This is a genomic window from Mesorhizobium liriopis (assembly GCF_024053505.1).
GTDB classification, from domain to species: domain Bacteria; phylum Pseudomonadota; class Alphaproteobacteria; order Rhizobiales; family Rhizobiaceae; genus Mesorhizobium_B; species Mesorhizobium_B liriopis.
Map to the genome: position 1 here is coordinate 1 of NZ_JAMXQS010000002.1, position 110,685 is coordinate 110,685.

Annotated in this window: 113 protein-coding genes and 1 tRNA gene (1 of these 114 only partly in view); 56 read left to right on the forward strand and 58 right to left on the reverse strand. The window is 64.2% G+C overall.

Annotated features, from left to right (window positions below):
- Positions 1–33 precede the first annotated feature (33 nt).
- Together NGM99_RS03005 and NGM99_RS03010 are read left to right on the forward strand one after the other, a co-directional pair.
- Positions 34–489, forward strand: coding sequence for a hypothetical protein (locus tag NGM99_RS03005; protein WP_252815872.1), 456 nt, complete (start codon positions 34–36; stop codon positions 487–489).
- 192 nt (positions 490–681) lie between these two features.
- On the forward strand, positions 682–1,986 hold the full coding sequence (locus NGM99_RS03010; protein WP_252815874.1) for a PAN domain-containing protein: 1,305 nt from the start codon (positions 682–684) through the stop codon (positions 1,984–1,986).
- Between the two features lie 252 nt (positions 1,987–2,238).
- Here the strand turns inward: NGM99_RS03010 and NGM99_RS03015 are convergent, their stop codons facing one another.
- Positions 2,239–3,057, reverse strand: coding sequence for an alpha/beta fold hydrolase (locus tag NGM99_RS03015; RefSeq protein WP_252815875.1), 819 nt, complete (start codon positions 3,055–3,057; stop codon positions 2,239–2,241).
- Between the two features lie 176 nt (positions 3,058–3,233).
- Here NGM99_RS03015 and NGM99_RS03020 point away from each other — a divergent pair, with 176 nt between their 5' ends.
- From NGM99_RS03020 to NGM99_RS03040, 5 genes are read left to right on the forward strand one after another with little or no spacing between them, the layout of a single operon-like run.
- Positions 3,234–4,484, forward strand: coding sequence for an ABC transporter substrate-binding protein (locus tag NGM99_RS03020; RefSeq protein WP_252815877.1), 1,251 nt, complete (start codon positions 3,234–3,236; stop codon positions 4,482–4,484).
- A 7-nt stretch (positions 4,485–4,491) separates the two neighbouring features.
- On the forward strand, positions 4,492–5,226 hold the full coding sequence (locus NGM99_RS03025) for an ABC transporter ATP-binding protein (protein WP_252815878.1): 735 nt from the start codon (positions 4,492–4,494) through the stop codon (positions 5,224–5,226).
- On the forward strand, positions 5,223–5,939 hold the full coding sequence (locus tag NGM99_RS03030) for an ABC transporter ATP-binding protein (protein ID WP_252815880.1): 717 nt from the start codon (positions 5,223–5,225) through the stop codon (positions 5,937–5,939). The genes NGM99_RS03025 and NGM99_RS03030 overlap by 4 nt, the downstream gene beginning before the upstream one ends.
- A gap of 1 nt (position 5,940) precedes the next feature.
- Positions 5,941–6,819, forward strand: coding sequence for a branched-chain amino acid ABC transporter permease (locus NGM99_RS03035; RefSeq protein WP_252815881.1), 879 nt, complete (start codon positions 5,941–5,943; stop codon positions 6,817–6,819).
- Positions 6,816–7,844 (forward strand): branched-chain amino acid ABC transporter permease, encoded by a 1,029-nt coding sequence (locus tag NGM99_RS03040; protein ID WP_252815882.1) that lies wholly within the window; start codon positions 6,816–6,818, stop codon positions 7,842–7,844. Before NGM99_RS03035 ends, NGM99_RS03040 begins: the two co-directional genes overlap by 4 nt.
- An 18-nt stretch (positions 7,845–7,862) precedes the next feature.
- On the opposite strand, the gene NGM99_RS03045 is transcribed toward NGM99_RS03040, so the two are convergent.
- The 6 genes from NGM99_RS03045 to NGM99_RS03070 form a co-directional block, all read right to left on the reverse strand.
- Complete coding sequence (locus NGM99_RS03045; RefSeq protein WP_252815884.1) at positions 7,863–9,182, reverse strand: M20 family metallopeptidase; 1,320 nt, start codon at positions 9,180–9,182, stop codon at positions 7,863–7,865.
- The gene (locus tag NGM99_RS03050) at positions 9,169–9,984 is read right to left on the reverse strand and encodes an N-formylglutamate amidohydrolase (RefSeq protein ID WP_252815885.1); all 816 of its coding nucleotides are present in this window, start codon (positions 9,982–9,984) and stop codon (positions 9,169–9,171) included. The genes NGM99_RS03045 and NGM99_RS03050 overlap by 14 nt, the downstream gene beginning before the upstream one ends.
- Positions 9,981–11,318, reverse strand: coding sequence for a type I glutamate--ammonia ligase (locus tag NGM99_RS03055; RefSeq protein WP_252815886.1), 1,338 nt, complete (start codon positions 11,316–11,318; stop codon positions 9,981–9,983). Before NGM99_RS03055 ends, NGM99_RS03050 begins: the two co-directional genes overlap by 4 nt.
- Positions 11,315–11,974 (reverse strand): cysteine hydrolase family protein, encoded by a 660-nt coding sequence (locus NGM99_RS03060; protein ID WP_252815887.1) that lies wholly within the window; start codon positions 11,972–11,974, stop codon positions 11,315–11,317. Before NGM99_RS03060 ends, NGM99_RS03055 begins: the two co-directional genes overlap by 4 nt.
- 12 nt (positions 11,975–11,986) lie before the next feature.
- Positions 11,987–12,898, reverse strand: coding sequence for a MurR/RpiR family transcriptional regulator (locus NGM99_RS03065; RefSeq protein WP_252815889.1), 912 nt, complete (start codon positions 12,896–12,898; stop codon positions 11,987–11,989).
- Positions 12,899–13,492: 594 nt separating this feature from the next.
- A tRNA-Met gene (locus tag NGM99_RS03070) sits at positions 13,493–13,569 on the reverse strand.
- A gap of 535 nt (positions 13,570–14,104) precedes the next feature.
- Here NGM99_RS03070 and NGM99_RS03075 point away from each other — a divergent pair.
- Positions 14,105–15,064, forward strand: a complete 960-nt coding sequence (locus tag NGM99_RS03075; RefSeq protein WP_252815891.1) for a Gfo/Idh/MocA family protein — start codon at positions 14,105–14,107, stop codon at positions 15,062–15,064.
- 3 nt (positions 15,065–15,067) lie between these two features.
- Here the strand turns inward: NGM99_RS03075 and mnmA are convergent, their stop codons facing one another.
- Positions 15,068–16,276, reverse strand: a complete 1,209-nt coding sequence (gene mnmA, locus NGM99_RS03080; protein ID WP_252815893.1) for a tRNA 2-thiouridine(34) synthase MnmA — start codon at positions 16,274–16,276, stop codon at positions 15,068–15,070.
- 141 nt (positions 16,277–16,417) lie between these two features.
- Between mnmA and sciP the strand changes: the two genes are divergently transcribed.
- On the forward strand, positions 16,418–16,693 hold the full coding sequence (gene sciP, locus NGM99_RS03085) for a CtrA inhibitor SciP (RefSeq protein WP_252815895.1): 276 nt from the start codon (positions 16,418–16,420) through the stop codon (positions 16,691–16,693).
- Between the two features lie 322 nt (positions 16,694–17,015).
- On the forward strand, positions 17,016–17,282 hold the full coding sequence (locus NGM99_RS03090) for a hypothetical protein (RefSeq protein WP_252815897.1): 267 nt from the start codon (positions 17,016–17,018) through the stop codon (positions 17,280–17,282).
- A gap of 276 nt (positions 17,283–17,558) precedes the next feature.
- On the opposite strand, the gene NGM99_RS03095 is transcribed toward NGM99_RS03090, so the two are convergent.
- Entirely contained in the window at positions 17,559–17,927 is a 369-nt protein-coding gene (locus NGM99_RS03095) for a flagellar export protein FliJ (protein ID WP_252816878.1), read from the reverse strand.
- A 435-nt stretch (positions 17,928–18,362) separates the two neighbouring features.
- On the opposite strand from NGM99_RS03095, the gene ctrA reads away from it, so the two are divergent.
- Positions 18,363–19,058: a response regulator transcription factor CtrA gene (ctrA, locus tag NGM99_RS03100; protein WP_252815899.1), complete on the forward strand. Its 696-nt coding sequence runs from the start codon at positions 18,363–18,365 to the stop codon at positions 19,056–19,058.
- A gap of 76 nt (positions 19,059–19,134) precedes the next feature.
- Here the strand turns inward: ctrA and NGM99_RS03105 are convergent, their stop codons facing one another.
- Both NGM99_RS03105 and chpT read right to left on the reverse strand, forming a co-directional pair.
- Entirely contained in the window at positions 19,135–19,518 is a 384-nt protein-coding gene (locus NGM99_RS03105) for a response regulator transcription factor (RefSeq protein ID WP_252815903.1), read from the reverse strand.
- A 110-nt stretch (positions 19,519–19,628) separates the two neighbouring features.
- The gene (chpT, locus tag NGM99_RS03110) at positions 19,629–20,291 is read right to left on the reverse strand and encodes a histidine phosphotransferase ChpT (RefSeq protein WP_252815905.1); all 663 of its coding nucleotides are present in this window, start codon (positions 20,289–20,291) and stop codon (positions 19,629–19,631) included.
- A gap of 255 nt (positions 20,292–20,546) precedes the next feature.
- Between chpT and NGM99_RS03115 the strand changes: the two genes are divergently transcribed.
- Together NGM99_RS03115 and NGM99_RS03120 are read left to right on the forward strand one after the other, a co-directional pair.
- Positions 20,547–21,113 carry a DUF1134 domain-containing protein gene (locus tag NGM99_RS03115; RefSeq protein WP_252815910.1) on the forward strand — a complete coding sequence of 189 codons (567 nt, stop codon included), beginning with the start codon at positions 20,547–20,549 and terminating at the stop codon, positions 21,111–21,113.
- 135 nt (positions 21,114–21,248) lie between these two features.
- On the forward strand, positions 21,249–22,343 hold the full coding sequence (locus NGM99_RS03120; protein ID WP_252815912.1) for a coiled-coil domain-containing protein: 1,095 nt from the start codon (positions 21,249–21,251) through the stop codon (positions 22,341–22,343).
- On the opposite strand, the gene NGM99_RS03125 is transcribed toward NGM99_RS03120, so the two are convergent.
- The 3 genes from NGM99_RS03125 to NGM99_RS03135 are packed head-to-tail and all read right to left on the reverse strand — an operon-like array spanning position 22,313 to position 24,446.
- The gene (locus NGM99_RS03125) at positions 22,313–23,125 is read right to left on the reverse strand and encodes a TrmH family RNA methyltransferase (RefSeq protein ID WP_252815913.1); all 813 of its coding nucleotides are present in this window, start codon (positions 23,123–23,125) and stop codon (positions 22,313–22,315) included. The genes NGM99_RS03120 and NGM99_RS03125 overlap by 31 nt on opposite strands.
- Complete coding sequence (locus NGM99_RS03130; RefSeq protein ID WP_252815914.1) at positions 23,122–23,886, reverse strand: HugZ family pyridoxamine 5'-phosphate oxidase; 765 nt, start codon at positions 23,884–23,886, stop codon at positions 23,122–23,124. Before NGM99_RS03130 ends, NGM99_RS03125 begins: the two co-directional genes overlap by 4 nt.
- A gap of 35 nt (positions 23,887–23,921) precedes the next feature.
- Complete coding sequence (locus NGM99_RS03135) at positions 23,922–24,446, reverse strand: GNAT family N-acetyltransferase (RefSeq protein ID WP_252815916.1); 525 nt, start codon at positions 24,444–24,446, stop codon at positions 23,922–23,924.
- 258 nt (positions 24,447–24,704) lie between these two features.
- On the opposite strand from NGM99_RS03135, the gene NGM99_RS03140 reads away from it, so the two are divergent.
- Positions 24,705–25,685 (forward strand): glutathione S-transferase family protein, encoded by a 981-nt coding sequence (locus NGM99_RS03140; RefSeq protein WP_252815918.1) that lies wholly within the window; start codon positions 24,705–24,707, stop codon positions 25,683–25,685.
- A gap of 183 nt (positions 25,686–25,868) precedes the next feature.
- Positions 25,869–26,189: a hypothetical protein gene (locus NGM99_RS03145; protein ID WP_252815920.1), complete on the forward strand. Its 321-nt coding sequence runs from the start codon at positions 25,869–25,871 to the stop codon at positions 26,187–26,189.
- Between the two features lie 69 nt (positions 26,190–26,258).
- Here the strand turns inward: NGM99_RS03145 and NGM99_RS03150 are convergent, their stop codons facing one another.
- Complete coding sequence (locus NGM99_RS03150; RefSeq protein WP_252815922.1) at positions 26,259–26,756, reverse strand: NUDIX domain-containing protein; 498 nt, start codon at positions 26,754–26,756, stop codon at positions 26,259–26,261.
- A 50-nt stretch (positions 26,757–26,806) separates the two neighbouring features.
- Between NGM99_RS03150 and NGM99_RS03155 the strand changes: the two genes are divergently transcribed.
- Positions 26,807–27,730, forward strand: a complete 924-nt coding sequence (locus NGM99_RS03155; protein WP_252815924.1) for a metallophosphoesterase family protein — start codon at positions 26,807–26,809, stop codon at positions 27,728–27,730.
- 44 nt (positions 27,731–27,774) lie between these two features.
- Here the strand turns inward: NGM99_RS03155 and NGM99_RS03160 are convergent, their stop codons facing one another.
- The 6 genes from NGM99_RS03160 to trhO form a co-directional block, all read right to left on the reverse strand.
- Positions 27,775–27,981, reverse strand: coding sequence for a hypothetical protein (locus tag NGM99_RS03160; RefSeq protein ID WP_252815926.1), 207 nt, complete (start codon positions 27,979–27,981; stop codon positions 27,775–27,777).
- Positions 27,978–28,880 (reverse strand): cation diffusion facilitator family transporter, encoded by a 903-nt coding sequence (locus tag NGM99_RS03165; RefSeq protein WP_353937367.1) that lies wholly within the window; start codon positions 28,878–28,880, stop codon positions 27,978–27,980. The genes NGM99_RS03160 and NGM99_RS03165 overlap by 4 nt, the downstream gene beginning before the upstream one ends.
- Positions 28,847–29,026 carry a hypothetical protein gene (locus NGM99_RS03170; RefSeq protein ID WP_252816951.1) on the reverse strand — a complete coding sequence of 60 codons (180 nt, stop codon included), beginning with the start codon at positions 29,024–29,026 and terminating at the stop codon, positions 28,847–28,849. The genes NGM99_RS03165 and NGM99_RS03170 overlap by 34 nt, the downstream gene beginning before the upstream one ends.
- A 79-nt stretch (positions 29,027–29,105) precedes the next feature.
- Complete coding sequence (locus tag NGM99_RS03175) at positions 29,106–29,780, reverse strand: GNAT family N-acetyltransferase (RefSeq protein ID WP_252815928.1); 675 nt, start codon at positions 29,778–29,780, stop codon at positions 29,106–29,108.
- 199 nt (positions 29,781–29,979) lie between these two features.
- Positions 29,980–30,825: a tellurite resistance TerB family protein gene (locus NGM99_RS03180; protein WP_252815930.1), complete on the reverse strand. Its 846-nt coding sequence runs from the start codon at positions 30,823–30,825 to the stop codon at positions 29,980–29,982.
- Between the two features lie 95 nt (positions 30,826–30,920).
- Positions 30,921–31,835 carry an oxygen-dependent tRNA uridine(34) hydroxylase TrhO gene (gene trhO, locus NGM99_RS03185; protein WP_435371392.1) on the reverse strand — a complete coding sequence of 305 codons (915 nt, stop codon included), beginning with the start codon at positions 31,833–31,835 and terminating at the stop codon, positions 30,921–30,923.
- Positions 31,836–31,934: 99 nt separating this feature from the next.
- On the opposite strand from trhO, the gene NGM99_RS03190 reads away from it, so the two are divergent.
- Positions 31,935–32,723 (forward strand): N-acetylmuramidase domain-containing protein, encoded by a 789-nt coding sequence (locus tag NGM99_RS03190; protein WP_252815934.1) that lies wholly within the window; start codon positions 31,935–31,937, stop codon positions 32,721–32,723.
- A gap of 31 nt (positions 32,724–32,754) precedes the next feature.
- On the forward strand, positions 32,755–33,390 hold the full coding sequence (locus NGM99_RS03195; protein WP_252815936.1) for a 2-dehydro-3-deoxy-phosphogluconate aldolase: 636 nt from the start codon (positions 32,755–32,757) through the stop codon (positions 33,388–33,390).
- 37 nt (positions 33,391–33,427) lie between these two features.
- Here NGM99_RS03195 and NGM99_RS03200 read toward each other — a convergent pair whose 3' ends face one another.
- From NGM99_RS03200 to NGM99_RS03220, 5 genes are all read right to left on the reverse strand, one after another.
- Positions 33,428–34,270 (reverse strand): class I SAM-dependent methyltransferase, encoded by an 843-nt coding sequence (locus NGM99_RS03200; protein WP_252815938.1) that lies wholly within the window; start codon positions 34,268–34,270, stop codon positions 33,428–33,430.
- Between the two features lie 229 nt (positions 34,271–34,499).
- Positions 34,500–35,183 (reverse strand): winged helix-turn-helix transcriptional regulator, encoded by a 684-nt coding sequence (locus NGM99_RS03205; RefSeq protein ID WP_252815940.1) that lies wholly within the window; start codon positions 35,181–35,183, stop codon positions 34,500–34,502.
- A 124-nt stretch (positions 35,184–35,307) separates the two neighbouring features.
- Entirely contained in the window at positions 35,308–35,925 is a 618-nt protein-coding gene (locus NGM99_RS03210; RefSeq protein WP_252815942.1) for a dihydrofolate reductase family protein, read from the reverse strand.
- 70 nt (positions 35,926–35,995) lie between these two features.
- Entirely contained in the window at positions 35,996–37,909 is a 1,914-nt protein-coding gene (locus NGM99_RS03215) for a peptidoglycan L,D-endopeptidase MepK (RefSeq protein ID WP_252815945.1), read from the reverse strand.
- Positions 37,910–38,132: 223 nt separating this feature from the next.
- Positions 38,133–39,626: a sigma-54-dependent transcriptional regulator gene (locus NGM99_RS03220; RefSeq protein WP_252815947.1), complete on the reverse strand. Its 1,494-nt coding sequence runs from the start codon at positions 39,624–39,626 to the stop codon at positions 38,133–38,135.
- A 167-nt stretch (positions 39,627–39,793) separates the two neighbouring features.
- Between NGM99_RS03220 and NGM99_RS03225 the strand changes: the two genes are divergently transcribed.
- The 9 genes from NGM99_RS03225 (at position 39,794) to NGM99_RS03265 (ending at position 50,968) form a co-directional block, all read left to right on the forward strand.
- The gene (locus NGM99_RS03225) at positions 39,794–41,620 is read left to right on the forward strand and encodes a M3 family oligoendopeptidase (protein ID WP_252815949.1); all 1,827 of its coding nucleotides are present in this window, start codon (positions 39,794–39,796) and stop codon (positions 41,618–41,620) included.
- A 20-nt stretch (positions 41,621–41,640) separates the two neighbouring features.
- Positions 41,641–42,777: an aminodeoxychorismate synthase component I gene (locus NGM99_RS03230; protein WP_252815951.1), complete on the forward strand. Its 1,137-nt coding sequence runs from the start codon at positions 41,641–41,643 to the stop codon at positions 42,775–42,777.
- A gap of 77 nt (positions 42,778–42,854) precedes the next feature.
- The gene (locus NGM99_RS03235; protein WP_252815953.1) at positions 42,855–43,283 is read left to right on the forward strand and encodes a type II toxin-antitoxin system PemK/MazF family toxin; all 429 of its coding nucleotides are present in this window, start codon (positions 42,855–42,857) and stop codon (positions 43,281–43,283) included.
- Between the two features lie 352 nt (positions 43,284–43,635).
- Positions 43,636–45,027 (forward strand): homospermidine synthase, encoded by a 1,392-nt coding sequence (locus tag NGM99_RS03240; protein ID WP_435371393.1) that lies wholly within the window; start codon positions 43,636–43,638, stop codon positions 45,025–45,027.
- 91 nt (positions 45,028–45,118) lie between these two features.
- Positions 45,119–45,523 carry an outer membrane lipoprotein Omp10 gene (omp10, locus tag NGM99_RS03245; RefSeq protein ID WP_252815957.1) on the forward strand — a complete coding sequence of 135 codons (405 nt, stop codon included), beginning with the start codon at positions 45,119–45,121 and terminating at the stop codon, positions 45,521–45,523.
- Positions 45,524–45,698: 175 nt separating this feature from the next.
- The gene (locus NGM99_RS03250; protein ID WP_252815958.1) at positions 45,699–47,849 is read left to right on the forward strand and encodes a 5'-nucleotidase C-terminal domain-containing protein; all 2,151 of its coding nucleotides are present in this window, start codon (positions 45,699–45,701) and stop codon (positions 47,847–47,849) included.
- 133 nt (positions 47,850–47,982) lie between these two features.
- Positions 47,983–49,071 (forward strand): ferrochelatase, encoded by a 1,089-nt coding sequence (gene hemH / locus NGM99_RS03255; protein WP_252815960.1) that lies wholly within the window; start codon positions 47,983–47,985, stop codon positions 49,069–49,071.
- 318 nt (positions 49,072–49,389) lie between these two features.
- A complete protein-coding gene (locus NGM99_RS03260; protein WP_252815962.1) occupies positions 49,390–50,433 on the forward strand; it encodes an SPFH domain-containing protein in 1,044 nt (347 codons plus the stop codon).
- A 70-nt stretch (positions 50,434–50,503) separates the two neighbouring features.
- Positions 50,504–50,968, forward strand: a complete 465-nt coding sequence (locus NGM99_RS03265) for an NfeD family protein (protein ID WP_252815964.1) — start codon at positions 50,504–50,506, stop codon at positions 50,966–50,968.
- Between the two features lie 130 nt (positions 50,969–51,098).
- On the opposite strand, the gene NGM99_RS03270 is transcribed toward NGM99_RS03265, so the two are convergent.
- The 3 genes from NGM99_RS03270 to NGM99_RS03280 all read right to left on the reverse strand — a co-directional run bounded on the left by NGM99_RS03270 (position 51,099) and on the right by NGM99_RS03280 (position 53,433).
- On the reverse strand, positions 51,099–51,665 hold the full coding sequence (locus NGM99_RS03270) for a manganese efflux pump MntP (RefSeq protein WP_252815966.1): 567 nt from the start codon (positions 51,663–51,665) through the stop codon (positions 51,099–51,101).
- Between the two features lie 193 nt (positions 51,666–51,858).
- Positions 51,859–52,179 carry a YnfA family protein gene (locus NGM99_RS03275; RefSeq protein ID WP_252815968.1) on the reverse strand — a complete coding sequence of 107 codons (321 nt, stop codon included), beginning with the start codon at positions 52,177–52,179 and terminating at the stop codon, positions 51,859–51,861.
- A gap of 252 nt (positions 52,180–52,431) precedes the next feature.
- Positions 52,432–53,433, reverse strand: a complete 1,002-nt coding sequence (locus NGM99_RS03280; RefSeq protein WP_252815970.1) for a KpsF/GutQ family sugar-phosphate isomerase — start codon at positions 53,431–53,433, stop codon at positions 52,432–52,434.
- Between the two features lie 122 nt (positions 53,434–53,555).
- On the opposite strand from NGM99_RS03280, the gene NGM99_RS03285 reads away from it, so the two are divergent.
- Positions 53,556–55,481 (forward strand): outer membrane beta-barrel protein, encoded by a 1,926-nt coding sequence (locus NGM99_RS03285; protein ID WP_252815972.1) that lies wholly within the window; start codon positions 53,556–53,558, stop codon positions 55,479–55,481.
- Here the strand turns inward: NGM99_RS03285 and NGM99_RS03290 are convergent.
- On the reverse strand, positions 55,471–56,151 hold the full coding sequence (locus NGM99_RS03290; protein ID WP_252815974.1) for an ArsR/SmtB family transcription factor: 681 nt from the start codon (positions 56,149–56,151) through the stop codon (positions 55,471–55,473). The genes NGM99_RS03285 and NGM99_RS03290 overlap by 11 nt on opposite strands.
- Before the next feature lie 130 nt (positions 56,152–56,281).
- Here NGM99_RS03290 and NGM99_RS03295 point away from each other — a divergent pair, with 130 nt between their 5' ends.
- The gene (locus NGM99_RS03295) at positions 56,282–56,599 is read left to right on the forward strand and encodes an NIPSNAP family protein (RefSeq protein WP_252815976.1); all 318 of its coding nucleotides are present in this window, start codon (positions 56,282–56,284) and stop codon (positions 56,597–56,599) included.
- On the forward strand, positions 56,596–56,943 hold the full coding sequence (locus tag NGM99_RS03300; RefSeq protein ID WP_252815978.1) for an antibiotic biosynthesis monooxygenase family protein: 348 nt from the start codon (positions 56,596–56,598) through the stop codon (positions 56,941–56,943). The genes NGM99_RS03295 and NGM99_RS03300 overlap by 4 nt, the downstream gene beginning before the upstream one ends.
- Before the next feature lie 62 nt (positions 56,944–57,005).
- Here the strand turns inward: NGM99_RS03300 and galU are convergent, their stop codons facing one another.
- A complete protein-coding gene (gene galU, locus NGM99_RS03305; protein ID WP_252815980.1) occupies positions 57,006–57,875 on the reverse strand; it encodes a UTP--glucose-1-phosphate uridylyltransferase GalU in 870 nt (289 codons plus the stop codon).
- Positions 57,876–58,164: 289 nt separating this feature from the next.
- On the opposite strand from galU, the gene NGM99_RS03310 reads away from it, so the two are divergent.
- Together NGM99_RS03310 and NGM99_RS03315 are read left to right on the forward strand one after the other, a co-directional pair.
- The gene (locus tag NGM99_RS03310; protein WP_252815981.1) at positions 58,165–59,406 is read left to right on the forward strand and encodes a lytic murein transglycosylase; all 1,242 of its coding nucleotides are present in this window, start codon (positions 58,165–58,167) and stop codon (positions 59,404–59,406) included.
- An 11-nt stretch (positions 59,407–59,417) separates the two neighbouring features.
- The gene (locus tag NGM99_RS03315) at positions 59,418–60,596 is read left to right on the forward strand and encodes an SGNH/GDSL hydrolase family protein (RefSeq protein WP_252815983.1); all 1,179 of its coding nucleotides are present in this window, start codon (positions 59,418–59,420) and stop codon (positions 60,594–60,596) included.
- A 14-nt stretch (positions 60,597–60,610) separates the two neighbouring features.
- Here NGM99_RS03315 and NGM99_RS03320 read toward each other — a convergent pair whose 3' ends face one another.
- The 4 genes from NGM99_RS03320 to gltB form a co-directional block, all read right to left on the reverse strand.
- Complete coding sequence (locus NGM99_RS03320; protein ID WP_252815985.1) at positions 60,611–62,068, reverse strand: glutamate synthase subunit beta; 1,458 nt, start codon at positions 62,066–62,068, stop codon at positions 60,611–60,613.
- A 12-nt stretch (positions 62,069–62,080) separates the two neighbouring features.
- Complete coding sequence (locus NGM99_RS03325) at positions 62,081–62,491, reverse strand: PIN domain-containing protein (RefSeq protein WP_252815987.1); 411 nt, start codon at positions 62,489–62,491, stop codon at positions 62,081–62,083.
- 2 nt (positions 62,492–62,493) lie between these two features.
- On the reverse strand, positions 62,494–62,763 hold the full coding sequence (locus NGM99_RS03330) for an antitoxin (protein WP_252815990.1): 270 nt from the start codon (positions 62,761–62,763) through the stop codon (positions 62,494–62,496).
- Positions 62,764–62,839: 76 nt separating this feature from the next.
- Positions 62,840–67,519 (reverse strand): glutamate synthase large subunit, encoded by a 4,680-nt coding sequence (gltB, locus tag NGM99_RS03335; RefSeq protein WP_252816881.1) that lies wholly within the window; start codon positions 67,517–67,519, stop codon positions 62,840–62,842.
- Positions 67,520–67,875: 356 nt separating this feature from the next.
- Between gltB and NGM99_RS03340 the strand changes: the two genes are divergently transcribed.
- Positions 67,876–68,931: a threonine aldolase family protein gene (locus NGM99_RS03340; protein ID WP_252815992.1), complete on the forward strand. Its 1,056-nt coding sequence runs from the start codon at positions 67,876–67,878 to the stop codon at positions 68,929–68,931.
- A 462-nt stretch (positions 68,932–69,393) separates the two neighbouring features.
- On the opposite strand, the gene NGM99_RS03345 is transcribed toward NGM99_RS03340, so the two are convergent.
- Together NGM99_RS03345 and NGM99_RS03350 are read right to left on the reverse strand one after the other, a co-directional pair.
- Entirely contained in the window at positions 69,394–70,179 is a 786-nt protein-coding gene (locus NGM99_RS03345) for a DUF1223 domain-containing protein (protein ID WP_252815994.1), read from the reverse strand.
- 207 nt (positions 70,180–70,386) lie between these two features.
- The gene (locus NGM99_RS03350) at positions 70,387–71,280 is read right to left on the reverse strand and encodes a LysR family transcriptional regulator (protein WP_252815996.1); all 894 of its coding nucleotides are present in this window, start codon (positions 71,278–71,280) and stop codon (positions 70,387–70,389) included.
- A gap of 100 nt (positions 71,281–71,380) precedes the next feature.
- On the opposite strand from NGM99_RS03350, the gene NGM99_RS03355 reads away from it, so the two are divergent.
- Together NGM99_RS03355 and NGM99_RS03360 are read left to right on the forward strand one after the other, a co-directional pair.
- Positions 71,381–72,121, forward strand: a complete 741-nt coding sequence (locus NGM99_RS03355; RefSeq protein ID WP_252815998.1) for an SDR family oxidoreductase — start codon at positions 71,381–71,383, stop codon at positions 72,119–72,121.
- 14 nt (positions 72,122–72,135) lie between these two features.
- Positions 72,136–72,348, forward strand: a complete 213-nt coding sequence (locus tag NGM99_RS03360; protein WP_252816000.1) for a tautomerase family protein — start codon at positions 72,136–72,138, stop codon at positions 72,346–72,348.
- A 52-nt stretch (positions 72,349–72,400) separates the two neighbouring features.
- On the opposite strand, the gene acnA is transcribed toward NGM99_RS03360, so the two are convergent.
- Positions 72,401–75,079: an aconitate hydratase AcnA gene (gene acnA, locus NGM99_RS03365; protein ID WP_353937377.1), complete on the reverse strand. Its 2,679-nt coding sequence runs from the start codon at positions 75,077–75,079 to the stop codon at positions 72,401–72,403.
- Between the two features lie 572 nt (positions 75,080–75,651).
- On the opposite strand from acnA, the gene ccmA reads away from it, so the two are divergent.
- Positions 75,652–76,269 carry a heme ABC exporter ATP-binding protein CcmA gene (ccmA, locus tag NGM99_RS03370; protein WP_353937368.1) on the forward strand — a complete coding sequence of 206 codons (618 nt, stop codon included), beginning with the start codon at positions 75,652–75,654 and terminating at the stop codon, positions 76,267–76,269.
- The gene (gene ccmB / locus NGM99_RS03375; protein WP_252816004.1) at positions 76,266–76,922 is read left to right on the forward strand and encodes a heme exporter protein CcmB; all 657 of its coding nucleotides are present in this window, start codon (positions 76,266–76,268) and stop codon (positions 76,920–76,922) included. The genes ccmA and ccmB overlap by 4 nt, the downstream gene beginning before the upstream one ends.
- A gap of 33 nt (positions 76,923–76,955) precedes the next feature.
- On the opposite strand, the gene NGM99_RS03380 is transcribed toward ccmB, so the two are convergent.
- From NGM99_RS03380 to NGM99_RS03405, 6 genes are all read right to left on the reverse strand, one after another.
- Positions 76,956–77,705, reverse strand: a complete 750-nt coding sequence (locus tag NGM99_RS03380) for a sulfite exporter TauE/SafE family protein (protein ID WP_289852347.1) — start codon at positions 77,703–77,705, stop codon at positions 76,956–76,958.
- Between the two features lie 48 nt (positions 77,706–77,753).
- Positions 77,754–78,257, reverse strand: coding sequence for an invasion associated locus B family protein (locus tag NGM99_RS03385; protein ID WP_252816006.1), 504 nt, complete (start codon positions 78,255–78,257; stop codon positions 77,754–77,756).
- 286 nt (positions 78,258–78,543) lie between these two features.
- Positions 78,544–78,897, reverse strand: a complete 354-nt coding sequence (locus NGM99_RS03390; RefSeq protein ID WP_252816008.1) for a YkvA family protein — start codon at positions 78,895–78,897, stop codon at positions 78,544–78,546.
- A gap of 56 nt (positions 78,898–78,953) precedes the next feature.
- The gene (locus NGM99_RS03395) at positions 78,954–79,265 is read right to left on the reverse strand and encodes a 4a-hydroxytetrahydrobiopterin dehydratase (RefSeq protein WP_252816010.1); all 312 of its coding nucleotides are present in this window, start codon (positions 79,263–79,265) and stop codon (positions 78,954–78,956) included.
- 148 nt (positions 79,266–79,413) lie between these two features.
- Complete coding sequence (gene thpR, locus NGM99_RS03400) at positions 79,414–80,007, reverse strand: RNA 2',3'-cyclic phosphodiesterase (RefSeq protein ID WP_252816011.1); 594 nt, start codon at positions 80,005–80,007, stop codon at positions 79,414–79,416.
- Positions 80,008–80,134: 127 nt separating this feature from the next.
- A complete protein-coding gene (locus tag NGM99_RS03405; protein WP_252816013.1) occupies positions 80,135–80,800 on the reverse strand; it encodes an arylesterase in 666 nt (221 codons plus the stop codon).
- Between the two features lie 55 nt (positions 80,801–80,855).
- On the opposite strand from NGM99_RS03405, the gene NGM99_RS03410 reads away from it, so the two are divergent.
- From NGM99_RS03410 to NGM99_RS03425, 4 genes are all read left to right on the forward strand, one after another.
- On the forward strand, positions 80,856–81,551 hold the full coding sequence (locus tag NGM99_RS03410) for an ABC transporter ATP-binding protein (RefSeq protein ID WP_252816015.1): 696 nt from the start codon (positions 80,856–80,858) through the stop codon (positions 81,549–81,551).
- Between the two features lie 101 nt (positions 81,552–81,652).
- Positions 81,653–84,154 (forward strand): ABC transporter permease, encoded by a 2,502-nt coding sequence (locus tag NGM99_RS03415; protein ID WP_252816887.1) that lies wholly within the window; start codon positions 81,653–81,655, stop codon positions 84,152–84,154.
- Between the two features lie 196 nt (positions 84,155–84,350).
- Entirely contained in the window at positions 84,351–85,103 is a 753-nt protein-coding gene (locus NGM99_RS03420) for a Bax inhibitor-1/YccA family protein (protein WP_252816017.1), read from the forward strand.
- A 125-nt stretch (positions 85,104–85,228) separates the two neighbouring features.
- Complete coding sequence (locus NGM99_RS03425; protein WP_252816019.1) at positions 85,229–85,753, forward strand: GNAT family N-acetyltransferase; 525 nt, start codon at positions 85,229–85,231, stop codon at positions 85,751–85,753.
- Here the strand turns inward: NGM99_RS03425 and NGM99_RS03430 are convergent.
- The 3 genes from NGM99_RS03430 to NGM99_RS03440 form a co-directional block, all read right to left on the reverse strand.
- On the reverse strand, positions 85,750–86,136 hold the full coding sequence (locus NGM99_RS03430; RefSeq protein ID WP_252816021.1) for a DUF2794 domain-containing protein: 387 nt from the start codon (positions 86,134–86,136) through the stop codon (positions 85,750–85,752). The two genes, NGM99_RS03425 and NGM99_RS03430, sit on opposite strands and share 4 nt — an antisense overlap.
- 193 nt (positions 86,137–86,329) lie before the next feature.
- Positions 86,330–86,881 carry a tetratricopeptide repeat protein gene (locus NGM99_RS03435; RefSeq protein WP_252816022.1) on the reverse strand — a complete coding sequence of 184 codons (552 nt, stop codon included), beginning with the start codon at positions 86,879–86,881 and terminating at the stop codon, positions 86,330–86,332.
- Positions 86,882–86,997: 116 nt separating this feature from the next.
- The gene (locus tag NGM99_RS03440) at positions 86,998–87,552 is read right to left on the reverse strand and encodes a pyridoxamine 5'-phosphate oxidase family protein (protein WP_252816024.1); all 555 of its coding nucleotides are present in this window, start codon (positions 87,550–87,552) and stop codon (positions 86,998–87,000) included.
- A gap of 143 nt (positions 87,553–87,695) precedes the next feature.
- Here NGM99_RS03440 and rlmN point away from each other — a divergent pair, with 143 nt between their 5' ends.
- The 3 genes from rlmN to NGM99_RS03455 all read left to right on the forward strand — a co-directional run bounded on the left by rlmN (position 87,696) and on the right by NGM99_RS03455 (position 91,601).
- Positions 87,696–88,925 carry a dual-specificity RNA methyltransferase RlmN gene (gene rlmN / locus NGM99_RS03445; RefSeq protein WP_435371383.1) on the forward strand — a complete coding sequence of 410 codons (1,230 nt, stop codon included), beginning with the start codon at positions 87,696–87,698 and terminating at the stop codon, positions 88,923–88,925.
- 82 nt (positions 88,926–89,007) lie between these two features.
- Positions 89,008–91,314: an FdhF/YdeP family oxidoreductase gene (locus tag NGM99_RS03450; RefSeq protein WP_252816026.1), complete on the forward strand. Its 2,307-nt coding sequence runs from the start codon at positions 89,008–89,010 to the stop codon at positions 91,312–91,314.
- Positions 91,311–91,601, forward strand: coding sequence for a hypothetical protein (locus tag NGM99_RS03455; RefSeq protein WP_252816029.1), 291 nt, complete (start codon positions 91,311–91,313; stop codon positions 91,599–91,601). The genes NGM99_RS03450 and NGM99_RS03455 overlap by 4 nt, the downstream gene beginning before the upstream one ends.
- Here the strand turns inward: NGM99_RS03455 and NGM99_RS03460 are convergent.
- Entirely contained in the window at positions 91,573–92,217 is a 645-nt protein-coding gene (locus tag NGM99_RS03460; RefSeq protein ID WP_252816031.1) for a LysE family translocator, read from the reverse strand. The two genes, NGM99_RS03455 and NGM99_RS03460, sit on opposite strands and share 29 nt — an antisense overlap.
- Before the next feature lie 137 nt (positions 92,218–92,354).
- Between NGM99_RS03460 and NGM99_RS03465 the strand changes: the two genes are divergently transcribed.
- From NGM99_RS03465 to NGM99_RS03480, 4 genes are all read left to right on the forward strand, one after another.
- Positions 92,355–93,575 (forward strand): argininosuccinate synthase, encoded by a 1,221-nt coding sequence (locus NGM99_RS03465; RefSeq protein ID WP_252816033.1) that lies wholly within the window; start codon positions 92,355–92,357, stop codon positions 93,573–93,575.
- A 146-nt stretch (positions 93,576–93,721) separates the two neighbouring features.
- Positions 93,722–94,903 carry a Fic family protein gene (locus NGM99_RS03470; RefSeq protein WP_252816034.1) on the forward strand — a complete coding sequence of 394 codons (1,182 nt, stop codon included), beginning with the start codon at positions 93,722–93,724 and terminating at the stop codon, positions 94,901–94,903.
- A gap of 132 nt (positions 94,904–95,035) precedes the next feature.
- A complete protein-coding gene (leuD, locus tag NGM99_RS03475; protein WP_252816036.1) occupies positions 95,036–95,641 on the forward strand; it encodes a 3-isopropylmalate dehydratase small subunit in 606 nt (201 codons plus the stop codon).
- Positions 95,642–95,646: 5 nt separating this feature from the next.
- A complete protein-coding gene (locus NGM99_RS03480) occupies positions 95,647–96,036 on the forward strand; it encodes a RidA family protein (protein WP_252816038.1) in 390 nt (129 codons plus the stop codon).
- A gap of 8 nt (positions 96,037–96,044) precedes the next feature.
- Here the strand turns inward: NGM99_RS03480 and vapC are convergent, their stop codons facing one another.
- Together vapC and NGM99_RS03490 are read right to left on the reverse strand one after the other, a co-directional pair.
- A complete protein-coding gene (vapC, locus tag NGM99_RS03485) occupies positions 96,045–96,434 on the reverse strand; it encodes a type II toxin-antitoxin system VapC family toxin (protein ID WP_252816041.1) in 390 nt (129 codons plus the stop codon).
- Positions 96,431–96,646, reverse strand: a complete 216-nt coding sequence (locus tag NGM99_RS03490; protein WP_252816042.1) for a type II toxin-antitoxin system VapB family antitoxin — start codon at positions 96,644–96,646, stop codon at positions 96,431–96,433. The genes vapC and NGM99_RS03490 overlap by 4 nt, the downstream gene beginning before the upstream one ends.
- Positions 96,647–96,772: 126 nt before the next feature.
- Here NGM99_RS03490 and leuB point away from each other — a divergent pair, with 126 nt between their 5' ends.
- The 3 genes from leuB (at position 96,773) to NGM99_RS03505 (ending at position 100,129) form a co-directional block, all read left to right on the forward strand.
- Complete coding sequence (leuB, locus tag NGM99_RS03495; RefSeq protein WP_252816045.1) at positions 96,773–97,885, forward strand: 3-isopropylmalate dehydrogenase; 1,113 nt, start codon at positions 96,773–96,775, stop codon at positions 97,883–97,885.
- A 5-nt stretch (positions 97,886–97,890) separates the two neighbouring features.
- Complete coding sequence (zupT, locus tag NGM99_RS03500) at positions 97,891–98,724, forward strand: zinc transporter ZupT (protein WP_252816047.1); 834 nt, start codon at positions 97,891–97,893, stop codon at positions 98,722–98,724.
- 367 nt (positions 98,725–99,091) lie between these two features.
- On the forward strand, positions 99,092–100,129 hold the full coding sequence (locus tag NGM99_RS03505) for an aspartate-semialdehyde dehydrogenase (protein WP_252816049.1): 1,038 nt from the start codon (positions 99,092–99,094) through the stop codon (positions 100,127–100,129).
- Between the two features lie 50 nt (positions 100,130–100,179).
- Here NGM99_RS03505 and NGM99_RS03510 read toward each other — a convergent pair whose 3' ends face one another.
- The 5 genes from NGM99_RS03510 to NGM99_RS03530 all read right to left on the reverse strand — a co-directional run bounded on the left by NGM99_RS03510 (position 100,180) and on the right by NGM99_RS03530 (position 105,332).
- Positions 100,180–101,700 carry an MATE family efflux transporter gene (locus NGM99_RS03510; protein ID WP_252816051.1) on the reverse strand — a complete coding sequence of 507 codons (1,521 nt, stop codon included), beginning with the start codon at positions 101,698–101,700 and terminating at the stop codon, positions 100,180–100,182.
- Positions 101,701–101,780: 80 nt separating this feature from the next.
- Positions 101,781–102,152 (reverse strand): 30S ribosomal protein S16, encoded by a 372-nt coding sequence (rpsP, locus tag NGM99_RS03515; RefSeq protein ID WP_252816053.1) that lies wholly within the window; start codon positions 102,150–102,152, stop codon positions 101,781–101,783.
- A 53-nt stretch (positions 102,153–102,205) separates the two neighbouring features.
- A complete protein-coding gene (locus NGM99_RS03520; protein ID WP_252816891.1) occupies positions 102,206–102,616 on the reverse strand; it encodes a chorismate mutase in 411 nt (136 codons plus the stop codon).
- An 8-nt stretch (positions 102,617–102,624) separates the two neighbouring features.
- Entirely contained in the window at positions 102,625–104,217 is a 1,593-nt protein-coding gene (gene ffh / locus NGM99_RS03525) for a signal recognition particle protein (protein WP_252816062.1), read from the reverse strand.
- A gap of 434 nt (positions 104,218–104,651) precedes the next feature.
- The gene (locus NGM99_RS03530; RefSeq protein WP_252816064.1) at positions 104,652–105,332 is read right to left on the reverse strand and encodes a DUF1236 domain-containing protein; all 681 of its coding nucleotides are present in this window, start codon (positions 105,330–105,332) and stop codon (positions 104,652–104,654) included.
- 193 nt (positions 105,333–105,525) lie between these two features.
- Between NGM99_RS03530 and NGM99_RS03535 the strand changes: the two genes are divergently transcribed.
- On the forward strand, positions 105,526–106,518 hold the full coding sequence (locus NGM99_RS03535) for a class I SAM-dependent methyltransferase (protein ID WP_252816067.1): 993 nt from the start codon (positions 105,526–105,528) through the stop codon (positions 106,516–106,518).
- Here the strand turns inward: NGM99_RS03535 and NGM99_RS03540 are convergent.
- Positions 106,515–107,597 carry a zinc-binding metallopeptidase family protein gene (locus NGM99_RS03540; RefSeq protein ID WP_252816069.1) on the reverse strand — a complete coding sequence of 361 codons (1,083 nt, stop codon included), beginning with the start codon at positions 107,595–107,597 and terminating at the stop codon, positions 106,515–106,517. The two genes, NGM99_RS03535 and NGM99_RS03540, sit on opposite strands and share 4 nt — an antisense overlap.
- Positions 107,598–107,905: 308 nt before the next feature.
- Here NGM99_RS03540 and NGM99_RS03545 point away from each other — a divergent pair, with 308 nt between their 5' ends.
- Complete coding sequence (locus NGM99_RS03545) at positions 107,906–108,730, forward strand: lytic murein transglycosylase (RefSeq protein ID WP_252816071.1); 825 nt, start codon at positions 107,906–107,908, stop codon at positions 108,728–108,730.
- A gap of 77 nt (positions 108,731–108,807) precedes the next feature.
- Entirely contained in the window at positions 108,808–109,014 is a 207-nt protein-coding gene (locus NGM99_RS03550) for a DUF1737 domain-containing protein (protein WP_252816073.1), read from the forward strand.
- Positions 109,015–109,048: 34 nt separating this feature from the next.
- On the opposite strand, the gene NGM99_RS03555 is transcribed toward NGM99_RS03550, so the two are convergent.
- Positions 109,049–109,489: a metallopeptidase family protein gene (locus NGM99_RS03555; protein WP_252816075.1), complete on the reverse strand. Its 441-nt coding sequence runs from the start codon at positions 109,487–109,489 to the stop codon at positions 109,049–109,051.
- A gap of 271 nt (positions 109,490–109,760) precedes the next feature.
- Entirely contained in the window at positions 109,761–109,937 is a 177-nt protein-coding gene (hemP, locus tag NGM99_RS03560; RefSeq protein WP_252816893.1) for a hemin uptake protein HemP, read from the reverse strand.
- 170 nt (positions 109,938–110,107) lie between these two features.
- Here hemP and NGM99_RS03565 point away from each other — a divergent pair, with 170 nt between their 5' ends.
- Both NGM99_RS03565 and holA read left to right on the forward strand, forming a co-directional pair.
- Positions 110,108–110,545: a hypothetical protein gene (locus NGM99_RS03565; RefSeq protein WP_252816076.1), complete on the forward strand. Its 438-nt coding sequence runs from the start codon at positions 110,108–110,110 to the stop codon at positions 110,543–110,545.
- Between the two features lie 36 nt (positions 110,546–110,581).
- A protein-coding gene (gene holA / locus NGM99_RS03570) for a DNA polymerase III subunit delta (protein ID WP_252816079.1) crosses the window boundary here: on the forward strand, positions 110,582–110,685 show its 5' end (the start). It continues 928 nt past the right edge of the window; only the first 104 of its 1,032 coding nucleotides appear in the window; its start codon is at positions 110,582–110,584; its stop codon lies off the right edge, out of view.

The window sequence follows — 110,685 nt, forward strand, 5'->3', positions numbered from 1 at the left end:
AGAGCCCGAACAGACCAGACTGGAGCGCGCTGCATGACTGGGATCAGCCTGACCACTCCCGTCGCACAGCAAACTGCCACGCTCAGCGCAGACGGCAAGCTGCTCGCCGTGCATGTGCCCATGGCCTTCAGAAAGCGCGGCGGCAGGAAGATGGTCGTGGCACCGAACGGCAGCGCAGCAGCACCTCACCCTCACGCTTGGCCGGCTCGTCGCTCAAACGTCGACCAGAGCCTCCTCACCACGCTGGCCCAGGCCTTTCGCTGGCAGCGCATGCTCGACGAGGGCCAGTTTGCCACGATCAGTGATCTGGCCAAGGCTGAGAAGCTCGACCACTCGATCGTCTCGCGTACGCTGCGGCTGACACTGCTCGCACCCGATCTCATCGAAGCCATTCTGGATGGCACCCAGCCCGAAGGCATCGAGCGGCAAAGGCTGCTGCACGGGTTTCCAATCGAGTGGGAGAAGCAGAGGAGGATGGCTGCAGGTTGAGGAGCAAGACCCAATGCGATTAACGCCGGCGCTAAGCCTTATCATCAGTACCCACGCTGAGCTCGGTGAGGTTTGTCAGCATGCCATATCTCCCTGTTATCTGTATCTTCGCAATTTGCCTGCTCGTTGCGGCCTGCGGTGATAGACTTTGCTGTCGATGGGTGCTGTAGCTCTCCACTTGGGGAGACCAAGATGCTGAGCATTGTGAAGCTTGTGGTTCAAGCGTTACTGACATCGTTTCTACTTGCGATGTCTTGCAGCTTTGCTGCAGCAGGGATCAATCGCTTCGGTCCGTTCAGTGTGGACTCCATGCGCCCGGATGCGATCGAACTCAACGGAGAGATCGATGCAGGTTCTGCCCTTGCCTTTCGTCGCGCTCTGACGGCGGCGCCGAATGCGAAGCTGATCGTGCTCAACAGCAATGGTGGCCTCGTTCAGATGGGCCTGCTCATCGCGGACGACGTGTTTCAGCGGAAGATGGCAACCCTGATCCCGGCAGGCTCGAAGTGTTTCTCTGCCTGTTCGTTCATCTTCCTTGCAGGCTCAGAGCGGCGGGCAGACGGGCAACTTGGAGTTCACCAGATCTCGTCAGACGTTCCCGACCTTCAGAGCGCACAGATGTCGATCTCCGACATCATCGATGTGCTGCATAGGTTCGGCACGCCGACAGATGTTCTGACCATCATGTTCAGAACGCCTGCGAATGACATGTACGTCTTCAGCTCAGACGAGGTGGCGAAGTATCACATCAACCGAAGTGCCAGCGATCCGATCCCGGCGGCGCCAGAAGCGGCCGCAGCGAACCCAGTGACGACTGCGCCTGGTCCCTCAAACGCGCCCACAGCCACGACACAGGCACCGGGACCGGCGGCTTCTCCTTCTCCTTCCGATGCGCTTGCGAGTCTGAACCCGAATGCCGCTTCACAGCTCTCGGTTCTGGAAGATTATGCCCGCAGGCCGACAAGGCTTGCCATGTTCACTGGCCTCGACTTTGCTGGGGAAGATGTCGGGATCGAAGCTGTGGCTGACGCTGGAGCTTGTGCCCAAAGCTGCCTTGCCAAAGGCTCGCAGTGCAAGGCGTTCACCTTCAACATCCAGACTGCACCGGGACAAGGCCCCAACTGCTTCCTCAAAGCCAGCCGTGGGCAAGCCGATGGCAACTCTGTGGCGGTATCCGGTGAATTCCTGACGCGCAGTGATCCCAACCCTTCGGCATTCAGCATCGGCACGATCGATCCCACTACAGCACTGCACAAGAACGTTGATCTGGTGGGGGCTGATCTGTCGCGCCGGCCGCATCCGAAAGCAAAAGGCGCTCGGGAATGTCGGTTGGCTTGCGTGGCCAACACATCATGCCTGGCCTTCACGTTTGTCGCCGCGAAGAAAGAATGCTGGCTGAAGTCCGGGATCGGTCAGCCTCGTGCGGCGGCCGGCATGGTCAGCGGCACGAAGACATATCAGACCGTCAGCCCAGCGACGATCATCGACCTGCAATGAACCAATCAGCGCGAATTTGAGGAAGAAGTGTCGGCAATTAGACTGTCGGCGGACCGGCAGCATCTGATTTACTGTCGCCACAGGCAGATAAAATGCCGACAGACGTATAATCCGAAACCAGTATCACATTTCATCCAGCATAGTTGTCTCCAATTAGCAGCGAAGAGACGCGGCTCGCAACTCATACATAATAAGGGCAGAGACCACCCATATAGACGGTAAACCTCTTATCGAGCTCAAGATCACAAGCGATCACTTCAACCGCAGTGATCGCAGGAATCGATCGAAGATCGGGTCGAAGCGTTCGGGTGAATCCCAGAAAGGCGCATGGCCCGACTTATCAATTACAAGCTTGTGGCCTTCCCAAAGGTTGCCGACAGGGATCGTGTCGACAAACGCCACGTTGACGAAGGGCTCGTCCGCGCCGTTGAGGATGGCGATGGGAGGGGTCGAGGGGTCGGCAACGATTGCCGCTTGGTCGCGCCCGACGCCAGCCGCGAATTTGGCGATCATCATCTCGCGCGCGCGGCCGTCGGTGCGTGCCACTGCATCATGCAGCATCGCGTCATAAGGCTCGCCGCAGGTGGAATGCGCATAGGCGTCCACATCCTCCGGCGTGAAATCGCGTTTGCCCGCAAGGCCCATATGCGGACTGGGCCGGAAGCCATTCTCTAGGTCGTGGGCGGCGATCGGCGGGGTGCCGGTGATCATGATGCCAAGCACGCCGGGATAGCGGCCGATCATCTCGAGCCCGATATGGCCGCCGAGCGACCAGCCGAAGACCGCTGCCTGCGTGACTTCGAGCAGGTTCAGCACCTCGGTCATCGCATCGGCATAGCCCGGCATATTGTAGGAGCGGTCGGGGTCGATCGCATCAGCGGACTCGCCGTGCCCCGGCAGGTCGGCCGCGATAAGCCGGTACTTCGCGCCGATCGCGCCTTCAAACTGATTGCGGAAGACCTCGCTCATCGAGGAGTTGCCGTGGATCATCATGACTGGCATGTCGGTTCCGCTGCTTTCACGCACCGCTAGATCCCCGTGGCTCGTCGCCAGCTTGTATTTCTTCGTCATTGACAAGCGCCCCATCCGCCTCGGTTGCACGTTTCATCATCAACTAGCGCGATCGATTACGAAAAAGGCAAATCGCACGACAGCCGCTGAAATTATCTTTTCAAAAGAGAGCCATTGTGCATAGTTTGTCAATCAAACAACCTTCCTTCAGCAGGCGGAAATCGGGGACCGAAGTCATGAGCGACACATCACTCAACCGGCGTCTGCGCAGGGCGCTGCTCGGTGCATCGGTGGCGACGCTAGCGATGGCAGCGAGCGCGCAGGCTTTTGCTGACACCATCAAGATCGGGCTGCTCGCACCGCTTACCGGCCCAGCCGCCGCCGACGGCCAAGAGTACCAGCGTGGGGCGCAAATGGCGATCGACGAGATCAACGCGGCCGGCGGCTTCAACGGCAACACGTTCGAGTTGGTGGTAGGCGACGTGAAGGACCAGTCGGCCGGCAACGTCACGAGCGCGGTGGAGCGACTGCTCGGCGATCCCGATGTGCACTTTATTACCACCGGCTATGCCAGCCTGACGAACTTCGAGATCGACAACATGGCCGAAGCCGAGATGCCCTACATCCTCTCCGCAACCTCCCAGCAGACGCGCGACATCATCGCGCCTGAACCCGAGAAGTATGGCTGCTGCTGGTCGATGACGCCTTCGTTCGACGCCTACAACACCGATGTCACCTTCTTTGTCGAAAAGCTGGCGAAGGAAGGCAAAATTCCGCAGGGCTCGAAGAAGGTCGCGATCGTCTCGTCGGACAACGCCTATTCCAAGACCATCTCGGAGGGCATGAAGAAGACCTTCGCAGAGCATGGCTGGACGATCACGGTGGACGAGATCGTGCCCTTCGGCGAAGTCACCGACTGGCGCTCGATACTTGCTAAAGTGCGCGCCGACGTGCCGGACGTGGTCATCAATACCGATTACCTGCCGGGCAACTCGGCCTCGTTCCTAAACCAGTTTATGGAGCAGCCGACCAAGAGCCTTGTGTTCTTGCAGTATGCGCCAAGCGTGCCGGAATTCGTGGAACTCACCAAAGCGAACTCGAACGGTATCGTCTACAATTTGCTCGGCGGTCCGCTCACGACGCCCAAGAACCCGCGTGCGGCCGAGGTCTCCGACAAGTTCAAGGCGAAGTACGGCACCGAATCCGGCACCTACGGCTTAGCCCTCTATGAAACGGTCCACGTCTATTTCGACGCGCTCAAGAAGGCCGGCGACGCGTCTGATCACGCAGCCGTTATGAAGGCCATCGGCGAGACCGACAAGCAGATCGCCGCCGGCCGCCTGAAGTTCGATCCCGCGACCCATCTCGCGATGCAGGGCGACGACTTCATCCCGATCACCTTCTTCCAGATCTGGGACGGCCAGCGCATCCTGATCTCGCCGGCCCAATATGCGACAGGGGAGTTCAAGGCGCAGCCCTGGATGTAGTAGGGGCATGGCGCTTCTCGAACTCGTCGACGTCGCCAAGTCCTTTGGTTCGCTGAAGGCGGTCGACGGCGTCAGCTTCTCGGTCGAGGCCGGCGAGATCTTCGGGATCGCCGGCCCGAACGGCAGCGGCAAGAGCACGCTCTTCAACGTGATTACAGGCATCCCATTCGGCCCCGACCGTGGCATGATCCGGTTCGACGGTGAGGAGATCGGGGGACTGAGCGGCAACCGCATCGCCCGCCGAGGTTTAGCCCGCACCTTCCAGCGCGAAACGAGCTTCGACGGGCTGACCGTGTTTGAAAATGCACTGATGGGCTTAAGCTTCGGCGCGACTAAGATGCCCGCCGCCCAGGCGCACGAGGCGACAGCCGAGGCGCTCACCTTCGTCGGCATCGATTTCGCCTCCTTCGGACGGCTCGCCGGCGAGCTCTCGGTCTACCAGCGCAAGTGTCTGATGCTTGCGACCGCGATCGCCATGAAGCCGAGAATGCTGCTGCTCGATGAGCCCGCCTCGAGCCTGACCAAGCCCGAGATCGAGGCATCTGTCGAGCTCATCCGGCGGATTGCTGGGCGTGGCATCACCATCCTCCTGATCGAGCATGTGCTGACCTTCCTGATGAGCCTGTCGCAGCATCTGCTCGTGCTCAACCAGGGCAGCGTGCTAGCGATGGGCGCGCCGCGCAGCGTCATCGAAGACCCAAGAGTGATCGAAGCCTATCTTGGCACGCGGAGAGCTGCTTGACGGGACCAATGCTCAGCGTTTCCGAGCTCACGGCCGGCTATGGCCGCATCACCGTGCTCGATAAGATTTCGATCGAGGCCGGCCGGTTCGGCAATGTCGGCCTGTTCGGCCCCAACGGCCACGGCAAGACGACGCTTCTGCGCGCGGTCTCCGGGCTTCTCAAGCCGCGCCAAGGCAGGATCGTCTTCGATGGCGAGGACATCACTGAGGCCACGAGCCGCGCCATCGTCAAAAAGGGCCTGATCCATGTGCCTCAGGGCAACACGCTCTTCCCCGACCTTTCGATCGCAGATTGCATGGCACTCGGTGCCTATTCGCCCCGCGCCCGGCCGCTCGAAGACGAAAACCGCGAGAAGGTGCTCGCACTCTTCCCCAAGCTCCGCGAGCGCTGGCGCCAGCGGGTTGCGACACTTTCGGGCGGCGAGCGGCAGATGGTGTCGATCGGCACGGCCCTGATGAGCCATCCCAAGCTCCTGATCCTCGACGAGCCGACGCTCGGCCTCGCACCCAAGATCAAAGACGAGCTCTGCCGGTCGGTGCTCGAAATCTCGAAGAGCGGCGTGCCCTTGATCGTGGTCGAGCAGGACGTCGAGTTTCTGCTCGAACTCAGCCAGCATCTTTACTTCCTCAATCACGGCCAGGTCGAAACGGAGATCAAGCCGGGCGAAAGCCTGGGCCACTCCGAGATCATGGCGATGTATTTCGGGCACTGAGATGGGCGGGACGGCGGACATCCTCTTCGGCGGCCTGTTCCAGGGCTCGCTCTACGCCATGATGGCTGTGGGCCTGGCGCTCGTCTGGACTACAATCGGCGTCTTCAACTTCTCGCACGGCGTCTTTATGATGCTCGGCGCCTACTTCGCCTGGCAGCTGGTGACCTGGGGCCTTCCTCCCTTTCTCGCCTTCCCCCTGTCCGTCCTAGCCATGGCGGGCATGGGCTGGGTGCTGCAGGCGAGCGTCGTGCGCCCGCTGATTGGCCGATCGAACCTCGTGCTGGTGGTGGTGATCACCACGCTCGCCGCCGGCTCGCTGATAGAGAACGGTGCGCTCGAAGTATGGGGACCGCGTTCCAAGCAGATCCCGCCGCTCGTGTCGGGCAATGTCATGCTGGGCTCAATCGGCGTCTCGCTGCACCAGATTGCGATCATCCTGGTCACGCCGCTTGCTCTGGGGGCACTGTGGCTCTTCCTCAACCGGACGCGACTTGGCTTGGCACTCCGCGCAGTCGCCCAGAACGAGGATGCGAGCCGGCTCGTGGGACTGAACGTCACCATGCTTTACGGGCTTTCCTTCGGCATTGCCGCAGCGCTCGCGGCACTCGCGGGCATTTTTCTGGGCGGCTACCGCTTCATGTCGCCAGTGATGGGCGTCGACCCACTGCTCAAGGCGCTGATCGTTGTCGTCTTCGGCGGCATATCGAGCATCTCGGGCCCGATCTACGCGGCCTATCTGATCGGCTTCTTCGAGGCGATCGCATCCTACTATTTTGGCCTATATTGGACCCCTGCGCTCTTGTTCGCAGCACTCATCCTCACGCTGATGGTGAAACCCGAAGGCCTGTTCACGCCAAATCGCAGCCGGGGGCTCGCATGAGCGCGGTGGATACGAGCACGCCAAGCGCCGTGCTGCCCAAGGCCGTTCCGCTCACGCCGGGCCGCGTCAGTTGGCAGCGCGAGGCGCTTGCCCTCGTCGTGGGCTTCGCGCTTCTAGCGCTCCTGCCTCTTGTCATCACCGACAGCTACAGCCGCCACGTACTGATCATGATCTTCATCTATGGCGTGGTGGCGTCGAACTGGGACCTGAGCCTGGGCTATGGCGGAGTCTTCAATTTCGGGCACTTGGCGCTCTTCGGCATCGGCGTCTATGCCTACAGCTTGCTCACCAAGCTCGCAGAAATGAATCCTTGGATCGCCTTGGTCGTGTCTGGCCTGATTGCGGTGGTGGCTGCGGTCGCCGTGACGGTGCCCATCCTGCGCCTTAAGGGCATCTACATCATCCTTGTGACGTTCGGCTTCGCGCAGCTCGTGATGCAGGTGATCCTCAGCCAGTCTGACTATACCGGGGGCACGCAGGGCATTGTGCGCATTCCGACCGTCACCTGGTTCGACCACAACATGGTCCGCGATGCGAAGTTCGCCTATTTCTACATAGCCCTCGCCATGCTGGGCGCGAGCACGGTTTTCCTGCGCGCACTCGTGCGCTCGCGCACCGGAATCAGCATCGTGGCACTCCGCGACAACGAGGAATATGCGGTGAGCCGTGGCATCTCGCTTGCAAGGCAGCGGCTGATCACGCTAGCGGCAAGCGCCTTCTTCACGGGGATCGCCGGCGCCTTCTATGCCGCCTACCAGCGCAACGCCTCGATCGAGGTATTCGGCATGAGCTTGGCTACCATCATCTTGTCAATGGTGCTGCTCGGCGGCACGAGCACCATTTATGGCGCGATCATCGCGAGCTTCGTCTTGACGGTGTTTTCCGAGAGCATGGCCGACTTCGGCGCGTGGCGGCCGATCATCACAGCACTTCTCATCATCGTAGTGATGCTGGTCTATCCGAGCGGCATCATGGGCATGCTGAAGAGCGCGTCGAGATGGATGACGCGCTCCCGCAACGGCTGAAGAGCGGGAAGTCTGCCTTCAGACTTTCATGCCGCACCAGTCGATCACGGTCGCCGCGATCACCTTGGCGCTCTCCACTAGGCTTTCGATATCGACATACTCATCGGTCGAGTGGAAGCCGTCGCCCGCAGGTCCGAAGATCGCACCGTTGACGCCCGCCCCCGCATAGTGGGCAATGTCGGCAACCGCGATGAAGCCCTTCACCTCGGCCTTCTTGCCGATCTCGCCCTTGCGCTTGGCCAGCGAGGCAACGATCGGGTGGTCAACCGGCGTGTTGACGGGGGGGAAATGCAGGCCGCCGAGCTCCCAGTCGATCCGAATCGGGTTCGCCTTCAGCCAATCGTCCATCCGGCAGAAGTGATCGACGAACGCTTCGAAGTCCGCTCGATACTGCGCCGAGGTCTCATCGGGCAGAAACTTCATGTCGAGGTCGAGCACTGCCACATCCGGTATGATCGCGGGGTTGGTCATCACGGTGGGCAGACCGTTCTCACCGAGTGCGGTGCCGCCCCACATCGCGCCGATATTGATCGTGTTCATGCCGGCCGGAAGCAGAGGATGGCTCTTGGCCCGCACGCGGTTATTCTCGAACTGATGGATGGCCGCTATAAAGCGGGCTGCGATGTCGATGGCGTTGACGGCGGGAACGAGGCGTTCCTTCGTGTATTGCTGCGGGTAGATCTCGTTGAAGCGGAACGCTGAGTGACCGTTGCGACCGCGGATGGTGACACGCGCCCATTCGAGCCCGCCCTCGGCAGGGAAGACGTCGCCCCAGCTCGGCTCGGCGACGATGATGCCCTTGGCGAGCTTACCACGCTTGACATTGGCGATGGCGCCGCCGCCGCCTGCTTCCTCGTCCACCACCGAATGGAGCGCCAGGCGACCTTCGAGCGCGATGCCCGTCCGGTTAATCGCCCGCATCGCCGCCACGCAGGCAGCCACGCCGCCCTTCATGTCGACCGAGCCGCGCCCGTAGAGCCGCCCTCCCCGGATCTCGCCGCCGAACGGATCGACAGTCCAGTCCGTGAGTGCGCCGACAGGCACGACATCGATATGGCCGCACAGGATGAGACTTCTCTCCTCTGAGCCCGGCTTCTCACCGACGAGGTTCGGCCGGCCCGGCAGCGCATCGAACTGCTCGGTGATGAAGCCTTCTTCCTTGAGGAACGGCTCGAGGAGAGCTTGCACATCGCTTTCGCGGTTCAGTCCCTCTCCGGTCTCGAACTTCGGGTTGACGGAAGGAATGCGTACGAGATCGCGCGTGAGGCCGATGACGAAGTCCCGGTCCTTCTCGATGAAATCCTGCAGCGCGTGAATCGTGTTCTCATTGTCGGACATCGGGGTTCCCCTTCTTGGTTGTCCAGCCTGACGCCGGGAGGAGGACGGCTGTGACTTCGGGCACGATCGCGGCCAGCCGGTCGGCCCAGGCGGCGGCTCCCGCATCGTCGGCGATCAGGTCGTTGCGGATCTCGATTAGGGCGGCTGGGTTGCCGCGGTCCGTGCCGTGGACGGGCACGGCAAAGTCGCTGTCGCGCTCGATCCTGTAGGGCACGTTCTCGCCCACCACGAGGCCGGGCTCGTGGGTAAGCGCGCTTATAAAGGCATGCGCCACATCCGGCATTCCCTCATGGAGAATGCCCACGTGCCAGGGCCGTAAGACACCGAGAAAGACGGGGGTGAAACTGTGGATCGCGAGGATCAGGCTGGGGGTCGTGCGACTGTCGAGAAAGTCGCTGACCGCTGCGTGAAAGGGCTCGAAGACCGCTTTGCGGCGCAGCGTCGTTTCACGCTCGCCCAGCGCGCGGTTGCCAGGGATCTCTGTCGACTCGGACAGGGTCGGCATGCTCGTCGAACTGCCAAACGGGCGGTTGAGATCGACAAGAAGGCGCGAATAGGTGCCGAGAAAGGCAGGCGCATTGAGCAGTCCGGCAAGGCTCCGTGTGACTGCAGCCGCACCGATGTCATAGGCGATGTGGCGTTCAAAATGGGATGCCGGCAGGCCAAGTAGCTCGTAGCTTGCCGGGATGTGGTTGGAGGCATGGTCGCAGATGAGCACAACCGGGCTCAGAGAGCCTGCGTTGAGAACCTCGACCGGAGCCGGCCATTCGAGCGGATCGACGCAAGAGGCAAGCGCGCTCAATAGCGCTCTCCGTAGGCTGCGCAGATCGACTCTTCGTCCCTGCCCTCCATCATCTTAATTTCGGCCCGTTTCACCGACAGGAAGCTTGCAACGAGCTCGGGCGGAAACCAGGAACAAACGACCGGATCGGCTTCAAGTGCTGCAAGTGCCGCTTCTAGTGTCTCCGGCAGACGCCACAGCCCCTTTTCCGCCAGTTCCTCATCGCTCATCAGCGACGGGTCGCCGGAAACGATGGGGGCCGACGACAGCCGGCCTTCGATGCCGGCCAACCCCGCGCGCACGATCGCAGCCAGCGCAAGATAGGGGTTGGCGGTCGCGTCGGCTGCGCGATACTCGATGTTGAACTGCCGCGACGGATCGCGGCCGCCGATTGTCACCGTCGGGCAGATGCGCAGTGTCGCCTCGCGGTCGCGCTCGCCGAGCCAGGTGTATGACGAGCTCCAGTTGTGCGGTGCGAGCCTGTAGAAGGAAGGCGTGGTTGATGCCGTTAGCGCGATGATCGCCGGCAGGTGCTTCAGCACGCCGGCGCAGAACGCACCCGCCGCATCCGACAGGCCGCCGGGCTTTGCCGGATCGTAGGTCGCTGGGCGCCCTTCCGCATCAGCGAAGCTGAAATGGATGTGGACGCCGTTGCCCACCTCGTTGCGCTTGGGCTTGGGCACGAACGAGGCGCGGTGACCGAGATTGCGGGCCACTTCGCGGGCGAGCTCGCGGATTGCCACCGCCCGGTCGGCCGCCGCGAGTGCCTCGGTCGGCGCGCAGGTCACCTCGAACTGGTGCGCGCCGTATTCGGCGAGGACCATCTCGGGCTCGACCCCAGCCTCCTCCAGGCATGCAGTAAGGCGTGGCGCGAACGGATCCATGCCGCGGATCGCACCGATCGAGAATGCATGCTCGGTGACAGCGGCGGGGTCTGGGCTCGCCGGACACACCACGAACTCCTGCTCGAATGCGGCGATCATCGAGAGGCCAGTCGCAGCCTTGAGCGCGGCAAGCGCCTCCTTGAGCTGCGTGCGCGAGCAGCCGGGCCATGGGGAGCCGTCGAGTTCCGTGATGTTGCCGATCACGATGTCGAGTGGGGTCTCGGAGCCCGTGCTGGCCGTCGCATAGCGGGCATTGGGGTCTGGCATGATGCGCAGATCGCCCGACGAGCCCCAGGGGTTATCCTCGGAGATCGCGTTGAAGGCGGTGATGCACAGGTTGGCCGGAACCCAGCCGATGCCAGTCTCGAACGCCTTGGCGAGCCGCGCCTCGCTGACCGGGCGGCCCCGCGTGATGGCGGCGAGATCCGTTGTCACGATGTTGACGAGGGGCACGAGTTGCGGATTGGTCATGCTGCGGCATCCCGGCCAAGCGCCTCGAAGCGGGCCACTACCTCGGCGGCCTCAGCCACCCAGCAATAGCCGCCGAAGGCCTTGAGCGCGCCGCTATGGCGCTCGGGCGTCGGTGCGGCGCAGGCATCCGCCACGCAGGTGACGAGATAGCCACGGTCCGCCCCGTCCCGCACAGTCATGTCCACGCACTGGTCGGTCAGGATCCCCGCGACGACGAGGTGTTCGATGCTGAGGTTCTTCAGGAGATAGTCAAGATTGGTGGAGTTGAAGACGCCTGAAGAGGTCTTGGGCAGGAGGATTTCGTCGCCCACAGGCGCCAGTCGCTTCGGGGGGAGTCCGGCTTCCAGGCTGGGTGGAATGTGGATCGGCGTCAGCTTGTGGTCGAGCGAGCGGTCACGCCCGTCCTCGGTGAGGCTCTGAATGATGGTATGCAGCACTTCCACGCCGCTGGCGCGCGCGGCACGCAGAAGCGCCTGCTGATTGGGAATCGCGACCTCGCGGGTCTGCCGGTAGAAATAATGGTCGGGGCCCCAGTCAGCGTGGTCGGGGTCAAGCCCCGGCTCGAGCCAGATTCGCTGCATGTCGACAAGAAGAAGCGCAGTCGCGCCAAGCTTGAAGGGTGCGTCGCGCCGGGGGAGGGAGGCGTTGAGAGGCATTGGCGGTTCCGGTCAGGGTTTGATGCGTGGCGAACGGCGGCGGCCGCCTTTGGGCGGGGGGCTCGGCTCGGAGGCGTCGAGGGTAACGGCGTTGGCCGTGCGGATCGCTTCGATGTCCTCGATGCGCTGGCGCACGCGCGAGCCATGGTTCTCAAGGGCGTGGGCGAAGACGGCTTCCATCTGGGCGACAGCTGTGGCGAGCGTGTCGAAGGGCGAGTCCGCGTCGATCACCGCTACCAGCGACTGGTCCGCGAACTGCGCGATCGGCGAAAGCCAGGGATCGGTGAAAAGCAGCGTCGCGACGCCGCGCTCATGCGCCTGACGGGCGAAGTTCACCACATCGGCCTGATAGCGGCGGTAGTCGAAGATGACCAGCAGGTCGCGCTTGCCCAGATCGACCAGCTGGTCGAAGTCGGACGGCGAAAGCTTGCCCAAATCCCGCACGCCAGAGCGGAACTGGACGAGATAGCCGGCGAGCATCGAGGCGATGTGACGGCTAAAGCGCCCCCCAAGCAGCGCCACCTGCCCCTTGGTCTCGAGCAGGAGGGATGCTGCGCGCTCATAGCTTTGCTGCGGCATCTGCGTGCGTGTGCGCTCGATGCTGGCGGAAACGGAGCCGAAATAGCCGAGGGCTGTTCCCTCGCCGCTGTCGCCTGGCCGCTTCGCCTCCATCATTAGGAGCGGCGAATGGAGACGGGCCTCAACTTCGGCCAGCAGCTTGGTCTGGAACGCAGCAAACCCCGAATAGCCGAGCTTCAGCATCAACCGCATCACGGTGGGGTCGCTGACGCCTGCTGACCTGGCGAGACGTGTGGCAGTGGTCAGCCCCGACATGGGATAATCCGCAAGCAGCGCCTGCACGATCTTGGCTTCCGACGCAGTCAGGCTGACGCGCGTATGTGCAAGTTCCTCACGGATCGACACTCCCCACCCCTTATCGTCAATCGAACCTACACATGTCGATTAGTCTACAATCAGGCATGCTCTAGTCAATTTCGAAAATTAACCGACACAATGTCCTGCAACGGGCCTTGCGGGAAAAGTGTTACCTTTCCGCTCGGGCCGCTCCCTCATTGTACGATGTTCTCACCAAGCCTCCCGCCGGATTGAAACTCAAACTCTAAGTTGGCAGCAATAGATGCTGTGACGTACATCCTAATCCTCTGGGCGAACGATAGGGTAAAGGCTACCAAGAGCGCCAAGTTGCGCTTCTGAAATATAGATTATTGAAAAGCCCAAATAGAACAACGTAAGGGTTTGCTCTCAGTCCTCCCCGCCTAGCGAAGGGGTCAGCCAACTGACACGAGCTGGCAAGCCAAATTCTTCAATGAAAACAATGAGCCAAACCTTGTGTCGGAAATGCCAAGGTCACAAGCTTTGGAGAATGAAGGCGCAGAGAGAAGAGAAAGTGCCTATTAACCGGTAACCGCCAACACAAGCTTGTGGCGATGAACCCCGCAGTTCTGCGGTATCTGCAGTAAGACGATCAGCGCGGGAGAATGATTCGAGGAGGAGCGGTGGTAGCGGAGGAGGGATTCGAACCCCCGACACAAGGATTATGATTCCTCTGCTCTAACCAACTGAGCTACTCCGCCGGGTTCCGCTAAGCGGGCGCGGGGCCTGCTTGGGAAGGCCGGGGTATAGGGGTGGGGGTGGAATTCTGTCAAGCTGGGTTTGTGGGCCGGACTCAGGAAAATTCAGGGCAAACGGCGAGGAAACAGCGCTTGCGAAGATGCCGGGCCATGGCGGCTTAAGTCAACGGAGGGTGCATGGGGGCTCCGCGCGAGTAAGGTGAACATGCGGGGTCGAAAGAGGCTGCCTCGCAAGGATGGCTGTTCTCAGCAGCATTGAGCGACCGAAATGTCTGTCCTCAAGAGTCTGCCCGGCCTCAAGCGGAAGGCGCGGCGGCGCGAAGGACTGGACAATTTTGCAGGCCGGCCGGGGCTCCACCTTGGCCCAAAATCCGTTAGAGCGGGCGCGGCGCTCCGGGCCGAATCGGTCCGGCGCCCTCTTTTGCCGGGCTGGGTGGCTTGCGTGGCGTTCGCGCCATGGGAGATCCGCCGGCCCGCTCGCGAGCGGAGCCTGTGTCATGACTCTCATCCTGTTCCCGGTTTCTCGGAAAATGCCGGCATGAGCCCGCGGATCGGCGTGCTCGGCTGCGGCTATTGGGGCGCGAACCATGTTCGGACGCTGAAAGGGCTCGGCGCGCTCGCGGCAGTGGCCGATATCCATCCCGAGCGCGCCCAGGCGCTCGCCAGCGAGCATGGCTGCCTCGCACTTTCCCCCGATGAGATCCTCGCCCATCGCGAAATCGACGCGCTGGTGATCGCGCTGCCCGCCCAATTTCATGCCGACATGGCGATCCACGCCATCGAGAACGGCAAGGATGTGCTGGTGGAAAAGCCGATCGCGCTGACCGTGCCCGATGCGGAACGCGCGGTGAAGGCAGCACGCGATGCCGGCCGCGTGTTCATGACCGGCCATATCCTGCGCTTCAACCCGGCCTTCGAGCGGCTCTTGGCGCTGGTGGACGAGGGTACGCTCGGGGCCCTGCGCTATGTGCATGCGCATCGCCTGGGGCTTGGCAAGTTCCACGCCGAGTTCGACGCGCTGTGGGATCTCGGGCCGCACGACCTGTCGATGATCGTGGCGCTGACCAGGAGCGAGCCGACCGCTGTGCACGGTGAAGGTTCGGCCTTCGTGGACCAGCTCAACGATTTTGCGCATCTGCATATGCGCTTTCCTGAGCATGTTGCCGCCCATCTCTTCGTGTCGCGCTTGAGCCCCTATCGCGAACGGCGGCTGTCGGTGGTCGGATCGGAGGCCATGGCCGTGTTCGACGATCTCGAACCCTGGGAGCGCAAGGTCGCGCTTTACCGGCACAAGGTGTGGGATGAGAACGGCCGCTGGAAATTCGAGCAGAGCGAGCCGGAATATCTCCCCGTCGAGCCGGGCATGCCGCTGACGCGCGAGCTGGAACACTTCCTCCACTGCATCGAAACGCGTGGGACCCCGCGTACGGATGGCGAGGAAGCGATCCGCGTCTTGCGAATTCTTACCGCGGGCAGTGCCTCAGGCGAAGCGGTTTAAGGTTCACGCCGAAAGGCGCGGCCTTACGTTCAGCGCATCCAGGCTCTCTTCGGCGCGTGCATTGCGGCGCGAACGGGCGATGAAGCCGCCGCCGAGCACCCGTGCGCCTTCATCCTCGCCGTCATAAAGGACGCAGGCCTGGCCAGGCGCGATGGCACCTTCGCCTTCGGCGAGCAACACGCGCGTGTCCGTGCCGTCGGAGAACAATGTCGCGGGCCGCGCGGGCCGCGTCGAGCGCACCTTGGCCCAGACGGAGAGGCCGGTTGCGGGCAGGTCAGGCAAGGCGCCCTCGCCCAGCCAGTTCACGTCGCGCAGCGATACTTCCTCCGTGTCGAGCGCCTCGCGGGGGCCGACCACCACACGGGCCGCGTTTGCATCGAGATGGACCACATAAAGCGGCTCGCCGGCGGCCACCTTCAAGCCCCGCCGCTGGCCCACCGTGAAGCCGCCCACGCCGTCATGAGTGCCCAGCACGCGACCATCGAGGTGCACGATCTCGCCACCGCGCAAGGCTTCGGGCTTGAGCTTGCGCAACACATCGGCATAGCGCCCCTCGGGCACGAAGCAGATGTCCTGGCTGTCGGGCTTCTGCGCGATCTCCAGGCCCATCTCGGCCGCCAGTTCGCGCACGCGGGCCTTGGGCAGGTCGCCGAGCGGAAAGCGCAGGAAATCGACCTGGGCCTGCGTGGTCGCGAACAGGAAATAGCTCTGGTCGCGCGCTTCGTCATGCGGACGCACCAGAACGCGGCGGCCGTTCTCGGCGCGCGAGCGGATGTAATGGCCGGTGGCGAGCGCCGCTGCATCGAGATCCTTCGCGGTCGCGAGCAGGTCGGCGAACTTCACCGTACGGTTGCAAGACACGCAGGGGATCGGCGTTTCGCCGCGCGCGTAGGCTTCGGCGAAGGGCTCGATCACCTGCTTGCGGAAGCGCTCCTCATAGTCGAGCACGTAATGGGGAATGCCGAGCATTTCGGCCGCGCGCGCGGCATCCGCAATGTCGGCGCCCGCGCAGCACGAGCCCGCGCGCTTCACCGCCGCGCCATGATCGTAGAGCTGCAGCGTGATGCCCACCACCTCGAAGCCTTCGCGCTTGAGGAGGCCTGCGACCACGGACGAATCGACGCCGCCCGACATGGCGACCACGACGCGGTTGTCTTCCGGCCGGCCGGGCAGGCCGAGGCTGTTGGTTTCAGGGGCGAAGGGAGCGCTCATGGCGCGCCTCATAGCGGAAACAAAAGCTTGCCGCCACTCTCTCCACCGCTCACTCAAAAGCACGTGAACGGTTTCAGCATTTTTTAAAGCTGACGGGATAGCTTGCCCTTCGATTAGGTCGATTGCGTGTTGAGAGTCCTTATGACCGATCTTGTAAGACCGCGTGTGAAGTATGTGATTGGTCCCGATGGCAGCCCGCTGACCATTGCCGACCTGCCACCTGCCGATACGCGTCGCTGGGTCATTCGCCGGAAGGCGGAAGTTGTGGCAGCCGTGCGCGGCGGCCTTTTGAGCCTTGAAGAGGCATGCCAGCGCTATACGCTGACGACCGAGGAGTTCCTGTCCTGGCAGGCCTCGATCGACGAGCATGGGCTGGCCGGCTTGCGCACCACGCGCATCCAGCAATACCGGCACTGACGGCCAGTCGCCGCCGGAAGCGCGGCGCGTTCCAATCATGGCATCTTGATCGCAGTGCGGGATGACGGCATCCCGCAGCGATGGATCTCCGACGCATCCTGATCATCGGCAACAGCGGCTCGGGCAAGAGCTGGCTGGCTGAACGCCTTGGCGATGCGTGCTCCGTTGCGCCCACCGATCTCGACACAATTCGCTTGATCGGGCCGGGCTATAGGCTGAGGCGCGAGGCGCGAGGCGCGAGGCCATCGCGATCGTCAGACAAATCACGCAAGCCGAGCAGTGGATCATCGAAGGCGTTTATGGCTGGCTGGCGCAAGCGGCCTTGCCGCGCGCCACCTGCCTGATCTGGCTCGATCTTCCCGTCGAGGATTGCATCGCGAACCTGACAGAGCGCGGCGTGCGCGGCAGTGGCGATCGGGCATCGTTCAGTGTGCTGCTGGAATGGGCGCGCGATTATGAGGGACGCGGGAGCAGTTCGTCACGCGCGGCGCACAGTGATCTTTCGAAAAGCTTCGGCGGGGATGCGGTAGTACTTCCCAATCGCAAGGCAGCCGAAGAATTTCTGCGAATCACTTCGAGTGGAAGCTGAGTCGACTGACTGGACCTGTTCGGGGCTTGTCGGAAAATTCTGAAGCGGCAGGGCGGGTGGAGACTTCCCCCGCCCTTTATCCCTTCCCACAAGGGAGAGAGATCACCAGCGTCGCGCCTTTTTCTTCAAGCCAGACACCGAGCATCAAGACCAAATGCGGCGATGACGCCCGCCCTCCCCCTTGTGGGGAGGGATAAAGGGTGAGGGTGACGCAGCCACCCCTACCACCGTTCATCGCCTGTCTTGCATCTCAATCGACAAGCAAATGGGGTGACGTCACCCCGCCATCAGCCGCGGCGCTTCCGCCACATCCCGCACGCCGCGCGATTCGATCGCTTCCGCCTTGGAAAGCTCCGCTTCAGCTTCATCCAGTAGGGCTTGAGCATCTTCACGCCGGCTCATCAGGTCGGCTTGGCTGTTCTTGAGGTTGTCGCGGCGCTGGCGCGCGGCTTTGGCGAAGGTGGGATAGGCGAAGTGGTTGATGTCGGTGATGCCGGCCTTGCGTTCCTCGGCCCCGATCTGGACTTCCAGTTCGCCGGCCATGCGGTCGAACTCGGCGATCATCGTGTCGAGCTGCGCCAGCTGGCGCTTTTTGTCGTTGACCTGAAACTGCTTCAACCGGACGAGGTTGTCTCGTGATTTCATGTCCGACCACTCCCATGCAGGCGCGTGTGTGCCGCGCGCGTTCTTTGCCCAGAAGCCCCCGCCGCCCGGCGCAAGCCCCGTGCCCGGCGCAAGGTTACCGAAAGGCAAACGAATTCCTAAGAATTCACCGTCTTGGTAACCCTTCGTTTACGGGCCTGGTTAATCATAGGAACGAAGGATTTAAGGCCCGGTAAAAAAGAACGGGAGAAGGCGGAGGATCCGCTCTCCCCAACGCTTTGCAGGGCTATCCGAAACGGAAAATGGCGACGGGAATGAGCGTAGAACGGACATCGGCGGGTATTTTCCAGCGCGTCAGGCGCGGGACGAGACACCCTCTGTTAACCATTCGATGCCAATTTTCGGCACTGGAAATGACCGTCCCGGCTTGCGCCTCGTCAGCGCTGAAGCGGGCCGGCGGCGGGAAAGGGGATTAAGATGCGCGTACTCCTGATTGAAGACGACAGTGCGATCGCACAAAGCATCGAGTTGATGCTGAAATCCGAAAGCTTCAACGTTTATTCGACCGATCTGGGCGAAGAAGGCGTCGATCTCGGCAAGCTCTACGACTACGACATCATCCTGCTCGACCTGAACCTGCCCGACATGTCGGGCTACGAGGTTCTGCGCACGCTGCGCCTTTCCAAGGTCAAGACGCCGATCCTGATCCTGTCCGGCATGGCCGGCATCGAGGACAAGGTGCGGGGCCTGGGCTTCGGCGCCGACGACTACATGACCAAGCCCTTCCACAAGGACGAGCTGGTTGCCCGCATCCACGCCATCGTGCGCCGTTCCAAGGGCCACGCCCAGTCGGTGATCCAGACCGGCGATCTGATCGTCAATCTCGATGCCAAGACCGTGGAGGTCGGCGGCCAGCGCGTTCACCTGACCGGCAAGGAATACCAGATGCTGGAGCTGCTTTCGCTCCGCAAGGGCACGACGCTCACCAAGGAAATGTTCCTCAACCACCTTTATGGCGGCATGGACGAGCCCGAGTTGAAGATCATCGACGTCTTCATCTGCAAGCTGCGCAAGAAGCTGGACCTGTCGTCAGGCGGCCAGAACTATATCGAAACCGTCTGGGGCCGCGGCTATGTACTGCGCGAGCCCGAGGAAGTGCGCGCCAGCGCCTGATATCCCGACAAACCTTCACACAAACGCCGCGCCGGGCCGGAAGCCTCGCGCGGCGTTTTCGTGTTCTGAAACGGCGTCAGGCCGCGACCGCCTCGTCCCGAAGCAGCGGCATGACCCGCGTCACGAGCTGCATCCGGTTGAAGGGCTTGAGCAGAAAGCCGTTGGCACCCGCGCGGCGCGCCCGCATGATGGCGCCGAGATCCATCTCGACCAGCGAAACCAGGAGTGCGGGCTTATGCTCGGACGCTGCAAAACGTCGGAAGAGATCGAGCGCCTCGCCATTCGGCAGATTGCCGTCCGCGATCACCAGATCGGGGATCCGGAAGCTCGCGCGCATCAGCGCGTCGCTGGCATCGCGCGCCTCGTCCACCTCGATGCCTTCGCTTTGAAGGATGCGGCGCGCCACTTTCCGCACCACATCCGAGCCTTCCACCAGAAGACAACGCTTGTCCCTATGCACTGAACCCGATCCTCGCGAGAAACGCCTGCCTTTCGTTCCGTCTCGGAGAAAGGCAGGCGTGACGCTAAACGAGGCCCCGTGAAAAAGCGGAAAAGGAATGCGGTAAAGTTTTAGGAAGCAGCCGCCGAGGCCACGTCCGACTTGGCGACCGCCGAAAGCACGATCTGCTCGGGCGTCGCGTTGATGTTGATCACCATCCCGGCTTCCTGCGCCAGAAGCAGCGTATAGTAAGGCTGCACCGAATGCGCGTCGATCGGCTCTTCGGGGCGCTGGCCCGAATGCAGTTCGAGGAATTTCGGCGGCACGCGCACCATCGGCCCGCTCGACGTCATCGTGAAGCGCGCTTCGCCGTCGAGATCGGCGAGTTCCACCGCGATGCGACCGCCGCGCGGGATCGTGGCATTCGCGATCAGCAGGAGGTTGAGGATCAGCTTGACCTTGTTCTTGGGCAGAAGCGCGCGTCCGCCCTGCCAAGTCAGTTCCGGCTTCTCGTTCTTGAAATAGGCGGCGGCCACCGTTTCCGCGTCGCCTGTGTCGATCTGCATGCCAGCCGAGCCTGCGGCACCGAAGGCGATGCGCATATATTGCAGCCGTGCCGAGGCGTTGCGCGCGCTCTGGCGGATCAGCCGCATCGCATCCTCGTCCGCGCCACCCTCGTCGAGCAGTTCCAGCCCGTTATTGATGGCGCCCACCGGCGAGATGATGTCGTGGCACACGCGCGAGCACAGAAGTGCAGCAAGCTCGGGCGCACCGAGAGCGAAAAGATCGGCCAATTCCGTGAACTCCTTCGAATAGCGGGCGGGCGAATGGCGGGCGGGTTGCTTCGGGTCTCAAGACCCTGTCGCGCGCTTACCGGCAACCACCGTCACCGCGAGCCCACACCCGAACTTTTGTGTTCTTAATGGTTGAAGAACGATTACCGCCTAGTCTCGCGAGTGCAAGGCGGAATTGAACCGAAAAGAGTTCAGCCCGCCGGCAGGGTCGAAGGCGCTCAAGCGAACTGCTCCGGTTTTCAAGGAGAAGCACTCATGTCCTCCATTCTACGCGCGCTCGTGGCCTGCGTCGCCTTCGTGCTGTCGGGCCTGCTCGCCGTTCCCTCGCATGCCCAGGACGGCGGCTATTCGGCTCAGGAGATCGTCGATTCGGGTCACAAATTCTTCGGCTCGACATCCGGCGGCCTCGCTTCCGTGGTCGAGAAGATCTTTTCGGAATACGGCCTGCCCAACGGCTATGTGCTCGGCGAAGAAGGGGCCGGCGCGCTGATCGGCGGCCTCACTTATGGCGAAGGCACGCTCTTCACCAAAAATGCGGGCGACCACAAGGTGTTCTGGCAGGGCCCGTCCATCGGCTGGGATTTCGGCGGCGACGGCTCGCGCGCGATGATCCTGGTCTATAATCTCGACCAGGTGGATTCCGTTTACCGGCGCTTCGGCGGTGTGGCGGGCTCGGCCTATGTGGTGGCGGGCCTGGGCTTCACCGTCTTGCGCAACCAGAACGTCCTGCTCGTGCCGGTGCGCACCGGCGTCGGCGCGCGGCTCGGCCTCAATGTCGGCTACCTCAAGGTCACCGACAAGCCGACATGGAATCCTTTTTGAACGGGAACGTCCGTTTCTGGTAAAGACCCCGTTCACCTTGCCGAACCCTGAATTCAAGCTTCAGCTGGATTCACAGCGCTCCCGCATGAGAGAATGCGGGAGCGTTTCTGCTTTTTCTGCTCGCGGAACCTTGCCTTGGTAATCCAGTCGGCCGTCTTCTTCGTTCTCGGCGCGCTTTGCGCGGGCCTCTTGGCGCTTCTTATCGCACCCATGCTGTTGCGCCGCGCGCGGCGGCTGGCGAAAGCCGAGATCGAATCCTCCCTGCCGCTTTCGCTGAACGAGCTGCAATCGGAGAAGGACCGTCTGCGCGCCGATCTCGCGATGCAGATGCGCAAGCTCGAAGTGGATGCCAAGGCCGCCCGCGCGCAGGCCACCGAACAGACCATCCTGCTCGACCGTGGCAAGGAAGAGATCCGCCAGCTCAACGAGGTGGTGAAGGGCCATGGCGTACGCATCGCAGCTCTCGAAGTGGAACTCGCGGACACCCGCGCGCGGCTGGGCGAGCGCGAGGAACAGGCCGGCAAGCTGTCCGAGCAGCTCAGCATCCAGACCGAAACCCTGCGCCAGCGCGATGCCGAAATCGTCGAATTGGGCCGCCGGCAGGATGCCGCGACCAACCCGGCAGTCGAGGCAGTTCCCGTTGTGGCGACGGGTGAAGCAACCGAGGCAACAGGTGAAACACCTCCAGCCGCGGTCCTTTCCGACGACCAGTCGAACGCCTTGCGTCGCGCGCTTGCCGAAAAGGACGAGGCGCTCGAACGCCGCGCCCGCGAGGCCGAGCGCCTGCGCGAGGAAACCAACCGCCAGCGCGCCGAGCGCGACCAGCTTAACGAGGAACTGGTCACCGCCCGCACCGAGCGGGTGGCGCTGGAAGTGGAACTGGCCGAACTCCAGACCCGGCTCAGCCGCCTTTTCCCGCGCAGCGGTGCGAATGCCGACCCTGCCGTGCTCCTCGCCGCCATGGCCGCCGATCGCGAAAAGCTCGAAAAGCGCCTCGAAGCCGCCACCGCCGAAACCGAGCGCCTGCGCGAACAGGCAGGCTCGAGCGATCTGCGCGACGACATCCTGCGCATCGGCGCGGAAGTGACAGCCCTCGTCGCAAATCTCGAAGGCCCGGACGGCCCCATCGACCGGCTGGTCGGCAAGGGAAGCGAAACCGGCGGCACAGGCCTCGCCGACCGCATCAGAGCCTTACGCGCTCAAACCGCCTCGCCCGCGCCCGAAAAGTGATAAAGCGCGACGGCACTCGCCGCCGCCACATTGAGACTGTCCCATTGCGGCGCCTGCGGAATGCGAACACTGGGAATCCGGCTCAATAAGTCTTCCGGCAAGCCCGTCCCCTCAGCGCCCAGCCAGAGCGCCCGCCGCTGCCCACGCGGCACGGCGGACAAAGCAAGTTTTCCGCCGGGCGAAAGGGCCGCCTGCGCGAAACCCGCATCGTCCAGCGCCTCGACCAGCATTCCCGCATCCGGCGCGGTCGCAAACGGCACCTTCAGCACGGCGCCGACCGAAACCCGGATCGCCTTGCGATAAAGCGGATCGCAGGAAATGGGGTCGAGCAGAACGGCACAGGCGCCGAACGCCGCCGCGTTGCGGAAGATCGCGCCCATATTGTCATGGTTGGCGATGCCCGCGGCCACCACCACCAGCGCCTCCTCCGGCAAGCCTGCCAGCACATCGCCCACTTTCTCGGCCGGTCTCTTGCGCCCGATCGCCAGAATGCCGCGATGAAGGTGAAAGCCTGCGATGGCATCCATCACGGCAGGTTCGGCACAGTAAACCGGCACGTGTCCCGGCAGCTTGGCCAGCACGGCTTCCATGCCGCTCAGGCGGCTCGGCAGAAGCAGCACTGATTCCGCTTCGAAGCGCCTGGCGCTCAAAAGCACGTCGATCACCACCTTGCCCTCGGCGATGAAGCGGTTCTCGCGCCCCACCAGATCGCGCTCGCGAATATCGCGATAGGCGGCGATGCGCGGGTCGGACGGATCGGAGATGGTGAGAGTGGGCGTCAAGCCGCCCCGCGTGCGGTGCGCGCCATCTCGACCAGGATCATCCGTATGTCCTCGGCACCCCGCAGCGGACGCGGGAACGTCACGCGCCGCACATCGTCGCCGAGCGACAGGTCGAGCCCATCCACGTCGATGCCCGTCAACAGCCACTCGCCTTCCGGCGCCTTGGCGAAGTGCGACGCGTAAAGCGCTATCGCATCGCGATGGTCGGCATTCATGTGCTGCACGGCTCCCCGCTCCGATGCGGCCACCGCATCGACGGTCAAACCTTCCACGACCAGATCCTCGCGCGACAGCTCATAGGCGCGCCCGAAGCCGCCATTCAGGCTCGCGCGCACCGGCTCGAGTCGCACGAGGGTGAAGTCCCCCAGCCCCGCATAAAGCTGCGCCTTGGGGTGGCGCGCGAGATAGCGCCGCTCGGCCCATTCATAGTTTCGCGTGCCGCGCTCCAGGAATTGTGCCTCTGCGCAGAGCGTGATGCGCGGATGCGCGAGTGGATCACCCTTGCCCGGCTCGCCCAACAGCAGCGAGACCTTCGGGTTCGCGCGCATGGCGGGCGTATGCGCGGCGAGTCCCGAGACAAGGATCAGCGGTGCTCCGGACGGATCGGTCGCAACCCCCACGCGGCTCGCCAGCGGCCAGTTCGATCGCGGCTCAACCGTCGCCAGGGCGCCGAACCGTGCAGAGCGCACGAGCGTCCTGGCCAGCAAAAGCGCCTGGTCATCGACCGCGCGTAGCACATCCTTTTTCCGGGCCTGAGCCATTTCCAGATTTTCCGAATCGTCCAAGGATTTTCGTCCTATTCTGACGGGTATGATCCGGCAAGACTGGCATGAGACACCGTGCCGTGAAAGCGCGCGAGCGCGCCGGGGCGGATTTCATGGGCGAGAAGCCGCGCGGGATCGACCGGGCGCGGCATGGTCAGCTGCTTGGACGGGATGCGCGAGAAACCGAGCGGCCCGTAATAGGGCTCGTCCCCCACCAGCACCACGAGGCCCCACCCGGTTTGAGCGGCCGCGTCCAAAGCCATGGCCATCAGCTTCTTGCCGATGCCGATATTCTTGAAGCGCGGCGGCACCGCGAGCGGGCCGAGCAGCAGCGCGCGGCCTTCACCTGCCGCAATCGGCGTCATCCGCACCGAGCCTGCCAGTTCACCGCCCATCGTCGCCACGAAGGACAGCGCACGGTCGTGCGGTCCCTGTTCGCGGATACGGGTCGCGGCACGCGCGAAGCGGCCGGGGCCGAAGCTTTGTTCGTGAAGCACTTCGATGGCGGCGTCATGTTCCGGCAGTTCGGCCGAGAACACCGTGGCGGCGGCAAGCATGTCGCGAGGGTCCGTGATGGATGGGGAGGAGGAAGAGCGGCGCAAGAAATCGAAAGTCCGCGTGGAAAACGCGGGTGTTCAGCGTGCTCGTCGTCGCGATGTGCCCAATCCGATCATGGTTCGCCCGCTATCACCTCGCGGGCCGCCCGTCCATCCGTTTTACGCACCGTTCAACGCGAAGCCGGTTTGCTTGGGCGCGGTGTGACCCTAACTCCGCATTCAAGGACAGCCCCGAAAGGCAGGGCAAGGAGCGCGAAAATGGGTCTTCTGATCGACGGCCAGTGGCAAGACCAGTGGTACGATACCAAGAGCACGGGCGGGAAGTTCGAGCGGCAGGACGCCAAATGGCGTGACTGGATCACCGCCGATGGCACGCCCGCGCCGGGCCGCACGCGCGGCTTCAAGGCGGAGCCCGATCGCTACCACCTCTATGTCAGCCTGGCCTGCCCCTGGGCGCACCGCACGCTGATCGTCCGCAAGCTCAAGAAGCTGGATGACGTGATCTCGGTTTCCGTCGTCCATCACTTCATGGGCGAAAACGGCTGGACCTTTCTGAAAGAAGACGGCGCCACCGGCGACACGCTTTACGGCTTCGATTTCCTGCACCAGATCTACACCAAGGCCGACCCGCATTTCTCGGGCCGCGTCACCGTGCCGGTGCTCTGGGACAAAGAGACGGAAACCATCGTTTCCAACGAGTCCGCCGAGATCATCCGCATGCTCAACAGCGCGTTCGACGCTTACGGCGACGCCTCGCTCGACCTCTACCCCGAAGAGCTTCGCCCCGAGATCGACGCCATCAACGCCAAGATCTACGACACGGTCAACAACGGCGTCTACAAAGCCGGCTTCGCGACCACGCAGGAGGCCTACGCGAACGCCTATCGCGCGCTCTTCGCGACACTCGACGAACTCGAAACGCGCTTGGCGTCGAACCGCTATCTGGTCGGCGACCGCATCACCGAAGCCGACTGGCGGCTTTTCACCACGCTCGCGCGCTTCGATCCCGTTTATGTCGGCCACTTCAAGTGCAACCGCCAGCCTATCGCGGATTATCCCAACCTGTCCGCCTATTTCCGCGAGCTTTATGCCGTGCCGGGCGTGAAGGAGACGGTCGATCTCCTCCACGTCAGGCACCACTATTACCGCTCGCACCCCACCATCAACCCGACCCGCATCGTCCCCGAAGGCCCGGCGCTCGATTGGGACAAGCCGCACGATCGTGAACGCATCGGCTGAGATTTGCCGAAGACCGAAGCTTCGCTGCAACCGTGCCGGCAACCATTTGCCGGCGCGACTCGAATGGAATCCGGCGAATAGTTGCCCCTCTCATCTTACCAAAGCTTAATGTGCCGGTTCACTTCCCATTCACCCGGCGACGCCCAGTTTCGTGCTCGTTGAATCCACGAAAGGACGTGCTCCATGAACCGCACTCTCTCCACCCTTTGCGCCGCCGTGATCGCCCTGACCTCGCTCGGCGCGTCCGCCGGCATGTCGAGCGCCGCACCGCTTCCGAGCGCCCAGTCGCATGCGGGGCAGAGCCATGTGATCGACGTGCAGATGCGTCGTGATCGACAGGCTTGCTCGCCGCGTGAAGCGCTGCGTAAGGCGGAGCGCCTCGGCCTGCGTCGCGCCCGTGTGGTGCGCGAAACCCGCCGCTTCGTCGCGGTCAGCGGCCTGCGCCGCGGCGCGCGCGTGACGGTGGAGTTCGCTCAGTCGCGCGGCTGCCCGACCCTGCGCTGAGTGCTCTCATCTCAAGGAAAAAGCCCGCCCGGCCTCAAACCGGGCGGGCTTTTTCTTTGAACTGTTCGATCACCAGTCTTCCGTGGGCGGCAGGCCTTCGACCACTTCCCTAATCCGCCGACGCGTGCCCTCGGTAATACCTTCGGGCAACCTGTCGAGGGAAAAGAACCCGGCCTCCGCGATTTCCCGGTCTGCCGCTTTCGGCGCGCTTTGCGTGAAATTCTCCACCACATAAAGCGCCACATGATCGCGCGGGCTGGCATGGCGGTTGAAATAGACGGCAAACAGCCTTGGCCGTCCCTCCACCACGATATTGCCTTCCTCGCGCAGCTCGTGCCCCAGCGCCTGTTCCAGCGTCTCGCCCGTTTCGACGCCCCCGCCCGGCAACTGCCAGCCGGGCACGTAAGTGTGGCGGATCAGAAAGACGCTGTTCTGCGCCCGGTCGAGCACGAGCCCGCGCACGCCGAGCGTCATCGGCCGGCGCAGGCGGAAATAGAGATGAAAGGCGCGCCGCCTCAGGCGTGCTTCGAGGGTTTCACGTGGAACCTCTGCGTCGGATCGGCTCATGAGACATGCTTTCATTGGCAGGCGCGGGTGCCGTGCCCTAGAACATCACCATGTTCAGGCTTGCGCATCTTTCCGACGTCCATCTTGGGCCCCTGCCGGATGTAAACTATCGGCAGCTCGCCTCCAAGCGGATGGTCGGCTATGTGAATTGGCACCGTAATCGCTCGGCCTTTCTGCATGACGACGTGCTGGACGCGATCGTCGCCGACATGCACGCACAGGCGCCCGATCATGTCGCCGTGACCGGCGATCTCGTGAACCTCGCGCTCGACCGCGAGGTGGAACTTGCCCGTCTCTGGCTCGACATTCTGGGCCAGCCGCATGATGTTTCGGTGGTTCCCGGCAACCACGACGCCTATGTGCCCGGCGCCTTCGACAAGGCCTGTCTCGCCTGGGCGCCCTTCATGCAGGGCGACGGGCAAACCGAGACGCCTAAGCGCGAGACATTCCCTTACCTGCGCGTTCGCGGCAACATCGCGCTGATCGGCGCCACATCGGCGCGTGCCTCCGCGCCCTTCATGGCGACCGGTTACTTCAAGGAGCGCCAGGCAGCACAACTCCGCACGCTACTCGCCGAGACAGGGCGGCAGAAGCTGTTCCGCGTCGTGATGATCCACCACCCGCCCGTTCGCGGTGCGGTACCCGCCCACAAGCGCCTGTTCGGCATCGGCCTGTTCCAGGATGCGGTGCGCGAAGAGGGCGCGGAACTGGTGCTGCATGGCCATTCGCACCTGCCGACGCTTCTCTCGATTGCGGGCCCACGCGGCCCCGTGCCGGTGGTTGGCGTCGCGGCCGGGGGCCAGTCGGTGGGAGCCTCCAAGCCGCCCGCCCAGTTCAACCTGATCGAGGTGGATGGCGCGGCCCCCGACTGGAGCATCCGTTTGATCCGCCGCGGCCTGACGGAAAAAGGCAAGCCGGTCAGCGAGATTTCGAGCGAAGACCTGTCGCGCCCGCGTGTGATCCAGGCGAGCTAGACCGGTCGAGGGTCAGCACCGGCGATCCGCCGGCGAACCCTTTTTCAGTCGAGACGCTTCTTCGCCTGAGAGCGTCCGCGCAGCCACAGCACGAGGAAGGGTGCGACGATGAAGAGCGCGGCGACCACGACCGCCGCCGTCATCGAGCGGCTTCCCAAGCCCACCATGATCGTCGGCAGGAAATAGGCGAACAGCGCGAAGCCGAGCAGAAACAGCCCGGCGCCCAGCAGCGTCCTGCGGTTCTCGCTCATGCCGCCTCGCGCGGGGCAACAGCCACCGCACAGGCGCAGCCGCCATCGGCGCAGAGCCCATATTCGGGCTCGACCGTGGCATGCTCGATGCCGTGCCGGGTGCGCAGGCGCTGCTTGACGCCTGCGATCACCGTGCCGGGCTCCGCACCCTCACGCAAATGAACATGAAGCGTCGCCATGTGGCGTGCGCCATCGAGCGACCAGAGATGCATGTGGTGGATGTCGCCCACGCCCGGCACATGCGCCTTGAGATCGGCCGCCACCTTGTCGCCATCGAGCGAAGCCGGCGCACCTTCCAGAAGCAGATGCCCGGATTCGCGCGTCAGCGCCCAGGCCGAACGGAACAGCAGAACGGCCACGAGCGCAGACAGGATCGGATCGATCGGCGTCCAGCCCGTCAGCATGATGATGCCTGCCGCCGCGAGTGCGGCGACCGATCCGAGCAGATCGCCCAGCACATGCAGCACGGCCCCCCGCATGTTGAGGTTCTGCGCCCCGCCCGAAAGCACGAAGAACGAGGCCACGTTCACCAAGAGACCCAGGCCTGCCACCACCAGCATCGGCCCGCCCAGAACGGGCTGCGGATCGACCACACGTTTGGCTGCCTCGAACAGGATGAAGAAGCCGATCAGGAAGACCGACAGGCCGTTCACGAAGGCGACCAGAGTCTTCACCCGGTCGAAGCCATAGGACAGCCGCGTGCTCGGGGCCCGTCCCGACAGCGAGAACGCATACCAGGCGAGCCCCAGCGCGACGGTATCGGTCAGCATGTGCCCGGCATCGGCTAGAAGTGCGAGCGAGCCCGTCCACCAGCCGCCCAGCGCTTCCGCCACCATGAAGCCGCCGGTAAGCGAAGCTGCGACCATCACCCGCGTGCGGTTGCTGGTGTCGCCATGCACATGGCCGATCCCGCCATGGTCGTGCCCATGGTGATCGTGCCCATGGTGGCTGTGAGCGTGCGCGCCGTGGCCATGCGCATCATGCCCATGTGAATGGTCATGATGCGCATGACCCGCGTGGGAATTTCCAGGGCTGGAATGCCCATGGTCGGAATGCCCACGGGCGGAATGATCGTGATGCGAATGATCCTGCGCCATGATCGCTTTCATCTGTGGCAGCTGTTGTCAGCCGGCCCGGCAATCCTCCAGTCGCCGCTTCTGTTGCCCTTCGTCACCGAAATTCTCGGGTGAAAGCCAAGCCTCGAAGCCGGCGCGGATCGCGGGCCAGTCCTTTTCGATCATGGCATACCATGCCGTGTCGCGGTTTTCACCCTTGACCACCATATGCTGGCGGAACACGCCTTCGTGTGTGAAGCCGAACCGCTCCGCCGCGCGCTTGGACGGCTCGTTGCGGTTGTTGCATTTCCACTCGAAGCGGCGATAGCCGAGCCGGTCGAAGATATAGGAGGCGAAGAGGAACAGCGCCTCGGTCGCCGCGGGCTTTCGCGAAACGAGCGGCCCCCAATAGATGTTGCCGATCTCGGCCACCCCATTCGCCGCATCGATCCGCATCAAGGTCTGTCGCCCGGCCACCTTGCCCGATGCCTTGTCGATCACCGCGAAGAAGAGCGGATCGGCGCTTGCTTCCGCTTTCTGAAGCCATGCCTCGAACGCCTCGCGCGATTCCGGCGGGTTTTCGAACAGCCAGCGGAAGCGCTCGCCGATATCGGCAATGCTCGACGCTTCGAAGAGGTCGTCCCCGTGGGCAGCGGCGCTCAACGGCTCGAGCCGCACATATCGCCCCTCCAGCACCACGCGTTCCGGCACCGGCGCGCCGCGCCAATTCGAAAGGTTGTCCATCGCAGTTTCCCCGGCTCGATATGCGGTCCGTGCCTGCTCGGGCCACAAGCCGCAAGGGCCATCACCGGAGCGCGGGCTGCGCCACGACAAAAAAGGGCGGCCCGAGAGCCACCCCTTTTCGCGAACCGTGCTTGGGAGGAGGAAAGCCGATCCGATTGCTGAGAGGCTGCACCTTTATGGTTAACAGCCCGTTAAGATCTCAGACGGTCGGCGCGGCCGGCACCGTGGCGCTCTTCACTGTCGCCTCGATATGGTCGATCAGCGCATCTTCGAGGCCCAGACGGCCGGCGAGCTGGTCGAGAAAGCCGCGTTCGGCGCGGCTGTCGGCATCGACGGCCAGACGCGCGGCGGTGTAAAGCTCGACCTTCTGCGCCTCGGTCTGCGCGCCCGACACGATGCTGTCGAGATCGATCGGCTTCTTCAGCTCGTCCTGCAGGAACTGACCCGCCTCATCCTCGAGACCGGCGGTCTGCGAACGGTCGCCGATGCGGGCCAGTTCCTCTTCATCGACCTGACCGTCGGCCTTGGCGGCTGCGATCATCACGCGGATCAGGGTCAGGGCGAAGTCGTTCTCGCCCTGCGGCGCCGATGCCGGGTGGAAATCCGTGTTGGCGGGTGGCGGCAGAAGCTCGGGCTCGGCCGTGCCGGTGTTCGGCACTTCCTGCGGGCTCTTGCCGGCCTGATGATCCTGATAGGCCTTGTAGGCCATGGAGGCGATGGCAGCCAGACCGCCGAGCTTGATGGCCGAGCCCGCGATGCCACGACCTGCCCCCGTGCCCAGCACGCCCGCCAGAATGGCGCCCGCCGCGATCGGGTTGTTGCGCGCCGTTTCGAATACCTGACCGGCCGCCCCCTTGATGCCGTCCGAGGAGCCGAGCCTGTCGGTCAAGCCACCCAGGCCACCGCCTTGGCCGCCGAAGCCACCGCTCCGGCCGCCTGTGAGCCCGCCCAGCAAGTCACCGAGACCACCGCCTGCGCCCTGACTGGAGCGTCCCTGCGCGCCTGCGCCGAGAAAACTATCGAGCAGCTTCTTGGGGTCGAACATGCCGTATTCCTCCGTTTCGGGTTCTGCCGGCTTGCCCGGCTTCCTCGTGGAGGTAGGAAGTGCTCGATCGAATGCAATGAACCGAAAGGGAAAACCTAGCGGCTTGCGGCCAGAAGCGCCTGTTTCTGCCGCTCCGCGAAACGCAGGCGGTCCGCATCGGAATATTCGTCGATGCAGGCCGCGCACGAGATCCCCTCGCGATAATGCGCCGAGCGCCGGTCCTCCGCCGTCAGCGGCCGGCCGCAGGCGTGGCACAGGCTCGCTTCGCCTTCCACCAGCCCATGGCCGATGCCGACACGCTCGTCGAACACGAAGCACTCGCCCTGCCACAGGCTTTGTTCCGCCGGCACTTCCTCCAGATAGCGCAGAATGCCGCCCTTGAGGTGATAAACGTCCTCCACCCCGATCTGGCGCAGGTAAGCGCTCGCCTTCTCGCAGCGGATGCCGCCCGTGCAGAACATGGCGACGGGGCGCCCTTCCATGGCCGCGCGATGCTCTCCCGCCCAGGCTGGAAAATCGCGGAAGCTCTCGGTTTCAGGATCGACCGCGTTCTGGAACGTGCCGAGCGCGACCTCGTATCCGTTGCGCGTGTCGATCACGAGCGTTTGGGGGTTCGCGATCAGCGCGTTCCAGTCCTGCGGTTCGACATAGGTGCCCACCAGTCTGTTGGGGTCGATGCCCTCCACGCCCATCGACACGATCTCGCGCTTGAGCCGCACCTTCATGCGCTTGAACGGTTCCTCGCGTGCTGTGGAGCGCTTGACGTCCATGGCAGCGAGCGCGGGGATCAGGTCGCGCAGGTGAACGAGCAGCGCGTCGATCGCACTTTCTTCGCCTGCCACCGTGCCGTTGATGCCCTCATGGGCGAGAAGGAGCGTGCCCTTGATCTTTCGCGCGCAGCAAAAGGCCGCAAGCTTCGTTTTCAAGCCTTCCAGCCCCTCGAGCGGGGTGAAGTGATAGAGCGCTGCGACTGAAAAGGGACCGGGGGTGGAAACCATGATGGGCGTCAGCTAGGCCGGCACGGCACCCAGTGCAAGCCTGTCTTCGTCCACCTCCCCGCCGCCACCCGCCATCCTGCGCCTCCAACGGATGCGAGGCGGAAAAACAGCATGTTCGACAAGGTGGCGCGCAACTCCATCATCCAGGCGGCCTGGGAACGGGGGTTGGACCCTGCCGCCGTTCTGGCGGTGGCCGAGGTGGAAAGCGGTGGCCGGGCCCTGGCGCTGGTGGAAGGCAGGCTCGAACCGCTGATCCGCTGGGAGGGCCATTATTTCCACCGCCGCCTGCCGAGCTACCTGCGCGAAATCGCACGTGCGAACGGCCTTTCCCACCCCCAGGCCGGAGCAATTCCCAATCCGCCCGACCAGCCCGCGCGCTGGCGGCTGCTCAAGCGCGCCAAGGCGATGAATCGCGACGCCGCATGGGAATCCACCTCATGGGGCATCGGCCAGGTCATGGGCGCGAGCTGGCGGCGCATGGGCTACCGCGACGTCGCGCCGCTCGTGGCCGAGGCGCGTGAAGGCATTCTCGGTCAGGCTCGCCTGATGACCCGCTTCATCGCCGTCACACGGTTGAACGACCCGCTCGAGCGCGAGGACTGGGCAGCTTTCGCGCGCGGCTATAACGGGCCGAACTATCGACAGAACGCTTACGACACCAAGCTCGAAGACAGCTTCAAGCGCCATGCGCCGGCCACGCCGCTTTTTCCCGGTGCCATCGGCGCACGTGTTCGCCGGCTTCAAACGGCCCTTGCGGGCCACGATCCGCAGATCAAGCCGGATGGCAGGTTCGGCCCGCTGACGGAAGCGGCCCTTTTTCGCTTTCAGGCGGAGAAGGGCCTGAAAGTGGATGGCATCGCCGGCCCGCAAACCTTTCGCGCGCTGGGCGTTGCCGGTTGATCGAAGCGAAAATCGGGTATACCGCGAACAGATGGCCCATCGCTCGCAAGACCTCGTTTCGCTTCTCGGCAACCAGACCGTGATCCCCGTGATCCGCATCGCGGATGCGGCCCATGCCGTGCCGCTCGCGCGCGCACTGGCACGCGGCGGCTTGCGGCTGATCGAGATCACGCTGCGCACCGATGCGGCTCTCGAATCGATCCGCCTCGCCTCACAGGAAGTGCCCGAAGCCGTGGTGGGTGCGGGCACGATCCTGTCGCCGCGCCAGTATGAAGAGGCGGCAGAAGCCGGGGCGCGCTTCATCGTCAGCCCCGGCATCACGCAGGCGCTTCTGAAAACCGCCGAGGACAGCGAGGTCCCCTTCCTTCCCGGCGCCACCACGGCATCCGAAGTGATGGAAGCGCGCGACGCGGGCCTCTCCTTCCTGAAATTCTTTCCCGCCGAACAGGCCGGCGGCGCCTCCTTTCTCAAGGCGCTTTCGGCCCCCATTCCCGACATCCGCTTCTGCCCCACCGGCGGCGTGAGTGCGGCGAACGCGGTGAGCTACCTCTCGCTTCCCAACGTCGCCTGCGTCGGCGGTTCCTGGGTCGCGCCCGACTCGGCAGTGGAAGCCGGCGACTGGGACCGCGTCGAGCAGCTCGCGCGCGAGGCGTCGGGTCTGCGCTGAGCGCCCGACGCGTTCGCTGCGAGTCGCGGCGTTTCCTCTACTTCTGCACCACGATTTCGAGATAGTCGCTCGGGGCCACCACCGTGCCGTCATCGGCGCGGTTGAAGCGGCCGATCAACGCGAAGATATCCCGTTCGAGTTCGCTCTGCCTGTCTTCCGGCAGCGAGGCGAACGCCTTGTGGACCGGCCCGTACCAACTGCGGAAGACGTCCAGCCAATGCTCCGGCGAGCGATAGCGGAACGCAAACGAACGAGGCGTCGCCGTGATGCCGCGCGCAGCACCGAACAGTTCGTCGAGCCGCGCCTTCGTGCCCCACAAGGCCGGCGACTTCACGCCCGGCAAAGGCGGAACATAGGTGCCGAGCAGCTTGAAAAGCTGCCCGACAAAGCCGTCCGGCGTCCAGTTCGCCATGCCGATCTTGCCGCCGCGCCTACAAACCCGCAGCATTTCGCGGGCAGCCTGATCCTGATCGGGCGTGAACATCACGCCGAAGGTCGAGACCACGGCATCGAAGCTTTCATCGTCGAAGGGCAATGCTTCCGCATCGGCCGGCTGGAACGTGACATCGAGACCTTCGGCCTCGGCCCGCGCGCGACCCCGCTCCAGCAAAGCCGGCACATAGTCGGTCGATGTCACGCGGCACCAGCGCCGTGCAGCCGCAAGCGTGGCATTGCCGTTGCCGGCAGCGACATCCAGCACGGTCTGGCCGGCACGCAGATCGAGCGTCTCGCACAGACTTTCGCCCACGATCTGCAGGGTCGTGCCGACCACCGCATAATTGCCTGATGCCCAGGCCCCCTGCTGGCGCTGCTTGAGGGCAACGAAATCCGTCCGGCCGGCTGCGGGCGCGGTTTTTTCGAGAACAGTGGCGGTTTCCATGATCTTTCTCCTTTCTGGCAAAGAGCAGATGTGAGGGTCGGGCGTTCTCCCACCGAAAACTTCCTGCTCACGGCTGCTCGCGACAGGCATGGGTACGGGCAGTCCTTGCCGCCCGCGCGCTCTGCCTGTTGAGAAAAGGATGCCTCCGATCCGAGACAGCCGGCCAGTGTAGGAAGTGTAGCGCCACCGGTACAAATTATGGATCGGCCCGCACCGGTCGCCCAGCTGTTCAGGCCGTCGCGTAGGAGCTGCGCACCATCCAGTGGTTGATCGAAGCCGCCAGATCGGCATTGCCGATCAGCATGATCTTGTCTCGGGCGATCTGCGCCTGCAGGCTGGAATAGCCCATCCATGCCGATGTCAGGGCCTTGAGGTCGGCCGTGACGAAGAGGTCGACATCGAAGCCCGGATCGATGAGGCAGAGATCGATCGGCACGCCCGGCTTGGCGATCAGCCAATAGCTTTGCTCGGCCTTCGGCAGTTCGGGATAGGTGAATTTGATGACGCTGCGCCGCGCTTGCGGCATCGCCTTGGCGTCGATCTTGCGCCGCATGTTCCACATCAGAAGCCGCGCATCGAGACGTTCGAGGGTCACATCCGCGTCGATGTTGCGATGGGCCCATTCGCCCAGCGCATGAACGATCGGCGCCAGCTCGTCGGCGATCGCCGTGCTGCGATAGCTGATCTCACCGCTCGCGCTGTTTTCGAAGCGGGTAATCAGCCCATGCTCCTCCATCTCGCGCAGCCGCTTCGTCATCAGCGTGGGCGAGATCCCCGGCACGCCGCGACGGATTTCGTTGAAGCGGGAGGAGCCCGACCAGATTTCGCTGAGGATCAGAAGCGTCCAGCGCGGCTCCAGAACCTCGCACGCCTTGGCGACGGGGCAGAAGTGATTATAGCAATCGTTCGACATGGAAGCGCTCCGAACGCATCCCTATTGCATCAGCGAACCGTCATCCGATCTGTGAACCATAGCACTTTGCGACGCTTTGAAGAAGCCGGGGCGTTCCCGGCTCTTCTCCCGGCCTCTCGCGAGTTCAGGCGAACGAGCCCGTTTTCACGCCCTCGGCCTGTCGCCGGTAGCGGCTGACGACCACCCCGCTCGGCGTGCGCGTGCTGTCGAGCAACGCGAAGGTGGAGGGCGCTATCGCATCGGTGAACAGCCGTTTGCCTGCGCCCAGCACCACCGGGAACACCAGCAGCGTGAGTTCATCCACGAGATCGCCGTTCAAAAGCGTTTGAAGAAGGTCGGCGGAGCCCTGGGTGAGAAGGTTCGGCCCATCCTCCTCTTTCAACCGCCTCACCGCTTCCATCGGGTCCGGGCCCAGATGCACGCTGTTGTGCCAGGAAAGCGAGATATCCGGATTGCGGCTCGCGACATATTTCGTGATGGCGTTGAAGCGCTGCCCGATCGGCCTGTCGGCGTTCGGGTCTTTGGGCCAGTAGCCCGCGAAGATGTCGTAGGTCTTGCGACCGAGCAGAAGATCGAACGGCTCACGCATCAGCCGATCGACGGCTTGACCTCCCGCCTCGTCGAAGAACGGAACCGTCCAGCCGCCCAGCGAAAAGCCGTCCGACATATCCTCTTCCGGTCCGCCTGGGCCTTGCATCACGCCGTCCAGACTGACGAACGCACCGACGAGGATCTTGCGCATGCTGGGCTCCCTTCAAACGAAAACGCCGGCCCAAAGGCCGGCGCTCGCACTTGTTTCCCAAGTGGACAACTCAGTTCGTGGTGAACTTTGCGACCGACATGAAGGTCACGGCCTTGCCGGAGAAGCGCTTGGCATCCGCCACCTGCACATTCTGCTGGAAACCGGCGGTGTAGACTTCCGCGGGCGCGGTGCGCAGGGAGGCGGCGAAGACCGAAGGCTTGGCGGCAGCGACGGGCATGGCCTTGTCGCCTTCGAGCGCCCAGCGCGCGGTTGCGGGTTGGGCTGCGACCGGCATCACACGCGCGGCCGGCTTGCGGTCGTGGCGCGAGGGGCGGGCCGATTTGCCCGTGGTCTTCACGTCGTCGAAGGAGAACGAAGCGGGCTTCTCGTTGGAAACACGCGCGGCGGTGAAAGCCGTGCGTGCGCTGACGGAACGGAGTGCCAGCGCGCGCTCCACCTCGGCCGCATTGTCGGGACGCGGCGGCAGGGCGGAGATCGCCTCATGCTTGGAGAAGCTCGCCAGCTCGACCGGCTCCTTTTCCTCGGCGAACGCGTTTTTCGGCGCGAAGCCGGGCAGGCTGGCGTCGGACGGCAGCATGGCGGCGGCAATCGCCTCGGTCGGCGTTTGCGGGCGCAAGGTGGGCTTCGCCGAAATGAGATCGGCCGCCTTTTCGCGCGTGTTCTGCGACGAGGCGAGGGCCGCGAGCACCGTGGGTGCCGGCTCGCCCGATGCCGTTTCGCCCGGCCGCCACGAAGGCAGCGGCGCGTGCGCCGCGAGTTCCACCGGCGGCTTGGTGGAAAGCTCGGTCGGCACGCTGTCGGCCGCATCCGCGATCAGCGCGGTCACCGCGTCGTCGGCGCGAAGCGTATCGACCTCACGCGGTGCAGCGAGCGGCAGCGGGATCTTGCGGGTTTCGAGGGCCGCGATCACGGTTGCCGGCGTTTGCAGGCCCGGCACATCGGCCGGCGGACGCGGCATCTCGGCCGGCGTCGCATCTTCCGGCGACACGATCTGGATCGACGGCTTCTGAAGACCCGGCAGCGTGGTCTTCTCGTCCTTGGCGACCTGTGGGGCCACGTCCGGCTCGGGCGTCTTGGCGGGCGTCTGCGGCTTCACCGAAACCTTGCCCTTGGGTGCGGCCGTCGGCGCGCCATCGCCCGCCGCATCGTCCAGTTCCGCCTCGTCATCCTCGCCGCTGCCGAAGAGCGCGGCCAGGAGGCCCTTCTTTTTCGGCCCGCTGCTGGTGGCGCTGGCAATCGCCAGTTCACCCGCGCTCTGACGGCTCTTGTAGGAAGCCAGGGCCTGCTCGAAGCCGGGCAGCGGCTTGCCGTCTGACGGCACGTGCAGGGTCTTGCCGTTCGGGAACAGCGCGACGAGCTCGGAGCGGCTCATCTTGGGCCAGTGGCGCACATTGCCCACGTCGAAATGGACGAAGGGAGAGCCGGAGGTCGGATAGTAGCCGACGCCGCCTCCCTGCATCTTGAGGCCGATCTCGCGCAGGGTCTTCAGCTTGACGCCGGGAATGTAGAAATCCATCGCCTTGCCGAGCATGTGCTGGCTTTTCTCGGCGACGCCCGAGCGGCGCGAGCGGCCGCGCAGCATGGAATTGGTTTCAGGGGCGCGGAAACCGCACACGACCTGGATATAGTCCCTGGCGCCCGCTTCCTTGTAGGCCGCCCAAACGAGGTCGAGCAGGCGCGGATCCACCTTCACTTCCTTGTTCTGGCGCCAGTCGCGCAGGATGTGGTTGATCTTCTTGAGGCCCGCCGCGTCGTAGCGCCCGTTGCGCTTGAAGACGATCTCTTCCTTCTCATGCGTGTGGAGATGGTAGAGTTTCAGCGAGCGTGTCTCGGCCTGTGCGGCCTCGACTGAAATGGAAAAAAGACTCAATCCGGCGATCGCGCCGGCAACCCAGATTCGCTTGAGCCGTTGTGCCTGGTGAGAAAGGCTGAACTGGCTCGTCGCACGGTCGAGTTTGGTCAAATCGAATCGCCCCGTCGGCTGCAGGAACAGGCAGCGTTACCCTCAGATCACACTAACCGGGAAATCCGTCCAACTTCCCGATTTTTCGATCTTACTGGTTAATTCCTGCCACATGAAGCCGAAATGCGGTCGAAGCATGGCACGATGCCTTGATGCCTGCGTCCGGACCGTCACGTCGCCTCCCGTGGTAAACGCAAACTATAGGCCGCGAGCCTTGCGTCAATCAGGAGGCCGCGCGGTTTTCGCCGACGCTGTCTTCGAGCCCGTATTCCTTGAGCTTGCGATAAAGCGTGGAGCGCCCGATGCCCAAGCGCCGCGCCACTTCGCTCATCTGGCCGCCATAATGGTCGATGGCGAGCCGGATCATGTCGAGTTCGACCGCCGCCAGTCCCCGCACATGGCCTTCGCCGTCGAGCGCATGGAGCGTGCCGCGCAAGGCCGCGACCGGGTCGGGCGTCGAACTTGGGGCACCGGCAGACGCCACGACCGGCTCGAGCGCCGCCATCTCGTGCTCCAGCGCGCCCGAGACCTGCGCGCGGATCTGCGGAAACTCGGCTTCCGTCAGCCGGTCGCCCTCGGCCAGCACCACCGCGCGGCTGATGGCGTTTTCGAGCTGGCGGATATTGCCCGGCCAGTCATAGGCCTGAAGCAGCGCCGCGGCTTCCGGCGAAAGCGCCAGCGCCCGGCTGCTGCCCACCGCTTGCGCGGCGCGTGCGATGAAGCGCGCAGCGAGCGCGGGCACGTCGCCCCGCCGCTCGCGCAGGGCGGGTAGTGCGATCGGAAACACATGGAGGCGGTAATAAAGATCTTCGCGGAACCGCCCTTCGCGCACGCGCTGGGCGAGGTCGCGATGGGTCGCCGAGATCAGGCGGATATCGACCTTCACCGTCGCCTTGCCGCCGACCGGATCCACCTCGCCTTCCTGCACCGCGCGCAAAAGCTTCACCTGCACATCCGCCGGCAGGTCGCCGATCTCGTCGAGAAAGAGCGTGCCGCCATGGGCTTCCACGAACTTGCCGGTGTGCCGCTCGGTGGCACCGGTGAACGCCCCCTTCTCGTGACCGAACAGGATCGATTCCACGAGATTGTCGGGGATGGCGCCGCAATTGACCGTGACGAAGGGCTTGTTCGCGCGCCGCGAGGCGGCCTGGATGGCACGCGCCATCACTTCCTTGCCCGTGCCCGATTCGCCCTCGAGCAGGATCGGAATGTCCGATGCCGCGGCTTTCCGCCCGAGCTTGAGCGCGCGGTCCATCGCCGAACTCGTGGTCGAAAGCTCGTCGAATGTCAGAACCGGAGCGTCGCTGCCCTTGGCTTCGCGCTTGCGGGCCTCGCCCTCGAAGGCTTCCACCTTGAGCGCACGGCCGAGCGCCGCGTTGAGCTTGTCGGGCGAAGTGGGCTTGACCACGAAATCGAACGCGCCCTCGCGCATCGCGCCCACGGCCGTGTCGATGCCCCCTTGCGCGGTCTGCACGATCACGGGGAGCTTGAGCCCCCGCTCGCGCATGGTGCGCATGACGGAAATACCGTCCGGCCCGCCCGGCATCACCAAGTCGAGCAGGACGGCGCCGAATCGGTCAGGGGATTTCGCCAGTGCTTCAAGTGCTGCAGCCCCGCCTTCGGCGGTTTCCACCTTGTGGCCGCCGCGAGAAAGGGCCGCTTCGGTCAGCCGCCGCTGAACCGGATCGTCGTCCACCACAAGGATCGTGCCTGCCATCCTGCCTCCAAACGCCCGGGCGATGCCCGAAAGGGCTGGATAAGGGGTTGTGTGACACAATATTGCCGATGAGGATAAAGACCGGCTCAACAGAACCGGTCAACGGTTTCTTGCCGCCTTGTGGTGGAAGTGACCGTTTCAGAATACCAGAAAGAAAGTTCTTGGCGATGTTCGACACTTTTTCCGCCCCTCAGAGCGGAACCGGCACGCTCTTTTCCGGTGCAGCCTTGCCGGAATGGAATCTCGCCGACCTTTACCCGTCGATCGACGCACCGGAACTGAAAGACGACATGGCCCGTGCCGAGCGCGAAGCCACGGCCTTCGAGAAACGCTGGAAAGGCGCGCTGGTGGTTGAAGCGGGCAAGGGCGAAGCCGGGCGCCTGGGGCAAGCCGTCAAGGAATTCGAAGCGATCGAGGAACTGATCGGCCGCATCGCCTCCTTCGCCGGCCTCGCTTATGCCGGCGACACGTCCGACCCGTTGCGCGCCAAGCTGCATGGCGACGTGTCGGAAAAGATGACGGACGCCAACGCGCATCTTCTCTTCTTCGGCCTCGAGCTGAACGCCATCGATGACGAGCTGATCGAAGCGGCCCTCGCCGCCGACCCGCTTCTCGCGCATTACCGCCCTTGGGTGCTCGATCTGCGCATGGACAAGCCGTTCCAGCTCGAAGAGCGGATCGAGCAGCTTTTCCATGAAAAAAGCATCACCGGGCGCGGCGCATGGAACCGTCTCTTCGACGAGACCATGACCGACCTGCGCTTCAATGTGGATGGCGAAAAGCTCTCGCTCGAACCGACCCTCAACCTGCTTCAGGACAGCGACGGAAGCTTGCGCCGCAAGGCCTCGGAAGCGCTGGCCGAAATCTTCAAGGCCAACCTGCGCACCTTCACCTTGATCACCAACACGCTCGCCAAGGACAAGGAAATTTCCGACCGCTGGCGCGGCTTCACGGACATGGCGCAGTCGCGGCATCTGGCGAACCGCGTCGAGCCGGAAGTGGTCGATGCGCTCGCATCCGCCGTGCGCGACGCCTATCCGCGCCTGTCCCACCGCTATTACGCGATGAAGGCGAAGTGGCTGGGCATGGACCAGATGAACCACTGGGACCGCAACGCGCCGCTGCCCGATTCACCGCGCGCGCTGATCGGCTGGGACGAGGCCAAGAACACGGTACTCGGTGCTTATCATCGCTTCGCGCCCGAAATGGCAGAGATCGCCCGCCGCTTCTTCGACAAGCGCTGGATCGACGCGCCCTCGCGCCCCGGCAAGGCGCCCGGTGCCTTCTCGCATCCGGCCGTTCCTTCCGTGCACCCTTACGTGCTGCTGAACTATATGGGCCGCCCGCGCGACGTGATGATCCTCGCCCACGAACTCGGCCATGGCGTGCATCAGGTTCTGGCAGGCCACCAGGGCGCGCTGATGGCGCAGACGCCGCTGACGCTCGCCGAAACCGCATCCGTCTTCGGCGAGATGCTGACTTTCCGCATGCTGCTCGAGAAAACCACCGAGCGCCGCGAGCGCAAGGCGATGCTCGCCCAGAAGGTCGAGGACATGATCAACACGGTGGTCCGCCAGATCGCCTTCTACGAGTTCGAGCGGAAAGTGCATGGCGAGCGCGCCAAGGGCGAGCTGACGAGCGACCGCATCGGCGAGCTCTGGCTCGAAGTGCAGCGCGAAAGCCTGGGGCCCGCGATTGCCTTGCGCGAAGGCTATGAGAGCTTCTGGTGCTATATCCCGCACTTCATCCACTCGCCCTTCTATGTCTATGCCTATGCCTTCGGCGACTGCCTCGTGAATTCGCTTTATGCGGTCTATGAGAATGCCGAGGCGGGCTTCCAGGAGAAGTATTTCGCGATGCTTTCCGCAGGCGGCACCAAGCATCACTCCGAGCTTCTCGCTCCCTTCGGCCTCGACGCCTCCGATCCCGGCTTCTGGCAGAAGGGCCTGGGCGTGATTGAGCGCCTGATCGACGAGCTCGAAGCCCTCGACTGAGCCGCCGTGACTGACTGGCCATGGGTTTCGCGCTCTTCCGTGACGATCTGAGCGGGCGGGAACTCTTCTTCGCCGAACCGCAGGAGGTGCTGGCGCCCGACACGCCGGACGCCTTCGCGCGCGATCTCGAACGCGCGGAGGAAGCCCGCCGCAGCGGCAAATGGATAGCCGGCTACTTTTCTTATGAATCCGGCTTTCTTCTCGACCCGGCCTTGCACACGCATCTGCCGGAAAACCGCCGCGTTCCCTTTTTCGTGCTCGGCATCTTTTCCGGCCCGGTCGAGCCGCCCGCGATGCCGGCCCCGCTTACCGATCCGATCACCGACACAGAGGCGCTCTGGTCCTTCGACGATTATCGCCTGCGCTTCGAGCGCCTGCACCGGCATCTGGCGGAAGGCGACTGTTATCAGGCCAATCTCACATTCCCCGTCTCGGCCCGCTGGCACGGCGACCCGCTGGCAGGTTTCGCCGGCCTGCAAGCCCGCCAGCCCGTCCGCCACGCTGCCCTCATCGATCTCGGCCAAGGCCCCACGGTGCTTTCCCGCTCGCCCGAGCTTTTCTTTCGCATCGACCGCGAAGGCTGGATCGAAGCGCGCCCCATGAAGGGAACGACGCCGCGCGGGAAAACGCCGGCGCAAGACGAGGCCTTCCGCCGCTTTCTTCAGGAGGACGAGAAGAGCCAGGCCGAAAACCGCATGATCGTCGATCTCCTCCGCAACGACATCGCGCTTCTGAGCGAGACCGGCACGCTGCATGTGCCAGAGCTCTTCACGGTCGAAACCTACCCCACCGTCCACCAGATGGTCAGCCGCGTCCGTGCCAAGCTCCTGCCCGACCGTTCTTTAGGCGAAATCTTCGCCGCCCTCTTCCCCTGCGGTTCCGTGACCGGCGCGCCCAAGATCAGCGCCATGCAGATCCTGCGCAAACTCGAGAACCGCCCCCGCGACGTTTATTGCGGCGCCATCGGCTGGGCCGCGCCCGACGGCACCATGAGCTTCAACGTCGCCATCCGCACGCTGACGCTGTTCAAAGGCGGCGAAGCCGTCTTCAATGTCGGCGGCGGCATCGTCTTCGACTCCACCGCCCCTGCCGAATACGCCGAAGCCTTGCTGAAGGCCCGCTTTGCGACGGGGAGCGAACCAAGGCCGCCCAACTGAGGGCTCTCGCGAAATACAGATAAGCATAGGATGCTGCGCCGAGTGGCGCTCTACATGCGTTCTGCTATGCAGAATGGATGGGAATCAGAGAACATCCACTTCAGGGCAGTCTCGTAACCGTCGATTACTCGGCTGGAGGCTTCGTCGAACCTGAAATGGTCAAGCGGCGACTTGCAGTCGTCCTATCTCCCAAAATCACGGCACGGCCGAAGCTCTGCACCATCGTGCCCCTCAGTCTCACCGCCCCACTGAAGGAAATGCCTTATCATAAGCAGATCAGGTTACCCTTCGAACTACCACGCGAGTGGGGCGACATGGAGCGATGGATCAAGGGCGACATGGTGAATGCTGTTGGGTTCCACCGCATCGATCTGTTACGGCTCGGCAAGGATGACCGTGGCAAGCGCGTCTACCAGACCGCCGCTCTCCCGGCCGATTTGATGAAGCTTGTCAGACAATGCGTGCTCCACGGGCTGGGCCTGTCATCATTGACAAAACACCTCTGAAAACCCATATCTCGGCTGTTAGCGGCTCTGCTCATGCCATCCGCGTCTAAGACCCTACCAAGGGCCGCTGGCCCGCCCGGGCGAAAGCAAGCTCTGGGTCAGCGTCGAGATTTGAAAAGCCCTGCATCGAGCGGGGCTTTTTCTTTTCGGTGCTCGCGAAATGCTTGATGGTAGCGGAGCATGCATGGCTGGCCCAAGCGCTTGATTTGATGACACCTGGCCTTTGAGCCACGCTGCACTTCACTCTGTCATGCATTCCCGTTAAGTCTGAGGTTTGAGAACCCAAACGGAGCGGGAAAAATTGGCGGAACGGAACTGGGAAAATCACGGCACGATCACCGGCCCTATCGTGATGATCGGCTTCGGCTCGATCGGACGGGGCACGCTTCCCCTGATCGAGCGGCACTTCCAGTTCGACAAATCCCGCCTAGTGGTCATCGATCCGAAAACCACCAACAAGCACCTGCTCGATGAGCGCGGCATCCGTTTCGTGCAGGAAGCCGTCACGCCAGAGAACTATCGCGAGCTGCTGACCCCTTATCTCACGCAAGGCGAAGGCCAGGGCTTCTGCGTCAATCTTTCGGTCGATACCGGCTCGCTCGATCTCATCAAGCTCTGCCGCGAACTGGGCGTCCTTTACATCGACACGGTGGTCGAACCCTGGCTCGGCTTCTACTTCGACAGAAACGCGGACAACGCCTCGCGCACCAATTACGCGCTGCGCGAAACCGTGCGCACCGAGAAGAAGAACAATCCCGGCGGCACCACCGCGGTCTCCTGCTGCGGGGCGAACCCCGGCATGGTCTCGTGGTTCGCCAAGCAGGCGCTGGTCGATCTCGCGAGCGAGTTCAAGCTGAACACGCCCGAGCCCGCCACCAACGACCGCGAAGGCTGGGCACGGCTGATGAGCCAGGCGGGCGTCAAGGGTATCCACATCGCCGAGCGCGACACCCAGCGCGCCGCCAAACCCAAGCCCTTCAACACCTTCTGGAACACCTGGTCGGTGGAAGGCTTCATCTCGGAAGGGCTGCAGCCGGCCGAACTCGGCTGGGGCACGCATGAGAAATGGAAGCCGGAGAATGCGCGCGGCTTCGAAACCGGTCCCAGGGCCGCGATCTTCCTCGAACAGCCTGGTGGCAACACCCGCGTGCGCACATGGTGCCCGACCCCCGGCCCCCAATACGGCTTTCTGGTTACCCACAACGAGTCGATCTCGATCGCCGACTTCTTCACCGTCGGCGAGGGCGCGACGCCTGAATACCGCCCCACGGTCCACTACGCCTATCACCCCGCCAACGACGCAGTGATCTCGCTGCACGAGATGTTCGGCAATGGCGGCGTCCAGCAGCCCGTGCTCCACGTGCTCGACGAGGACGAACTGGTGGATGGCGTGGATGAGCTCGGCGTGCTGCTCTACGGTCATGCCAAGAACGCCTACTGGTACGGCTCGCAGTTGAGCCTGGAGGAAACCCGCAAGCTCGCGCCTTACCAGAGCGCCACCGGCCTTCAGGTGACGTCCGCCGTGCTCGCCGGCATGGTCTGGGCGCTGGAAAATCCGGAAGCCGGCATCGTCGAAACCGACGAGATGGATTTCCGCCGCTGCCTCGAAGTCCAGCGTCCGTATCTCGGGCCGGTGAAGGGCTATTTCACCGACTGGACCCCGCTCGACAACCGCCCCGGCCTGTTTCCGGAGGACATCGACACCACCGACCCCTGGCAGTTCCGCAACATCCTTGTGCGTTAGCCACAAGAGAGGGAACGCAAGTCCTTCTCGAGTCTTGTTTATTTGACTGAATGCGGCAAATGAACAGCGAAAGGCTCCCTCGGAGGACATGATGGCTCTGCGTTCCCCTCTCTCGACCAAATTCCCGGTTCTGGGCACGCTCGCGGCCGCAGCCCTGCTCTCGGCCTGTGTCGCCGATGGTCCGTCCGGCCCGGCCCCCATCGCCTCCGCCCCTGTCGGCTTCGACGGCGAATGGCTGAGCACGGATGGCGTCGCGATCTCCCGCTTCAATGGCGGCCGCTTCGACACGGTGGCGACCGACACCGGCAACACGCTGGCCGACGGCAACTACCGCCTCGTCAACGACCGCACCGCCGAGATCACCGTCTTCTCGCGCCTGCGCCAGACCACCAGCAATGTGAACTGCGCGCTCGCCACCACCAACCAGCTCAATTGCACCACGTCCACGGGCCAGAACTTCGTATTGACCCGCCGCTCGGCAGCACCCATCGGCTGAGCCGAAACTTTCTCCCTACCGAAAGGCCCGCGCCGGGATCGCCCGCGCGGGCTTTTCTTTTTCTGATTTCCCTTGCGCCTCCGCGTTCTGCGGTCAAAACTTTCCCGTAGCTGAAACATATCGGTTACGAAGCGGTCCTAGACCGTCCCGGCCAAGAGCCACTGGAGTCTGACCCATGACACTCGCCCGCCTTGCCGCGCTTTCTGTTTCGGCCCTTGCCCTGACCGGGCAGCCGGCCTTCGCCGACTACACGCTGAACATCCTCCACATCAACGACTGGCACTCGCGCATCGAATCGAACAACAAATACGAATCCACCTGTTCGGCCGAGGAAGAAGGCAAGAACGAGTGCTTCGGCGGCGCCGCCCGCCTCGTGACCGCCTTCAACCAGGAGCGCCAGAAGCTTGAGGGCCAGAATGTGCTGGCGCTGAACGCCGGCGACAATTTCCAGGGCTCGCTCTTCTACACGACCTTCAAGGGCGCGGCCGAACTCGAATTCCTGAACCAGATCCGTTTCGACGCGATGACGGTCGGCAACCATGAATTCGATGACGGCGAAAACGCGTTGGCCCCCTTTCTCGACAAGGTCGGCTTTCCCGTTCTCGGCGCCAATGTGAAGGCCAACGCCCAGTCCAAGCTCGGTGACCGCGTGAAGCCTTCCGCAGTCGTCGAGATCGGCGGCCAGAGGATCGGCATCATCGGCGTCGTCACCACCGACACGCCCGACATCGCCTCGCCCGGCCCCAATCTGAGCTTTTCCGACGATGTGGAAGCCATCAAGGCGGAAGTCGCCAAGCTGGAAGGCGAGGGCGTCAACAAAATCATCGCGCTGACCCATGTCGGCTATGAGCGCGACAAGGATGCCATCGCCAGGATACCGGGCGTGGACGTGGTGGTCGGCGGCCATTCCCATACGCTTTTGTCGAACGCCGACCCGAAGGCTGAAGGACCGTACCCGACATTTGCGGATGGCGCGAACGGCGTGAAGGTGCCGGTCGTCACCGCCGCGTCCTATTCCAAGCTCCTGGGCGAGTTGAAGGTCGTGTTCGACGACAATGGCGTGGTGAAAGAAGCCACCGGCAACCCGATCGTGCTCGACAGCACGATCAAGCCCGACGAGGCGGTTCTGGCCCGCGTCAAGGAGATGGGCGCCCCCATCGAGGCGCTGAAGGCACGCGTCGTCGGCGAAGCGCGTGCGCCCATCGACGGCTCGCGCGAAACCTGCCGCGCGCAGGAATGCGCCATGGGCGACCTGATCGCCGACGCCATGCTCGACCGCACCAAGGGCCAGGGCGTGACGATCGCCCTTCAGAACGGCGGCGGCGTGCGCGCGTCGATTGACGAGGGCCCGATCACCATGGGCGAAGTGCTGACCGTTCTGCCCTTCCAGAACACGCTCGCCACCTTCCAGCTTTCGGGCGCGGACCTGGTATCTTCGCTCGAAGCCGGCGTATCGGCCATCGATGAAGGCAAGGGCAAGTTCCCGCAGGTTGCCGGCCTGCGCTTCAAGCTCGACACGTCGAAACCCGCGAACAGCGGGCGCGTCTCGGGCGTCGAGGTACAGGAAAACGGCAACTGGGGGCCAATCGACCCTGCCAAGACCTATACGATCGCCACCAACAATTTCACCCGCAATGGTGGCGACGATTACGAACTGTTCAAGAACAATGCCAGGAACGCCTATGATTTCGGCGCGAGTCTCGAACAGGTGGTGGCCGACTATCTCGGCGCGAACCGGCCTTACGAGCCCAGGACCGATGGCCGCATCCAGCTCGTGAGCCAGACCGCGCAGGCCGAACCGGCTCCCGCGACGCTGCCGCCTTCGAGCGAGGTGGCACCATCGCAGAACACGCCGCCGGCTACGGCTGAGCCGACCCCTGCGCCATCCACGCCTGCCCCTTCCGCGAACGAGCCCGCCGCGCAGGACTCGCAGCCGTCGGAGCCGGCAACGGCAAACCCGCCCGCCACGCCCGCACCTGCCGACCCGGCGAACCCGGCCGTGTCCGAACCGGCCGAGCAGGATTCGCAGCCATCGGAACCCGCGACCGGTGTCGAGCCCTCGCCGACCCCGGCCAACCCGGCAGCCAACGCGCCGGCCGGTGCGGCCCCGGCAAACGAAGCCCCGTTGAATGAAGCCCCGGCAGGCACCGCTTCGCAAACCGGCGCGCGCAGCCATGTGATCGCGCGCGGCGACACCTATTGGGACCTCGCGAAGTCCCTCTATGGCGACGCCACCCTCTGGCGCCGCATCGCGGATGCAAACCCCGAATACCGCGCCCGCGCTTTGCCCGTCGGTGCCACGCTCAACGTGCCCGCCGCGAACTGATCCGTTCGCAGTCCGATCCGCAGGAAAGGCCGGGAGCGTTTCCCGGTCTTTTTGTTTGGCCCCTGCGGCTCTTGGTGTCATTGCCTTTCGCTGGCACGCTGCACAGATAGCCGGCCATGCGGAACCAACTCCTATGAACCCGCCCGTCGCATCAGCAGACGAGGCCAAGCGCCAGACGGGCTTGAGCGCGAACAAGGCGGTCGGCCCGCTGCCCGCCGGTCACCCCATGGTGAAAACCGGCCGCGTGGGCGTGCTTCTCGTCAATCTCGGCACGCCTGACGCGCTCGACACCGGCTCGGTGCGCCGCTACCTGCGCGAATTCCTGTCCGACCCGCGCGTGATCGAGCTGCCCCGCGTCGCCTGGTATCCGATCCTTTACGGCATCATCCTCAACACCCGACCGAAGAAATCCGGCGCGAACTATGCCAAGATCTGGAACCGCGAGCTGAACGAAAGCCCGCTTCGCACCATCACCCGCGCGCAGACCGAAAAGCTCGCGGCGAGCCTGTCCGACCTGCCGCAAGTCGTCGTCGAATGGGGCATGCGCTATGGCAACCCCTCGATCGCGAGCGCGGTGAAGACGCTCAAGGACCAGGGCTGCGAGCGCATCCTGTCCGTGCCGCTCTACCCGCAATATTCGGCGACGACGACGGCGACCGCCAACGACCAGCTTTTCCGCGCGCTGATGAAGCTGCGCCACGCGCCTTCGGTGCGCACGCTGCCGCCTTACTACGACGAGCCCGTCTATATCGACGCGCTCGCCCGCTCGCTGGAAGGCCACCTCGCCCGGCTTCCCTTCGAGCCCGAGCTGGTGCTCGCCTCCTATCACGGCATCCCGAAACCCTATTTCCTGAAGGGCGACCCGTATCACTGCCATTGCGTGAAGACCTCGCGGCTCCTGCGCGAGCGCCTGGGCTGGAGCGACAAGCGCCTCCTCACCACCTTCCAATCCCGTTTCGGCGCTCAGGAATGGCTCCAGCCCTACACGGACAAGACCGTCGAGCGACTGGCCAAGGAAGGCGTGAAACGCATCGCCATCATCAATCCCGGCTTCTCCGCCGACTGCATCGAGACGCTTGAGGAGATCGACGGCGAGAACCGCGAAATCTTCATGCATGCCGGCGGCGAGCAGTTCGCGCACATTCCGTGCTTGAACGACTCGGAAGAAGGGATGGATGTGATCGAGACTCTGGTTCGGCGGGAACTAGCCGGCTGGGCTTGAGCTGAATTCTCGAAGCCCGATGGTGCGCGCCTCACGGCATGGATTCTCGGGTCAAGCCCGAGAATGACGAAGCGAGGGGGGGGGTTAAGATGTCGAGGCAAACATCAAACTGGCAATTGCTACGGTCGAAGGTTGGCGCACTCACTCTTCCGGTCGTCATTCTCGGGCTTGACCCGAGAAGCCACGCCGTTTCCTCTCCACCCACGCCCAACGCCTCAAACATTCCCGAGTAACCAGCGCGCCAAGACTTGTCGCGATCACATTGTGATCCCCCCATATCTCCCCTAAACCAGCACAACCACACCGGGGGAGAACATCATGGCGCTCACGCCGTTCGACATCGTCATCATCGTCCTGGCGCTTCTGGTCGTCCTTGTCCTTTTCGCCGGCATCAAGACCGTTCCCCAGGGCTACAATTTCACCGTCGAGCGCTTCGGCCGTTACACCAAGACACTGTCTCCCGGCCTCAACATCATCATTCCCTTCATCGACCGCATCGGCGCGCGGATGAACATGATGGAGCAGGTGCTGGATGTGCCGACGCAGGAGGTCATCACGCGCGACAATGCCATCGTCGCAGTCGATGGCGTCGCCTTCTATCAGGTGCTCAACGCGCCGCAGGCCGCTTACCAGGTCGCCGGCCTGCAGAACGCCATCCTCAACCTGACCATGACCAATATCCGCACCGTCATGGGCTCGATGGACCTCGACGAGCTCCTGTCCAACCGCGACGTCATCAACGAGCGCCTCTTGCGCGTGGTCGATGAAGCCGCGCATCCCTGGGGCATCAAGGTCACGCGCGTCGAGATCAAGGATATCAACCCGCCCGCCAATCTGGTGGATTCCATGGCCCGCCAGATGATGGCCGAGCGCAACAAGCGCGCGCAGATCCTCGAAGCCGAAGGGCTGAAGCAGGCGCAGGTGCTGGAAGCGGAAGGGCGCAAGGAGGCGGCCTTCCGCGACGCCGAGGCACGCGAGCGCGCAGCCGAAGCCGAAGCCCGCGCCACGCAGGTCGTGTCGGACGCCATCGCGCAAGGCGACATGCAGGCGCTGAATTACTTCATCGCCCAGAAATATACGGATGCCTTGGCCCGCATCGGCTCGGCGCCGTCGAACAAGATCGTGCTGATGCCCTTCGAGGCCTCTTCGCTGATCGGCACCATCGGCGGCATCGGCGCCATCGCCCGCGAAGTCTTCGGCGACCAGAGCTCGGACGGCACCCCAGCGTCCCAAGGCCAGCGCCGCAACGCTCGCCCGCGCACCACCGTGCCGCCCACCGGCAATCCGGTGCCCTCCAACCCCGCCGGCTCCACGATGATCGCGGGCATTCCGCCACTGCCCGGCACGAACGAGCGCGGCTGAGAGCCTTCCGAATGGCCCCGGTTCGACCCATGCCATCCTACCGCGAGACCACGCGTCGGAAGAGTCGTCCATGCTGACCACGACCTTGTTCGACCTCGGCGCCTGGAACTGGATCGTGCTCGGCCTGATCCTGCTCGTCTTCGAAGTGTTCCTGCCCGGCGTCTTCCTGCTCTGGATCGGCATCGCCGCCCTTCTCACCGGCGCGCTCTCGCTTCAGCTCGCCGATTGGCCCTTCTGGACCTGGCACTGGCAGGTTCTGGTCTTCCTGGGACTTTCGCTGCTGACCGTCTTTGCCGGCCGCCGCCTGATGGGCGCGCCCGATCAGCCGTCCGACCAGCCTCTTCTCAACCGGCGCTCCGAACAGCTCGTCGGCCGCACGGCCACTCTCGCTGAGCCCATCCAGAACGGCCACGGCCGCATCGCACTCGGCGACACGCTCTGGCGCGTCTCAGGCCCGGACCTGCCGGCAGGCACGCGGGTCAAGGTGACGGCGGTGGAAGGGATGGAACTGGTCGTGGCTGCGGCCGAAAGCTGATCGGCTTCAGCGGCTGGGTTGAAGGGGTGGGAGTGACGCCTCAACCTACCGCAGCGACATTCCGGATCTCACATCCCGAAAATCGAACTAGCTTTTCTCAACCGCGATGACCGAGAAAGGCGACGCCCCTTCACACCGCAGTCAGATGCTCCACGAGGATCGAAGCGCCCAGCGCCACCAGCGCCACGCCGCCGAACATTTCCGCGAACCGTCCGAACCGGCTGCCCAGCATGCGTCCGGCCAGCATGCCGCCCGTCGACATCAGCGTCGTCGCACAACCGATGGCGATCGCGATCACCACGATGTTCACCTCGAGGAATGCCAGCGAAACGCCCACCGCCATCGCATCGATGCTGGTACCCACGGCGGTCGCAAGCAGCGTCATCAGCGAACGATTGACGGGTGCATGCTCGTCCTCAGGCCCGCGATGAAACGCATGATAGAACATGCGCCCGCCCACGCCGCCGAGCAGCAGGAAGGCGATCCAGTGGTCGACGCTCTGCACATACTGGCTCGCAGCGACGCCCAGGAGCCAGCCGATCAGCGGCGTCAGCGTCTCGACGACCCCGAACACGAGCCCCGTGCGCAGCGCCTCGCTCCATGAAGGCCGGCGCGCGGACGCGCCCCGGCCGAGCGAAGCGATGAGGGCGTCGATGGACATGCCGATGGCGAGAACGCCGATCGCGATTGGCGACATCGGGGCTTCTCCTGAAAGATTCGAATTTCGGATTTCGGCAGGCACGGAAAGGTGCAGACCAGACAGGCTGTCGCTCACGCGATGGCTCAGGGCGACATAAAGATTCGTGAGAGAATGATCAACGAAAACATGGCCTTGCGCAGATGCGTATCATTTGCAACTGGAGCGTTGAAGCCGCTGCGTCAGCCAAGGGTCAAGGGCGAGGCCCCATGAGGATGATGCCTGCGCCCACCAAGCAGATCGCGGCACCCGACAGATCCCAGCGATCCGGCCGCGTGTTCTCCACGAGCCAGAGCCAGAGAACCGACGCCACGATATAGACCCCGCCATAAGCCGCAAAGGTCCGCCCCGCGGCATCGCTATCCACGAGCGTCAGCAACCAGGCGAAAAGCGCGAGCGAAACGAGACCGGGGATCAGCCACAGCGGCGATTGCCCGAGCCGCGCCCAGGCCCAGAAGGCGAAACATCCGGCAATCTCGGCAAGCGCGGCACCGGCATAGGCGAGAAGGGTCATGGGTCCAAGACTGCTTTGAGAAGGCGGCGCGGGCGGTCACCCCACCCCTTACCCCTCTCCCCACAGGTGGGAGGAGAAGACTTCGTCGTGGAGGTCACTTTTGAAGCTTGGCACCTAGCTTGGAAGACCGGGGCTTGGAAGATCGGGCGCGGCGCCGGTGTCTCCCCTCCCGCCTGTGGGGAGGGGTAAGGGGTGGGGGTAGGCTTGCCGCCTCACTACCGTTGGTGTTGATCGCCCCTTACCTCGGGCGCCTCAAGCCGCGCCCAGCCGCAAGAGATCGTGCAGGTGCACGATGCCGGCGACGCGGCCCTCTTCCGCCACGATCAAGGTCGTCACCGCGCGCTCGTTGAGTTCCTGCAAGGCGGTGGCTGCCAGAAGATCCGGCGAGATCGTCAGCGGCGAGGGCGTCATCACCTCGTCCACCGTCAGCGACAGCAGATCCGTGTCGATGTGGCGGCGCAGGTCGCCATCGGTGATGATGCCCAAGAGCCGCGTGTCCTCGTCGACGATCGCTACGCAGCCAAGACCCTTTTCCGACATTTCGAGGATCGCCTGGCGCATGCCGGTACCCGGCGAAACGAGCGGCAGGCGCGGGCCCTTCTGCATCACGTCGCGCACCTGGCGCAAGGCCGCGCCCAGCGAGCCGCCGGGGTGGAAGGTGCGGAAATGCTCGGGCATGAAGCCGCGCGCCTCGAGAAGGGCAACGGCCAGCGCATCGCCGAGCGCCAGCTGCAGCAAGGTCGAGGTGGTGGGGGCGAGACCATGCGGGCAGGCCTCCGTCACGCGCGGCAGGATCAGCGCGACGCTCGCCTCGCGCGCGAGCGTGGAGCTTTCGCCTGCGGTGATGGCGATCAGCGGAACGGAGAAGCGGCGGGCATAGGCGACCATGCCCTTGAGTTCGGCGCTTTCGCCCGACCATGACAGCGCCATCACCGCATCGCCGCGCGCGATCATGCCGAGATCGCCGTGATTGGCATCCGCCGGATGCACGAAGAAGGCCGGCGTGCCGGTGGAGGCCAGTGTCGCCGCGATCTTCGAGCCGATATGCCCGCTCTTGCCCACGCCCGTCACGACCAGCCGTCCGCGCAACCGCGCGACCAGCGCCACGGCGCGCGCGAAAGCAGGCCCCAACTCGCCTGCCATGGCATCCGAGAGCGCGGCCAATCCGTCACGGTCGGTGGAAAGTGTGCGAAGGGCTGACTGGACGGTCTCTGACTCGTCCACGAGATCGGGAACAACGACGGGCGTGATCATGCAAAGCCCTTAGCTTTTCTCGGCCGCTCTGTCCATTTCAGGCGCCGAAAGCCGATATTAACCATCCTCGTTTACCCCTCACTCACCATGCGCAGGTTTCGCGCGGGAGTTTTTGGGGTCCGATGGCATTCACGCGACCAAAGCTGATGCAGCCGAGCCGATCACGCTTCGCCGTTCTGGCGGGCGCGGTGGGGCTTGTCGCGCTCGGCGTCGGCTTGGGCGCGGTGGTGGCCGAAGACGGGTTGGCGTTGCGCGGCACGGCCGAACAAGTGGAGCCGGCAGCGACGCAACCGGCAGCCGAGCCCGCCAAGCCCGCAGAGGCCGAACCGGAAAACCCCGCCCCGCTCGCCGAAATCGAGAAGGCACCGCTTCGACCCGCCCAACCCACCGAACCGCTCGACCAGAACCCCACCGGCCAGATCCTGCCGCAGGGCCGGCGCGCCGAGCCGGATCCTGTTCCGGCCCCCGCACCGACGCCGCCCTACCAGCCGATCAGCCCAGGCGCCGTGCCCGACCAGCCGGATGCCGGGGCGGACGACAGCAATGCGCCGTCCCGGAATCCCGGGCAGAACAATGACAGCCTGTTCTCCGAGCCCGAAGTGCTCGGCCAGCCGGCCAACCCTGCCACCGCGCGCACGCCCTCCACGCGGCAGAGCCGCACGCAGACCGCCAACAACCGTCTGGTGCCCGCCACCGCCGAGGAGGCGCCCGCCGAACCGGAAGAGGCGGAGGCGATCGGCCCGGCAATCGTCAGCGAGCGCGCCCAGGCCGCGCGGGCTTCAGGCGAGAACGAGGCGGCCGACGAAGCCAACCCGCTGAATGCCAACCGGCTCAATGCCGAACTGGTGCGCCGCCGGGCACTTCGCATTCCAGCCCTCGAAAGTGCCGCCCCCTTGCCGCTGGTGGACGACGACCCGTTCGCGCCCACGGGCCTGCGCGCGGGCTCCTTCATCCTGCGTCCCTCGATCGAGCAGGGCATCGGCGCCAGCACCAACGCTTCGGCTTCCGCCGATGGCTCGTCGGGCTCCTATTCGGAAACGGTTCTACGCCTCAACGCGCTGTCGGACTGGTCGCGCCATTCCCTGGCTGTCGATGCCTATGGCACGATCCGCCGCACGCTGTCAGGGGACGAGGTGGACGAGGGCAATGGCGGGCTCGACGCGCTGCTGCTGCTCGACATCAACCATGACTGGCAGGCGCGCTTCGCGCTCAACTATCTCGCCCAGCCGGAAGCCGCGTCCTCTCCCGTGCCCTTGCCGGCCGATGCCGAGGACCGCCCGGTCAACCACACGATCAATGGCGAAGCCGGGATCGAGCGCCGCCTCGGCCCCTTGCGCCTCGCCCTCACCGGCGTGCTCGAGCGCGACATCTATGGCGACGTGACGCTCGCCAACGGCGACACGCTTTCGCAAGAGGCGCGCAACTCGACGCTCGCCGCACTTCGCTTCCGCACCGGCTACGAGGTCTCGCCAGCACTCCAGCCTTTCGTGGAGGCCGAGATCGGCCGCCGCTTCTATGACGAGGAGGAAGACGAAAGCGGCACCGAGCGCTCCGCCAACCGCCTGGGGTTACGCACCGGCGTGGCCCTCGACCTGCGCGAAAAGCTTCAGGGCGAGATTGCCGTCGGCTACCTGCGCGAAAGCTTCGACGATAGCGGGTTGGACCCGATCCAGGGCGTCAGCCTCGACGGCACGCTGGCATGGTCACCCTTGCGCGGCACCAATGTCGCGCTGCGCGCCGCGACAACGATCGAAAGCACCACGGCCGTCAACGAAAGCGGCTCGCTGGTCCACGATCTGCGCCTCGACGTCGAACGCACCCTGCGCGCCAATCTCACCGCCCGCGCCAGCCTCGGCCTCTCATGGCGCGATTATGTGGGCTCGGACGGCCACGACCTCACATGGTCGGCAGAGCTCGAGACCACCTACTGGTTCAACCGCGATTTCGGCCTCACCGGCCGCCTGCGCCACGAACAGCTTTCGAGCAGCTTCGAGGGCCGGGATTATGATGCGACGAGCGTGTTCGGGGGTGTGACGGTCAGGCGTTGAGCCCGAACACCCGGGAAAAATCCCGTATTCCGGCGGGCGTGAAAGAAATAACACGCCCCGATCCGCGCCTTGCCCACCGGCGGGCGATGATGTGATCGAGCAGGGCAGCCCCCAGCGCGCCGGCCAGATGGCTGCGCCGCTCACTCCAGTCGAGACAAACGCGGCAAAGAGGGCGGCGCCGGGTTTGGAGACCGTCCACATCGATGCCCAGCGCCGTCAGTTCCCTGTGGCCGGTCGGCGTCAGGACCGGCGCCGCCTCGCCTGCGATCCACCCACGGCATTCGAGCCCATGCAGAAGTGCGACGCCGCGCGCGCCGGCAAGGTGGTCGTAGCACTGCCGCGCCTCACGCAGGGCCGCCTCGCGCGGGCCGGTTCGAACGCGAACCGCTCCCGTGCGCTGGGCAAGCCCCATCAGCGCTTCAAGCACTTCCGCGACATCATGGCCCGATAGGCGGAAATAGCGGTGCCGCCCCTGCTTTTCGGCAAAGAGCAGCCCGGCCGATTCGAGCTTGGCGAGATGCCCGCTCGCGGTCGGCAGCGCCACGCCGGCCGCTTCCGCCAGCTCGCTCACGGTCAGCGCGCGGCCATCCATGAGCAGGGAAAGCATGTTCGCCCGCGCGGGATCACCCAGAAGTGCCGCGATATTCGCAATGACCGGACCATCCTTCATCGCCCGTCTCCTCGCATGGATCACTGAGAGCGGTTTAACACGGCAGCGGCAACCATGCTTCGGCTGAGACCGAAGCATTCCCGTTCTTCTCCGGCATAAGGTGACGTCATCCCAACCGGAGAGGCAATTCATGATCACCTGTTTCATCCCCTACGAACTCGACCCTTTCCGCGTCGACGCGTTCGAGGATTATGCGCGCGACTGGAACCATGCGATCCCGCGCTGCGGTGCCGATCTCGTGTGTTACTTCGCGCCGCATGAGGGTTCGGCCACCACCGGCTATGGCGTCTACAACATCGAAAGCCTCGCGGCCTACGAGGCCTACCGCGCGCGGCTGCGCGACGATCCGCTGGGTCGGCAGAATTATGAGTTCGCCAAGCGCGAGCGCTTCATCCTGAAAGAAGATCGCATCTTCCTGCGCCGCGTCATGGCGGAGGCTCGGCCATGATCGCCGTGATCTTCGAGGTCTGGCCGGCCGAAGGTGAGAGGCACCACTATCTCGATCTGGCAACCGCCTTGCGCCCCGAACTCGTGGACGTGGACGGCTTTCTTTCCATCGAGCGTTTCCAAAGCCTTGCCGAGCCCGAAAAGCTCCTCTCGCTCTCCTTCTGGCGCGACGAGAATGCGGTCCGCACCTGGCGCAACACGCTGGCCCACCGCGCGGCGCAAGCCAGAGGCCGCGAAGGCGTGTTCAAGGACTACCGCCTGCGCATTGCCGGTGTGTTGCGCGATTACGGCATGACCGAACGCGCCGAAGCGCCCGCCGACAGCCGGCAAGCTCACCAAGCATGAAAAAAACCGCCCCAGTCTTTCAACCGGGGCGGCTTCCGATCCTCCAGACCTGCGCGCGGGTCTTACTTCACCAGCGCCTTGATCTGCTCGCGCACCGTGTCACCGATATCCTTGCGTGCCAGGGCGAAGGCCAGGTTCGCGTTGACGAAACCTTCCGGCGAGCCGCAGTCGAAGGTTTGGCCGCGATAGTGGTAGCCGTAGAAGGGCTGCTTGCTCTTCAGCTTCAGCATCGAGTCGGTGAGCTGGATCTCGTTGCCCGCGCCGCGTTCCTGCGTTTCGAGGATTTCGAAGATCTCGGGCTGCAGGATGTAGCGGCCGTTGATGAAGAGGTTGGAGGGGGCCGTGCCCTTGGCCGGCTTTTCGACCATTTCGGTCAGCTCGAAGCCGGTGCCGGTCTCCTTCCCCTTGCCGACGATGCCGTATTTGTGCGCCTCTTCCGGGTCGCACTCTTCCACGGCCACGATGTTCGAGCCGGTCTCGTTGTAGAGCTCGACCATGGCTTTGGTGCAGCCGGTGCCGGGCAGCATGATCATGTCGGGGAGGAGCAGCGCGAAGGGCTCGTCGCCCACGATGTCGCGCGCGCACCACACGGCGTGGCCCAGGCCCAGCGGCTCCTGCTGGCGGGTGAACGAGGTCGAGCCGGCCTTGGGCTGGATGCTCTGCAGCAGCTCGATCTGCGCGTTCTTGTTGCGCGCCTTCAGCGTCGCGTTGAGCTCGTATTGCAGGTCGAAATAGTCTTCGATCACGTGCTTCGAGCGGCCGGTCACGAAAACCAGGTGCTCGATGCCCGCTTCCAAGGCCTCATCGACCACATACTGGATGATCGGACGGTCCACCACCGTCACCATCTCCTTGGGGATCGCCTTGGTGGCCGGCAGAAAGCGCGTGCCCAGGCCCGCCACCGGAAACACTGCCTTGCGAACTCGCTTCATTCGATCTCCATCGTCCAATTGCGAGGCTTGACCCTGACGCAGGGTCAGCCGACATTTTAGTGCCGGAATCGCATCCTATATACGCGATCCGGGGGCCATGACCATGACGGCCCGGGCGGCAAGATAGGGCAGAGCGTGGCGAAAGTAGAGCCGACGCCGAAATCCTTATCGCGCTGGAAGCGAGCAAAGGACAGCGACGGAGAGCGAACAAGCGGCTCCATGGTAAACCGATTGATAACTCCCTTGGGGCATCAATGGACCGACAACCGCTTGTTATGGAGTTATGAGTATGCCGGTTCCGGCGAATGGCAAGACGAGACTGACACGAGGCTGGAAGCGCGCGGCTCTGGGTGCCGGGCTTTCAGTGGCCTTGCTCGCCACGAGCCTGCCGGCGCACGCCGATGCCCGCTTCCGCTCATGGGTGGCCGAATTCAAGCAGACGGCCATCGCCAGCGGCGTCTCGGGGCGGACCTATGACCGCGCCTTCCGCGGCGTCGACGAGCCCGATCTCGAAGTGCTCGAGAAAGCCCGCTACCAGCCCGAGTTCAAGGCCGAGGCGTGGGACTATTTCGACAATCGCGTGCAGGAACATGCGATCTCGGTCGGCCGCCAGATGGCGAAGAAATACAAGCCCTGGCTCGACCGCATCGAAGCCAGATACGGTGTGGACCGCAATATCGTGCTCGCCATCTGGTCGATGGAATCGAATTATGGCGAAATCCTCAAGAACGACAAGGTGATGCGCAATGTGGTGCGCTCGCTGTCAACGCTCGCCTATGGCGACCCCAAGCGTGCCAAGTTCGCCCGCAACCAGCTGATCGCGGCACTCAAGATCCTGCAGTCGGGCGATATCGACGAGAGCCACCTGACCGGGTCCTGGGCGGGCGCCATGGGCCATACCCAGTTCATTCCGACCTCCTACCAGCTCTACGCGCAGGACATGGACGGCGACGGGCGCCGCGACATCTGGGATTCGGTGCCCGACGCGCTGGCAACGGCCGCCAACCTTCTCAGGAAGAACGGCTGGCAGTCGGGCCAGACCTGGGGCTACGAGGTCTCGCTGCCCGATGGCCGCAAGTTCCCCTCGGGCCGCGCATCGCTCGCGAAATGGCAGTCGCTCGGTGTCACCCGCGCCAGCGGCAAGCCGTTCCGCAACGGCGCGGAAAGCGCCGAGCTCAAGCTGCCGGACGGCCGTTCGGGACCGGTCTTCCTGATGACCAAGAACTTCCGCGTCATCAAGGCCTACAACAATTCCGACAAATACGCGCTCGCTGTCGGCCTGCTCGCCGACGAGATCGCGGGCTATGGCGGGCTCGTGGCCGACTGGAACCGCCCCTTCACCAAGCTGTCCATGGACGAGAAGCAGGAACTGCAGCAGCGCCTCTCGACCTATGGCTATTATGAGGGCAAGTTCGACGGCAAGATCGGCTCGGGTTCGCGCGCGGCGATCATGGCCTATCAGGAAAGGATGGGCCTGACGCCGGACGGCCATCCGAGCCTCGAGGTCCTGTCGACCTTGCGCAAGAAATAGAACGGATCGGGATGCAGCGAGGCAGAGAACGCAAGCACACGCATATCGCGCTGGCCCGTTTTCTGCTCGCCGCGAGCCTTGCCGTGACCACCGCCGCTCCGGCCTTTGCGCAGGACGGCGGTTTCGGCATTTTCCGCAAGATCTTCCGCCCGCGCGAGCGGATCATCGACGATTACGGCTACGACGATTACCAGCCTGCGCCGCGCCGCCGGGCGGTACCCCAGCGACAGCAGCCGCGTCCCGCACAGCGGCGCACCCAGCGCCCGGCCGCGCCCGTCGAGCCGCCGCCGCCGGCCGTCATCGAGAAGGCGGCCGATGCGCGCGCCGTGCTCGTGATCGGCGATTTCATGGGTGCGGGCCTGGCCGAAGGGCTCGATGCGGTCTTTGCGCAGGATCCCAAGATCCGCGTGATCGACGCCACCAACGGCTCGTCGGGCTTCGTGCGCGACGATGTGGTGGACTGGCCGAAATCCGTCGCGGAGATGATCGCCAAGGAAAAACCGGTCGCGGTCGTCGCCATGCTCGGCTCCAACGACCGCCAAAGCATGAAAGTGGGAGACACGCGCGAGCCCTCGCGCTCGCCCCCTTGGACCATCGCCTATGAGGGGCGCACGCATGCGCTCGCCAAGGCCGTCGAGGCCACCAAGGTGCCGCTGCTCTGGGTCGGCCTGCCGAGCTTCAAGAATGCGAAGATGGCGGCCGATGTGGTCGCCTTCAACGACATCTATTCCCGCGCGGCGGGAGGGGCCGGTGCGGAATATGTGGATGTGTGGGACGGCTTCGCCGACGACACGGGCGCCTTCACCGCGACCGGCCCCGACATCAACGGCCAGCCCGTCCGCCTGCGCGGCAATGACGGCATCAACCTGACGCGCGCCGGCAAGCGCAAGCTCGCCTTCTACCTCGAAAAACCGCTCGCCCGCATTCTCGGCGTGCCGGTGGGTGCGAGCAAGGCCGTGGCCGGCACGGGCGGCACGGCCGAAGTGCTTCCCGCCTCGCTTTCCGCGCAGGCCGCCGGTCCCGCGGCCCCGCTCGACCGCACCCCGCCCATGGCGCTCGGCAGCCTTTCTTCTTCCGGCAATGAAAACGAGCTTCTCGGTGGCGCAAAGCCCGCGCCGATCAAGCCCAACACGGCCACGATCGAGCGCGTGCCCGGCCGCGCCGACGACTTCGGCGGCGCAGCGCAGTAGCGATCGGAACGATATCAGCGCGGAAGTTCGGTGGTTCCCATCAAGGCTTCGTCGATCGCGCGCGCGGCTTGGCGGCCCTCGCGGATGGCCCAGACCACCAGCGACTGCCCGCGCCGCACATCGCCCGCCGCATAGAGCTTGTCGAGGTTGGTTCGGTAGTCGCGGTCGTTGGCGACCACGTTCACTGAGCGGCGGCTGTCCGTCTTGAGCGCGAGCTTGTCGCCCATTTCCTGGAGCACGCCGGTCTGGATCGGGCCCGAGAAACCGATGGCGATGAAGGCGAGATCGGCACGGATCACGAATTCGGTGCCTGGCACGGGCTTGCGCTTGTCATCCACCTCGCAGCACTTCACGCCGGTCAAAATGCCGTCCTCGCCGATGAATTCGAGCGTCGCCACCTGGAACTCGCGCTCGGCACCCTCGGCTTGGCTCGACGAGGTGCGCATCTTGGTCGCCCAATAGGGCCAGACGGCAAGCTTGTCCTCGCGCTCAGGGGGCTGGGGACGAATGTCGAGCTGTGTGACGCGCACCGCGCCCTGGCGGAATGCCGTGCCCACGCAGTCGGATGCCGTGTCGCCGCCGCCCACCACGACCACATGCATGCCACCTGCCAGGATCGGCTCGGGCCGCGCCCATGCCACGGCGGCAGAATTCTCGCCGCCCACGCGCCGGTTCTGCTGCACGAGATAAGGCATCGCATCATGCACGCCTTCGAGCTCGACGCCCGGAATGCCTGCCGGGCGTGGCGTCTCGGAGCCGCCGCAATAGAGCACGGCGTCGTATTCGGCGATCAGCTCTTCCAGCTTGCGGTCCACGCCGATATTCACGCCGCAGAAGAATGTGACGCCCTCGCCCTTCATCTGCTCGACGCGGCGGTCGATGGTGGCCTTTTCCATCTTGAAGTCGGGAATGCCGTAGCGCAGCAGGCCGCCGGGGCGGGACTCGCGCTCGAACACGTGCACTTCATGGCCCACGCGACCGAGCTGCTGGGCGGCCGCCAAACCGGCAGGACCCGAGCCGATCACCGCCACGCGCTTGCCGGTCCGGGTTTCCGCGGGCTGCGGGCGGATCAGCCCGAGCTCATAGGCCTTGTCGGCGATCGCCTGTTCCACCGTCTTGATGGCGACGGGCACGTCTTCGAGATTGAGCGTGCAGGCTTCCTCGCACGGAGCGGGGCAGATGCGGCCGGTCCATTCGGGGAAGTTGTTGGTGGAATGCAGGTTGCGGATCGCGGTTTCCCAGTCGCCGCGATAAACGAGGTCGTTCCAGTCGGGAATCTGGTTGTGCACGGGGCAGCCCGTGGGTCCGTGACAGAACGGAATGCCGCAATCCATGCAGCGCGCCGCCTGTTTCTCGACTTCGCGCTCGTTCATCGGGAGCGTGAATTCGCGGAAATGCCGAATGCGATCCGAGGCCGGCTGATAGCGCGGCACCTGCCGGTCGATCTCGAGAAACCCAGTAACCTTGCCCATAGTCAGTTCCACTCAGCTCGCAGCGGTTTCACCCAGCAGCCAGTTTTCGATCCTCAAACCCGGCACGTGCCGGAAAGCCCGATCCGCTGTTACCAGCGTCGCATTCAGGACGAGCGCATGGGCCGCGATGAACATGTCGTTCGGCCCGAGCTCTCTCCCTGCTTTCTTCAACCCCGCCCGAACCGATGCGTAGACCTCAGCGACCGGCGGTTCCATTCCCACGACACGCAAGCCTTGCAGCACTGCGGTCATCTTTCTGTGCGTGTCGGCACTCGTTCCATTGACTAGACCGAACAGAACTTCGGCCGACACCACCACGCTCGTATAGAGCAACTCCCTCGGCTCCTCGGCGAAACGCTGTGCGGCAAAGCCAGCCGAGTTTCGCGCGATGTCCGAAATGATGTTCGTATCCAGGAGGTACACGGCTAGAACTTGACGTCGTCGAGGGGAAGCATGTCGCTGTCGTCGATGTCCGGGAAGTCAAATTCGGATGGCGGCTGCCTCCGCAACCATTCGACGATTTCCTTCGGCGAGCGCTGGCGCTTGTCCGGCACCAGCGTCAGGCTCCCATCCGCTTCCTTGCGGATCGTGACCTCTTCTCCTTCGAACTCGAACTCTTTCGGGATGCGCACGGCGCGGCTTCGGCCATTGCGGAAGACGCGCACGCGCTGTTCTTTTTTCGCTTCGGCCGGCATCGCTTGCCTCCAACTGGCATATGCCTTGTCATATGCCAGTTGGTTGATCGTGCCGCAATGCGACCGATCGCGCCCTCTACTCCGCCGCCACGTTCATCCGCATGCGTTCCATCTCTTCCAGCGCGCGGCGGTACTCGACGGGCATTACCTTGCGGAACTTGCCGCGATAATTCGCCCAGTCCTCGAGGATCGCCTTGGCGCGGGCCGAGCCCGTATAATGCGCATGGTTGGAGATGAGCTGAACCAGCCGCTCCTCGTCGTTGCGCGTCATGTCGCCGGACACGTCCACGCGTCCCTTGTGCATGATGTCGCCGCCGCGATGGTGCAGCTTTTCGAGCATATCGTCTTCTTCCGGCACCGGCTCGAGCTCGACCATGGCCATGTTGCAGCGCGAGGCGAAGTCGCCTTCCTCGTCGAGCACATAGGCCACGCCGCCCGACATGCCGGCCGCGAAGTTCCGGCCCGTCTTGCCGATCACGACCACCACGCCGCCCGTCATATATTCGCAGCCGTGGTCGCCCACGCCTTCGACGACGGCCACAGCACCCGAATTGCGCACCGCGAAACGCTCGCCGGCGACGCCGCCGATATAGGCTTCGCCGTTGATCGCGCCGTAAAGCACGGTGTTGCCCGCGATGATCGATTCCGAGGGCACGATGCGCGTGTTATCCGGCGGACGGATCACGATGCGGCCGCCCGAGAGACCCTTGCCGACATAATCGTTGCCTTCGCCGACCAGCTCGAACGAGATGCCGCGCGCGAGGAACGCCGCGAAGCTCTGGCCCGCCGTGCCGTTGAGACGCACCGCGATCGTGTCATCGCGCAAGCCCTTGTGCTTGAAGCGCTTGGCGACTTCGCCCGAGAGCATCGCACCGGCCGAACGGTCGACGTTGCGGATCGTGGTCTCGATCTTCACCGGCTGGCGCGTTTCGAGCGCGGGCATCGCTTCTTCGATCAGCTTGCGGTCGAGCACATCCGCGATCGGATGCTCCTGCCGCATGGTCCAGTGGATCGCCTCAGGCCCGGCTTCCGGCTTGAAGAAGAGCTTCGTGAAGTCAAGCCCCTTCGCCTTCCAATGCGCGATGGCCGGACGCTTCTCGATCAGCTCGGAGGCACCCACGATCTCGTCGAGATGGCGGAAGCCCATGGCGGCGAGCAGCGCGCGCACTTCTTCGGCGACGAAGAAGAAGTAGTTGATCACATGCTCGGGCGCGCCCTTGAAGCGCTTGCGCAGGACCGGGTCCTGCGTCGCCACGCCCACCGGGCAGGTGTTGAGGTGGCACTTGCGCATCATGATGCAGCCGGCCGCGATCAGGGGTGCTGTCGAGAAGCCGTATTCGTCGGCGCCCAGAAGCGCGCCCACGATCACGTCGCGGCCCGTACGCAAGCCGCCATCGACCTGCAGGCAGACGCGTGAGCGCAAGCCGTTCAGCACCAGCGTCTGCTGGGTTTCGGCCAGGCCGATCTCCCATGGGGAGCCGGCATGCTTGAGCGAGGTGAGCGGCGAGGCACCCGTGCCGCCGTCATAGCCCGATACCGTGATATGGTCGGCGCGCGCCTTGGCGACACCGGCCGCCACCGTGCCGACGCCCACTTCCGACACCAGCTTCACCGAGATGTCGGCAGCCGGGTTCACGTTCTTCAGATCGTAGATCAGCTGCGCCAGATCCTCAATCGAATAGATGTCGTGGTGCGGCGGCGGCGAGATCAGGCCTACGCCCGGCGTCGAGTGGCGCGTCTTGGCGATCGTCGCATCCACCTTGTGGCCGGGCAGCTGGCCGCCTTCGCCGGGCTTGGCACCCTGCGCGACCTTGATCTGGATCATGTCGGCATTGACGAGATATTCCGTCGTCACGCCGAAGCGGCCGGAGGCCACCTGCTTGATGGCCGAGCGCTCGGGGTTCACCGAGCCGTCGGGCAGCGGCAGGTAACGGTCGGGCTCCTCGCCGCCTTCGCCGGTGTTCGACTTGCCGCCGATGGCGTTCATGGCGCGTGCCAGAGTCGTATGCGCCTCACGCGAGATCGATCCGAAAGACATCGCGCCCGTCGAGAAGCGTTTGACGATATCGGCTGCCGGCATCACCTCGTCGATCGGCACCGCCGTGCGGCCGCTTTCCTCCGCGAGCTTGATGCGGAACAGGCCGCGCAGGGTCTGGGCGCGGGCCGTCGCACTGTCGATCTGCGTGGAATAGTCCTGGAAGGTTTCCCACGAGCCCTTGCGCACCGCATGCTGCAGCGTCGCCACCGCGTCGGGCGACCACATATGAGCCTCGCCGCGCATGCGGAACATGTATTCGCCGCCCACATCCAGCGTGTTGCGCAAGACAGGATCGTCGCCGAAGGCCGAGCCGTGGCGCAACACCGTTTCGGCCGCGACCTCATCGAGGCCCACGCCCTCGATGGTGGTCGCCGTGCCGGTGAAATACTTCGCCACGAAGTCGGACTTCAGTCCGATCGCGTCGAAGATCTGCGCGCCGCAATAGCTCTGGTAGGTCGAGATGCCCATCTTGGACATGACCTTGAGCATGCCCTTGCCGATCGACTTGATGAAGCGCGTGACCACCTCATGCGCATCGACCTCGGCCGGCATTTCGCCGCGCTTGTGCATGTCCACCAGCGTGTCGAAGGCGAGATAGGGGTTGATGGCTTCCGCGCCATAGCCGGCGAGGCAGCAGAAATGATGGATCTCGCGCGGCTCGCCCGATTCCACCACGAGCCCGGCCGAGGTGCGCAAGCCCTTGCGGATCAGGTGATGGTGGACGGCAGCGGTCGCGAGCAGTGCAGGAATGGCAATACGGTCCGGCCCGATCTGGCGGTCGGAAAGGATGATGATGTTGTAGCCGCCTGCAACCGCTGCTTCCGCGCGCTCGCAAAGCCGCTCGATGGCGCCCGTCATGCCTTCCGGCCCTTCGGCGGAGGCGTAGGTCACGTCGATCGTCTTGGTGTCGAAACGGTCCTCGGTGTGGCCGATCGAGCGGATCTTTTCGAGATCGCCATTGGTCAGGATCGGCTGGCGCACTTCGAGGCGCTTCTTGCGCGACGAGCCGACCAGATCGAAGATGTTCGGACGCGGGCCGATGAAGGAGACCAGGCTCATCACCAGTTCCTCGCGGATCGGGTCGATGGGCGGGTTCGTCACCTGCGCGAAGTTCTGCTTGAAATAGGTGTAAAGCAGCTTGGACTTGTCCGACATCGCCGAGATCGGCGTGTCCGTTCCCATGGAGCCCACGGCCTCCTGGCCGGTGGTCGCCATCGGCGCCATCAGGATGCGCGTGTCTTCCTGCGTGTAGCCGAAGGCCTGCTGACGATCGAGAAGCGACACATCCTTGCGCAGCGCGCGCGGCTCGACCGGGTTCAGTTCCTCGAGGATCAGCTGTGTGTTGCGCAGCCACGTCTTGTAGGGGTGGCGCGAGGCGATCTCGTGCTTGATCTCCTCGTCAGAGATGATGCGGCCCTGCGCCAGGTCGATCAGAAGCATGCGGCCCGGCTGGAGCCGCCACTTCCTGACGATCTTTTCTTCCGGCACGGGCAGCGCGCCGGCTTCGGATGCCAGGATCACGCGGTCGTCGTCGGTCACCACATACCGCGCCGGTCTGAGTCCGTTGCGATCAAGCGTCGCGCCGATCTGGCGGCCATCGGTGAAGCACACGGCGGCGGGGCCGTCCCACGGCTCCATGAGGGCCGCGTGGTACTCGTAGAAGGCGCGGCGCTCGTCATCCATGAGCTTGTTGCCGGCCCAGGCTTCCGGGATGAGCATCATCATGGCATGCGCGAGGGAGTAGCCGCCCTGCGTCAGGAATTCGAGCGCGTTGTCGAAGCAGGCGGTGTCCGACTGCCCCTCATACGAGATCGGCCAGAGCTTGGAGATGTCGTTGCCGAACAGCTCGGAATCGACCGAAGCCTGACGCGCCGCCATCCAGTTGACGTTGCCGCGCAGCGTGTTGATCTCGCCGTTGTGGGCCACCATGCGATAAGGATGCGCGAGCTTCCAGGACGGAAACGTGTTGGTCGAGAAGCGCTGATGGACGAGCGCGAGTGCGGACTCGAAACGCGGATCGTGCAGGTCGCGGTAGTAGGCGCCGACCTGATAGGCCAGGAACATACCCTTATAGACCACCGTGCGCGACGACAACGACACGACATAGAAACCGTTGTCGACCCCGCCGGTCTCGGCATGGATGCGGTTCGAGATCACCTTGCGCAGGATGAACAGGCGGCGCTCATACTCGTCGTCGCTCTCGATCTCGGGCCCGCGACCGAGGAACACCTGACGGTGCACCGGTTCGCTGGCCGCGATGTCGGGAGCCTTGGAAAGCGAGGAATTGTCGACCGGCACGTCGCGGAAGCCGATCAGCGGCTGGCCTTCCGCCTTGGCGACCTCGGCGATGACCGCCTCGATATGGGCGCGCAGCGCTTCGTCGCGCGGCATGAAGAGAGTGCCGACCGAATAATGGCCGGGCTCGGGCAGCGCGATGTCCTGAGTCTGCATCTCCTCGCGGAAGAAGCGGTCCGGGATCTGCACCAGCATGCCCGCGCCGTCGCCCATCAGGGGGTCGGCGCCCACGGCACCGCGATGGGTGAGGTTTTCGAGCATGGCGAGGCCGTCGAGCACCGTCTGGTGCGACTTCACGCCCTTCATATGCGCGATGAAGCCCACGCCGCAGGCGTCGTGCTCGCGGCTCGGATCGTAGAGGCCTTGCGGCTTTTCGAGCAGGGGATTGGCTTTGGTGGCCGGCATCCCTGCCGTCGCACTCATTCCCTCCCGCTCGCTCAAATGCCTGCTCATGGCGTGATCCTGACTGTGTTCTCTGATGGGGCCGGCTGGGCGGGCAATAGTGCCGCGCACACGAAAACCAGCACGCGGCATTTTAGATGCCCGAACCGGTCTTCTCAACCTCCCGTTAAATAGGACAGCACTACTGCCCTATTTCTCTCATGGCAGAACATGAATCGGTGCGCAAGACCGAACTGCAAAGAGTGGCTGCGACAAAGCATCAAAAATTTTGTGGCGATGCATCAATGCGCAAGATTGTTGCGCTGCGATTTTTAGGGAAGCCTTCCCCATGCAGCTATGCGAAAAGGCCCACGTTTCGAGCCTTTCAGGTGAATCCGATGTTCTTCGCTTCCGACAACTGGGCCGGCGCCCACCCCCTTATCGCACAATCGCTGGTTTCCTATGCGGGCGGTTATGCCAGCGCCTATGGCACGAGCGATCTCGACCGGCGCGTGGAAGAAACATTCAACCGCGTCTTCGAGCGCGAGGTGGCTGTGTTCTTCGTGGCGACGGGAACGGCCGCGAACTCGCTGGCGCTCGCCGCCACCTCGCGCCCCGGCGGCATCTGCTTCGCGCATGCCGAGGCGCATATGCTTGAAGACGAATGCGGCGCGCCGGAATTCCTGTCGTCGGGCGGCCGCCTGCGCCCCGTGCAGGGCTCGCACGGCAAGATCGACGCGCAAGAGCTTTCCCGCGAGATGGCGCGCTTCCCCGCGGGCAATGTCCATTCCGGCCAGCCCATGGCCGTGTCGGTCACCCAGTCCACCGAAACCGGCTCGATCTATTCCCTGAGCGAGATCGAGGCCATCGCCCAGATCGCCCGGTCGCGCGCGGTGCCGCTGCACATGGACGGCGCCCGCTTCGCCAATGCGCTGGTCGCGCTCGACTGCTCGCCCGCTGAGATGACATGGAAGCGCGGCGTCGATCTCTTGTCCTTCGGCGGCACCAAGAACGGCTGCTGGTGCGCCGAGGCGCTGGTCTTCTTCGACCCCGAAAAGGCGCGCGAGTTCGGCTTCATGCGCAAGCGCGCCGCCCAGCTCTTTTCCAAGACCCGTTTCGTCGCAGCCCAGTTCGAAAGCTATTTCGCCGACGATCTCTGGCTCGAAAATGCCAAGACCGCCAACCGCATGGCCAAGCATCTCGCCACGGCGCTGCACGGCTCGAACAGCGCGCGCCTCGCCTGGAAGCCGCAGGCCAACGAGGTTTTCGCCGTGATGAGCACGGCCAAGGCCCAGGCCCTTCAGGCAGCCGGCGCCCGCTTCTACGACTGGAAGGAGCCCGACCAGTGGGACGGCAGCCTCAGCGCCGGCGAAGGCCTGTTCCGCTTCGTGACGAGCTACGCGACGCAGGAAGACGATGTGACACGCTTCGCTGAAGCGCTGCAGAGGGCTTGAGGGCTTTCTCTGGAAGCCTTGGCGCGTGTGGAGGCGTTACCCCCACCCCTTAACCCTCCCCACAAGGAGGGGGGCGTCAACGGCGCATTTCACCTCAAAGCTTGATGACTAGCTTGAAAGGAATGGCGCCACGCGCATGTCCTCCCCTCCTCCTCGTGGGGAAGGGGTACGGGGTGGGGGTGACGTGTCCGTTTTCGCGTCGGTAATCGATTGTTGCTCGGAGCGATTGGTTTGTGGCCCAACCACCTTCCCCGAAATATCCCACGCCGCCACAAAGGCGCCCCGTTTTGCTCAATCTCGCGCCTCAAAGCGGGATCAGCATCCACCCTGTCCTAGAGACGGTTCGGTCCGGCGCCGGTCCGTAATCCCCAAGCCCCCCGCCCACGGGCCAGCGCCGGACCGATCCAAAAACATCCCACAAGTTTGAGCAGAGAGTTCGGGCGCGCGCAGAGGCGCGTGGCGCTAGTCGGCCGTGTGCGGCCGGTCGGGACGGGTGACGACTGCGGCACCCAGGATCGGGCCCGGCACCTTGTCCTTTCCCATCACCTGCAGGATCACGGCGGCACCCATGCTGTCCTCGATGCTCACCCAGGGCAGTTCGACATGCATGGCGGGGCCTTTCCACACGCCGATCGGACGCATGCTCTTCACCGCGTTCACATAGGAAAGCGTCTGGCCTTCATTGTCGCCGGTCTTGACCGGAACCACTATGGCCCCATCGAAGCCGACCAGCATCAGATGCGCCTTGTGACCCTCGGGCAGGTTGCCGTCGGCCACCTCGATCATCAGGCTGTCGCCCATGCGTTTGGTTGTGATCGCCACGTTCGGGGCTTCGCCATTGCGCGTCTGGGCCCCCAGCGCGTTCTCGATCTCCTGTGCCTTGGCGCCGTTGAACTGCGCGCGGCCGTTGACGATGGCCTGGGGCGTGTACATCGAGCGCGCACCGAAACGCTTGCCGTAGAGCTTCTGGCGCAGCGTGTTGTCGGGCGAGGCCATGGTGTCGCGCCAGCCGAGATAATCCCAGTAATCGACATGAAAGGCGAGCGCGAGCAGGTCGGGCCGCTTGGCGAATTCGGCCAGCGCGCTGTCGGCCGCCGGGCAGGCCTTGCAGCCCTGCGACGTGTAGAGTTCGACCACGCCGGAAACGGGTGGCTCCTCGGCCAGAGCGGACCCGAGAGCAGGCCCAAGCAGCGTGAGGCTCAGAGCGAAGGCGGACAACAATCCACGCGAAACGTACATCGCCGTCATGCGTCCGGCATCATCGGTCGGGCTCCTCGGAGGGAAACGAACATGCGGGCGCAGCAAAAGCTGCCGCCCGTCTTTCAACTGGCCGCACCCTGCTGCATGGCGCCAACAAGAGGAAGTCAACTTGCGGTGACGCCACGGGGCGAGGCGTAGCATGGGACGAGAGTAAGCAACAGCAGCGCCAAACGGAAAGATGCCATGCGTGCGCCGTCAGAAATCCGCCCGGCCAAGCGTGTCCGACACCCATTCCAGAAACACGCGCAGGCGCGAGGCGAGCTGGCGGTTCTGCGGGTAAAGCGCGAAGAGCGGGGTCGGCGAGGGCGGGTAAAGAGGCAGGACTTCCACGAACCGACCTTCTTCCAGATCCCTGGCGAAGCGATAGGCGGGCGCCTGGATCAGGCCGAAGCCCAGCCGCGCGAGGTCGGTCATCGTTTCTGAATCGTTGGCGGTGATGCGGGCTGGCAGGCGCACATGGCGCAGTTTCTCGCCTTCCGTGAATTCCAGGGGCAGCACGTCATGGGTCAGCGACGAAACGAAGCCGACCGCCCTGTGCCCTTCGAGATCGTCGGGCGTGCAGGGCGTGCCGTGACGCGCCAGGTAATCCGGGCTCGCCACCGTGATCTCGCGGATCGTGCCTAGCTTGCGGCGGATCATGCTGCTGTCGGCCGGCTCGCCCGCGCGGATCACGCAATCCACGCCTTCGCGCACCAGATCGACCAGCCGGTCGCCCTGGCCGAGGTGAAGATCGATCAGCGGATAGCGGGCGAGGAAACCGGGCAGGCCGGGCAACAGAAATGTCCGGGTGAAGAGCCCGTGCGCATCGACGCGCAGAAGTCCGCGCGGGGTTGCGTCGCGCAGGGCGCTTTCGGCCTCGTCGAGGTCCGACAGGATCGCGACGCAGCGCCGGTAATAGTCTGTCCCGTCGAGCGTCGGTGCCACATGGCGCGTGGTGCGCTCCAGAAGCCGCGTGCCGAGATGCACTTCGAGGCTTTTCACGGCTTCGGTCGCGGTGGAGCGCGGCAGGCCGAGATCGGTGGCGGCGGCAGAAAAGCTTTCGCGTTCCACCACGCGAACGAACAGGCGCATGCGGCTCAGATGATCCATGGTAATTGTTCGCCACAGCCGAACTCTGTTGGCAAGAGCGGGGCGATGATCCGAACAGGGGAATGGCCTATCTCCGCTCCCACCCAACAGGAGAGAGACAATGACAAACTCGAAACAGCGCGTCGCCATCGTCACCGGGGCATCCAAGGGCATCGGCGCCGCGACTGCGTTGCGGCTTGCCCGCGACGGCTTCGCAGTCGCCGTGAACTATTCGCGCAGCGCGGCGGATGCTGACGCCGTGGTGCGCGCCATCGAAGCGGAGGGCGGCCGTGCGATTGCCGCTCAGGCGGATGTCGCCGACCCGCAGGCCGTGGCGGCGCTGTTCAGTCGGACTGAAGGCGAGCTTGGTTCGGTGGACGTGATCGTCAACAATGCCGGCACCATGAAGCTCGAGCCGATCGCCGCGGTTTCGGACGAGAATTTCGACCGCGTGGTCGCGACCAATCTCAAGGGCGTGTTCAACGGCATGCGCGAAGCGGCCAGGCGCCTGAACGCGGGCGGGCGGATCATCTCGCTTTCGACCAGCGTGGTCGGCACCTATGGCCCCAATTACGGCGTCTATGCCGCGACCAAGGCCGCAGTCGAGGCCTTGACCCATGTTCTGTCCAAGGAGCTCGGGCAGAAAGGGATCACCGTGAACGTGGTGGCGCCGGGACCGACGGCGACGGATCTCTTCACCGAAGGCAAGTCCGACGAGCTGATCGCACGCATCACCGGCACGATCCCGCTCGGCCGCCTCGGCACGCCCGACGAAATCGCCAATGTGATCGCCTTTCTCGCCGGACCGGACGGAGCATGGGTGAACGGACAGGTGATCCGGACGAATGGCGGAATGATCTGAACAGGAGCGCGCTTATGCCATTCGCCAACATCAAGGTACCGGAAGCAGCGCTGTCCAGGACGCAGAAGGAAGAGATCGTCCACCGCGTGACGGCCATGTTCGCCGACTATTTCGGCGAGGGCGTCAAGCAGCATACGATGGTGCTGATCGAAACCGTGCCCGACGGCGGCTATGGCCGCGCCAACGAGGTGTTCATCGTGCCCGAGGCTTATCGGGCCAAGGATTGAAACAAAAAGGGCGGCCCGGAAGCCGCCCTTTCTCATTTTGCCTGCGTGGCCTTTATGCCGCCAGATCGCGCAGCACGTATTGGAGGATGCCGCCGTTCTTGAAGTAGTCGAGTTCGTCCAGCGTATCGATGCGGCAGAGCAGCGGCACGTCCTTCACCGTGCCGTCGGCCATCGTCACTTTTGCGATCATCTTCTGGCGCGGGCGCACGGTTTCGAGGCCCTCGATGGTGACGAGTTCGTCGCCCTTCAGTCCGAGCGAGGCCCATGACGTGCCTTCCTCGAAGGTGAAGGGCACGACGCCCATGCCGACGAGGTTGGAGCGGTGGATGCGCTCGAAGCTCTGGGCGATCACCGCGCGCACGCCGAGCAGGTTGGTTCCCTTGGCCGCCCAGTCGCGCGAGGAGCCGTTGCCGTATTCGATGCCGGCGAAGATCACCAGCGGCACGCCTTCCTTCCGGTATTCCATGGCGGCGTCATAGATCGACACCTCTTCCTTGGACGGATAGTGGATCGTGTAGCCGCCTTCGCGCCCGTTCTCGCCCAGCATGTGGTTGCGGATGCGGATATTGGCGAAGGTGCCGCGCATCATCACCTCATGGTTGCCGCGCCGCGTGCCGTACTGGTTGAAGTCGGCAATGCCCACGCCGTGGTCGATCAGGTACTTGCCCGCGGGCGATGCCGCCTTGATAGAGCCGGCCGGCGAAATGTGGTCGGTGGTGATCTTGTCGCCGAAGAGGCCGAGCACGCGGGCGCCACGGATTTCACCGATGGCACGCGGGGTCGGCTGCAGGCCCACGAAGTAAGGCGGGTTCTGCACGTAGGTTGAATCGTCGTCCCACGCATAGGTCTGGCCTTCCGGCGCCTGCACGTTGCGCCAGTTCTCGTCGCCCTTGAACACGTCCGCATATTTGCGGGTGAAGAGTTCGCGCGTGACGTTCTCGCTGATGAAGCGGTCGATCTCCTCGCTGGTGGGCCAGATGTCCTTGAGGAAGACGGGCTTGCCGTCCGCGCCCTCGCCGAGCGGCTCGGTGGTCAGGTCCTTGGTGACGGAGCCGGCCAGCGCATAGGCGACCACCAGCGGCGGCGAGGCGAGGTAGTTCGCCTGCACATCCGGAGACACGCGGCCTTCGAAGTTGCGGTTGCCCGAGAGAACGGCGGACGCGATCAGGCCCTTGTCGTTGATGGTCTTGGAGATCGGCGCCGGGAGCGGTCCCGAATTGCCGATACAGGTGGTGCAGCCGAAGCCGACGAGGTTGAAGCCGACCTGGTCGAGCTCGGTCTGCAGGCCCGACTTCGCGAGATATTCGGCGACGACCTGCGAGCCGGGTGCGAGCGAGGTCTTCACCCAGGGCTTCTGCTTGAGGCCCAGGCGGTTGGCGTTGCGCGCGAGAAGGCCCGCGCCGATCAGCACGCTCGGGTTGGACGTGTTGGTGCAGGACGTGATGGCGGCGATCACCACGTCGCCATGGCCGAGATCGAAATCCTCGCCTTCGACATCGTAGCGGGTCTGGGGCGCAAGCGCCTTCTTGTAGTCGCTTTCCATGGCCCTCTTGAAGCCGGCCGCGACGCCTTCCAGCGGAATGCGGCCTTCGGGGCGCTTGGGACCGGCCATGGAGGGCACGACATCGGCAAGGTCGAGCTCGAGCAGGTCGGTGAAGACCGGATCGGCCGAGCCGTTGTCGCGCCACATGCCCTGCGCCTGCGAATAGGCTTCCACCAGAGCGATGCGGTTTTCCGGGCGGCCCGAGGTGTTGAGATAGCGGATCGTCTCGGCGTCCACGGGGAAGAAGCCGCAGGTCGCGCCATATTCGGGCGCCATGTTGCCGATGGTGGCACGATCGGCCAGCGTCATGTTGGAAAGGCCCGAGCCGTAGAACTCCACGAACTTGCCGACCACGCCCTTCTTGCGCAGCATCTGGGTGACGGTCAGCACGAGGTCGGTGGCGGTCACGCCTTCCTTGAGCTTGCCGGTGAGGCGGAAGCCGATCACTTCCGGCAGGAGCATGGACACCGGCTGGCCGAGCATCGCGGCTTCGGCCTCGATGCCGCCCACGCCCCAGGCGAGTACGCCCAGGCCGTTGACCATGGTGGTGTGCGAATCCGTGCCGACGCAGGTGTCCGGATAAGCGGTGGTTTCGCTATCCTCGGTGCGCGTCCATACGGTCTGCGACAGATATTCGAGGTTCACTTGGTGGCAGATGCCGGTGCCGGGCGGCACGACGCGGAAGTTGCGGAAGGCCTGCTGACCCCATTTCAGGAACTTGTAGCGCTCCTGGTTGCGCTGGTATTCGAGTTCGACATTGCGGGCGAAGGCCTGCGGGTTGCCGAACTCGTCGACGATCACCGAGTGGTCGATCACGAGGTCGACGGGCACCAGCGGGTTGATCTTCTGCGGGTCGCCGCCGAGCGCGGCCATCGCGTCGCGCATCGCGGCAAGGTCCACCACCGCCGGCACGCCGGTGAAGTCCTGCATGAGCACGCGCGCCGGGCGATAAGCGATCTCGACGCCCGCCGTGCCCCTGTCGGTCAGCCAGCCGGCGACGGCTTCGATCGATTCCCTGGTGACCGAGCGGCCATCCTCGTTGCGAAGCAGGTTCTCGAGCAGCACCTTCATGGAATAAGGAAGCTGCGAGACACCCGTCAGGCCGTTCTTTTCGGCTTCCACGAGGCTGTAATAAGTGTATTCCGCGTCACCCACGGAGAGGGTGCGCCGGCAATTGAAGCTGTCAATGGATTGGGACACGTGTGCGGTCTCTTCTCGAATGCGGGCCGTCGGCTTCGGGGGAGCGGACGGCCGGTGGTCTCGGCACTTAACCGCTGACGGTTAGCAAATTCGAACCGCGCACGGAAAAGCCCATGGGGTGAGAACAAGAAGCCGAAAATCGGCGCCCAGCTCTCGGGCGAATGCGGGTGCGGTCATTTCCGCGTTTGGCTCATACTGGCTGCCACAGGCACCGGCTGAACACGAAAATGATAGATCCCGTGCCGACCGCTGGCACGGTTGCCGTGCATATACGGATTTTCGTAGAACGATTCCAGAGGCTGTTATGAACCAAGAACACGTCTTGTGTCGGAACAGCGAAGATCAGACCGCGAGAAGGCGAGTGCGGCCAAGGCTGGTGGCCTTGGCCGCACTCGCCGCCGACGCGGATGGCTTCGCTCTTCCGACCCTTCGAGCCGTCCGTTTCGAACCGCCGGAGGGCGTCGCCGGACTTGTCCGGTGCACCGCTACGGGCGGCACAAGGCGTGTTCTTGGTTCATAACAGCCTCAAGTTTTGAACGTCGCAGCCAGGGAATTTGGGCGTGGTGGAACTGGTTGCAGACGGACTTGCCGGAGCGCGGGGCGGCCAGACGCTGTTCGAGGGCCTGAGCTTCACGCTCAGGCCCGGCGAGGCGATGGAAGTGGTGGGGCCGAACGGGGTGGGCAAGACGACGCTGCTCCGCATCGCGGCCGGGCTTCTCGCACCCTTCGAGGGACGCATCGGTGTCGAAAACGGCCTGCGGCTGGGTGATATCTCGCATTTCGTGTCGAGCCTGAACGGCATGAAGAGCACGCTGACGGTGGCTGAGAACCTGCGCTTCTGGAAGCGGTTCCAGGCAGGCGCCACCGAGCGCATCGGCGAGGGCGCGAGCGTGGAAGAGGCGCTCGAGGCGGTGGGGCTCGAAGCCACCGCGCCCTTGCCCTTCGGCGTGCTGTCCACGGGCCAGAAGCGGCGCGTGGCCCTGTCGCGGCTGTTGCTCGAATATCGGCCGCTCTGGATTCTGGACGAGCCGGTGCTGGGGCTGGATGCGGCGGCCGAGCAAAGCTTTTCAGGATTGATCGCGCGGCACATGGCGCATGGCGGACTGGCGCTCGCAGCCGTGCATGGCAGTCTCGGGATCAGCGGCGCGCGCACGCTCCGGCTTGGGGCGCTCTCGTGAGCGCCATCTATTTTCGGGACCTCCTGATCGCCCTGCGCGCCGGCGGCGGTGCGCTGACGGGGCTCCTGTTCTTTCTCGCCGTGATCGCGGTGATGCCGTTCGCGCTCGGGCCCGACATGGCGCTGCTCGGACGGCTGGGGCCCGCGATCCTGTGGATCGGGGCGCTGCTCGCGGGCCTGCTCGGGCTCGACCGCATCTTTGCCGGTGACCGCGAGGATGGCTCGCTCGATGCGATCGTCGGCGGAAGCGATTTCCTGTCGCTGGTGCTGACGGCCCTCGCCAAGGGGCTGGCGCACTGGACGGCGAGCCTCTTGCCGATCGTGATCGCGGCCCCCGTGTTCGGGGTGCTGGTGAACACCGACTGGACCGCGAGCCTCGCCGTGGCGCTGACCTTGCTTGTCGGCACGCCTGCCTTGAGCCTCGTCGGCGTGGCAGGCGCGGCGGTCGCCGTGGCACTGCCGCGCGGCGGCGTGCTGGTTTCGGTGCTGATCCTGCCTTTCGTGATCCCGACGCTGATCTTCGGCGTCAGCGCGGCCTATGGCGCGGGAACGGATGCCTTCTGGCCGCCCTTCCTGCTGCTATGCGCTTCGACGCTGTTTCTGGGCGTGGTGGGACCGGTGGCAGCGGCGCTCGCGTTGCGGGAGGGCGACTAAGTTTTGCGGCAGCGTCTCCGCTTTCCCAGCCCCTCAAATCCAACCCCGCAGCGCCATTTCCGCACCAAGAATCAGCAGCCCTACCAGAAAGCACCGGCGAAACAGCGCCGGGCTGATGCGGTTGCGGATCACCTGTCCCGCCCACATGCCGAGCAGAGCCGGCGGCACCGCCAAAAGCGAAATTCCGAGATGGCCCGAGGGCAAGGCACCCTGCCAGACGAGACCGAACGCCAGCGCGATCGTGGAAACCGTGAAGGACAGGCCCAATGCCTGAACGAGGTCGTCCTTGGAAAGCCCGAGCGACTGGAGATAGGGCACGGCCGGGATCACGAAGACACCCGTCGCGCCCGTCACGATGCCCGTGACGAGGCCAACCAGCGGCGAGAGCCACGGCTCGAACGCGTTCGGCACCGTGAAGGGCCGGGCAAGAAGCGCGAGCGCGGCGTAAAGAAAGAGCGCCGCACCCAAAGCCGAGGTGGTGAGAGCCGTGTCTCCACTCGCCAGAAGGGCCGCACCCGGCACGGTACCGAGCACGATCGTCCCCATCATCGGCCAGAGCCGCCTGACGAGCAGACCAAAGGCAGGACCGGCGAAAAGCTGCCAGATATTCGTGACGAAGGACGGAACGAGCAGGAGGCCGGCAGCGGCGACCGGCGTCATCAGGAGGCTGAGAAGGGCGACCGCGACGGTCGGCAGGCCCATGCCGGTCACGCCTTTGACGAGACCGGCGAAAACGAAGATCGCGGCTACGGGGACAAAGCCAGCGGCGTCGAACCCCGTCAGCACGCAGCGGCTCCGCTCACCGAAACCGCCGCAACCGCGTCACTCGCTTCATTTACAGGTGGCGATGGAACCCAGTGCCGCCGAGATGCCGGCCAGCGAGAAGGTGTAGCTGGTCGGATTGCCGCGGCCGGACTTGGCGGCGATCTTCATGTCCTGGCCCGAGCGCATGGCAGCGATCAGCGCGGGCTCTTCCGCCGCGTTCTCGACCCAGGCCGACTTGCCCTTGGTGAACATGGAGAAGGTCTTGGGCCCCACCGTCACCTGCACCTTGGAATTGGCCTGCAGGTCGTAGGACGCGATGAATTGCGGCTCATAGGTGGGCTTCGCACCGGGGCGCTGGCTCACGAAGAAGAAGATGTCGCCATGGTCGAGGGTCGCTGGCTGCTTTTCGGTGGGAACGGTCAGCACATAGCAGACCTTGCCGTTGCCTGACTGGTAGGAATAGGTGCCCCAGGCATTGTGCTGGCCGATCTTGGTGGCCGACTGCGCGAGTGCCGGGGCCGCCGTCGCCGTCATCACCACTGCGACCGAAGCTGCAATCCATCCGCGCATGTTCATCCTACCCTTTACACCATTGGCGAAAGCCATTGAGCGGGTTCGCCGCTTTCGCGCCTGCCCGTTTGGCTCCAATTTGAAATATTCGGGCTTACCAAAGGGTGAACCCCTCGCCCGAAAGTGACGCGAAAGGGCGGCTTTCGGCTCTCATCGGGGCTGAACGGGACTGATCGATCACGAAAAATCCCGCTCAGGGCCTGTTGCCGTTCGCGGCGCCCTTCACGGGATCGATTTTGGATGGGACGACTAAGGCGAGAGTTGGGCGGGTGCCCAAGACTGAACGTCAGCTCACGACCACGTCATTGTCGGCGAGCGCTTCCTTCGCCGCCAGACGGTGGGCCGGGGTGATGTGGGCGCGAACGGTGGCGATGGCCGCCGTCAGCACCGCGATGTCGTCGGTGAAACCGACAAGCACCAGAATGTCGGGAATCGCATCGGCCGGCATGATGAAATAGGCGAGCGCGCCGAAGATGATGCCCTTGGCACGCAACGGCGTCTTGCGGTCCATGGCGCAGTAATAGGCTGCCACCACCTCCTCGATAAACGGGATGTGCCGCACCGCGCGCTTCACCGTGCGCCAGAAGTCTTCGCGCGAAACGGGCTTCGACCGAAAGGGCAGATGGGGGATCTTCGCCATGTCTTCTCCGAGGCCTCCTGAACCTCGGGCGAAATGTGGTGGCGTCGAACGCGGGTTCAAGAAGCGGCGTCGCCCTCATGGGCGAAGCGGTTCATCGCCTGGGCGAGCCGGAAGTCGAGCGCGGTCAGACCCTTGGCGACATGGGTGGAAAGAGTGACCTCGACCGTGCGGAAGGAATTGAACCAGCCGGGATGGTGGTCGATGTCCTCGGCCTCGAGCGCGGTGCGGGTCATGAAGGCGAAGGCGTCGCCGAAGGACGGAAAGCGGAAGGTGCGGGTGATGCTTTTGCCATCGGCACTCAGCGCCCAGCCTTGGGTCTCCGCCAAGGCGGCTGAAACCGCCACCGCATCCATCGGCTCGCGTGGCATCGGACGCCCTCCCCCAAACGGGTTCCGCTGCCTGCTCGCTCGGATCTCAGACAGCCGTTGTCTGAGCGCGATCATCTGCCTGAACCGGGCCGCAGGCAATCGTGCAGCCCATCATATCGTGGTGAACCCGATTTCAGCCTGGGAAACCTCAGAACGAGCGCCAGGCGGCTGCCGCACTCCAGTCCACCGCCGCGCGGCGGTGATCGCCGGTGCCGAGCGGCCAGGCTTCCTCGACCACATAAGGCCCGCCGCCCACGGAATCGCGTGAGGACATTAACACGAAGCGGCCCACGGAAAAGGGGGCTGCGGAAAAGTTGCCGCGTGCCGAAAGGTAGTGCGCCACATCGAGGGGTGCTGTGTTGCGCAGCCGCGCGAGCGTCACATGCGGCACGAAGCGCCGCGCATCCGCCGGCAGGCCCAGGCGCTGCCCGATGCGCTCGACCTCGGCTTGCAGCGCGTTGAGCTCGGGCGACGGTGCCACCGCCGCATAGACCGAATGGGGCTTCTTGCCCCCGAAGGCACCCACGCCCGACAGGCTGAGCGAGAAGCCGGGACGGTTCACCCGGTCGAGCGCATTGGCCAGTTCGTCGGCCAGATGGTTTTCGATATCGCCGAAGAAGCGGAGCGTCAGGTGGTAGTTCTCCACGTCGATCCATCGCGCACCGTGGAGGCCGCCGCGCAGGAGCGAGAGCGACAGGCTCGCATCGCGGGGAATTTCGAGGGCAGTGAAAAGGCGCGGCATGCTGGCGTCTCCTCGATCAGGAACCCGGTGGGTGCCCCTCGCTCATGAGGGAATCACCGTGGGTCCACATGGGCAAGCCCATCTTTGTTGCAATGCACAGGGAACCCACAGGTGATTTAGAGCGCAGTCAGGATGCGCCAGGCTTGCCGAGCAGGTTTTCCACAAGAGGAAGCGCATCCTCGACCATGCGGTCCACGCCCTTGGCGCTCGGATGCATGTTGTCCTGAAGGAAATATTCGGCGCCCGCACGCTTGCCGTCGATCACCAACCCGTTGAGGAAGAAGGGATAAAGCGGCACATCGTATTTTTGGGCCAACCGCGGGTAGATGCCCTCGAACTGCGACACGTAATTGGGGCCCATGTTCGGGGCCGCGCGCATCCCAGCGAGCAGCACCTTGATGTTGCGCGCCTTCAGGCGGCTCAACATCGCGTCGAGGTTCTTTTCGACGATCGATGGCGCAATGCCGCGCAGCATGTCGTTCGCGCCGAATTCGAGGATCACGAAATCCGTGCCATCGGGGATCGACCAGTCCAGGCGCGCAAGCCCGCCGCTCGTGGTGTCGCCCGACACGCCGGCATTGCGCACCTCCACCTGATGGCCCTTGGCGCGCAGGGCCGCCTGCAATCTGTCGGTGAAGCCCTCGCCGACAGCAAGCCCATAGCCCGCCATCAGGCTGTCGCCGAAGCCGACGATGCGCGCGGGTTCTGCCTGTGCTGCCACCGATGTCGTAGCCGTGATCAGAAGTGCGGCCGCAAGATTGCGGAAATGCCGCGCCGGTCCTTTGAATGCCATGCTGTTTCACCCATATCTGCGGGGCCTCGTTCTCCGCATATAGGTGCGCCTGCCCGTGACAGAAGCCGTCATCGAACTTGTGAACGTATCGCTGACGCTTGGGTCCGCCGCCTCCAAGGTCCATGTCTTGAAGGGCGTGGACCTGTCCGTGAAGGGCGGCGAGATCCTCGGCATCGTCGGGCCCTCGGGCTCGGGCAAGTCGACGCTTCTGATGGTGGTGGCAGGGCTCGAACGGGTCGATTCCGGCACGGTCCGCATCGCGGGCGAGGATATTTCGGGGCGCTCCGAGGATCAGGTCGCAGCCTTTCGCGGCCAGAATGTCGGCATCGTCTTCCAGTCCTTCCACCTGATCCCCAACATGACCGCGCTCGAGAACGTCGCGGTGCCGCTGGAGCTCGCGGGCCACCGGAACGCCTTCGAACGCGCCCGCGCGGAGCTTGCATCCGTCGGCCTGGCCGAGCGCGTCACGCATTACCCGGGCGAATTGTCGGGCGGCGAGCAGCAGCGCGTGGCGATTGCCCGCGCGCTCGCCCCGAGCCCGCGCCTCCTGATCGCCGACGAGCCGACCGGCAACCTCGATGGGGCGACGGGCCGTCAGGTGGCCGACCTCCTTTTCCGCACCGCCGCCGAGCGCAACATGACGCTCGTGCTCGTCACCCACGATCCGTCGCTTGCCGCGCGCTGCACGCGGCAGGTCGCGATGCGTTCGGGCCGCATCGAAAGCGTTGAAGCCGCGATGGCCGTGGCCTGATGGCGCTCTCTTCGGTGTCTCGCTCTTCTTCGTCCCAGACAAAACTGGCTCAAACAAAACCGGCTCAGGCGAAACTCGCCGTCCGCTTCGCGCTGCGCGAGATGCGCGGCGGCTTGTCGGGCTTCTGGATCTTCATCGCCTGCATCGCGCTGGGCGTGGCGGCCATCGGCGGCGTGAACTCAGTGGCGCGCGCCATCGAAGCGGGTGTGGCGGCGGAGGGCCAGACGCTGCTCGGCGCCGATATGCGCTTCGAGCTGAACCAGCGCACTGCGACCGACGCCGAACTCGGCTTTTTGAAGAGCTTCGGCACGATCGCCGAAAGCGCCAATATGCGGGCCATGGCGCGAACCGAGGACGAGACCAACCAGACTTTGGTGCAGGTCAAGGCGGTCGATCCGGCCCTTTATCCGATGTTCGGTGCGCTCACGCTGTCGCCATCCGAGCCGATCGCCGACCTTTTCGCCGAGCGCGACGGCGTCTGGGGTGCGGCCGCCCCGCAATTACTTCTCGACCGGCTGAACCTCAAGCTCGGCGACCGGCTGCGCGTCGGCGGTGCGCTGATCGAACTGCGCGCGCGGCTCGACTACGAGCCCGATGCCCTTTCCGACGGCTTCGCCTTCGCGCCCCGCCTGCTCACCGCGCTGGGCGCGCTGAACGCGTCGGGCCTCGTGCAGCCGGGCAGCCTCGTCGAGCACGTCTACAAGCTGCGCATGACGGACGAGCCCACGGAAAGCGCCATCGCCACAGTGCGCGAGCGCGCTTCGGCCGAGCACCCGGAAGCCGGATGGAGCATCCGCACCCGCTTCAACGCGGCACCTGCGATCTCGGCCAATGTGGAGCGTTTCAGCCAGTTCCTGACGCTTGTGGGGCTCACTGCGCTCGTGGTCGGCGGTGTCGGCGTGGCGAATGCCGTGCGCGCTTATCTCGATGCTAAGCGCGCCGTGATCGCGACATTCAAGAGCCTCGGTGCCTCCGGCGGCTTCGTGTTCGGGCTTTACCTGTTCCAGATCCTGCTCGTCGCCGCCATCGGCATCGCAGGCGGTCTCGTCGTCGGCGCGCTGATGCCGTTTGCGGCGAACATGGCCCTGCGCTCGGTTCTGCCCCTGCCCACGGAAGTCGGCTTCTATCCGGGCGCGCTGGGCTTGGCCGTTCTGTTCGGCTTCATCGTCACGCTGGTCTTCGCGCTGCTCCCATTGGGCCGCGCGCGCGACGTGCCGGCGACCGCCCTTTTTCGCGAACAGGGCTTCGAGGCGCAGGGCTGGCCGCGCTGGCCCTATACGCTGTCGGCCGGCACGCTGGCCGTTCTCTTGGGCGTTCTCGCGATCTTTTCGGCGGGCGAGCGGCGGATCGCCCTCACTTTCGTCGGCGCGATGCTGTTCTCGTTTCTGGTCTTGCGCGGCGTCGGCTGGCTGGTGCAATGGACCGCGCGCCGCGCGCCCCATTCACGCTCGACCGCGATGCGGCTGGCCGTCGGCAACATCCACCGTCCCGGCGCACTGACGCCCTCCGTGGTGCTCTCGCTTGGGCTGGGGCTGACGCTTCTGGTCACCCTCGCCTTGATCGATGGAAACCTGCGCAACCAGATTTCCAACAACCTGCCGGCGGACGCGCCCGACTTCTTCTTCGTCGATATCCAGAGTGCCGAGGCCGACGCCTTCCAGTCCTATATCGAACAGGAGGCTCCCGGTGCCAAGCTCGTGCGCGTGCCGATGCTGCGCGGGCGCATCACCAGGTTGAACGGCGTGGATACGCAAAAGGTCAACGTGCCGCCCGAAGGCGCCTGGGTGCTGCGCGGCGACCGTGGCCTGACTTATGCGCGCAACATGCCGTCCAATTCCACGCTGACGGCGGGCGAATGGTGGGACCCCGACTATGCTGGCGAGCCGCTGGTGTCGTTCTCGGCGGAAGAAGCCGGCGAGATCGGCTTGAAGGTGGGCGACACGGTCACCGTCAACGTGCTCGGCCGCGACATCACCGCGAAGATCGCCAATCTGCGCAATGTCGAGTGGGAATCGATGGGCATCAATTTCGTGATGGTGTTCTCGCCCAACACGTTCGCGGGCGCGCCCCATTCCTGGCTGGCGACGCTCGCCTGGCCGAATGCGAGCGCGGATGACCAGGCGCGGCTCCTGAACGGCGTCACCCGCACCTATCCGGCCGTGTCATCCGTGCGCATCGCGGACGCACTCAACCTCATCAACGAGCTCATCGGCCAGATCGGCACGGCGATCCGCGCGGCGGCCCTCGTGGCGCTCGTCGCGTCCGTGCTCGTGTTGGGCGGCGCGCTCGCGGCGGGCAACCGGGCGCGTACGCATGATGCGGTGGTGTTGAAGACGCTGGGCGCCACCCGCGCGCTGCTGATCCGGGCCTTTTCGCTCGAATACATGCTGATCGGCCTGGCGACCGCGGTCTTCGCGCTGTTCGCCGGCGGGGTGGCCTCCTGGTATGTGCTTTCGCAGGTGATGAAGCTTTCAGCGAGCTTCCTGCCGCAAGTGGCGTTCTCCACCATAGCGCTTTCGCTGGTGCTGACCGTGGGCTTCGGGCTCATCGGCACATGGCGGGTGCTGGGGCAGAAGGCGGCGCCGGTGTTGCGAACACTCTAGCTCGTTGCGAACACTTTAACCTCGCGCAATCGCGGCACTTTTCGCCTTTCGAGAGGGACTTGTTGAAACCGCCCAACCCTCTCATATTATGTCTCAGGCATGCTGGAGTCCCGCCAGCGGCGCCTGGGAGCGGTGATCCGGGCGGTGATCCGCTCTCCGACCCCGACGGGACGGCATAGCAAGAGGATTTCAGGCAATGGCTGATCCCATTCGCAACTACCAGCCGCGCGCGGCGGGCATCGGTGCCCGGGCGGATGCGGCCATCGACCAGGGCCTCCGGGCCTATATGCTCAAGGTCTACAACCTCATGGCGCTGGGCCTCGCCATCACGGGCCTCGCGGCCTATGGCGCGTTCAGCGCGGCGGTGACGCCGGCCGGCGAACTCACCCAGTTCGGCCAGTTGATCTATCTCAGCGGCTTCCGCTGGGTGGTGATCCTCGCCCCGCTCGCCATGGTGCTGTTTCTGTCCTTCCGCATCCACAAGATGAGCGTGGCCGCGGCCCAGACGACCTTCTGGGTCTATGCGGCGCTCGTGGGCCTGTCGCTGTCCACTGTGTTCCTCGTCTACACGGGCACCTCGATCACGCGCACCTTCTTCATCACGGCCGCCGCCTTCGGCGCGCTCTCGCTCTACGGCTACACGACGCGCCGTGACCTGACCGCGATGGGCTCGTTCCTGGTGATGGGCGTGTTCGGCCTCGTCATCGCGATGCTGGTCAACATCTTCCTGCAGTCGTCGGCGCTCCAGTTCGCCATTTCGGCGATCGGCGTGCTCGTTTTCGCGGGCCTCACCGCCTACGACACGCAGAAGATCAAGGAGATGTACTGGGAAGGCGACGACGTTCTGGTCGCCGGCCGCAAGGCCATCATGGGCGCGCTGACCCTTTACCTCGACTTCATCAACCTCTTCATGTTCCTGCTCCAGTTCATGGGCAACAACCGGAACTGAGAGCAATTCCAGCAAAAGTGCCGTGCGGTTTTGCGTCCGGAATTGCGGCACAACGAACTGGTTGAAATCGTGATAGCGAAAGGGGCGGTTCGGAAACGGACCGCCCTTTTTGTTTGGCATGAACCATGACCCAGATCCGTAGCGCCCGGCCCGACGACATCCCCGCGATCACCGAAATCTACCGCGATGCGGTGCTCCATGGCACGGCGACCTACGAGCTCGAGCCGCCGACCGCCTGGGAGATGATGCGGCGCTTCGAGGCGCTCGCCGTTTCGAAGCATCCCTACCTTGTCGCGGAAGACCAAGGTCGCGTCCTGGCCTATGCCTATGCCGGCCCCTTCCGCCCGCGTCCCGCCTACAGGTTCACGGTGGAGGATTCGATCTATGTCGCGCCGGATTCCAAGGGGCGGGGCTTGGGGAAACTGCTGCTCGAACGCTTGATCGAAGCCTGCGAAAGGCGCGGCTATCGGCAGATCCTGGCGGTGATCGGCGACGGCCACGAAAAGAGCCCCTCGGTGATCCTGCATGCCAGGCTCGGCTTCAAGCCGTCGGGCGTGATCGAAGGCTCAGGCTTCAAGCATGGGCGCTGGCTCGATACCGCCATCATGCAGCGCGCGCTGAACGGCGGAAAGACGACGCTGCCCGATTAGGCGCCGACGACCTTCAGCGCCTTGTCGAACACCGAAAGCACCCGATCCAGCTCTTGCCCGCGCTTGAGCGTCACGCCATTGGCAGACACCACCGAATAAGCGCCCTGCTTGCGCGCGAGACGCGGGTCCTTGACGATCCGAAACAGCGGCGTCTCGCTGGTGCGGCGAAAAACCGAGAACACCGCATGGTCGCTCAAATGGTCGATCGCATAATCGCGCCATTCGTTCGCGGCCACCATCCGCCCGTAGACGCGCAGGATCAGGTCGAGCTCGCGGCGGTGGAAGGTGACGGGAAGCTGGAGCCTGCGGCGGTTGAGTTCACTGAAGGGAACGAGCGTCGAATTCTCGTCTCCGTTTTCCCCAACCACGCTTCGATCCGTCATGCCGCTGTCGCAACCTGTCTCATCCGAAGGGCCCAAGGTGCGCGCGGGGGCCGTGGATTTCAAGGGCGGATTTGCGATGAAGCGCGCTGGGTAAAGACGGACTTTGCGTTTCGTCGGCAAACGAGGGCGAGAGATTGCGGCAGGCTGAGGGTAGGTGGAAGCGTGACCCCACGAACCCTTCAGGCAAACATCCTCAGCCCTCGCCCCCCTTCCCCTCGCCCCCCTTCCCCTCGACCGCCTCCGCCAGATCCCGATACTCCTCGCAACCCTTCCCGCAGATCGTCTCGATCACCCTCAATTGCTCACGCGCCTGATCCATCTTGCCCTGGATCACATAAGCCTCGCCGAGATACTCCCTGACCTTGGCATAGCGCGGCGCGAGCGAGACGGATTGCTTGTAGTACCCGATCCCCTCTTCCGTGCGTCCCAGCTTGCGCGTCGCATAACCGCGATAGTTCAGCGCTTCCGCCGTGCGCGGTTGCTTGAGCGTATCCAGAATATCGAGCGCCTCCGTGTAGCGCTCGGCTTTGGCCAGCGCATAGGCGGTCGCGGTGCGATCCTCGTCCGTCAGCGCCTCGCTCGTCTTCTTGACGCACTTTTTGGCCTTTTGGTCGTAGACCTCGCCCTTCTTGCAGGTGGGAACGGGATTGCTGCTCTCGCCCGCCGCCCAAACGGGGGCCGCTGCCAGACAGGCGGCGACCACTGCGCTGGCCGCCATTGCCTTGATCGTGAGTGCCGATGCCATGGAACTGCTCCTTGGGTTCGAACGGATGCGCCGTGACCCCAGGAAATATCACACGCCGGCCTCCTGCGCCTTGGACCAAAGTCGCATCGCCGCCCGCTCTGAAGTCCGGCTGCGGGTCAGGCTTCGAGCAGCCCCGTCGGCAGACCGTCCATGCTCACCAGGTTCTTTTCCGCCCAATAATCCCGGATCCCGTCCGGCCCCTTTGCCTTGGCCCAGCCGTCCATCTGCGGGCGCTCGTCGCGATAATCGAGCAAGGGCACGCCATAGCCGCACGAGGTCTGCACGAGGTCGAAATCGATGCGCGTCATCTGCCGCGCGCCGAGCGGCTCCTCACCGCCGAAATGCTCGGCAAGCAAGTCCCCATATTCCGCGCTCCCGCGCGCGATCACGCGGCCCCGCCCGTAAAGCCGCAGGATGAGTGGCGGGCCTTCGAAGGCGCAGAACATGATTGTCAGCCGTCCGTCCGCCAGAAGATGCGCCGCCGTCTCGTTGCCGCTGCCCGTGCGGTCGAGAAAAAAGGCGGCATTGTCGGACAGCACGCGAAAGCTGTCCGTGCCGCGCGGCGACACGTTCACGCGCCCCTCCGACGCAGCGGATGCGGTGAAGAACAGATGCTGGCGCGCAATGAAATCGCGATGATGCGGCTCGAGCTGTGCGAAACGCTTAGCCATGGAAAAACCCCTCGAAGAACGGCGCGCCTCCCATAGCCGATCCGCGTCAGGCTTGCACCGGGTGACGTGGCGGCCGCTCCATGCTATAGGCGCGCCGACATTCGGCCTTTGAGCCGCGCGAACTCCGTTCCCATATATCGCCCATGACCCTTTCGCTCGATCTCGCCCCAGCGCCCGCGCGCGTTGCTCCCGTTCCCGGCATGATGCCCGAAAAGCCCACGCTGATCGGCCTCACGCGCCCCGAAATGGCCGATGCGCTGGTTGCCGTCGGCGTGCCTGAAAAGCAGGCCAGGATGCGCGTGCAGCAGCTCTGGCACTGGCTCTATGTGCGCGGTGTGTCGGATTTCGCCGACATGCTCAACATCTCGCGCGACCTGCGCGAAACCTTGGACCGCCACTTCACCATCGCGCGCCCCGAGATCGTCGAAGAGCAGATCTCGAACGACGGCACGCGCAAGTGGCTGATGCGCTTTCCCGCCCGTGGCGCGGGCCGCCCCGTCGAGATCGAAACCGTTTATATTCCCGAGGAAGGGCGCGGCACGCTCTGCATCTCGTCCCAGGTCGGCTGCACGCTCAACTGCTCCTTCTGCCATACCGGCACGCAGAAGCTGGTGCGCAACCTGACGGCCGAGGAAATCCTCGCCCAGCTGATGGTCGCCCGCGACCGTCTGGGCGATTTCCCCGAGCGCGATACGCCCGCCGGCGCCATCGTTCCCGCCGAGGGTCGCAAGGTTTCCAACATCGTCATGATGGGCATGGGCGAGCCGCTCTACAATTTCGACCACGTCAAGCAGGCGCTCCTGATCGCGTCCGACAATGAAGGTCTGTCGCTGTCCAAGCGCCGCATCACGCTTTCGACCTCCGGCGTGGTGCCCGAGATCGCGCGCACCGGCGAAGAGATCGGCGTGATGCTGGCGATTTCGCTCCACGCCGTGCGCGACGAGTTGCGCGACGTGCTGGTGCCGATCAACAAGAAGTGGCCGCTCAAGGACCTGATGGACGCCTGCCGCCGCTATCCCGGCCTGTCCAACGCACGCCGCATCACCTTCGAATACGTCATGCTCAAGGGCGTCAACGACAGCCTCGCCGATGCGCGCGAGATGGTGAAGCTGCTCAGGGGCATTCCGGCCAAGATCAACCTGATCCCGTTCAACCCCTGGCCTGGCACATTCTACGAGTGCTCGGACTGGGAAACGATCGAGAAATTCGCCGACTTCATCAACGAGGCCGGCTATGCCTCGCCGATCCGTACGCCGCGCGGCCGCGACATCCTCGCCGCCTGCGGCCAGCTCAAGTCGGAATCGGAACGCATGCGGAAAGTCGATCGTCTGGCCATGGAAGCCATGATGATCGCCAATCACGGCGAGGCGTGATCGGCCTTCGATAGAATTTATCTATCGACCAACGTTTTCCGGCCGCTTGACCCAGATGCGGGCTGCATGATTTTGCAAGCCCATGTCCACGAATTTCATCGGCAAGAAATCGGCTGCCGCCGGCGGCTGGGGTGCGCTCAAGAGCTGCGGAAAGCGGCTGATGCAAAGCGGTTCGCCGCTCGCCGGCGCGCGCACGCTTCTGAAGGCCAACCAACCTGACGGCTTCGACTGCCCCGGCTGCGCTTGGGGCGATCCCGAACACGGCTCCTCATTCGAGTTCTGCGAGAACGGCGTGAAGGCCGTGTCATGGGAAGCCACCGAAAAGCGCGCCACGCCCGCCTTCTTCGCCGCCCACACCGTGTCGGAGTTGCGCAAGCAGAGCGACTACGAGCTCGAACTCAACGGCCGCCTCACGCACCCGATGCGCTATGACGCTTCGAGCGATCGGTATCTGCCCGTGTCGTGGGACGAGGCGTTCAGCGAGATCGGCGCCACACTTCAAGGCTTGGGAGACCCCAACCGCGCCGAGTTCTACACTTCGGGCCGCGCGTCGAACGAGGCCGCCTATCTCTACCAGCTCTTCGTGCGCCTTTACGGCACCAACAATTTCCCCGACTGCTCGAACATGTGCCACGAGGCGAGCGGCGTGGCGCTCCGCCAGGCAATCGGCGTCGGCAAGGGCACGGTGCTCCTGGAAGATTTCGAAAAGGCCGACGCCATCTTCGTGCTCGGCCAGAATCCCGGCACCAACCATCCGCGCATGCTGGGCGACCTCAAGCGCGCAGCCATGCGCGGGGCGCGCATCGCGGTGTTCAACCCGGTTCGCGAAAAGGGCCTGGAGCGCTTTTCCGACCCGCAGGACAAGGTCGAGATGATCCGCGGCGGCTCGAAAACCATCGCCAGCCACTATTACCAGCCACGTCTCGGCGGCGACATGGCGGCGGTGCGCGGCATGGCGAAAGTGGTGTTCGCAGCGGAAGACGCCGCAATCGCCGCCGGCAAGCCCTCCGTTCTCGACCACCCCTTCATCGCCGAGCACTGCCACGGCTTCGAAAGCTATCGCGCGGCCGTGGAAGCGACCGCATGGGATGAGATCGAGGACCAGTCCGGCCTTTCACGCGCGCAGATCGAGGAAGCCGCCGCCATCTACATGGGCGCCGAGAGCGTCATCTGCACCTGGGCCATGGGCGTCACCCAGCACCGGCATTCGGTGGCGACCATTCGCGAGATTACCAATTTCATGCTCCTGCGCGGCAATATCGGCCGCCCCGGTGCGGGCCTGTGCCCCGTTCGCGGCCATTCCAACGTGCAGGGCGACCGCACGGTCGGCATCAATGAGAAGCCCGCACCCGCCTTTCTCGACGCGCTCGAACAGGAATTCGGCGTGCCGATGCCCCGCGCGAACGGCCACAACGTGCTGGCAGCCATCGGCGCCATGCTCGACGGCACGGCACAGGCCTTCATCGGTCTCGGCGGCAATTTCGCCCGCGCCACACCCGACAGCGCTTTGGTCGAAAAAGCGCTTCAAGGCCTGAAGCTCACGGTCCACATCGCCACCAAGCCCAATCACGGCCACCTGATGCCGGGCGAGAAGAGCTTCCTTCTGCCATGCCTCGGCCGCACAGAGATGGACGTGAACGCCAGCGGCGCTTCCCAACTCGTCAGCGTCGAGGATTCGATGAGCATGGTGCATGGCTCGGGCGGCATCAATCGCCCCGCTTCGCCGCATCTCCTGTCGGAAGTCGCGATCATCGCCGGCATCGCCCAAGCCACGCTCGGCAGCGCGACCGTCGATTGGGCCGCACTCGGGCAAAGCAATGACCGCATCCGCGACCTGATCGAGCGCACCATTCCGGGCTTCGAGGACTACAACAAGCGCTTGCGCAAGCCCCGCGGCTTCCACCTGCGCAACAGTGCCGCCCACCGCGAATGGAACACGCCCGCCGCCAAAGCGACCTTCTCGAGCGGCCCCCTGCCGGAGGAAACCGTGCACCAGGAAGCGAGCAAGACCGGCAACCGCTTCGCGCTGCAGACCTTCCGCTCGCATGACCAGTACAACACCACGGTCTATGGCCTCGACGACCGCTATCGTGGCGTCTACGGCGAGCGGCAGGTGATCTTCATCCACCCCGACGACCTCGCGGCCCTCAAGGCCGAGGCCGGTGACCGGGTGGACGTCGTGGGCGAACACGGTGACGGCGTGAGCCGGATCGCGAAGAATTTCCGCTTCGTGCCCTACGACATCCCGCGTGGCAGCATTGCCGGCTATTATCCGGAACTCAACGTGCTCGTGCCTTTGGGCAGTGCGGGCGAGGAAAGCGACACGCCGACCTCGAAATCCGTGATGGTCTCGTTCCGCCCCCGCAACGTGTCCGCTGCCGCGGCATGACGGAAGAGGCGCCGGATGCCGACGCGTTTCTCGTCGCTGTCGAAAGGCTGACGGCGCAAGATCCGCGCCTCACGCCCTTGCAGGCCGGCATCGTCACCGCGAGCCGGATGGGTATCGCAAACGACACCCGCACCTTCGCGCGGCTCCTAGGCGTCGAACACGCGCTGGTCTTGCGCGAACTCAACCAGTTGGCCGAGCTGGGCGATCACATCCGGATCACCCAACGCCATCCACGCACCATGCGCACCCACTACACCCTCACCGCGCCTGCGCCGTCAGGATCTTGAGCGCGAAGGCCGAGAAGACGCCGGCGAAGAGATAGTCCGTCACCCGCGTCACGCGCGGGCTTTTGCGCAACAGCCCGGCGAAGCGGTCGGCCGCCAGCACCATCGGCACCACGATGGGCAGCGACAGCGGGATGAAGAGCAGGCCGAGGAAGAAGAGCTTCGAAGGCGCATGCGGGTCGTGCGCCGACACGAATTGCGGCAGGAACGTCATGAAGAACAGGATGATCTTCGGGTTCATCAGATTGATGCCGAGCCCCGTCAGCCAGTTCTGCCACAGCGAGCGTGTGCGCTTGGCCCCCATCTTCTCGGGCGAGAACGCCGAGCCGTGGCGGATAGCCTGGAAGGCCAGCCAGATCAGGTAGCCCGCGCCCACGATCTTGAGCACCAGAAACGCCTGCGGCGAGGCCACGATCAGCGCGGACAGGCCGAGTGCCACGAGTGACGTATGGATCACGATCCCCGTCATCGCACCCGCCATGCAGGCAAGTCCCGCGCCCTTGCCGTCACTCAAGGCGCGGCCCACGAACAGGGTCATGTCCGGCCCCGGCGTGATCGCGATCACGACCGTCGCCACCGCGAATTGCAGGATCGTGGACCAGTCGGGCAGGAAGAACATCGGCAGGTGCTCCCCAAGGGGCGATAAAGGGAAGCCAAGCCATAGCGCCAGTTCGCCTCCGCCGCCACTGGCCTCTTTTCGCATGCGCCCGAAAGCTCTAAGGAGGCCCGAAAGCTTGGCACATAAAGGAACCGATCTTGGCGAAGTGGGACAATGTGAAAAAGGTGGTGCTCGCCTATTCGGGCGGCCTCGACACCTCGATCATCCTGAAATGGCTGCAAACCGAGCTCGACGCGGAAGTGGTCACCTTCACCGCCGATCTCGGCCAGGGCGGCGAGCTCGAGCCCGCGCGCGCCAAGGCGGAACTGCTCGGCATCAAGGACATCCGCGTGGTCGATGTGCGCGAGGAATTCGTGTCCGACTTCGTGTTCCCCATGTTCCGCGCCAACGCGCTTTATGAAGGCCTCTATCTTCTCGGCACCTCGATCGCCCGCCCCCTGATCTCCAAGCATCTCGTACAGATCGCCCACGAGACGGGTGCCGATGCCATCGCACACGGCGCCACCGGCAAGGGCAACGACCAGGTCCGCTTCGAGCTTTCCGCCTATGCGCTCGATCCCGACATCAAGGTGATCGCGCCCTGGCGCGACTGGAGCTTCAAGTCGCGCACCGACCTTCTGAATTTCGCGCAGGATCACCAGATCCCCGTGCCCAAGGACAAGCAGGGCGAAGCGCCCTTCTCGGTCGATGCCAATCTTCTGCACTCGTCGTCCGAGGGCAAGGTTCTGGAAGACCCGTGGGCCGAGCCGCCGGAATATGTCCACCAGCGCACCGTGTCGCCGATGGATGCGCCGGACGAAGTGACGGAAATCACCATTGAATTCGCCAAGGGCGACCCAATCGCGCTCAACGGCGAAAAGCTTTCGCCCGCGACCCTTTTCGCCAGGCTCAACGATCTCGGCCGCGACAACGGCATCGGCCGTCTCGATCTGGTGGAGAACCGTTTCGTCGGCATGAAGTCGCGCGGCGTCTACGAGACCCCCGGCGGCACGATCCTCCTTCAGGCCCACCGCGCCATCGAGCAGATCACGCTCGACCGGGGTGCCGGCCACCTCAAGGACGAGATCATGCCGCGCTATGCCGAGCTGATCTATAACGGCTTCTGGTTCGCGCCCGAGCGCGAGATGCTGCAGGCCTTGATCGACAAGAGTCAGGAAAAGGTCGAGGGCGAAGTCCGCCTCAAGCTTTACAAGGGCAACGTCATCGTGACGGGCCGCCGTTCCGACCAGTCCCTTTATTCGGACGCCCTCGTCACCTTCGAAGACGACCGCGGCGCCTACGACCAGAAGGACGCCGAAGGCTTCATCCGCCTCAACGGCCTCCGCCTGCGCACGCTGGCAGCACGCAACCGGCGCTGAAGAAATACATCCAAACGCCTAAACCAAATTTCGAGCTCCAAATTTGGTTTAGGCGCTGGCAACACAAGTTACGTTGGTTTAAATCCTCCTATGGTGTTGGGGGATAAATGATGGCGCAACATATAGAGGGTAGGAGCGGACAGTATGTGCCGTTCGGGAGCTATCACTGTTTTGCTCCGGCCCCATTGCCGCTAGTACCGCCAGTCCATTTCGATGGTGAGATGCAACTGCTCCTTTCCTCGGCGGATCGCGCCGTCGCTCGGCTTGATGGAGCAGCTCTTACGCTTCCGAACCCCGATCTCTTTGTCTATGCCTTCATGCGCCAGGAAGCGGCGCTTTCTTCGCAGATCGAAGGAACGCAGGCGAGCTTGGAAGACCTGTTCGAGTATGAGGCAGTGCCGGAAGCTGTCGCCCCTCACAGCGATGTCACCGAGATCATCAACTATATTCAGGCCATGAATTGGGGCTTGGCCGAACTTCCGCAGCTCCCACTTTCCAAACGCCTCGTTCAAGGCCTGCATGAAAGGCTATTGGCATCCGGGCGTGGCGCCGCGCGCAATCCCGGATCGTTCCGCCAAGGACAGAACCATATCGGTCCCCCAGGCTGCTCCATTGAGGAAGCGACCTTCGTGCCACCGGCAGTCCCGCTGATGGAGCCAGCTCTCGACAATTGGGAGCGCTATCTCCACGAGCGCGACCTGCCTGTCTTGGTGCGTTGCGCAATTCTCCATGCGCAGTTCGAAACCATCCATCCATTCTGGGGCGGCAACGGACGGGTAGGCCGAATGCTCATCACGCTCAAGCTTTGCGAGGAAGAAATCCTTGAACGGCCTCTTCTCTACCTCAGCCTGTACTTCAAACAGTTCCGCCAGGAATACTATGCATCGCTTCAGCGTGCACGCGATCACGGTGATTGGGAAGGGTGGATTAAATTCTTCCTTAACGGAGTCAGGCTGACTTGCAGGGCTGCCCTCGACGCAGCACGGCGCATTACGGCTTTGCGTGAAGAGCTTTTAGGACGCGCCCAAAGCGCCAGCCGCTCCAGCAGCCCCGCCCGTTTGACGGAAGAACTCTTCCGCCACCCGTATATTACGTTCTCTCAGGCGGCCCTTTTTCTGAACACCACAAATCAGGGTGGTGCGAATACGGTCGAAGCGCTCGTACAGCTCGGCATTCTGGAAGAGGCTGGGCGATCCGGACGAACCCGCATGTTCGCATTCCGCCCCTATCTGGACTTATTGCACGAAACCTCGGACGATCTCGGCCCGGCCATCGGTGGCGAGGACCGCTTGAGGCCGCCATTGGGCACGCATTCGTCACAAGTCTGAAAGCGCCCTGCTCACCCCGCTTGGCGTCTCCACTCAACCGGTGTAAAGCGCCCCAACAGCAATTTCCGCAAAGCTACTATCCGCTTTCGCTTCCGGAAATTGCGTGAACGCAACCGTTCGGAGCATCCGGCAATGGACAAATTCACCCAACTGACCGGCGTCGCGGCCCCCCTGGCCGTGGTCAATGTCGACACCGACATGATCATTCCCAAGGACTATCTCAAGACGATCAAGCGCACGGGTCTCGGCAAAGGCCTCTTCGCCGAGATGCGCTATCGTGAGGACGGCACCGAGAACCCCGATTTCGTGCTCAACAAGCCGGCCTACCGCAATGCCGAGATCCTGGTAGCGGGCGACAATTTCGGCTGCGGCTCGTCTCGCGAGCACGCGCCTTGGGCGCTTCTCGATTTCGGCATCCGCTGCGTGATCTCGACCTCGTTCGCCGACATCTTCTACAACAACTGCTTCAAGAACGGCATTCTGCCGATCACCGTTTCGCAGAGCGACCTCGACAAGCTGATGGACGATGCCGAGCGCGGCTCGAATGCGCGCCTCACCGTCGATCTCGTAGCAGAGGAAATCCGCGGCCCCGATGGCGGCACTGTCAAGTTCGACATCGACCCCTTCCGCCGCCACTGCCTCCTGAACGGCCTCGACGATATCGGCCTGACGCTGGAAAAGGCCGCGTCCATCGACACGTTCGAAAGCCGGAACGCATCGCAGCGTCCCTGGGCCTGAAGACAATGGCCGAGCGTCGCCTGATCTCCACCGGCTCGCCCTTCGAGAAGACCGCCGGCTATTCCCGCGCGGTCGTTCAGGGCGATTTCTGCTTCGTGTCGGGCACCACCGGCTATGACTACGCCACCATGACCATGCCCGACACGGTGGAAGAACAGGTGCACAACACCTTCAGGACGGTGACCAAGGCGCTCCATGATGGCGGCTTCGAACTCACTGACGTGGTGCGTGCCGTCTACTACCTGACCGACACAGGCGACGTGGACACGGTGTTCCCGATCCTCGGCCAGTATTTCGGCGACATCCGCCCCGCCTGCACCATGATCACCTGCCGGCTCAACAAGCCGGAAATGAAGTTCGAGATGGAAGTGACCGCGCTGAAGCGCTCGGCTTGATCGGGCTGCTAAGCCAGTTGCAGCCCGAGATATTCAGCGAATGGCAGGAAATCGCGATCGTATTGAAGCAGAGCGTATCCATGCTCAATGCAATACGTGGCGATCAGAACATCCGGTAACTTGCGGATCGTAATCCCCTTTCGCCGCAGCAGGCGATAGTTCCGCGCGGCGATAATGACGTTCTCGGTACCTGCCATTGATGCGATCTGGAATGTTCGCAGGTATTGCTCCAAGCGTTGAGCGGCCTTTTCCTCGCGCATGCCCTGTAAGATTTCCATCGCAATAAGGTCGCCTAGGAGAACTTCATTCGGATGCAGGATCTCTCTGAGCTTTTGAACGGACGGCGTTTCCAAACCTCGAATATTAGCGATCCAGACTGAACTGTCGACGACGATCACTGCCGGTCCAAATCCACAGACCAGCTTTCTCTCATAGCATCGAGATCACCATCCCAGCCCATTCCGCGCATGCCTTCGATAGCTTCTCGACGTCGGGCTGCCTGGATATACTCTCGCATCAACTGGTCGATGGCACCACGTTTGGTCTTCTGGCCGCTGATCTTCATCACCTCACCGATCAAGGCGTCATCAAGTTCGATGTTTGTACGCATGAGAACTCCATGTGTATATTTTCTCAACTATATACACATCCCCTCTCCCACCTTCAACGCTTGCCTTCTCCCCTCATCTGCCGCTAGGGACACCGCATCCTTTCAACCGTAACGACGAGTTCGCCCATGCCCGCCCGCAAGCTTCTCCTTCTTCCCGGTGACGGCATCGGGCCGGAAGCCATGGCGGAGGTGCGCAAGCTGATTGCGGCGATGGACTCGCATCTGCAGGCTGGCTTCGACGTCGAATACGGTCTGGTCGGCGGCGCGGCCTACGATGCGCACGGCCAGGCGATCTCCGAAGAGGACATGGGGAAGGCGCTCGATGCCGATGCCGTGCTGTTCGGCGCCGTCGGTGGCCCGAAATGGGATGGCGTGCCTTACGAAGTCCGCCCCGAGGCGGGCCTGCTTCGCCTGCGCAAGGATCTGGGCCTTTTCGCCAATCTGCGCCCCGCCATCTGCTATCCCGCGCTCGCCGCCTCCTCCTCGCTCAAGCCCGAGCTGGTTGAAGGTCTCGACATCCTGATCCTGCGCGAGCTGACCGGCGGCGTTTATTTCGGCGAGCCCAAGACCATCACCGATCTGGGCAACGGCCAGAAGCGCGCGGTCGACACGCAGGTCTATGACACCTACGAGATCGAGCGGATCGCCCGCGCCGCCTTCGAGCTGGCCCGCACGCGGTCTGGCCGCGTCTGCTCCATGGAAAAGCGCAATGTGATGAAGTCGGGCGTGCTCTGGCACGAGGTGGTCGCCCAGACTCATCGCGACGGCTACACCGACGTCCAGCTCGACCACATGCTCGCCGATGCGGGTGGCATGCAATTGGTCCGCAACCCGAAACAGTTCGACGTGATCGTCACCGACAACCTGTTCGGCGACATGCTTTCGGATGTGGCCGCCATGCTCACCGGCTCGCTCGGCATGCTGCCTTCGGCCTCGCTCGGCGCACCCGACGAGCAGACCGGCAAACGCCGCGCGCTCTACGAGCCCGTCCATGGCTCGGCACCCGACATCGCGGGGCAGGGCATCGCCAACCCGCTCGCCATGATCGCCTCTTTCGCCATGTGCTTGCGCTATTCGTTCAACATGATCGCGGAAGCCGACCGGCTCGAAGCAGCCATCGCCGCGGTCCTCGACCAGGGCTACCGCACGCGCGACATCATGTCGGCAGGCATGACGGAAGTCGGCACCGCGACCATGGGTGACGCCGTCGTCCAGAAATTCCTCGATCTGGCCGCCTAGAGGGCGTGCAGTCTTCGCTTTTCGGTCCCGATGTCCTTTTGGCCCTCGGGATCACGGTGGGTGCTGGCCTCGCCACCGTGCTGGGCTCGCTCCTCGTGGTCTTCACCGACCGAACGCAGACCCGTGTCTTGGCCTTCGGCCTCGCTTTCGCGGCCGGGGCCATGGTCTATGTGTCCCTGGTCGAGATCTTCGTGAAATCGCAGACCGCGTTCGGCGCGGCGATGCCCGACAAGCAGGCTTACGCTTATGCCACGCTCTGGTTCTTCGTCGGGGCGCTGGCGCTGATCGCGGTGGATCGTCTGGTCCCCAACCCGCATGCCGGCATGGACAGTTCGGCGGCGGGCGGCACATCGCTTGATCGAGCCTCAGCCGAGGCCAATCAGGAAGCCATGCTGCGCCGCGTCGGCCTGCTTGCGGCCTTGGCGATCACTGCCCACAACCTGCCCGAAGGCCTCGCCACCTTCTTCGCCACGCTCGACGATCCCGTGGTCGGCCTGCCGCTCGCCATTGCGATTGCCGTTCACAACATCCCCGAAGGCGTGTCGATCGCCGTTCCCGTCTTCTACGCCACCGGCTCCCGCCAGAAGGCCGTGCTCGCAGCCCTCCTGTCGGGCTTGGCCGAGCCCGTCGGTGCACTCGTAGGCTACCTGCTGCTCGCCCCCTTCATGTCCGACCTGCTTTTCGGCGGCGTCTTCGGCGTGATCGCGGGCGCGATGGTGTTCCTCGCCCTCGACGAGCTTCTGCCCGCCGCCCGCCTCTACGCACGCGGCCACGAAACGGTCTACGGCATGGTCATCGGCATGGGCGCCATCGCGACGAGCCTCGTGCTGTTTCGCTGAGGGCGTGATCCTGTTCGAGGCCGGTGCGGACGGCGACGTCACCCCCGCCCGCAGGACCTTTCCGCAAACACCGGTTCCGACAACCCGTTGACTTCCCCCTCGGCATGCGTCAAATCCCCTCCCGTAACGGAGCCCTCTGATGCGCGGCCATTTCCTGGCCATTGCCGGCACTGAATTGACCGACCAGCCTGTCGGTTCGCTCCCGCGCGTCACGCTCAAAACCACCATCACCAAAAAAACCGCCACCGCGGTCTGACCCCCGATGCCTGCTCGCATCTCTCCCCGAGGCACGGTTCGGGGAGAACCCGAGCCACTTCCGGCAGGGTTCTTTGCAAAGGGCGGAGAGGGTTCGAGGGAGTTTTCCATTATGGCAGGTTTCAAGGTCGCGATCGCAGGCGCCACGGGCAATGTGGGCCGCGAGATGCTCAACATCCTGGAAGAGCGCGGTTTTCCGGTGTCCGAGGTGGTCGCGCTCGCGTCGCGCCGGAGCCTCAACACCGAAGTCTCCTATGGCGACCGCACGCTCAAGGTGAAGGTGCTCGACACCTACGACTTCTCCGACACCGATATCTGCCTGATGTCGGCGGGTGGCAACGTTTCCAAGGAATGGTCGCCCAAGATCGGCCGCCAGGGCTGCGTCGTGATCGATAACTCGTCGGCCTGGCGCTACGATGCGGATGTGCCGCTGATCGTGCCGGAGGTGAACCCCGACGCAATTTCGGGCTTCACCAAGCGAAACATCATCGCCAACCCGAATTGCTCCACGGCCCAGCTGGTGGTGGCGCTCAAGCCCCTGCACGACCGCGCCAGGATCAAGCGTGTCGTGGTCGCCACCTACCAGTCGGTGTCGGGCGCGGGCAAGGAAGGCATGGACGAGCTGTTCGAGCAGACCCGCGCGGTGTTCGTGGCCGATCCCGTGTCCAACAAGAAGTTCACCAAGCGCATCGCCTTCAACGTCATCCCGCACATCGATGTCTTCATGGAAGATGGCTTCACCAAGGAAGAATGGAAGATGGTGGCCGAAACCAAGAAGATGCTCGATCCCAAGATCAAGCTGACCGCGACCGCCGTGCGCGTGCCGGTCTTCATCGGCCATTCGGAAGCCGTCAATATCGAGTTCGAGGAGCCGATCACGGCGGACGAGGCGCGCGACCTCCTGCGCGAGGCGCCCGGCTGCGTCGTGATCGACAAGCACGAGGACGGCGGCTACGTCACTCCGCTCGAAAGTGCCGGCGAAGACGCGACCTTTATCAGCCGCATCCGCGAGGACGGCACGGTCGAGAACGGCTTGTCCATGTGGGTCGTGTCCGACAACCTGCGCAAGGGCGCAGCACTCAACGCCGTGCAGATCGCCGAGCTTCTGGTCGAGCGCAACCTGATCAAGCCGCGCCAGCAGGCCGCCTGATCTCGATCGATAGCCGAGTTTGAGAAGGCGGGTTCTGGCCCGCCTTTTTCTTATGAAGTCTCGGGAATGGCCGCCCGTTCGCGCGGCATGCCCAATCCCGTCTCGGGCGCTTCACCGCCCGGCTTGCGATCGAGCATCCGCTGCCGGCGCCAGCCGCCCCAGCGGTAATAGCTGGCGGCCAGCACGAGCGAGGTGACGGACCCCGCCGGAAAGCTCAGCCAGATCGCATCCACCCCGAGCGGCCCTTGAAGCCCATAGGCGAAGAGCGAGCGCACCAGAAGCAGCGAGATCACCAGGATCACCAGCGGCGGCGTCACCGCCCCCGTCGCGCGCACCGTGCCGAACAGAACCGTGGTCACGCCGAACAAGACGAAGCTCCACGCCACATCCGTGTTGATGTCACCCGCGATCCCGATCGCATCGCTGCCGGCGGGCAGGAAAAGCGTCAGGACGCTGCGGTCGAAGAGGTAAAGGGCCGCCACGAGCGCACCCGTCAGCACCACGTTGAACCCCACGCCCGCCACCGTGATGGCCCCGATCCGGTCCCAGCGGTTCGCGCCCACATTCTGCGCCGCCATGGAGGACACGGCGGCACTGATCGCGAGCGCCGGCATCTGCACATAGGTCCAAAGCTGGGCGGCGACACCGTAAGCGGCCGCCGTCTGGCTGCCGTACGCGTTGATCAAACTCATCAGGATCAGCGCGCTGCCCGAGATCACCACCATCTGCAGCCCCATCGGAATGCCCTTGGCGATGACTGTCCGAAGCAGGCGCGGGCTCGGCCGGAAGAATGCGAGGTCGGCGCCCGCCAGCCTGAGCGGATGCTTGCGCCGGTAAAGCAGCACGATGAGTGCCACCAGCGCCGCCACCTGCCCCACCAGCGTGGACGCCCCCGCGCCGGCGATGCCAAGCGCGGGAAACGGTCCCCATCCCGTGATCAGGATCGGGTTGAGAAGCACATCCAGCCCCACGGCAAGCGCCATGAACAGAAACGGCGTGCGCGAGTCGCCAGCACCGCGCAGCACCGTCATCAGGAACGACAGGAGGTTCATCGCCGGCACGGCGAGAAAGATCATCCGCAGGTAGGACACCGCCAGCGGCACCGCATCCGCCGGCGTACCGAGCCAATGGAGGATATTCGGCGCAAAGACATATCCCAGCACCGCGAAGAGTGCCGAGATCGCCACAAAGAAATCGGCGCTCGTGCCGATCACCCGCTTGGCCTGATCGAGGTCGCGCGCCCCCACGGCCTGCGCGACGAGAATCGTCGCCGCCATGCCGATGCCGAACACGGTGCCGAGAAGCAGAAACAGCACGAGGTTGGCATTCGACGTGGCCGTGAGTGCTGCCTCGCCCAGCAGGCGCCCGACGAACACCGCGTTCACCGACCCGTTCAGCGACTGCAACACATTCGCACCCAGAACCGGCAGCGCGAAGACCAGCAGCGTCCGCCCGATCGGCCCCTCGGTCAGGTTCGCCGGCATCCTGCGAGGCGGCAATGTGTCAGGAGCGGAAGGCTGGTCCATGGAAACTACATAGGGCAGTTCCGAGGGAAGTGAGGCTGCGGCCATGTTCGGTCACATCCCAATCCATGCAAACAAAAAGGCGGGCTTTGCGGCCCGCCTTTTCACAGTCCCGAACGGGAAAAGCCTTACTCGGCCGATGCGCTGGCGGTTGCGGCAGCCGCGTCGTCGAGAGCCTTCTGAAGGGCCGCCTGGCGCTCCTGGGCCTTCTTGCCGGGCTGGGCCTTGTTGGGATTGTTGCGGGCTTCGCGCTTGGCGATGCCGGCCTGGTCGAGGAAGCGGGCGACGCGGTCGGTCGGCTGCGCGCCGTTGGACAGCCAATGCTGGATGCGCTCTTCGTTGAGCTTCACACGGTCGCCGTCGCGCGGCAGCAGCGGGTTCCAGGCGCCCACGGTCTCGATGAAGCGGCCGTCACGAGGGCTACGCACATCGGCGACCACGACGTGGTAGTAAGGGCGCTTCTTGGAGCCCGCGCGGGCCAGACGGATCTTGAGGGACATGGTTTCTCCTTGAAAGTCTCTCGAATGATTGGGTAGGCGATTGGTTTAAGGGTTCAGCCCATCTGCGTGGGCAGTGCGTCGGCCGATCCGAGGATCGGGCCCTTGTCCAGCCCATCGCTCGTTTCGGTGTCGATTCGATTTTTGCGGGTCTCGCCCGCACCGCCATTCCCGTTCGAGGCGGCAATCGCCTCGTGGTGGCGGATCACCTCGCGGATGATGAAGTTCAGGAACTTCTCCGCGAAATCCGGATCGAGTTGCGCATCGTCCGCGAGACGCCGCAGGCGCTCGATCTGCTGCTTCTCGCGGCCCGGATCGGCCGGCGGCAGGCCATGCGTGGCTTTCAGTTCGCCGACCGCCTGCGTGCAGCGGAAGCGCTCGGCGAGCATGTGAACGAGTGCTGCGTCGATATTGTCGATCGAAGCGCGCAGGTTCTTGAGCAGGCTTTGCGGGTCGGAAGCGGAGATCACGACGCTCACTTCTTGCGCGGCAGGCCGGGAAAGCCGCCACCCAGACCCGGCAGCTTCATGCCGCCCGGCAGACCGGGCAGGCCACCGCCGCCCATGCCACCCAGACCACCGGGGAGCCCACCGGGCAAACCCTTGCCGAGGCCCGCCGCCTCGGCCTGCTTCTGCAGGGCTTCGAGCTGCTTGGGATCCATCTTCGACAGGTCCGGCATGCCGCCGCCCATCATGCCCCCGAGACCACCCAGCCCCATCTTGGAAGCCATGCCGCCCATCAGGCCGCGCATCATGCTTCCACCTTTGCCCTTGCCGCCCATGGCCTTCATCATGTCGGCCATCTGGCGGTGCATCTTGAGCAGCTTGTTGATCGCCGCCGCATCCGTGCCCGAACCCGCCGCGATGCGCTTCTTGCGGCTGTGCTTGAGAATGTCCGGGTTCTTGCGCTCGGCCTTGGTCATCGAGCCGATGATGGCGAGCTGCTGGCCGAACATGCGGTCGTCGAGACCGGCCGCCGCCATCTGGTCCTGCATCTTGTTCATGCCCGGCATCATGCCCATGATGGAGCCGAGGCCCCCCATCTTCTGCATCTGGCGCAGCTGGTCGGCGAGGTCGTTCAGGTCGAACTGGCCGGCCTGCATCTTCTTGGCCATCGCGGCCGCCTTTTCGGCGTCGATGGTCTCGGCGGCGCGTTCCACAAGCGAAACGATGTCGCCCATGCCGAGGATGCGATCGGCGATGCGCTTGGGGTGGAATTCCTCCAAGGCGTCCATCTTTTCGCCGGTGCCGATCATCTTGATCGGCTTGCCGGTGACGGCCCGCACGGAAAGGGCCGCGCCACCGCGCCCGTCGCCGTCCATGCGGGTCAAGACGATGCCGGTGAGGCCCACGCGGTCGTTGAAGTTGCGCGCGAGATTCACCGCGTCCTGACCGGTGAGCGCATCGGCCACGAGCAGGATCTCGTGCGGATTGGCGGCCTGCTTGATCTCGGCCATCTCGGCCATCAGCGGCTCGTCGATATGGGTGCGGCCCGCGGTGTCGAGCATCACCACGTCATAGCCGCCGAGGCGGCCCGCCTGGACTGCACGGCGCGCGATCTCGACCGGCGACTGGCCGGCGACGACCGGCAGGGTCGCGACCTTCACCTGTTCGCCGAGCTGGCGCAGCTGCTCCTGGGCCGCCGGGCGGCGCGTATCGAGCGAGGCCATCAGAACCTTCTTGTTCTGACGATCCGTCAGGCGCCGCGCGATCTTGCCCGTGGTGGTGGTCTTGCCCGAGCCCTGAAGGCCGACATACATGACAACGACGGGAGCGGGCGCGTTGAGGTCGATGGTCTCGCTCGTTTCGCCCAGAATGGAAACCAGCTCGTCATGGACGATCTTGACCACCATCTGGCCGGGCTTGATGCTCTTCACGACGGCCGCGCCCACGGCCTTTTCGCGCACGCGGTCGGTGAAGAGGCGCACCACTTCGAGCGCCACGTCGGCCTCGATCAGCGCACGGCGCACTTCGCGCAGCGCTGCCGCCACGTCCGCATCCGACAGCGCGCCGCGGCCCGTGAGATTGTTCAGGATGGAGCCAAGGCGCTCCTGAAGGCTATCGAACATCCGCTTCCTTTGAGAGCTTGTGGTGAAAGCTCGAAGGTCGTGTCGAGAAACGCGTGAAACAAGCCCAAAGCCGAAAAGCACCCGGGGGCGCACAGCGCTGCCGGGTGTTGACCTCCGGGATCATGAGACAGGCTCACGTCCCGGTCGGCGGCTCGGAGAAATCACTCGTCGCTCGGAATTTCAGGCGCGCCCTAACAGGAAGGTGCCGTCTGGTCAAGCATAAGGCCGCCGGAGGGGTCCCCGGCGGCCTTTGAACGATTGATCAGGAAAGAGTGCCTGTTTGAGAATTCATCGGCTGAGGGCCGGCGAGGGATTTCCGTTGCATGCTAGGCACCAAACGCAGTCGATGCTGGAGGCATCGGCAAGGCTTGGCAACGACGCAGGCGACGGAAAGATCAGCCGGACCGACCCGAGGACGTTCTCAAAAGCGGCACTCAGCGGTAGACGTAGACGATCTTGCGCGAACCTGGGTCGATCAGAACCGGCTGGCCGTTGATGTTGGCATAGCGGTATTCGTAGTTCGGCACTTCGCGGATTTCGACATTCTCCGGCACGCCCGCGCCGACCACCACTTCGCCGTCCAGATAGACCGGCTCGGCCTTCTGCTCCGTGACATAGGTGCGCACTTCCTTCGGCGGCTCCTTGACGGCCGTGCCGGCAGCACCGCCGACGACCGCACCCGCGACACCACCGACCGCGGCACCCACGGGGCCACCGATCAGCGCACCGGCGACAGCACCCGTGCCGGCACCGGCCAGCGCGCCGCCCTTGCCCTGGTTGCCGCCCTCTTCCTTATAAACCACGTTCGGCACGGCATCCGCCGGGCGCTCGGTCAGAACCACGGTCTTGCCGCCGAAGTCCGACGACAAGTAGTCCGAATAGACCCAGCCCTGCGCGCCGTTCACGGTCGTGGCGCACCATTTGGAGCCCTGGGCGCAACCGTCGAGCACGACGGACTGGCTGGCGCCGATCTGGCCGACGACCGGATACTGCGGGCCGGGGCCCGAGCGGACATTGAGATCGGTGGTTGCGACCGCTGAAGTCTGGGCAGCGGCCGCGCCCATCAGAGCGAACATCGCAGCTGCGGTGGAAGCAGCAAGAATCTTGGCGTTCATCGAACGATTCCTTGGAGTTAAGAGGTGATGTCCCATCGGGCCAGACAACTCGCGCCATGACGAACGGTTCCCGTTTTCGTGATCGGCTCGATTCAAGGGGACCGATGGAAGAATGACCTCAGACTTTGGTCGGTATCTGGTCTCCGACACCCCGGCTAAGCAGCTGTTTTCGTTTTAGGCGTCTGCTTTTCCCGTGCCCGATTTCACTGAACTCACTGCCTTCGCCCGTCATCTTCTCCCTTTCAGCCGCTACCCTTATCGGGGCCGTCATGTCGGCTGCCCGGTCTGCGGCGATGCCCGCCACGAAGAGGTGGCAAGGATCGACCGCCGCCTGAAATGCCTTCCCACCGTCGCCTGCTCTGGTTGCGGCCTTCTCTTCACCAATCCGATGCCCACCGACGACGAGCTGTCGCACTATTATCGCCGCATGTACCGGCTCGACTACCAGATGGCCCTAAGCGGCCCCAAGGCGCGCCATGTCCGCAAGCGCACCCGGCAAAGCCTCAAGCGCGCCTCGGTTGTGGCCGATCTCCTGCCCGCAAACGGCGCGACGCTCGATTTCGGCGCGGGCTCGGGCGAATTCATCCATGCCATGCTCGACAAGGGTTTCGACGCGCACGGCTTCGACCTCGGCGGATCTTACGGCGAACACGCACGCGGCGCTTTGGGCGATCGTTTCCGCATCCAGAGCTGGCAGGAAGCGGATTATGCGCCCCGCTTCGACCTCGTCTCGTCGTTTCACGTGATCGAGCATCTGGCCGTGCCCGTCGCGGCCTTCGCCAAGATGGAGACGTGGCTGAAGCCCGGCGGCAAGATCTATGTCGAAGTGCCCGATCTCGGCACGCCGCAAAGCAATCGCGGCTTCGGCGCCTTCCACTTCGCTCACTTGCTCGGCTTCAATCACTACAATCTGCGCCTTGCCGCAGCCCGGGCAGGCCTGCGCCCGGCCCGCATCCAGAAACCCACCGGCATCATTTTCGAGCGGGGGCCGGGCGAAGACGCTTCCGCGCTGAAACAAGCCGGCCTGGCGCTTGCCCGCCGTGCCTACGGTGAAGCCAGCCCCACCCTTTCCTATTTCCGCCACCACTGGCGAAAGACCCGGAAATGGGTCGGCTTCAATGCGGGCGCGGCAGCGGTTCTCGAATGGCCGGGCGCGCCGGTGCTGGGAACACTGGCATCGGTCTAGGCCGCGGCCGGCAGCACGGCCTTCCGCTTCTTGGCTTCCAGAAGCTCATAGACGAAGCGCAGCTTCTCGCCCGTCTTGGGCGCGATCACGAAGGGATAGACATCCGGCAATCCCATGCAGCGGTTGAGCGCATTGGTGGCTTCCGACACCGCGAGCCAGTCGGTCAGCATCGCGTCGAAGCGCTTGTGCGCCTCGTCGTCGGATGTGTCCGGCACGCCGTCCGCCGCATCCGCCTCGCCCTGGCCTTCCACCACCAGCGGCACGCCGGCATCGAGTTCGGACGGATCGAGCTTGAGCGCCCGCGCCATTTCCAACGTGTCGCTGATATGCAAAGTGTGCGCCCAGGTCTCGGCGAAATCCTCCCACGGATGCGAGGAAGCGTAAGGCGAGATGTGCCGTTCCTGCCAGTCCTGCGGCGGGCCCTGCTCGTAATTCGTCTGGAGCGCGGCCATGTAGTCCGTGCGTTCGTCGCCGAAGACTTCGCGTGAGCGTTCGAGCCAGGCGGGATCGTCGCGCACCAGCCGGTCCCAGTAATAGTGGCCGATCTCGTGGCGGAAGTGACCGAGCAGCGTGCGATAGCTCTCGCCCATCTGGATCCGCATCTCTTCGCGCCTGAGCGGGTCGGCCTCGCCCGCGTTCAGCGTGATCAGCCCGTGCTCGTGCCCCGTCAGCACGCGCGGACCTTGGTCGGAGGGCGGGTCGTTCAGGAAATCGAACGCGATGCCAACCTCGTCGTCCGGATGCGCCTTAGGCCGCACGTCGAGCCCGAAACCGAGCAGCTGATAGACCAGATGGCGCTTGGCTTCTTCCAGCTTCGCCCAGCGCTCGCGATTGCCCGAAACGCCGAGATCGGGAATGGTCGAGTTGAGCTGGCAGGCGCGGCAAAAGCCGCCTTCCTCTTCCGCCGCCCAGTTGCAACCGCATTCCGACGCGTTGCGGCAAAAGAACGGCCCGTGCCGGCCCGGCAGTGCGAAGCGGCGCTGCAAGGGAAGGTAGAGCACCGCATTGCCGCAGAACAGGCAGCTTGTATTCTCGAAATAGATGCGGTTGCGGCAGTGGGGGCAGGAGAAGAGTTTCATGGCGGCGACTTTTCGGGAAACGCGACGGCGCGTTCCTGTGTGACCAAAGGGAAACGGTGCGCGGCAACGCGAATGACAGCTGCGTGTTCCCGCCTGAAACGGCAAACCCTGCCACAATGTTTGCTTGATTTGCCTGCACGGGCGATTCAACAGGAAATTGAAGCGCTTGCAGCCTGTTTTCCATTTCAAGCGCGTCTGACTTTAACCCGGGATCAACCATGTGCCGCCATGTGATGAGCGTGGCGATACGCGGGCCGCTTGATCGAAGATAGCGGAACCGATTCTTTCAAGAGCTTGAGGAGAATGGAATGGCAGCTGCTGCCAAAGTGAAAATCTGGGCCGCGGCTGCCTTTGCCGCCGTGATGCTGGGCAGCGCGGGCGCCCAAGCTGCGCAATGCGGCAACGACGCCTCGGGCTTCCCCGCATGGCTGGAACAGTTCAAGGGCGAAGCGCAAAGCCAGGGCATTTCGGCTTCGACGCTCAACCGCGCGCTCGGCAACGTGTCCTACGACCGCAAGGTCATCTCGCTCGACCGCAACCAGAAAAGCTTCAAGCTCTCGCTCAACGAGTTCATGGCCCGCCGCGCGCCTGCTTCCTATGTGAAGCGCGCGAAAGGCGTGATGCGCCAGAACGCGGCCCTTCTCCAGCGCATTGAGCAGCGCTACGGCGTGCAGCCCGAAGTGCTGATGGCCATCTGGGGCATGGAAACCGGCTTCGGTGCGAATTCCGGCAACATGAACATCTTCCGTTCGCTGGCGACCCTGTCCTATGACTGCCGCCGCTCCGACTTCTTCACCGAGGAGCTTCTGGCGGCCCTCCAGATCGTCCAGCGCGGCGACAAGACGCCCGAGCAGATGAAGGGCGCCTGGGCCGGCGAGATCGGCCAGACGCAGTTCCTTGCCAAGAACTACCTGCGCTACGCGGTGGATTTCGATGGCGACGGCCGCCGCGACCTGATCTCGTCCAAGGCCGATGTGCTTGCTTCCACGGCCAACTTCCTGGCCCAGCACGGCTGGCAGCCGGGCGCGGGCTACGAGCAGGGCCAGCCCAACTACCGCGTCTTCGCCGACTGGAACCGCGCCACCGTCTACCAGCAGGCGCTCGCTTTGTTCGCCTCTCAGATCGCGAACTGACCAGCGGAATAGGATTGCTTGCCAAAAGGCCGGTTCTGCATTCAGAACCGGCCTTTATCTTTTCAGGACTTTTTCCCGTGAAACTCTACCGCCTCCTCACCGCCCCCGACGACGCCAGTTTCTGCCACAAGGTCACCGCCGCGCTGAACAAGGGCTGGGACCTCCACGGCTCGCCCACCTACGCCTTCGACCCCATCACCCAGACCCTGCGCTGCGGTCAGGCGGTGGTGAAAGAGGTTAAGGGAAAAGACTACACGCCGGATATCAAGCTCAGCGAGCAGTGAGATTTGGGAAGCCTGGGCGAATGCTGGATCTGACTCACTCCGTCTCGGCTTCCGCCTCCAGCTTCTCCATATCCTCGTCCGATAGCCCGAAATGATGCCCGATCTCGTGGATCAGCACGTGGGAAACGATGTCGCCCAGCGTTTCCTCGTTCTCCGCCCAATAATCGAGGATCGCCCGCCGATAGAGCGTGATCCGGTTCGGTCCCTCGCCGGTCTGCGGGTTCCAGCGCTCCGCGATGCCACGCCCCTCGAACAGGCCGAGCAGGTCGAAGGGTGTTTCGAGAGATAGGTCGTCGAGAATTTCTTCAGGCGGAAAATCTGCCACCTGGATCACGATCTCGCCCGTCAGCTTGCGAAAACCTTCGTCCAGATGGGCATAGGCTTCCAGCGCCATCAGCTCCATTTCTTCCAACGAGGGCGAAAACAGTTCGCTCCAGTTGGGCGAGCGCGGACGAGTCTTGTAGAGGCGGGCCATTCTTGATCCTTTTGGCCGCCATATATCGTCTCGGTGATGCGCTTTCGAGGGGAAGTTGCGAAAGGGGGATGCGCCGCTCTCTTCGATCAGAGACGAGGCGATCGGGCCGGGAGCTTGTTTGGGAATTCATCGGCTGAGGGCCGGCGAGGGATTTTCGTTCTCTGCGAGGCGCCGAACGCAGTCGATGCTGGAGGCATCGGCGAGGCTCGGCAGCGACGCAGGCGGCGAAAAGAACCGCTGGACCGACCCGAGGATATCTCCAAATAAGCTCCTACTTGTTGAGGATCAGCTTGCCCTGCTTGGTGATCTTGAGGCGATACAGCGCGCCCGCATGCTCGATGCCGATCTCGCGGTCGCCTGAAAACAGCGTGCGGCTGCTCAGGATCCGATGCGGCACCGCACCCACCACGCTCGTGGCGTTGGGTGAACGCAGGGCTTGCGCGGGCATCCGGAGGAGGTCGGAAGGGGCGACATTGCGCATCGCGTGTCTCCATCACAAAGCGGCGCGAGGGGCCGCGTTAAATCTTGACGTTCTTTGTCAACTTTCCTAGGGATGGCATCGGTTGGCCTCGGAAGTCAAGCGGCCTTCAAAAGGGAAATTTCGAAGTGGGAGCAATGATGGGTTTTCGCGGGGTCGCCTTCGGGCTCGCACTTCTGGCAACAGGCGGCGCGGTCGCGCAGGACGCGCCGAGCGCGCCGGCTGGCGAACAATTGCTGCTTGAACTCAATGCCTTGCAGCCTTCCGACAAAGGCGGTTGCCGCCTCACCTTTCTCGTCAAGAACGAGCTGAAATCCGCGCTCGACAAGGCCGGCTTCGAGATGGCGCTGTTCGATGAGAACGGTGCGGTGAACCGCTTGGCCGTGCTCGAATTCAACGATCTGCCCGTCAACAAGACCAAGATCAGCCGCTTCGATCTCGCGGGCGCCGATTGCGCCAAGATCAGCCGCGTCCTGATCAACAATTCCTCGTCCTGTGCCGGCGCAGGCGTCGATCCCAAGCTCTGCCTGAACGCGCTCAAGACCGAGACCCGCACCAAGGTCACCTTCGGCAGCTGATTTCGCGCCGCGTCTCTCCATGCTAGGGGCTTGGGGATGGCGCAGAAGAAAGCTCATGAGGTCGAATCCTGGCTTGCCCGGCCCGACCCGAAAACCGCGATCGTGCTGATCTACGGGCCTGATCGCGGCTTGGTCAGCGA

Excerpts from the sequence above, each read along its gene's own strand:
- NGM99_RS03160 (WP_252815926.1), bottom strand. The coding sequence starts at position 27,981 with ATGAGCGAGAACCGCAGGACGCTGCTGGGCGCCGGGCTGTTTCTGCTC.
- NGM99_RS03435 (WP_252816022.1), bottom strand. The coding sequence starts at position 86,881 with ATGGCATCGGCACTCACGATCAAGGCAATGGCGGCCAGCGCAGTGGTC.
- NGM99_RS03040 (WP_252815882.1), top strand. The coding sequence starts at position 6,816 with ATGAGCGCGGTGGATACGAGCACGCCAAGCGCCGTGCTGCCCAAGGCC.
- ctrA (WP_252815899.1), top strand. The coding sequence starts at position 18,363 with ATGCGCGTACTCCTGATTGAAGACGACAGTGCGATCGCACAAAGCATC.
- NGM99_RS03450 (WP_252816026.1), top strand. The coding sequence starts at position 89,008 with ATGTCCACGAATTTCATCGGCAAGAAATCGGCTGCCGCCGGCGGCTGG.
- NGM99_RS03250 (WP_252815958.1), top strand. The coding sequence starts at position 45,699 with ATGACACTCGCCCGCCTTGCCGCGCTTTCTGTTTCGGCCCTTGCCCTG.
- NGM99_RS03390 (WP_252816008.1), bottom strand. The coding sequence starts at position 78,897 with ATGGCGAAGATCCCCCATCTGCCCTTTCGGTCGAAGCCCGTTTCGCGC.
- NGM99_RS03195 (WP_252815936.1), top strand. The coding sequence starts at position 32,755 with ATGGCCCATCGCTCGCAAGACCTCGTTTCGCTTCTCGGCAACCAGACC.
- mnmA (WP_252815893.1), bottom strand. The coding sequence starts at position 16,276 with ATGAGCGCTCCCTTCGCCCCTGAAACCAACAGCCTCGGCCTGCCCGGC.
- NGM99_RS03005 (WP_252815872.1), top strand. The coding sequence starts at position 34 with ATGACTGGGATCAGCCTGACCACTCCCGTCGCACAGCAAACTGCCACG.
- NGM99_RS03310 (WP_252815981.1), top strand. The coding sequence starts at position 58,165 with ATGCCGGTTCCGGCGAATGGCAAGACGAGACTGACACGAGGCTGGAAG.
- NGM99_RS03095 (WP_252816878.1), bottom strand. The coding sequence starts at position 17,927 with ATGAAATCACGAGACAACCTCGTCCGGTTGAAGCAGTTTCAGGTCAAC.
- NGM99_RS03300 (WP_252815978.1), top strand. The coding sequence starts at position 56,596 with ATGATCGCCGTGATCTTCGAGGTCTGGCCGGCCGAAGGTGAGAGGCAC.
- NGM99_RS03060 (WP_252815887.1), bottom strand. The coding sequence starts at position 11,974 with ATGCCTCTCAACGCCTCCCTCCCCCGGCGCGACGCACCCTTCAAGCTT.
- NGM99_RS03260 (WP_252815962.1), top strand. The coding sequence starts at position 49,390 with ATGGCGCTCACGCCGTTCGACATCGTCATCATCGTCCTGGCGCTTCTG.
- leuD (WP_252816036.1), top strand. The coding sequence starts at position 95,036 with ATGGACAAATTCACCCAACTGACCGGCGTCGCGGCCCCCCTGGCCGTG.
- NGM99_RS03035 (WP_252815881.1), top strand. The coding sequence starts at position 5,941 with ATGGGCGGGACGGCGGACATCCTCTTCGGCGGCCTGTTCCAGGGCTCG.
- NGM99_RS03225 (WP_252815949.1), top strand. The coding sequence starts at position 39,794 with ATGTTCGACACTTTTTCCGCCCCTCAGAGCGGAACCGGCACGCTCTTT.
- NGM99_RS03220 (WP_252815947.1), bottom strand. The coding sequence starts at position 39,626 with ATGGCAGGCACGATCCTTGTGGTGGACGACGATCCGGTTCAGCGGCGG.
- NGM99_RS03320 (WP_252815985.1), bottom strand. The coding sequence starts at position 62,068 with ATGGGCAAGGTTACTGGGTTTCTCGAGATCGACCGGCAGGTGCCGCGC.
- sciP (WP_252815895.1), top strand. The coding sequence starts at position 16,418 with ATGACCGATCTTGTAAGACCGCGTGTGAAGTATGTGATTGGTCCCGAT.
- NGM99_RS03350 (WP_252815996.1), bottom strand. The coding sequence starts at position 71,280 with ATGGATCATCTGAGCCGCATGCGCCTGTTCGTTCGCGTGGTGGAACGC.
- galU (WP_252815980.1), bottom strand. The coding sequence starts at position 57,875 with ATGAAGCGAGTTCGCAAGGCAGTGTTTCCGGTGGCGGGCCTGGGCACG.
- NGM99_RS03115 (WP_252815910.1), top strand. The coding sequence starts at position 20,547 with ATGTCCTCCATTCTACGCGCGCTCGTGGCCTGCGTCGCCTTCGTGCTG.
- NGM99_RS03545 (WP_252816071.1), top strand. The coding sequence starts at position 107,906 with ATGGCAGCTGCTGCCAAAGTGAAAATCTGGGCCGCGGCTGCCTTTGCC.
- NGM99_RS03275 (WP_252815968.1), bottom strand. The coding sequence starts at position 52,179 with ATGACCCTTCTCGCCTATGCCGGTGCCGCGCTTGCCGAGATTGCCGGA.
- NGM99_RS03270 (WP_252815966.1), bottom strand. The coding sequence starts at position 51,665 with ATGTCGCCAATCGCGATCGGCGTTCTCGCCATCGGCATGTCCATCGAC.
- NGM99_RS03455 (WP_252816029.1), top strand. The coding sequence starts at position 91,311 with ATGACGGAAGAGGCGCCGGATGCCGACGCGTTTCTCGTCGCTGTCGAA.
- NGM99_RS03490 (WP_252816042.1), bottom strand. The coding sequence starts at position 96,646 with ATGCGTACAAACATCGAACTTGATGACGCCTTGATCGGTGAGGTGATG.
- NGM99_RS03315 (WP_252815983.1), top strand. The coding sequence starts at position 59,418 with ATGCAGCGAGGCAGAGAACGCAAGCACACGCATATCGCGCTGGCCCGT.
- NGM99_RS03190 (WP_252815934.1), top strand. The coding sequence starts at position 31,935 with ATGTTCGACAAGGTGGCGCGCAACTCCATCATCCAGGCGGCCTGGGAA.
- NGM99_RS03540 (WP_252816069.1), bottom strand. The coding sequence starts at position 107,597 with ATGAAACTCTTCTCCTGCCCCCACTGCCGCAACCGCATCTATTTCGAG.
- rlmN (WP_435371383.1), top strand. The coding sequence starts at position 87,696 with ATGACCCTTTCGCTCGATCTCGCCCCAGCGCCCGCGCGCGTTGCTCCC.
- NGM99_RS03280 (WP_252815970.1), bottom strand. The coding sequence starts at position 53,433 with ATGATCACGCCCGTCGTTGTTCCCGATCTCGTGGACGAGTCAGAGACC.
- NGM99_RS03235 (WP_252815953.1), top strand. The coding sequence starts at position 42,855 with ATGGGAATCAGAGAACATCCACTTCAGGGCAGTCTCGTAACCGTCGAT.
- NGM99_RS03145 (WP_252815920.1), top strand. The coding sequence starts at position 25,869 with ATGAACCGCACTCTCTCCACCCTTTGCGCCGCCGTGATCGCCCTGACC.
- NGM99_RS03170 (WP_252816951.1), bottom strand. The coding sequence starts at position 29,026 with ATGGGCATTCCAGCCCTGGAAATTCCCACGCGGGTCATGCGCATCATG.
- NGM99_RS03420 (WP_252816017.1), top strand. The coding sequence starts at position 84,351 with ATGGCTGATCCCATTCGCAACTACCAGCCGCGCGCGGCGGGCATCGGT.
- NGM99_RS03505 (WP_252816049.1), top strand. The coding sequence starts at position 99,092 with ATGGCAGGTTTCAAGGTCGCGATCGCAGGCGCCACGGGCAATGTGGGC.
- NGM99_RS03405 (WP_252816013.1), bottom strand. The coding sequence starts at position 80,800 with ATGGCATTCAAAGGACCGGCGCGGCATTTCCGCAATCTTGCGGCCGCA.
- NGM99_RS03015 (WP_252815875.1), bottom strand. The coding sequence starts at position 3,057 with ATGACGAAGAAATACAAGCTGGCGACGAGCCACGGGGATCTAGCGGTG.
- gltB (WP_252816881.1), bottom strand. The coding sequence starts at position 67,519 with ATGAGTGCGACGGCAGGGATGCCGGCCACCAAAGCCAATCCCCTGCTC.
- NGM99_RS03055 (WP_252815886.1), bottom strand. The coding sequence starts at position 11,318 with ATGACCAATCCGCAACTCGTGCCCCTCGTCAACATCGTGACAACGGAT.
- NGM99_RS03175 (WP_252815928.1), bottom strand. The coding sequence starts at position 29,780 with ATGGACAACCTTTCGAATTGGCGCGGCGCGCCGGTGCCGGAACGCGTG.
- NGM99_RS03200 (WP_252815938.1), bottom strand. The coding sequence starts at position 34,270 with ATGGAAACCGCCACTGTTCTCGAAAAAACCGCGCCCGCAGCCGGCCGG.
- NGM99_RS03530 (WP_252816064.1), bottom strand. The coding sequence starts at position 105,332 with ATGAACGCCAAGATTCTTGCTGCTTCCACCGCAGCTGCGATGTTCGCT.
- NGM99_RS03240 (WP_435371393.1), top strand. The coding sequence starts at position 43,636 with ATGATCGGCTTCGGCTCGATCGGACGGGGCACGCTTCCCCTGATCGAG.
- NGM99_RS03140 (WP_252815918.1), top strand. The coding sequence starts at position 24,705 with ATGGGTCTTCTGATCGACGGCCAGTGGCAAGACCAGTGGTACGATACC.
- NGM99_RS03385 (WP_252816006.1), bottom strand. The coding sequence starts at position 78,257 with ATGCGCGGATGGATTGCAGCTTCGGTCGCAGTGGTGATGACGGCGACG.
- ffh (WP_252816062.1), bottom strand. The coding sequence starts at position 104,217 with ATGTTCGATAGCCTTCAGGAGCGCCTTGGCTCCATCCTGAACAATCTC.
- NGM99_RS03360 (WP_252816000.1), top strand. The coding sequence starts at position 72,136 with ATGCCATTCGCCAACATCAAGGTACCGGAAGCAGCGCTGTCCAGGACG.
- NGM99_RS03340 (WP_252815992.1), top strand. The coding sequence starts at position 67,876 with ATGTTCTTCGCTTCCGACAACTGGGCCGGCGCCCACCCCCTTATCGCA.
- NGM99_RS03045 (WP_252815884.1), bottom strand. The coding sequence starts at position 9,182 with ATGTCCGACAATGAGAACACGATTCACGCGCTGCAGGATTTCATCGAG.
- NGM99_RS03295 (WP_252815976.1), top strand. The coding sequence starts at position 56,282 with ATGATCACCTGTTTCATCCCCTACGAACTCGACCCTTTCCGCGTCGAC.
- NGM99_RS03425 (WP_252816019.1), top strand. The coding sequence starts at position 85,229 with ATGACCCAGATCCGTAGCGCCCGGCCCGACGACATCCCCGCGATCACC.
- NGM99_RS03565 (WP_252816076.1), top strand. The coding sequence starts at position 110,108 with ATGGGTTTTCGCGGGGTCGCCTTCGGGCTCGCACTTCTGGCAACAGGC.
- hemP (WP_252816893.1), bottom strand. The coding sequence starts at position 109,937 with ATGCCCGCGCAAGCCCTGCGTTCACCCAACGCCACGAGCGTGGTGGGT.
- NGM99_RS03460 (WP_252816031.1), bottom strand. The coding sequence starts at position 92,217 with ATGTTCTTCCTGCCCGACTGGTCCACGATCCTGCAATTCGCGGTGGCG.
- NGM99_RS03130 (WP_252815914.1), bottom strand. The coding sequence starts at position 23,886 with ATGGCTCAGGCCCGGAAAAAGGATGTGCTACGCGCGGTCGATGACCAG.
- omp10 (WP_252815957.1), top strand. The coding sequence starts at position 45,119 with ATGGCTCTGCGTTCCCCTCTCTCGACCAAATTCCCGGTTCTGGGCACG.
- NGM99_RS03205 (WP_252815940.1), bottom strand. The coding sequence starts at position 35,183 with ATGTCGAACGATTGCTATAATCACTTCTGCCCCGTCGCCAAGGCGTGC.
- NGM99_RS03155 (WP_252815924.1), top strand. The coding sequence starts at position 26,807 with ATGTTCAGGCTTGCGCATCTTTCCGACGTCCATCTTGGGCCCCTGCCG.
- NGM99_RS03555 (WP_252816075.1), bottom strand. The coding sequence starts at position 109,489 with ATGGCCCGCCTCTACAAGACTCGTCCGCGCTCGCCCAACTGGAGCGAA.
- NGM99_RS03025 (WP_252815878.1), top strand. The coding sequence starts at position 4,492 with ATGGCGCTTCTCGAACTCGTCGACGTCGCCAAGTCCTTTGGTTCGCTG.
- NGM99_RS03180 (WP_252815930.1), bottom strand. The coding sequence starts at position 30,825 with ATGTTCGACCCCAAGAAGCTGCTCGATAGTTTTCTCGGCGCAGGCGCG.
- NGM99_RS03355 (WP_252815998.1), top strand. The coding sequence starts at position 71,381 with ATGACAAACTCGAAACAGCGCGTCGCCATCGTCACCGGGGCATCCAAG.
- leuB (WP_252816045.1), top strand. The coding sequence starts at position 96,773 with ATGCCCGCCCGCAAGCTTCTCCTTCTTCCCGGTGACGGCATCGGGCCG.
- NGM99_RS03135 (WP_252815916.1), bottom strand. The coding sequence starts at position 24,446 with ATGCTTGCCGCCGCCACGGTGTTCTCGGCCGAACTGCCGGAACATGAC.
- rpsP (WP_252816053.1), bottom strand. The coding sequence starts at position 102,152 with ATGTCCCTCAAGATCCGTCTGGCCCGCGCGGGCTCCAAGAAGCGCCCT.
- thpR (WP_252816011.1), bottom strand. The coding sequence starts at position 80,007 with ATGCCGCGCCTTTTCACTGCCCTCGAAATTCCCCGCGATGCGAGCCTG.
- NGM99_RS03510 (WP_252816051.1), bottom strand. The coding sequence starts at position 101,700 with ATGGCCGCAGCCTCACTTCCCTCGGAACTGCCCTATGTAGTTTCCATG.
- NGM99_RS03020 (WP_252815877.1), top strand. The coding sequence starts at position 3,234 with ATGAGCGACACATCACTCAACCGGCGTCTGCGCAGGGCGCTGCTCGGT.
- NGM99_RS03430 (WP_252816021.1), bottom strand. The coding sequence starts at position 86,136 with ATGACGGATCGAAGCGTGGTTGGGGAAAACGGAGACGAGAATTCGACG.
- NGM99_RS03010 (WP_252815874.1), top strand. The coding sequence starts at position 682 with ATGCTGAGCATTGTGAAGCTTGTGGTTCAAGCGTTACTGACATCGTTT.
- NGM99_RS03440 (WP_252816024.1), bottom strand. The coding sequence starts at position 87,552 with ATGGCTAAGCGTTTCGCACAGCTCGAGCCGCATCATCGCGATTTCATT.
- NGM99_RS03285 (WP_252815972.1), top strand. The coding sequence starts at position 53,556 with ATGGCATTCACGCGACCAAAGCTGATGCAGCCGAGCCGATCACGCTTC.
- NGM99_RS03230 (WP_252815951.1), top strand. The coding sequence starts at position 41,641 with ATGGGTTTCGCGCTCTTCCGTGACGATCTGAGCGGGCGGGAACTCTTC.
- NGM99_RS03075 (WP_252815891.1), top strand. The coding sequence starts at position 14,105 with ATGAGCCCGCGGATCGGCGTGCTCGGCTGCGGCTATTGGGGCGCGAAC.
- NGM99_RS03395 (WP_252816010.1), bottom strand. The coding sequence starts at position 79,265 with ATGCCACGCGAGCCGATGGATGCGGTGGCGGTTTCAGCCGCCTTGGCG.
- hemH (WP_252815960.1), top strand. The coding sequence starts at position 47,983 with ATGAACCCGCCCGTCGCATCAGCAGACGAGGCCAAGCGCCAGACGGGC.
- NGM99_RS03290 (WP_252815974.1), bottom strand. The coding sequence starts at position 56,151 with ATGAAGGATGGTCCGGTCATTGCGAATATCGCGGCACTTCTGGGTGAT.
- NGM99_RS03210 (WP_252815942.1), bottom strand. The coding sequence starts at position 35,925 with ATGCGCAAGATCCTCGTCGGTGCGTTCGTCAGTCTGGACGGCGTGATG.
- NGM99_RS03415 (WP_252816887.1), top strand. The coding sequence starts at position 81,653 with ATGCGCGGCGGCTTGTCGGGCTTCTGGATCTTCATCGCCTGCATCGCG.
- NGM99_RS03480 (WP_252816038.1), top strand. The coding sequence starts at position 95,647 with ATGGCCGAGCGTCGCCTGATCTCCACCGGCTCGCCCTTCGAGAAGACC.
- NGM99_RS03265 (WP_252815964.1), top strand. The coding sequence starts at position 50,504 with ATGCTGACCACGACCTTGTTCGACCTCGGCGCCTGGAACTGGATCGTG.
- NGM99_RS03150 (WP_252815922.1), bottom strand. The coding sequence starts at position 26,756 with ATGAGCCGATCCGACGCAGAGGTTCCACGTGAAACCCTCGAAGCACGC.
- NGM99_RS03345 (WP_252815994.1), bottom strand. The coding sequence starts at position 70,179 with ATGACGGCGATGTACGTTTCGCGTGGATTGTTGTCCGCCTTCGCTCTG.
- NGM99_RS03330 (WP_252815990.1), bottom strand. The coding sequence starts at position 62,763 with ATGCCGGCCGAAGCGAAAAAAGAACAGCGCGTGCGCGTCTTCCGCAAT.